The sequence below is a fragment of the Sphaerotilus montanus genome, assembly GCF_013410775.1.
Classification (GTDB): Bacteria; Pseudomonadota; Gammaproteobacteria; order Burkholderiales; family Burkholderiaceae_C; genus Sphaerotilus; species Sphaerotilus montanus.
Genome location: NZ_JACCFH010000001.1, coordinates 3,151,760 through 3,264,998, shown reverse-complemented (window position 1 = coordinate 3,264,998; position 113,239 = coordinate 3,151,760). Strand labels below are relative to the sequence as shown.

Here is a 113,239-nt window from a genome sequence, read left to right as displayed (position 1 = left end):
GCGTCGTCAGCAGCACGGTGTGGCCTTCCTTGTTCAGCCGGGCGATGAACTGCCACAGCGTCTGGCGCAGTTCCACGTCCACGCCCGCCGTCGGCTCATCCAGCACGATGACCGGCGGCCGGTGCACCAGCGCCTGCGCGACCAGCACGCGGCGCTTCATCCCGCCCGACAGTTGCCGCATGTTGGCGCCGGCCTTGTCCGCGAGGCCGAGGCCGGACAGCAGCTCGTCGATCCAGGCGTCGTTGCCCTTCACGCCGAAGTAGCCGCTCTGGATGCGCAGCGTCTCGCGCACCGAGAAGAAGGGGTCGAACACCAGTTCCTGCGGCACGATGCCGAGCGACCGGCGGGCCGCCGCGTAGTCGTCCACCACGTCGTGGCCCATGACCCGCACGCGGCCGGTCGTCGCCCGCGACAGGCCCGCCAGGATGCTGATCAGGGTGGTCTTGCCCGCGCCGTTGGGGCCGAGCAGACCGAAGAATTCACCAGGGGCGATGTCGAGGCTGACAGCGTCGAGGGCCTGCAATGCACCGCGCGGGGTGCTGAAGGTCTTGCTGACCTGCTGGAAGGAGATGGCCGGGATCATTGCGGGGCATTGTAGGGAGGCCGCGTCGATTCCTCACGCGGGCGGCGACAGTCCCCTCGATACAGTCGGCCCAACGTCCATTCAGCGGCGGCGCCACCTCACTCGGCTTCGATGCCGGCGGCCTTGATGGCCTTGCCCCACTTCTGCGTCTCGGCCGTCTGGAACCTGGCCAGCGCATCGGGCGTGGTGGTGAAGGGCTCGGAGCCGCTGGCCTCGAAGAAGGCCTTGGCTGCGGGGCTCCTCGTGCCCGCGCTCAGCAAGGCGTTCAGCTTCTCGATCACCTCGGGCGGCGTCTTCGCCGGTACGTAGGCTGCGAACCAGTAGCCCATGTCGTAGCCCTTGACACCGGCTTCGTCGATGGTCGGCACGTCGGGCAGCAGCGACGAGCGCTTCAGCGTGGATACGCCCAGCGCGCGCAGCTTGCCACCCTTGATCTGCGGCACGCCAGTGGACATGTCGGTGATCATCAGGTCGATCTGCCCGCCCAGCAGGTCGGTGATCGCCATCGGGTTGCTCTTGTACGGCACATGCAGGATCTCGGTGCCGCTCATCTGCTGGAACAGCTCGCCCGCGACGCGGCTGGAACTGCTGCCGCTGCCGAAGCTGAGCTTGCCGGGTTTCTGGCGCGCGGCAGCCAGCAGTTCGGTGACGGTCCTGTAGGGCGCGTCGGCCTTGACCACCAGCACCTGGCTGCCCTTGCCCAGGCCGGTGACGGGCGCGAAGTCCTTCACCGGGTCGTAGGGCAGCTTCTTGTACAGGTGCTCGTTGGCGGCGTGCGTGGTGTTGGTGGTGATGAGCACGGTGTAGCCGTCGGGCGTGGCGCGTGCCGCGGCCTGCGCGGCGAGCATGCCGCTGGCGCCGGCCTTGTTGTCGACGACGACCGTCTGCCGGGTATCGGTGGTGATCGACTGGCCGAGCGCACGCGCCAGCTGGTCGGTGGCACTGCCGGCCGCAAAGGGCACGATCAGCGTGATCGGCTTGTTCGGGTAGGTCTGCGCCTGCACGCCGAAGCTGGAGGCCAGGGCCAGGGCCAGGCAGGTGCGGCGGGTGATCGTCAGGGTGTGCATGGTGCGGTCTCCGGTAGGGTGCAGTTGTTGTCGGACGTTCAGTCGGTGGTGTCGCTGCCCGCGAGATGGCTGGCCAGATCGGCGTCGATCTGGACGGGCATGTCCATCAGCAGGAATGACAGGGCCTTGCCGTGGCTGTCGAGGTTGAGCGCATCGTTGACGCCGCCATCGAGCACCTCGTCCAGCACGAAGTTCATCGCCTGCAGTTGCGGCAGCAGGTAGCGCCTCACGCTGCCGGGCTGGCGGTGTGCGAACTGGCGCGCCACCGCGTCTTCCGTCAGCTGCTCGACCAGCGTGTCCCAGAGCGCGGGATGCCAGGCGATGACGCTGATGTTCGAGCGGTTGCCCTTGTCGCCGGTGCGGCCGTGGGCGGCGCGGTACAGCGGCACCGTCAGCGAGCGGGTCTTCCGTGCGCTGGTCATGCGCAGGCTCCTTCGCAGGCCGGGTCGATGAAGCGGTAGCCGCCCGCGATGTGCTCGCGCGGCACCAGGCAGGACACCGTGCCCAGGCGCGGGCGCAACGCAGTGCGCACACCGCCACCGCCAGCCGGACCGCAGGTGTAGAGCGCGTTGACCTCACGCCCCACGCGTTCGGCGGCCTGGCGTTCCGGGTGGTTCAGCGCCACGCGCAGGCGCACGTCACGTGCGCCGCCGGCCGCTTGTGCCCCCAGCCAGCGGCCCGCGTCATCGCCCAGCACGCTGCCCACGCCGATCAGGTCGACGCGCAGCGGCCCCAGGCCGTGCAGCCGTTCGCGCAGCACCTCGGCGGCCAGCCGCGCACGCGCCTCGGCACGCGGCCCGGCGTAGGAGATCTCGCCTTCGGCGAGCCAGCCGTTCTCGTGGCAGACATTGACCTTCAGCGACGCCGGTCGTGCATGCCCGCGCACACCACGCAGCTGCACGCGGTCGGGGCCCAGCTGCTGCACCGTGGCGCGGGAGATGTCGGCCACCACGTCGGGCGTCAGGTAGGCCGCCGGATCGTGCACCTCGTACAGCAGCTGCTCCTTGACGGTGTGTTCGTCGATGCGGCCGCCGGTGCCGGACGGCTTGGTGATGACGCAGTGGCCATCGGCATCGATCTCGGCGATCGGGTAGCCCAGGTGCGCCAGACCGGGGATGTCCTTGTAGCCGGGGTCGGCGTAGTAGCCGCCGCTGACCTGCGCGCCACATTCGAGCAGGTGCCCGGCCATCGTGGCACGCGCCAGCCGGTCCCAGTCGTCGCGGGCCCAGCCGAAATGGGCCAGGGCCGGGCCCACCGTCAACGAGGGGTCGGCGACACGGCCGCAGACCACGATCTCGGCGCCGGCCAGGAGGGCGTCGGCAATGGCCTCCGCACCCAGGTAGGCGTTGGCACTGACGATCTTCAGCGCATGCACGCCAGGGCCGATCGCGCCAACCAGCACCGGGCGCTGCGACGGGTGGCTGAGGTCATCGCCATGCACCACCGCGATGCGCGGTGTGCGCAGGCCCAGTTCGCTGGCCAGGGCGCCGATGCGCCGCGCGGCGCCGGCCGGATTGGCGGCGCCGAAGTTGCTGACGATGCGCACGCCGTGCTGCAGGCACAGGCCCAGCACCGGGCGCAGCAGATCGTCGAGCAGCGGCTCGTAGCCGCCCTCGGGGTCGCTGCGGCGTGCCAGCTGGGCCAGCGCCAGGGTGCGCTCGGCCAGCGTCTCGAAAATCAGCACCGCCGGGCCGCCGCTGGCGATCAGCGCATTCACCACCGGCAGCGCCGCATCGGTGCGGTCACCGGAGAAGCCGGCCGCGCAGCCGACGCGCAAGGTCGTGTCCGTGTTCATCTGTGTCCGTTCGAAGGCCTGCGCCTGCAGGTCTGGCGCCGACTGTAGGCAGGCGCTGCTATGCTGTGAATTCGAAAATTCGGATTGATTGATCTGTAATCCAGATGAATATCTCGACCCGCCAGCTGCGCGCCTTCCTGGCGCTGGCCGAAGAACGCAGCTTCACGCGTGCGGCTGCGCAGACGCACCTGTCACAACCGGCCTTCAGTGCGCTGATCCGCGCGCTGGAAGACACGCTGGGACTGCGGCTGTTCCACCGCAGCACACGCCATGTCGAACCCACCGCCGAAGGCCTGGCGTTCGAGGTCTCGGCGCGGCGCGTGCTGGCGGAATTCGATGACGCCGTTCTCGGCGTGCACGACCAGGTGGCGCGCCGACGCGGGCGGGTGTCGGTCGCGCTGCTGCCGTCCCTGGCAGCGGGCTGGCTGCCGCAGGTGCTGGCCAGTTTCCGGGCCGAGTTTCCCGGCATCGAGCTGGAAGTCCGCGATGTGCTGTCCGAGCCCTGCATCGAGGCCGTGCGCGCCGGCCACGCCGACCTGGCGCTGGCCGCGACACGGGCCGACACGCCCGAGCTGCGCGCGGCGCTGTTCTGCAGCGATGGCTTTCACCTGGTCTGCCCGGCCGGGCACCCGCTGGCGTCGGTGGCCACCGTTCGGCCGCGCGACGTGGCGGTCTGGCCGTTCGTGCACCTGTCGCGCACGAGCAGCGTGCGCCAGTACCTCGACGCCGCGCTGCACCCGTTGCAGATGCGCACGCTGATGGAGGTGGACCAGCTGGCGACGGTGATGGGCATGGTGCGCGCCGGGCTGGGCATCAGCATCGTGCCCTCGCTGACCTTGTTCCATTTCCAGCAGCCCGAGGTGGTCACGCGGCCGCTGTCATGGACCGGGCTGACGCGCCACATCTACCTGGTGCAGCGGCGTGACCGTGACCTGTCACTGGCCGCGCAAAGCCTGCACGACTGGATGCTTCAGCGCCGGCCCGAGGTCGAGACGACTGCAGGCCGGGTCGAGCACGCGCCGCCGGGGCACTTGCCGGTCGGTGCAAGGGCGGAAAAGCCAGCGTCTTGAACGCCTCCGTGGACGGCACCAGCCCGCACGGTGGAGGTGGCCATCAGCCCGCCCGCGCCGCCGACACCGCCGCCCGCAGCCCCAGCAGGTAGCTGTCCACCCCAAACCCCGCGATCTGCCCCCGCGCGATCTCGGCGATCACCGAGTGGTGCCGGAACGCCTCGCGGGCGTGGATGTTGGACATGTGCACCTCGATGATCGGGCACTTCAGGATCGCCAGCGCGTCGCGGATGCCGTAGCTGTAGTGCGTCCACGCGCCGGCGTTGATCAGCACGCCGTCCACGCCCTCGCCATGCGCACGGTGGATGCGCTCGGCCATCTCGCCTTCGAAATTGGTCTGGAAGCACTCGACCTCGACGCCCAGCTCGGCGCCCAGCGCCAGCAACTGCTCGTCGATCTGCGCCAGCGTGGTCGTGCCGTACTGCTTCGGGTCGCGCTTGCCGAACATGTTGAGGTTGATGCCGTTGAGGACGAGGAACTTCATGGGGGGACTCCCGGAGGGGTTCAGGTAAGGGTGACCGGTGGGGCCAATGGAAAACCGGTGCGAAGGATAGCGGCAGCCCCCCCATCTCCCTACACTCCACCGGAACTGGCCACCGGCGCACTGCATGAACCTGAACCCGATTCCTGTCCTGAAACGCCTGCTGGCGAAGGTCAAGCAGCAGCTGCATCGTCTCGGCAACGCCGACACCAGCGCCACCGGCCCGTCCGCTCCGGCGAGTGAACAGGGCATCGGCATCGCCGCCATCGACGAACGCTTCATCGACGGTCGGTTCGAGCACCGGTTCGGCACGCGGGACTACAAGCTCTACCTCCCGCCGTCCGGAGCCGGCCAGCGCCCCGCTCCGCGCCCGCTGCTGCTGATGCTGCACGGCTGCACCCAGACACCCGACGACTTCGCCACCGGCACCCGGATGAACGACGCCGCGCGCGCGGGCGGTTTCCTGGTGCTCTACCCGGCACAGAGCGCGTTCGCCAACCTGCACCGCTGCTGGAACTGGTTCAAGCACAACCACCAGCAGCGCGACCGCGGCGAGGCGGCGCTGCTGGCCGATCTGACCCGCGCGGTGCTGGCCACCCACGGCGCCGATCCGGCGCGGATCTACGTGGCCGGGCTGTCGGCCGGCGGCGCGATGGCGGCGGTGCTGGGCGAGGTCTATCCAGAGCTGTTCGCGGCCGTGGGCCTGCACTCGGGCGTGCCGACCGGGCTGGCCAGCGACATGCTCTCGGCGATGGCCGTCATGAAATCCGGGCCGATCACCCCCGCCCTGCGCGCGTCAGCGCCGCCACCCACCATCGTCTTCCACGGCGACCAGGACACCGTGGTCCACCCCGCCAACGCGGACGAGGCGATGCGGCCCTTCACGTCGCTGGGGACCCGTGAAACCAGCCAGGGCCTGACCGGCCAGGGTGCGGCGTACACCGTGCACCGGATCAGGGAGCGCACAGGGCGCGTGCTCGCCGAACAGTGGATGGTGCGCGGCACCGGCCACGCATGGTCGGGCGGCCACGCAACCGGAACCTTCACCGAACCGGACGGGCCGGACGCCACGGTGGCGATGGTGGCGTTCTTCGCGGAACAGCGGCTGGCCACGGTCGGGTGACTGCCGCACGGGCTCAGCCCCGACCGGGCGTGGCAAGTGCGGGTTCGGCAGCCTCCACCCGGTTCCGGCCCTTGTGCTTGGCCTGGTAGAGCGCCAGATCCGCACGGCCCAGCACGTCAGCCAGCGCTTCCCCAGGCGCCCATTGCGCCACACCAATCGAGACCGTGATGGGCAGGTCCCCCGCCTCCGTCTCCATGCGCGTCGCGGCCACACTTTCCCGCAGCAGATCGGCCAGGCGTCGACCGGCGTGCAGGTCACACCCGCGCAGCAGGGCAACGAACTCTTCGCCGCCAAGCCGTGCCACGCAGTCCCCGTCCCGGAGGCGTTCGGTCATGCCCCTGGCCAGCTGGCGCAGGACGGCATCGCCAACCGCGTGCCCGTAGCCGTCGTTGACGGACTTGAAATGGTCGATGTCGATCATGCAGACCACGACCTGCGCGTGCCGAGTCGCCACGAGTTCGGCCATGGCAGGCGCCTGCGCCAGCAGGTGCCGGCGATTGAACAGCCCTGTCAGCGCATCCCGGCTGGCCGCCTGGCTGGCATCTCGCAGCGACAGGCCCAGCAACCGGTTCTCCGTCTCCAGCTGTTGCCGGAGTCTTTCCAGTTCCTTGACGAGCAAGGCGTTCTGCCGGTCTGCGGCCAGGGCCTTCAGCAGGGTGCGGTGGTTGTCGCTCATGCGCGACTGGAGGGCAAAGGTCAGCGTGACCGTGGACAGCGCCATCATGGCCGACATGAGCGTGCCCTGGTGCAGATGGAAGGTCACCAGCGCCACCATGCTGAAGAGACTCGCCAGCAGGCTGGCCGGCTGGGCCGCCACATGGCTGACGGCCAGGACGGTCAGGGACAACTGCGCGGCGTAGACCACCACGGCCAGATTGGACGCCGGAATCCGGCCTTCCAGCGCAAACGGTGCCGAGTTCCAGAGCCCCATGGCCAGGATGACCAGCAGATCGTGGCGCCGGTCGAATCGTGGCGCCTGGGCTTGCGCACTCGACCGCCAGCGCCGGACCAGGGCATGGCGGGCAATGGCAATGGCGAACATCACGGCAAAGGCCAGGACCCGCGGCCACCACGGCGCCGCGTCTGCCGCGACAAACAGCACCAGTCCGAACGACAGGAGCGACAGTCCTGCGTTGCGCTGGGAGACATCGACATACCGCTGCAGCAACTGGCAGCGCACGTCCTCGGGCACATCCAGCACGACCGGTGACCCCTGGCGCAACGCCGCGAGCACGGCACGCAATTCGGACAGGGTCGTGGGATCGAAGAGGCTCATCGGGAGAAGGAGAAGCGGCACCTGCCGGTACAACACACAGGACTTGCAACTGACCTCGGATATCGGCCCGCCCGCCCGTGGCTTGAACCGATGCTGCCCAGCAGCCTTCTGGCATTTCCCGTAGAGTCATCCGCACCTCTGGCCGCCCGCGCCACCTGCAGCCACACCACCCTCTGGAGTCCCCATGGCCGAACCGACCCCCTACACGCCCCCCAAGATCTGGACCTGGCACCAGGCCAACGGCGGCCAGTTCGCCAACATCAACCGCCCCATCGCCGGCCCGACCCACGAGAAGGCGCTGCCGGTCGGCCGCCACCCGCTGCAGCTCTACTCGCTGGCGACGCCCAACGGGGTGAAGGTCACGGTGATGCTGGAAGAGCTGCTCGCCCTCGGCCACACGGGCGCCGAGTACGACGCCTGGCTCATCAAGATCGGCGACGGCGACCAGTTCGGCAGCGGTTTCGTCGACGTCAACCCGAATTCCAAGATCCCCGCGCTGGTGGACCGCAGCGGCCCCACACCGATCCGCGTGTTCGAGTCCGGCGCGATCCTGGTGTACCTCGCGGAAAAATTCGGTGCCTTCCTGCCAACCGAGCCGGCCAGGCGCGCCGAGTGCCTGTCGTGGCTGTTCTGGCAGATGGGCAGCGCGCCCTTCCTCGGCGGCGGCTTCGGGCATTTCTACGCCTACGCGCCGATCAAGATCGAATACGCCATCGACCGCTACGCGATGGAGGTCAAGCGCCAGCTTGACGTGCTGGACCGCCGCTTGGCCGAAGTGCCCTACATCGCGGGCGAGGACTACACGGTCGCGGACATGGCGATCTGGCCGTGGTACGGCGCGCTGGTGAAGGGCCTGGTCTACGGCGCGGGCGAGTTCCTGCAGGTGCAGGACTACACGCACGTCCAGCGCTGGGCCGACCAGGTGGCAGCACGGCCGGCGGTACAGCGCGGCCGCAAGGTCAACCGCACCTTCGGCGAGCCGTCGAGCCAGCTGCACGAGCGGCACGAGGCCAGCGACTTCGAGACGAAGACGCAGGACCAGATCAGCGGCGCCTGACATCCCGGCACAGGGAAACCCGTGGCATCGGCGCACCGCGCTGGTGCCAGAATCGCCGCATGACCACTCCCGATCGGGCCAAGAAAACGCCGCGCCGCACCGCCGAGCGCATCCTCGACCACTCGCTGGCCCTGTTCAACCGCTACGGCGAGCCCAATGTCTCGACCAACGCGATCTCGGCCGACCTGAACATCAGCCCGGGCAATCTGTACTACCACTACCCCGCCAAGGAAGTGCTGGTCAACGCGCTGGTCAGCCGCTACGAACAGGCCCTGACCGAAGCCCTCGTCGCTGCCGGCCCGGCCGATGACGCCGAAGGGGCCTGGAACCTCGTGCCCGGCCTGCTGCGGCTGGCCTGGGACTACCGCTTCCTCTTCCGCGACCTGAACGATCTGCTGACCCGCAACCGCCAGCTCGAAACCCGCTGCCAGGCGGCACTGGCGCTGCAGCAGGCGGCAGTGCGCGAACGGGTGGTGCGGCTGTGCGTGATCGACGGCCTGCCGCTCACCAGCGAGGAGGCCAGCGCGCTGTCGGTGTCCGTCGTCGTGCTGCTGACCTACTGGCTGAGCTACGAGTACGTGCGCGATCCGCGCCGCGCACTGGAGCCGGACAACGCCGACGCCGCCGTGCGCCACGGCACGCGGCAGGTGATGGCGCTGCTGTGGCCTTACCTGAGCGCCGAATTGCGGCGGCAGCTGCGGCCGGGTGGCCCCGCCATCAGGCCTTCAGAAACTCCATCTTCCCTCCCAGCCACCGGCTGATGTGCGCCCGCGCCGCGTCCGGATGCGCGTCCAGCAGCCCCGGCGCCGCGGCCTTGGCGCGCTCCAGCAAGACCTCGTCCTGCGCCAGATCCGCGAACTTCAGCAGCGCATCGCCCGACTGCTTGGCCCCCATGAACTCGCCCGGCCCGCGGATCTCCAGATCCCGCCGTGCGATCTCGAACCCGTCCGTCGTCTCGGCCATCGCCTTCAGCCGCTCGCGGCCGGTCTGCGACAAGGGCGAGGTGTAGATCAGCACGCACACACTCGCCACCGCGCCCCGCCCCACCCGCCCGCGCAACTGGTGCAACTGCGCCAGACCAAACCGCTCGGCGTGTTCGATCACCATCACGCTGGCGTTCGGCACGTCCACGCCGACCTCGATCACCGTCGTCGCCACCAGCACGCTCATCCGCCCCGCCGTGAACTCGGCCATCACCGCCGCCTTGTCCGCCGACGACATCCTCCCGTGCAGCAGGCCGACCGCCACGCCGTCGAAGATGGCCGAGAGCTGCGCGTGCGTCTCGGTGGCGTTCTGCAGGTCGAGCGCCTCGGACTCCTCGATCAGCGGCACGACCCAGTACACCTGCCGCCCCTTGTTCACCTCGTCGCGCACGCGGGCGATCACGTCATCGCGGCGGTTGTCGGCGAAGACGCGGGTGACGATGGGCGTGCGGCCCGGGGGCAGCTCGTCGATGGTGCTGACGTCGAGGTCGGCGAAGTAGGTCATCGCCAGCGTGCGCGGGATGGGCGTGGCGCTCATCATCAGCAGGTGCGGCTCCAGCTTCTGCTCGGCCAGCTTGTGGCGCAGCTCCAGCCGCTGCGCGACGCCGAAGCGGTGCTGCTCGTCGATCACCGCCAGCCCGAGCTTCGCAAAATGCACATCGCCCTGGATCACCGCGTGCGTGCCGACGATCAGCTTGGCCTCGCCGGACGCGATGCGCTCGACCATCGCGGTGCGCGCCTTGCCCTTGCGGCTGCCGGTGAGCCAGGCGACGCCGATGCCCAGCGGCTCCAGCCACTGCAGCAGCTTGCGGAAATGCTGCTCGGCCAGGATCTCGGTCGGGGCCATCAGTGCGCACTGCCAGCCCGCGTCGATCGCCACCGCCGCCGCGAGCGCGGCCACCACGGTCTTGCCGGAGCCGACATCGCCTTGCAGCAGGCGGTGCATCGGCTGCGGGCGGCGCAGGTCGGCGGCGATCTCGTTGGAGACGCGGTGCTGCGCCGCCGTGAGCGTGAACGGCAGCGCGGCGAGCAGTTGTTCGTGCAGGCCGCCAGGCCTGGCCTTCAGCGACGGGGCGCGCAAGCGGGCGCGTTCGCGCTGCGCGGTGAGCTGCGAGAGCTGCTGGGCGAGCAGTTCCTCGAACTTGATACGCTGCCAGGCGGGGTGCGTGCGCTCTTCCAGCGCGGCCAGGCTGGCGGCCGAGGACGGGTGGTGCAGAAAGTTCAGCGCCTCGCGCAGACCCGGCAAGCCACGCGGCACGACACCCCTGGGCAGCACCTCGTCCAGCGGCGCACGCCTCAGCCCGGCCGCGACCGCCTTGCGCAGATAGGCCTGCGGCAGTTGTGCGCTCGTCGGGTAGACCGGCGTGAGCGCGTCGGACAACGGCGCGCCGGGCTGCACGACCTTGAACGCCGGATGCACCATCTCGCGCCCGAGGAAGCCGCCGCGCACCTCGCCCCGCGCCCGCACCAGCGCGCCGGGCACCAGCGACTTCTGGTGCGACGGAAAGAAGTGCACGAAGCGCAGGAGCAGCTCGTGGCGCCCCTCGACCAGCCACACGACCAGCTGCCGCCGCCCACCCTGGATCAACGCCTCGCGCACGACCGCCTCGACCTGCACCGTGTCGCCGTCGCGCAGCGCGGACATCGGTGTCAGGCGCGTCTCGTCCTCGTAGCGCAGCGGCAGGTGCAGCGCGAGGTCGATGTCGCGGACGAGGCCGAGTTTTTCCATCGCCCGCTGGGGGGCGGATTTCTGGGCAGGAGCCGGTGCGGCGACGGCGGGAGCGTCCTTAACCGCCACGGGGCACCATGTGCTTGCGCAGCCAGGCGGCGAATTCGTCTTCGCCGATCTCGTCGCCGGCCAGGGACACCACCGCCACGGTGGCCTCGGCAGGCGATGCGCTCAGGCGCCAGCCGTTCAGCCCCAGACAGAGGCCGACACCGAGAAACGCCGCGCGCTTGTTGCCGTCCGCGAACGGATGGTTGCGCACCAGTCCGAAGGCGTAGGCAGCGGCCAGTGCGGCCAGGTCCGGATCGCCGTAGGCGGCCTGGTTCACCGGCCGGGCGAGCGCGGAATCCAGCAAGCCCTCGTCCCGCATCCCGGACAGTCCGCCGTGCTGGGCCAGACTCTCGTCGTGCAGCAGCAGCAGCATGCGCTTGTCCACCCAGCGCCAGGGTCGGTTGGCGGGCGGACTCACTTGGCCAGTGCCCGGAAGGTGTCGCGGTATTCGCGCATGAACTCGCGCCCGAGTTCGAGCTGGTCTTCGAAGGTCGGATCGAAGGCGGTCAGGGCCACGCCATCCGGCGTCTCGGTCACATAGACCATGTCGCCCTTTTCGAGCTTGAGCCGCGCCAGCATCTCCTTCGGCAGGATCACACCAACCGAGTTCCCGATCTGGGTAAGCTTCAATGCATGCATGGCAGGCTCCGAGTTATAACCGCTGTTATATTCTGCGCCGCTCCGATTCCGACCGCAAGCCACCGCACACCGCCCCACCGTGACCCACACCGTCGCCGACTTCGATTTCGATCTCCCGCCCGAGTTGATCGCCCAGCACCCCGCCGCCGAGCGCAGCGCCTCGCGCCTGCTGGACGGCCGCACGCTGCCCGCGGTGGAGCGGGTGTTCCGCGAACTGCCAGCGCTGCTGTCGCCGGGCGACCTGCTCGTCTTCAACGACACCAAGGTGATCCGCGCCCGGCTCTATGGCGCCAAGGACACCGGCGGCGGCGTCGAGGCGCTGGTCGAGCGGGTGCTGCCGGGCGCAGCGGACGGGCGGCACGAGGTCTGGGCCCACCTGCGCGCCAGCAAGTCGCCCAAGGCGGGGCAGACGGTGCATTTCCGCGATGCCGCCGGGGCCACCTTCGCCGCGGAAGTGCTCGGGCGCTGCGGGCCGGAAAACGGGCTGTTCCACCTGCGCCTGCCCGGCGACGCGCTCGCGCTGCTGGAGCAGTTCGGCCATGTGCCGCTGCCGCCCTACATCACCCACGCGGACGACGCCGACGACGAGCGGCGCTACCAGACCGTGTTCGCGCGCCACCCCGGCGCCGTGGCGGCCCCGACCGCGGCGCTGCATTTCGACGAAGGCGTGCTCGCAGCGCTGGACGCCCGCGGCATCGGGCGCGCCAGCGTCACGCTGCACGTCGGTGCCGGCACCTTCCAGCCGGTGCGCGTGGACACGATCGCCGAGCACCGGATGCACAGCGAGTGGTTCGAGGTGCCGCAGACCACCGTGGACGCCATCGCCGCGACCCGCGCCCGTGGCGGTCAGGTCGTCGCGGTCGGCACCACCACGCTGCGCTCGCTCGAATCCGCAGCCCTTGGCGGCACGCTGCAGGCTGGTGCGCGCGAGACCGACATCTTCATCACGCCGGGCTTCCAGTTCCGCGTCGTCGATCGGCTGGTGACCAACTTCCACCTGCCGCGCAGCACGCTGATGATGCTGGTCAGCGCCTTCGCCGGCCACGACACCATCCGCACGCTGTATGCCGACGCCATCGCGCGCCAGATGCGCTTCTTCAGCTACGGCGACGCGATGTTGCTCCAGCGTGCAGCAATGTCGGCCAACCACACAGATCCAGCCGGAAACAGCGCTGTTCCAGGCTGACAAAAGCACGTCCCGATTTGATCTCGCGCAAGCTGGTGCCGGCATCGTGCTCTAACTTGGAGGCATCCGATTGCAACGCGGCCTCTGCCGCCTCAGGAGCTTCCATGAACAACACCCTCCAGACTTCGCTCGCCCTGCTGGTGCTGGCGCTCGCCACGACCGCGGCACAAGCCGACCAGGCCAAGGACGACGCCATGCTCGCCCTGGCCACCAAGAGCGGCTGCATGACCTGCCACCACGTCGATCCGGGTGCCAAGGGACCCGACGGCCTGGCACCGATCGGGCCGGCCTGGAAGGACGTGTCGGCCAAGTACAAGGGCGACAAGAAGGCCCTCGACGCCCTGACGCAGACGGTGCTCAAGGGCTCCAACCCCTACGAGAGCCACTGGAAGGGCAAGGCCTCCGGGCTGGCGATGCCGCCGAACGCCGTGGCGATCAAGGAAGCCGACGCGCGCAACCTCGTCAAGTGGATCCTGGGCCTGCAGTCGAGCTGACCCGGTCTGTCTGGCGGGCGGGCGGGTCTGCGATGATCCTGTCCGCCGATGAACCACACCGCCGCCCGCCTGTTCGCCACCCTCCTGCACCTGCTGGCCCTGTGCGGTCTGCTGGGGTCGCTGGCCCCCGGAACTGTCCGCGCAAAGGATGCAGACACGCCGGGTGACGGCCATGGAGCAGCGGTGATCGAGGTGAAGGAAGCCGTGTTCGCGCAGGATCTGCGCGTGGCACCGATGCCAGTGCCCCTGCCCGACACCTGGAGCGCCCGCGCTCTGGACAACACGGGCATCGGCCACTACCGGGCCCGCATCGCACTGCGGACAGCGCCCACCGAGATGTGGGCCCTGTGCATGCTGCGGCTCAGCGACGTGCACGAGATCCGCCTGAACGGCTGGCTGGTGAGCGGTTCCGCGCTGGACCGCCTGGACCCGGTCACCGCGGGTGGCTATCCGACGCTGCAATGGATCAGCCTGCCACCGCACCTGCTGCGGGTCGGTGTCAACCACCTGGAGCTGTCGGTGGCGCACAGCAGCCGCGGCGGTCTGTCCACCATCGTGGTCGGCCCGGCCGCCGCGATGGCCGACCACCATCTGACGGGCCTGCGCCTGTCGGTGATGCTGCCGACCTGGCTCAACGTCGCGGGGGCGGCGCTGGCGGTGGTCATGCTGCTCATCTGGTGGCGACGGCGCAGCGAACGCCTGCTCGGCAGCTTCGGCGCCCTGTGGGTGCTGATCGCGGCGAGCAACATCGCCCACTACAACATCGCGACTGCCGCATCGCCGCTGCTCGTCGCCGCCTTCTTCGCGCTGCAGCTGCTCGCGTCGGCAACGCTGTGCCGGACGGCCATGGTGCTCTCCGGCCGCCCGCATCCCGTGGCCCTGGGCATCCTGCAGATCAGCACCGCCGTGCTGCTGGCGATGGCGGCCTACGGGTGGTTCACCGACTCGCTCGAAGCCGTGCGTGCAGGCAGCTACCCGATGATGTTCACCGGCATGGTGCTGGCCATGGTGCCGCTGTGGCAGGAAACCCGGCGACTGCCGCTGCCCCTGCCCCTGCGCTGTGCACTGGTGGCGGCCGTGGCGGTGTCGATGCTGGCCGCGCTGCACGACTACGTGTACTGGCGCGGCCTGACCTCGGTGATGGACACCTTCTGGCTGCCGTATGCGCTGCCGGTGTCGCTGTCCATCGTCGGCGGCGTGCTGATCAAGCGGCTCGTCGGGGCGCTGCACCAGGTGGAGCAGCTCAACGCCGACCTGGAGCGCCGCGTCGTCGAGCGCACCCAGGCGCTGCAGCAGGCCAACCAGGCCAAGACGCGCTTCCTCACCGCCGCCAGCCACGACCTGCGCCAGCCGGTGGTGACGATCGGGCTGCTGATCGACCTGCTGCGCGAGCAGGTACCGATCGCGCTGCGGCCGATGACCGACCGGGTCAACGAGGCCGTGTCGTCGATGGAGGACCTGCTCAAGGGCCTGCTCGACCTGTCACGGCTGGAGGCGGGCACGGTGCGTCCGCGCCCGCAGACGGTGGCGCTGCAGGCACTGTTCGACGCGATCGCCACGCACGAGGGCGAGACGGCCCGCCGCAAGGGCATCACGCTGCGCTTTCGGCCGACCCGCGGTGCCGTGGTCTCCGATCCGGTGATGCTGGAGCAGATCCTGCGCAACCTGGTCAGCAACGCGGTGCGCTACACCGAAACCGGCGGCGTGCTGGTGGCCGCGCGGCGCCGGAGCGAGACGCTGCACATCGAGGTCTGGGACACCGGGCTCGGGATTCCGGAGGCGCTGCAGCAGACCATCTTCGAGGAATTCGTGCAGATCGCCGGCCAGCGCGGCGCCCGCCCGGTCGCCCGGCACTCCGACGGCAGCGGGGATGGCAGCCGCGGACTCGGCCTCGGCCTGTCGATCGTGCAGCGCAGCGCTGCGCTGCTGGGTCACCGCCTGCACCTGCGCTCGCGGCTGGACCGTGGCAGCTGCTTTTCGGTCGTGGTGCCGCGCACGCCCACACCACCGAAAGTGCCCCTCGGCCCGGAAAGCGATCCCTCTCCACTGCGCGGCCTGCGCCTGACCGTCGTCGAGGACGAACCGGCCGTCCAGGCCGCGATGCGGGCACGGCTGGAAGCCTGGGGCGCCACCGTCCGGACCCACGACGGTCTGACACCGCTGCGGCATCATCTGGCGCACCTGCCACGCGGCCATGTCGGCATCGATCTGCTGATCACCGACCACCGGTTGCGCGGGGCCACTGGCGTGGACGTGATCAGGACCGTGCGGCACTATGGCGGCCCGGTGCCGGTGCTGGTGGTCACGGGCGACACGGCCCCGGACGATCTGGCCTTGCTGGCCGCGAGCGGGCTGCAGGTGCTGCACAAGCCCTTCCGGGCCGACGCGCTGCTGGCCGCGATCATGCAGGCGCTGCACTGACGCCCGGGCGCGGGCGGGCCCGGCTGTTCAGAACTGCGCCAGCAAGCCCACCGACACCGTGCCGACACGGCGGCTGGCCGTGCTGGTCGAGCGGGCATTGAACAGCATCGGCACCTCGCCCAGCAACTGCCGGTGCTGGTACTGCCCGCGCAGCAGCACCGATACCGACGGCGTGAGCGCGCGCTGCACCTCGGCGACGAGGATCGCGTTGCGCGTCTGGAGTTCGTCTGCCGTGCTGCGCTGCCACTGCTGCAGTTCGCCGCCCAGCGCCAGGTGCCAGCCAGCGCGGCGCCAGTGCACGGCGCCACCGGCATGCCCGTAGAGCGAGCGGTAGCGGGTTTCCTGCAGCACATCGAACTGCAGCAGCTGGTTGGGCACGCTGACGATGAGTGCCTTGGGGCAGTCCGCCAGCGGCAGCGCATTGAGACGGGCTTCTCCGAACTGGAGCCGGTAGGTGCAACCCGAGATCGTGGCCTTGCCGCTGACGACCGACCGCGTGACCTCGCTGGTGCCGACCCCGGCGAATCCGCTGAAGGCCCAGTCGCTGACCGGCGCGGTGTAGCGGCCGACCAGATCGAACTGCAACTGCAGGTCCCGGGGCCGGACCAGTTCCATCTCGACCAGGCGCGCCTTCAGGCCGCTGACTTTCAGCACCGAGTTGCTGCTCTGCACCAGCTGGTCGGCCCGGTTGCCCCAGGCACTCAGGCGCAGCGCCCAGCGCATGGGGCTGCCAGTGGCCGGGGCACCGGACACGAGCCCGGGCTCGAACTGCGCAGCGGCGTGCCAGCTCTGCACCTGGTGGTCATCGGACTTGTTGTGGATGGCCCGCTGGTGGCCGCCCAGCGTGAACGACCAGGGGCCGGACACCAGCCCCAGCCGGACCGACTCGGTGTGACCAGCCTGCCGGTCGACCCCTGCGGCGTCGAAGACAGGCTGGGTTCCATCGCCCATGGCCTGGACACTCCAGCGGGCACGCGCCCCTGGTGCGTCGCTGACGTCCAGCAACGCATCCAGAGGCGCGGCGCCCGCCAGACCGGCCGCACCTCCCAGCAAGACAGCCATGGCCATGGCCAGGCGGGTGCGGCGCGGCATCACCGGCTCAGAACGTGACGAGACCGGACACGGCGATGCCGCTCACCTTCTTGGCCACGGCATCACTGCCCGGCACCTTGACCGCCACCTTGCCCACACCGAGGCGTGAGCCGTCGGCGTGGCGGAAGTCCATCTCGTTCACGATGACCTTCATCGCGAAGGTGCCCTGCTCGGTCAGCACCTTCTTGATCAGCGAGGTGTTGTCCGGGAACTGCTTGTACATGCCATCGGCGAGCTTCTGCAGGTCGATGCCCAGACCGCTGGCGCCATTGGTCAGCAGCGGCGTGCCGACACCTTCCAGCGGTGTCGTGCCGGTGCCGATCTGGATGCCGGATGCGGTCTGCAGGTACAGGTGCACCTTCGAATCGCTGCGGATGGTCGCGCTGACGGTGCCGTCCGTGTTGCGCTTGAGCACGACCTTGTCGATGGCGCCCTGCATCAGGCCGCCAGTGGTCTGGTTCTCGATTTCCAGCGCCAGCGACACGACAGCACCGCCACGGGGCAGTGCCAGCGCCGAGGCCTTGAGCGGCAGGGTCACATGGCTCAGCGTCGACAGGGTCTGGCCGGTCAGGCTCATGCCAGTGGCGAACTGCGACAGCGTGTAGTCCATGGCAGCGCCCGCCATCGGCGCCACCGTGACGACATCCCCGCTGACGGAGACATACTGCGGCTTGCCCAGCGCGACCGTGTCGGTGGCCCTGCCACGGCTTTCGGCGACCTGCGCGTCGTCTTCCAGGTCGTCCGTGTCGCCCACGATGTTCACGGCGGCACCGCTGCTCAGGTCATCAAGGGCGTCGGCCAGCGAGGCCCGACTCTTGATGATGCCAGCCAGGGTGGCGATGCCGGTCGTGGCCAGCGACTTGGCATTGGCCAGCGCCTTGTCGCTCCAGACCGGATCCCCGTTGCTCTTCTTGTTGCCCGCCGTCAGACCCGCTCCGGCGGCAGCGCCGACGAGGTCGCTCAGCGCAGCGGCATCGCCGAAGACGGTGCCGCTGCTGGCCTTCGCATGTGTGACCATGGCGCTGGCGGCAGCCTTGAAGGCGAGCGCCGGGTCGCCGCCAGCGGCCGAAACGATTTCCGAGATGTCGTTGAGGATCTTGGCAAGAGCGGCAGCTGTCGTGGCGTAGGCAGTATTCTTGGGATTGGTCGGATCGAAGTTCGCGACGTCCACGCCCTCCAGGCCCAGCTTGGTCAGCACGGCCTTGAATTCGTCGTCGGTCAGGCCGCTGACGGCGCGCATGGTCGTGAACGGCGACACCACGGCGCTGCCGGCCAGCGCCTTGTACTGGCCCTTCGGCGCCTTCAGCGTGGACTTGTCATAGCCCGTTCCGGCGGTGGACACGATGGGCGCGAAACAGAGCTTGTCGAAGACGTACTTGCCACCGGCGTCGGTGGTCGCGCTGGACTCGCCATCGTCGAGGGCACCGTTGTCATTGGCGTCACAGAAGATGGTGGCTCCGACGATCAGGTCGTCGACCAGCACGCCTTCCTGTGCGCTGGCGGAAACGGGGGGCGTGGTGGTTTCCGGCGTTGCTGTCGGGGAGTCCCCGCCACCGCCGCACGCTGACAGGCCCAGCGCAAGAAGGATGGAAGCGGAAAGCAGACGAAGTTGCGGCATGGCGAGATCCAGGGTGAAGGGATGGTCTCCACTATCACCGCCACGCGGCCGACCCTTTCGGCGCAGAAGCAGCAGACTTCGCCCACAGTTCCGGACTTCAACATGGCGGGCGCCTACTGTCCGTCCAGACTGGCCGACTGCACCGCCGCCTCCGCCTCCGCCAGAACCGGGCCATGTTCCAGCGTCCGTGAACGGCTGGTGACCAGCCCGACCAGATCCGCCAGCGTGGCCCCCGCACCCCGCATGGACTCGGCCAGCGCGTCCAGCACCTTGTCGTGGGCATTGCCACGCTGCACGGCAGAGGCCGCCACCAGCGGCTGCGCCAGCACATCGGTGATCGGCGCCGGATCCACGCCCATCAGCTTCAGCGTGCTGCCGACCGTCCCCTGGGCGCTGGCGATGTTGGTCGGCGTGATCGTGGCACCCAGCATGCGGGCGCTCGCCCTGGCCATGAAGCTGGACGGCGGCGTGCCGGCCAGCTGCGCCACCAGCAGCTCGGTCAGCGTGGTGATGTGCGCGGTCACGGCCGATGTGCCGGCGCGGCCGAGGGCCACCGAGTGCAGCGTCCAGACGCCGTCCGCCGACACCGCTTCCAGCACGCAGGGCAAGGCACTGGCATCCACCTCCAGCGTGTAGGCGCCGCTGGAGCCGCTGATCGCCGACCCGACCGGCCCGGAGGCGCAGCGGGCGCTCACCCTGGCCTCCACCAGCGCCGCGCCGCGCGCCACCACGCCGCTGATCCGCACCGGCGCGGCACGCTCTGCCACGCTGCTGTCCGCTTCCGCTGTATCCGAGGACCCGCCACCACACGCCACCAGCACCATCAGGCCACCTGCCGCCGCTACCCACCCGATCGTCTTCATCACTGCTCCTGGTTCTGCTCGCGAACCGCCCGCCGGGGCAACCGTGCACCCAATCACGGTCATAGTTCACGAATCAGAACGCAGGATGCAGAGCCTGCTCAGGGACAACAATCGTTCATTCGGTAGGTGGCAGGACGCGGCTTTGCCGATTGCGCCGGTGATTTCCGGATCGGGGGCGCAGAGCGTGGGTGGTGCCCCGGGACTGGGGGCCGCAGGCGCGGCGTTTTCGCTAGCGTGTCACCCAACCGCCGCACACCGGGAACACCTGCCCGACAAAACACGCCGCGGGGGCGCTGCACAGGTAGACAGCGAACTCGGCATCCTCTTCCGCGCCGACCAGCCGCCCCAGCGGCACCTCGCGTTTCAGGCGCTCCTGGAAGCGCGGATTGGCCTGCACCTCCGCCGGGAAGTAGGTCGGGTTGTCGACGAAGTTCTGCGCGATGGCGTTGACCTGGACGTTGTGGGGCGCCAGCTCCACGCCCACCGCCTGCACATAGGCGAGCTGTGCGCCCCGGGCGGCGCTGTAGGTCGAGGCGCGCTTCATGCCGCGCAAGGCCGAGGCGCTGCCCATGACGAGGATCCGGCCGCTGCGCCGCGCGGTCATCGCGGGCAGCACCGCGCGGAACAGCCGCGGCAGCGGGTCCACGAGCGCGGCGAAGGTGTCGCGCCACTCCGCGTCGGTCACGTCCGCGGCGGGCGTCGTCGGCGCCGGCACTCCGAGGTTGGCCAGCAGGATGTCGATCGGCCCGGCCGCGGCCACGGCGGCAGCGGGCGCGTCTGGGTGGACCAGCGGGTCGGTGCTGGCGATCACGGTGGCGCCGTGCCGGGCGAAGACGTCGCACAGGACGGGACCCATGAAGACATCGGCCTGGGTGATCAGGACGCGCTGGCCTGCGAGGCGTTGGTCTGCTGACATGGCGGGAGGCTCCTGAAATGCTGCATGAGCGACCACCTTAGCGGCGGGGCTTCAGGCTGCGCAGAGATGGAACCCGAAGCCCGCAACGCCCCCCGCCACAAACCCGACCACGACTTCCGCCAGCGTGTGCCGACGCAGCACCAGCCGGGACCAGCACACCCCCACCGCCAGCGCCAGCAACCCGAAGGCCACCGGACCCGGCCACGACAAGCCCGCGGCGAACACGGCGAAGCCGGCGTGCAGCGACACCTTGAGCCACCGGCGCAGCAGGTGTCCGGCCACCACGAGTCCGCCACCCAGCACCAGCCCCAGGAACACGGGCCGGGGCTGGCCGCTCCACCACAGCGCGCCCGCGGTGCCGAAGAGCAGCAACGCCAGGAACAGGTTGAGCTGGCCGCGCTCGCGGGGAACGGACGCATCCACATGGGCCCAGCGCCCGGCGCGGACCTGCACCGCGCTGTAGACACCCACACAGAGCGCCACGAACACCGACGCGCTCGCCGCGGTGAACAGCACGGACGGTGGCGCGTTCCGGGCGATCGACGCCCAGACCACCGCGCCGGGCATCAGCAGCGCGGGGTGGCCGAGGATGGACAGCGCCCGGGCCACCCGCACGTCCGAACCCGAACCCGAGCCCGAACTCAAGCGGCGGGCGGAAGAAAGAAGCGGTCCGCCGCCGCGATCGCCACGTCGTCGGACTGCACCGCCCCCGGCGGCCCGCCCTTGCCCCACAGCGCACCCGCGAAGGTCATCGACAGGAACTCCGCGCACAGCTTGGTCGAGTCGATCATCGGCTGCGCCTTCGCGCGGTTGCCGCTGGTGGTGATCAGGTGCAGGCGCTTGCGGGCCATCGCCTCCTTGAACGGCAGGCCCTCGATGCGCATCCAGGCGCTCCAGTGGTCGAGGTAGGTCTTGAGCGCGCTGGGGAAGCTGTACCAGTACACCGGCGACACAAGGACCAGATCGGTGCAGGCCATCGTGGCGTCAAGCAGCGGGCGCACGCGATCGTCGGGCCAGGGATAGGTGCCGGTCGTGTGGCGCTGGTCGACGAAGGCCGGCAGCGGGATGTCGGACAGGTGCAGCCACGTCTGCTGCGCGTCGGGCGCTAGCTGGGCGGCGGCGCGGCGGGCGAGCCATTCGGTGTTGCCGACGTGGCCGGGTTCGCGGGCGGAGGCGATGAGGAAGAGGTAATGGGCAGCGTGGTCCATGGCGTCGAGGGGTGAGAACGGCGGAGCGGATTCCATCACAGCAGCGCCAGCAGCGCATCGAAGCCGGGCCACCCCACTCGCTCGATCGCAAACTTCCGCGTCCCGCCCTTGAGCGCCTCGCCATGCATCAGCGCCGACAGGCACGCCGCCGGGTCCGTCACCCAGGTGCCACCCACCATCGTCACGCCGCGGGCGAACAGCGCGTCCGGCAAGCAGCCCGCGCTCGGCCCGACCATCGCGAACCAGCGGGCGTCGCGGCAGTGGGCCAGCGTCGCGTCCAGCGTGTCGTTGATCAGGACCGTGCTCGTGCAGAGCACCTTGGTGCAGCCTTCAAGCTCCGCCGGGTCGTTCGTCAGGCGCAGGCCGGGCCGGGCGTCCTGCAGGTCCGTGCGCAGCTCGACCACCGTCAGCCGCGCGCCCGCCGCCAGCACGCGGTCGATCAGCGGCGTGAAGAAGCCGACCATCCCGATGCGCTCGCCGGGCACGATCGGCAACTGGCCGAAGGAGTCGCGGCTCTCAGGCGGCACGTAGCCAGCACGGTCGTACAGCCAGCGTGTCATCGCGTTGACCGCTGCCCAGCCGAGCACGCGGTTCACGCCCTGCGGCTCGAGCAGCCCGCGTGCGATGTCCAGCGCCGAAGCGCCGACCAGCCCGTCCAGCCCCTGCCCTTCGCGCAGCGCGTCGCTGTGGTCGTCGAGCAGCACATAGGCCAGGCCAAGCGTGCCGTCGGTCAACTCCAGCGCGCAGAACTCGCCACGCCCTGCGATGCGCGACGCGGCCACGGCGTGCGGCGGCGGCAGGTGCAGCGCCTTCACGCGCGGCACGTTGGCGCAGGCGTCCAGGCGGGCGAGCTGCGCAAGGATGTCGGGGATGACGGTCATGGGGGCCTCGTCGGAATCGGGACAGCGGTGGACTGGGAGTGCAAGTTTCCACGAATACCCGCCCGCCGGGCCGCTGCTACAGTCGCCCGCGACACCGAGACCCCCATGCACGACACCCATTGGCCCCACGGCGCAGCACTCATCGTCGACGACGAACCCGGCATGCGCAACTTCCTCGAAAAGGCGCTCGCCCCGCGCTTCGGCCAGGTCCACGCCGCCGGCAGCGCCGAGGACGGCCAGGTCCTCGTCAGCGCCCACCGCTACGACCTCGTCATCCTCGACATCACGCTGCCCGGCAAGAGCGGGCTGGTCTGGCTGCGCGAACTGCGGGAACAGGGGTATGCCGGCGAGGTGGTGCTGATCACCGCCTTCGCCGACCTGGACGTGGCGATCGAGGCGTTGCGGGCCGGCGCGTCCGACTTCATCCTCAAGCCGTTCCGGCTGGCGCAGATCCTCAACGCCGTGCAGCAAGGCATGGAGCGCTCGCGCCTGACCCGCGAGAACTACCTGCTGCGCCGCTCGCTGCAGTCGCTCCAGTCGCAGCAACCAGCCGAGCTGCCACTGGTCGGCCACTCGCTGGCGATGCGCCGGCTCGGCGACGCGCTCGGGCGGGTGGCACAGGTGAACAGCCCCGTGCTGCTGCTGGGCGAATCCGGCACCGGCAAGGAACTGGCCGCCCAGACCATCCACGACCGCAGCGCCCGCGCCGCCGGACCGTTTGTCCACATGCACTGCAGCGGTCTGCCCCCGGAGCTGCTGGAAAGCGAGCTGTTCGGCCATGCCCCCGGCGCCTTCCCGGGGGCGGCGCAGGCCCGCGACGGCCTGTTCCATTACGCGCAGGGCGGCACGCTCTTCCTCGACGAAGTGGCGGAGCTGCCGCTGTCGGTGCAGGCCAGCCTGCTGCGGGTGCTGGAGGAACGCCAGGTGCGGCCGATGGGCAGCCAGCAGAAGAGCCCGGTGGACGTGCGCATCGTCGCCGCCAGCGCACGCGACCTGTCGCAGGAGGTCGCGGCAGGCCGCTTCCGCAAGGATCTGTACTACCGGCTGCAGGTGGTGGAAATCGCCCTGCCCCCGCTGCGCGAGCACAAGCACGACCTCGGGCTGCTGTTCGCGCATTTCGTGCAGCTGCTCGCACCGCAGCTCGGTGCCCCACCGCTGGCCCTGAGCGACGAGGACCTCGCCTACCTGCGCCAGTACGACTGGCCGGGCAATGTGCGCGAGCTGCGCAACTTCGTCGAGCGCTCGCTGATCCTCGGCAAGCTCAATGTCACGGCGCTGTACCAGGCGCCCGAACCCGTCGAGCGCACGGAACCGGCCCGGGGCATCACCACGCAGCCCCCGGCCACCACCGACCTGCAGACGCTGGAGAAGCAGCACATCCTGAGCGTGCTCGCCTCGGTGGACGGCGACAAGGGCCGCGCAGCGGCGCTGCTGGGCATCTCGCGGCGCACGCTGGAGCGGCGGGTCGCCGAGTGGGCGGCGGCCTGACGGACGGGGGAGTGTCCGCGTGACCCGCTCGATCCGCCACCGGCTGCTTGCGCTCACGCTGGTGCCGCTGCTGGGCGTGCTGCCGCTGCTGGGGCTGATCCTGCTGCTGTGGGGGAACACGGCGATCGACGGACTGCTGATCGGCAAGATCCGCAGCGACCTGGCCGTAGCGCAGGGCTATTTCGACCGCGTGCTGGCCGAGGTCGGCAGCGGCACGCAGGCGGTGGCCGAGTCCGCCCGGCTGCAGCGCGCCCTGGCCATCGCGCCGCCCGAACGGGCCGCCGCGCTCGACGGCCTGCTGACCCGGGTGCGCCGCGAGCGCGGGCTGGATTTCCTCCAGTGGCGACCTGCCACGGCCAGTGCTGCGGCCGACACCGACGCCGCGGGCCTGGCCGGTCTGCCGGACCACAGCACCTCGGTGGCCGTGCTGACCGCGGCACAACTGGACGCGCTGGCACAAGGGCTGTCCGAGCAGTCGCGCATCGCACTGGTTGCCACCGACGGCGCCGCCCCCACCGACCGCACCACCGAGGACCGCGGCCTCGTCCTCGTCGCCCACGCCCGCGTCACCGGCGCGGCGGGCGAGACGCTCGGCTGGCTGCGCGGTGGCGTGCTGCTGAACCGCAACCTCGGCTTCATCGACCACATCAACGAGATCGTCTACCCCGAAGGCTCGCTCGCCTTCGGCAGCCAGGGCACGGCCACGCTCTTCCTCGACGACGTGCGCGTCAGCACCAACGTGCGGCTGTTCGGCGATCCGGCGGCGGAGCGGGCCATCGGCACCCGCGTGTCGGCGATCGTGCGCGAGGCGGTGCTCGGGCGCGGCGACACCTGGCTGGGCCGGGCGTTTGTCGTCAAGGACTGGTACGTCTCGGGCTACCTGCCACTGGCGGACGCGGGCGGGCGGCGGGTCGGGATGCTCTACGTCGGGTTTCTGGAGCGGCCGTTCGTCGCGGTGAAATACGCCGTGCTGGCGGGCATCGGGGTGGTGTTCTTCGCGGTGATGCTGCTCGCGGCGTGGTGGTCGCTGCGGGCGGCGGGGCGCATCTTCCGCCCGCTGGAAGCGATGACCGCCACGATGCGCCGTGTCGAATCGGGCGAAGCCACCGCCCGTGTCGGCCCGGTCACCCCGCCCGACGAGATCGGCCGCCTGGCGGCAACGCTGGACCACCTGCTCGACACCGTGGACGACAAGACCCGCGCCCTGCAGCACTGGGGCGACGCACTGGACCACAAGGTCGCCGAGCGCACCGCCGCGCTGGAGGCCGCGCAGCAGCAGCTCGTGCGCAGCGAGAAACTCGCCGCCATCGGCCAGCTCACCGCCAGCATCGCCCACGAGATCAACAACCCGATCGCGGTGATCCAGGGCAACCTGGACCTGATGCGCCTGACGCTGGGCGCGCACGCCACGCCGGTGCAGGACGAGATCCGCCTGATCGACGCGCAGGTCGAGCGGATGCGGCTGATCGTCACGCAGCTGCTGCAGTATGCGCGGCCGAACGAGTACGCCGGCTATGTCGAGCGGCTGGACGTGGCCGAGGTGGTGCAGGACAGCCTGGTGCTGGTGCGGCATCTGCTGGAGCGGGAGCGGGTGCGGCTGGACAACCAGTGCGTGGCGGGGAGCGCGCCGGCGGTGGCGATCAACCGGCAGGAGCTGCAGCAGGTGCTGATCAACCTGATGGTGAACGCGGTGCAGGCGATGGCCGGCGATACCGGGCCGCAGGGGCGGGAGCGGGTGCTGACGCTGTCGGTGCGCGAGGCCGCGGACGGCGCGGTCTGCATCGACGTGGCCGACACCGGGCCGGGGCTGGACGAGGCGACGCGGGCGGCGCTGTTCCAGCCGTTCTTCACGACCAAGCGGGACGGGAACGGGCTCGGGCTGTGGATCAGCCGGGGGTTGCTGGAGCGGTACGGTGGCGAGCTGCTGGCCACAAACCGACCGCAGCACGACACCCAGGGACGGCCGCCGGCAGGTGCGGTGTTCACGCTGGTGCTGGGGACCGGTGAAGTCAGTCCGGGCCCTCCCCGCTGAGGGAGGCCGCCACACGGTTGATGCGCATGACCCAGGTCAGGTCGCAATCGCTGGTCAGGGCACTACGCTGTGCTGCCGTGCTGGACTGGAACACTGAAAGGAAGCGCCCATGCACCATTCTTGCCTCGCTCCAGCCCTTGCGCTTGCCCTGCTGCCCGCCGCGCTGACGCTGGTCGGCCCGGCCGACGCCGCCGCTGCCACACCGACACGCCGCCAGGCGGCGCCACCCGCCGCCGATCCATTGGCCGTGCGCTGGAATGCCGCATTGCTCGATGCCATCAAGGAGGCCAAGCCCTCGCCGCCGGTGGTGTCGCGGATGCTGGCGGTGGCCCACACCTGCATGTATGACGCCTGGAGTGCATTCGACCGGCGCGCCACAGGGGTGCATTTCAACCTGCGGGGCGAACAGCGCCGGCCGCCGGACCAGCGCAGCGAGCCCGCCAAGACGCTGGCGGTGAGCCACGCTGCGCACCGCTGCGCGCTCGACCTGCTGCCCAAGGGGCGCAGTGGCTTCGATTCGCTGCTCGCCGAGTTCGACCCCGCGCCGCAGGCCACAGAGTCCTGGCAGTCAGACGCCCGACAACTCGGCCAGGCGGCCGCCGAGGCCGTGCTCGCCGCACGCGCCGACGATGGCGCCAACGACAAGGGGCAGATCCCTTGCCAGCCCGCCAGCACCGTCAAGGCCTATTGCGACTACACCGGCTACGCGCCAGTCAACGCCGGGAACACGCCCATCGACCGCGTGGACCCGAACCGTTGGCAGCCCTTGCCCAATGGCGCTGCGGCGCAGGTGCCGCTGGCGCCGCACTGGGGGCGCGTGCGGCCGTTCTCCTTCGACAGCGCCGACGCCTTCCTGCGCGAGTTCCCGATCCCGGCCGCCCGCCTGCCCAAGCTGCACGGATCCGCGGACTACCGGGCGCAGGTCGAGACCGCGCTGCGGGAAAGCCGCCGGATCGGGACCGAACGGCATGGCAACCGCAAGGCCATCGTCGAGTTCTGGGCCGATGGGCCGTTCTCCTACCTGCCACCCGGGCATTTCGGTGAACTGGCGCACTTCGTGGTCCGGCGCGACCGCCTGTCGCTGGACGCATCGGTCAAGTTGTTCTTCGTGCTGCACAACGCCTCCTTCGATGCCGGCATCGTGATCTGGCACCTGAAGTACGTGCACGACTATGTGCGGCCGATCACCGCCGTGCGCCACGTGATGCGTGGGCGCACCGTGCTGGCCTGGGGTGGGCCGGACACTCCCTGGGATGACCGTCCGCACCCGGTCACCGGCCAGCCCTGGGGCTACAACCGCGAACTTCCAGGAGAGGAATGGCTGCCCTACAACCCGACGAACAACCCAAACCACCCGCTCACGCCGGCCTTTCCCGAATATGTGTCGGGGCACAGCGGGTTCAGTGCAGCCAGCGCACAAGCGCTCAAGATGGTGACCGGCTCGTCCCGCTTCGGATATGAAGCGACCTACGACCCCTTTGCCGCAGCCTGGAAACCCACCCTCGTCGAAGCACCGGAACTCATCGGCGTGCACCGCTGGCGCTACCCCAGCTTCGTGTCTGCAGCGAACCAGGCCGGCTGGTCACGCCGCTATGGCGGCATCCATTTCGAGGACGGGGATGTGGTCGCCCGGTCGCTGGGCAAGCGCATCGGGCACCGGACCTGGGAGAAGGCGCGCTACTACTTCGAGGGAGGCGATGCCAACCCGCGTTGCCGCGCCCTGCAGCGCTGCCAGACACGTGACCGCATTCCCGACGGCACCGCCGCCTGGACCGATCTCCGCTGAACCGTCACCCCGTGACCGCGGCTGCGCTGGCCGCCGCCTTCGCCTGCCGCTTCGCGCTCGACCCCACCTTGATCAGCGCCTCCCCGTCGATCACGACTATCCCGCGCACCGTGCAGGTCGTCTCCAGCAGCACCCGCCCGCGCTCGGGCATGACCTCCTTCACGCGCACGGTCGCATGCACCGTGTCGCCCGGCCGCACCGGCGCCTTGAAGCTCAGGCGCTGGTCGAGGTAGATCGCCCCCGGGCCGGGCAGCTTGTTGGCAACCGCGGCCGAGATGACGCTGGCCGTGAGGAAGCCGTGGGCGATGCGGCCCTTGAACGGGGTCTGCGACGCGAACTCCTCGTTGGTGTGGATCGCGTTGCCATCGCCGGACACGCCGGCGAAGAGCACGATGTCGGCTTCGGTGATGGTCTTGGAGAAGGTCGCGGTCATGCCGACCGAGAGGTCTTCGACGTCATGGCCATTGAGATCGTTCATGGGGATGCTCCGGATCGGATCAGTTGATGCGCTCGCGCAGCGCCTTGAGTTCGCCCACGATGCCGCGCCGGAAGGCCAGCACGCAGATCACGAAGATCGAGCCCATGATCACCGTGACCCAGGAGCCGACCTTGTCCGCCAGCTCGTTCTCCAGCGCGACGATGACCGCTGCGCCGACACCCGGGCCGAGGATGGTGCCCAGGCCGCCCAGCAGCGTCATCAGGACCACCTCGCCGGACATGTGCCAGTGCACGTCGGTGAGCGAGGCCAGCTGGAACACCAGCGCCTTCATCGAGCCCGCCAGCCCGGCCATCGCGGCCGAGATCACGAAGGCGACCAGCTTGTAGCGCTCGACCTGGTAGCCCAGCGAGATGGCGCGGGGCTCGTTCTCGCGGATCGCCTTGAGCACCTGCCCGAAGGGCGAATGCACCGTGCGGTAGATCAGCGCGAAGCCGGCGAAGAACACCGCGAAGACGAAGTAGTACATCGCCGTGTTGTCGCTCAGGTCGACGAGACCGAAGAGCTTGCCGCGCGGCACGCCCTGCAGGCCGTCTTCGCCGCCGGTGAACGGCAGCTGCAGCGCCAGGAAGAACACCAGCTGCGCCAGCGCCAGCGTGATCATCGCGAAGTAGATGCCGGCGCGGCGGATCGCCACCCAGCCGAAGATGGCGCCCAGGCCACCGCCGACCAGCGTGCCGGCGACCAGCCCCAGCTCCGGCGACCAGCCCGCTTCCTTCACCAGCCAGGCGCAGACGTAGGCCGCGCCGCCGAAGAAGGCCGCGTGGCCGAACGACAGCAGGCCGGCAAAGCCCAGCAGCAGGTTGAACGCGCTGGCGAACAGCGCGAAGCAGAGCAGCTTCATCAGGAAGGTCGGGTAGGCCACGAAGGGCGCGACCAGACCAGCCACCAGCAGCAGGCCGAACATCAGACCAGCCTGGGATTTCGAGGATGCAACAACGGGTTTCATGGGGTTGGTACCTTTGTGCCTTTGCGGCGTCACGCCTGCTTGCCGAACAGACCCGCCGGGCGCAGCAGCAGCACCACGACCATGATCACGAAGATCACCACCGCCGACGCCTCGGGGTAGACCACCTTGGTCAGCCCCTCGACGATGCCCAGGCCCAGCCCGGTGACGATGGAGCCGAGGATCGAGCCCATGCCGCCGATCACCACCACCGCGAACACGACGATGATCAGGTTGGAGCCCATCAGCGGATTGACCTGCACCACCGGCGCGGCCAGCACGCCGGCAAACGCCGCCAGCGCGACCCCGGCGCCGTAGGTCACGGTGACCAGCACCGGCACGTTGATGCCGAGCGCCTGCACCAGCTCGGGCCGCTCGGTCGCGGCGCGCAGCGTGGCGCCGAGCCGGGTGCGCTCGATCAGGTACCAGGTGATGGCGCAGACGCTCAAGGCGGCGACCACGACCCAGCCGCGGTACAGCGGCATGAACATGAAGCCCAGGTCCACGCCGCCCTGCAGGATTTCCGGCACCGGGTAGCTCTGGCCCGAACTGCCGTAGAGGTTGCGGAACACGCCCTCGCCGATCAGCGCCAGACCGAAGGTCAGCAGCAGGCCGTAGAGGTGGTCGAGCTTGTAGAGGTGCTTGAGCAGCAGCCGCTCGATGACGATGCCGAGCACGCCAACGACCAGCGGCGACAGGATCAGCGCCGCCCAGTAGTTGATGCCGAAGTACTCCAGACCCAGCCACGCGACGAACGCGCCGATCATGTAGAGCGCACCGTGCGAGAAATTGATGATGTTGAGCAGGCCGAAGATGACCGCGAGCCCGAGGCTCAGCACGGCGTAGAACGAGCCGTTGATGAGCCCGAGCAAGAGCTGGCCGAACAGCGCCTGGGACGAAATACCGAAGATTTCCATGACGACTTTCCGTGGTGATGGAAGAAAGGAATGCCGTCCCCGGCCCCACCCGTCATGCCCGCGCGAACGGGCACCCACGCAGACAGCAGACAGCGGCCGGCAGTGGCGGGCGTGGGTTCCCGCTTGCGCGGGAATGACGGGGCGGGGAGGGCCGCTTGCGCGTGGGCTCTGTTACTTCTTGGCCACCAGCGGGCACTTCGACGCCGACAGCGGCTGGAAGGCCTCGGCCGCCGGGATGGTGGCGCGCACGTGGTAGTAGTCCCAGGGCGTGCTCGACTCGGCCGGCTTCTTGACCTGCAGCAGGTACATGTCGTGGACCATGCGGCCGTCGTCGCGGATGGTGCCGTTCTTGGCGAAGAAGTCGTTGACCGGCGTCTTCTTCATCTGGGTCATCACCTTGGCGGTGTCATCCGTGCCCGCGGCCTTGACCGCCTTCAGGTAGTGCATGACGGACGAGTACTGTCCCGCCTGGACCATCGTCGGCATGCGCTTGTGCAGGTCGAAGAAGCGCTTGGACCAGGCGCGCGTGTCGTCGTTGAGGTTCCAGTAGAACCCTTCCGTCAGGTACATCGACTGCGTGGTCTTCAGGCCGAGCGAGTGCACGTCGGTGATGAACATCAGCAGGCCGGCGAGCTGCTGCTTCGGGGTGACGCCGAACTCGGCGGCCTGCTTGATCGAGTTGATCGTGTCGCCGCCGGCGTTGGCGAGACCAATGATCTGCGCGCCGGAGGACTGCGCCTTCAGAAGGAAGGACGAGAAGTCCGAGCCCGGGAACGGGTGACGCACGGCGCCGACGACTTCACCGCCGTTGGCCTTGACCACGTCGCCCGCGTCCTTTTCCAGCGAGTGACCGAAGGCGTAGTCAGCGGTCAGGAAGAACCACTTCTTGCCACCGGCCTTGGTGACGGCCTTGGCGGTGCCGTTGGCGACCGCGTAGGTGTCATAGGTCCAGTGGACGGTGACGTCGTTGCAGTCCTCGTTGGTCACGCGGGTCGAGGCGGCGCCCGAGATCAGCGCGATGCGGTTCTTTTCCTTGGCGATCTTCTGCACGGCCAGCGCGACCGAGGTCGTCACCAGTTCGGAGACGGTGTCGACCTTGCCTTGCTCGAACCACTCGCGGGCCTTGTTGGCGGCGATGTCGCCCTTGTTCTGGTGGTCGGCGGAGACGACCTCGATCTTGAAGGACGGCTTTTCCTTGGCGTTGAAGTCGTCGATGGCCATCTGGGTGGCGACGACGGTGCCCTTGCCGGCCACGTCCGAGTAGACGCCCGAGAGGTCGGTCAGCACGCCGATCTTGACGACGCCGTCCGACACCTGGGCCGAAGCGGCGCCGATGGTGGCGAGGGCGAGGCCGACGGCCTGGAACAGGGTCTTGAGTGCGGGTTTCGAGGTCATGGTTGTCTCCTGAGAAAAAACAGATCGTCTTCAACAGATCGTCATTCCCGCTTGCGCAGGAATGACGGTGTGTGGGTGCGGGTGGACGGACTCAGACGCCGAGCATCTGGTGCAGCATCTCGGTCTGCGAGGGCAGCGCTTCCTTGGTCACGGTCGCGACGATGGAGCCGTGCTCCAGCACGATGTGGCGGTCGGCCAGCGGCGCGGCGAAGCGGAAGTTCTGCTCGATCAGCAGGATCGTGTAGCCGCGGGTCTTGAGCAGGCGCAGCACCTCGCCGAGCTTCTTGACGATCACGGGCGCCAGGCCTTCGGTGATCTCGTCGAGCAGCAGCAGCTTGGCGCCCGTGCGGAGGATCCGCGCCATCGCCAGCATCTGCTGCTCGCCACCCGACAGGCGCGTGCCGGGGCTGTGGCGGCGCTCGTGCAGGTTGGGGAACAGCGTGTAGATCTCGTCCAGCGTCATGCCGCCCGAGGCGACCTGCGGCGGCAGCATCAGGTTCTCTTCGGTGGTGAGGCCCGAGAAGATGCCCCGCTCTTCCGGGCAGAAGCCGATGCCGAGCCGCGCGATGCGGTGCGGCGCCATCGCGGTGATGTCGGTGCCGTTGAACATGATCTTGCCGGTGCGGCGGCCGACCAGTCCGAGGATCGACTTCATCGTCGTGCTGCGGCCCGCGCCGTTGCGGCCGAGCAGCGTGACGAGTTCGCCCTTGTTCACGGTCAGGTCGATGCCGTGCAGGATGTGCGACTCGCCGTAGAAGGCGTGCAGATCGGTGATGCGCAGCAGCTCGCCGCCGGGCTTGAAGGCGCTGGCGCCCGAGGGAATGGCGGTCGCGCTCATGCTTCGACTCCGACGTAGGCTTCGAGGACGCGGGGATCCTTGGACACGACCGCGTACGGCCCTTCCGCCAGGATCTGCCCGCGCTGCAGCACGGTGATGCGGTCGCACAGCGTCTCGACCACCGACAGGTTGTGCTCCACCATCAGGATGGTGCGGCTCTTGGACACCTTGCGGATCAGCTCGGCGACACGGTCCACGTCCTCGTGGCCCATGCCCTGCGTCGGCTCGTCCAGCAGCATCAGCTCCGGGTCCAGCGCCAGCGTGGTGGCGATCTCCAGCGCGCGCTTGCGGCCGTAGGGCATCTCGGCGGTGACGGTGTTGACGTACTCGCCCAGGTCCACCGACTCCAGCAGCTCGACCGCCCGGTCGTTGAGCGAGTTCAGCGTCTTCTCGGACTTCCAGAAATGGAAGGAGTTGCCCACCTTGCGCTGCAGCGCCACGCGCACGTTCTCCAGCACGGTCAGGTGCGGGAACGTCGCCGAGATCTGGAACGAGCGGATCACGCCGCGGCGGGCGATCTGCGCCGGCTCCTCGCGGGAGATGTCGATGCCGTTGAAGGTGATGGTGCCGCGGGTCGGCTGCAGGAACTTGGTCAGCAGGTTGAAGACCGTCGTCTTGCCGGCGCCGTTCGGGCCGATCAGCGCGTGGATGTGGCCGCGCTGCACGTTCAGGTTCACGTCCTGCACGGCGGCGAAGCCCTTGAATTCCTTGGTCAGACCGACGGTCTGCAGGATGAAATCCGACTTGGCGGACTGGGAGGCAGTGTTCGACATGCGCGCGTCCTCAACCGATGGCCGAAGCCGATTGCATCTGCTGGCGCAGCAGGAACTTCTGGATCTTGCCGGTCGAGGTCTTGGGCAGCACACCGAAGACCACGCGCTTGGGCACCTTGAAGCGCGCCATGCCGAGGCGGCAGTGCTCGATGATGTCGGCCTCGGTCACCTCCGACCCCTCGCGCACTTCCAGGAAGGCGCACGGCACCTCGCCCCACTTCGGATCCGGCGCTGCGACGACGGCGGCCACCAGCACGGCCGGGTGGCGGTACAGCACCTCTTCCACCTCGACGCTGGAGATGTTCTCGCCGCCGGAGATGATGATGTCCTTGCTGCGGTCCTTGATCTTCACGTAGCCGTCCGGGTCCATCACGGCCAGGTCGCCGGTGTGGAACCAGCCGCCGCGGAAGGCCTCGGCCGTGGCGTCGGGGTTCTTCAGGTAGCCCTTCATCACGACGTTGCCGCGGAAGAAGATCTCGCCCATCGTCTCGCCGTCGGCCGGCACGGGCTGCAGCGTCTCGGGGTCGAGCACGGCAATGGCTTCCTGCATCGAGTGCGTGACACCCTGGCGTGCGTTCAGCCGGGCGCGCTCGCCGATCGGCAGGCTGGCCCATTCTTCCTGCTTGGCGCAGACCGCCGCCGGGCCGTAGACCTCGGTCAGGCCGTAGACGTGGGTGATGTCGAAGCCGATGCGCTCGCAGCCTTCGATGATCGCGGCCGGCGGCGCGGCCCCGGCGATCAGGCCGTTCACGGTGTGCTCGATGCCGGCGCGCAGCGACTCGGACGCATTGATCAGCAGCCCGTAGACGATGGGCGCGCCGCACAGGTGGGTGACGTGGTGCTCGCGGATCAGCGGGAAGATCAGCGTCGGATCGACCCGGCGCAGGCAGACGCTGGTGCCGGCCTGCAGCGCCATCGTCCAGGGGAAGCACCAGCCGTTGCAGTGGAACATCGGCAGCGTCCACAGGTAGACCGAGTGGCGCGGCATGGCCCAGGTGACGACGTTGGAGGTCGCGTTCAGGTAGGCGCCGCGGTGGTGCGTGACGACGCCCTTGGGGTTGCCGGTCGTGCCGCTGGTGTAGTTCAGCGCGATGGCGTTCCACTCGTCGCTCGGCAGCGACCAGGCGAAGGCGGGATCACCCTCTTTCAGGAAGTCGTCGTATTCCTTCTCGCCGAGGAAGACGCCGGCCTCGTACTCGGCGTCCGCCACGTCGATCACCAGCGGCTGCGGGCCGGTCATCAGCGCCAGCGCGCGCTTGATGGTGGAGGAGAACTCGCGGTCGGTGAACAGGACCTTGGCTTCGCCGTGGTCGAGCTGGAAGGCGATCGCTTCCGCGTCGAGCCGGGTGTTGAGCGTGTTCAGCACGGCGCCCGACATCGGCACGCCGAAGTGGCACTCGTACATCGCCGGCGTGTTCGGCAGCATCGCGGCCACCGTGTCGCCGACCTGGATGCCGCGCCGCTGCAGGGCGCTGGCCAGCTGGCGGCAGCGGGTGTAGGTCTCGGCCCAGGTCTGCTTCAGTGCGCCGTGGACGACAGCGACCCGGTTCGGGTAGATGTGCGCCGTGCGTTCCAGAAAACTCAGCGGGCTCAGGGCGACATGGTTGGCGCTGTTGCGCTCCAGTCCCTGGTCATAGGCAGTCACTCGCATGTCGGCGTCTCCATCGAACTCGGGTCGGCTGGTGGTCCAGCCGTTGGAGCGCGATGATCGGACGTGACTTTTGCATCACCTCGGAGCGAATGTATCGAATGTTTGCGTCCTGACGCCGGGCTTGCGCCCCCTCCTAGAATGGCCCGGATGCACCCCGCCCACACCCCCGCCGATCCCTTGCGCGAACAGCAGCGCCACGAGTTGCTGCAGGCCGGGCTGGACCTGCTCGACCAGGGCATCACCGTGTTCGACGCCGACCTGCGGCTGGTGGCGTGGAACCAGGCGCTGCTGCAGCTGCTGGAGTTCCCGGACAACCTGACCTTCGTGGGCGCGCCGTTCGAGAGCTTCATGCGCTACAACGCCGAGCGCGGCGAGTACGGGCCGGGGGACGTGGAGACGCTGGTGGCCGAGCGGGTGCGCATGGCCCGCACCTTCCAGCCGCACCGCACCGAACGCGAGCGCCCGAACGGCCAGATCATCTCGGTGCGCGGCGAGCCGCTGCCGCACCACGGCTTCATCACGCTGTTCACCGACATCACCGCCCAGCGCCGCTACGAGCGCATGATCCGCGAGCAGAACGCCGAGCTGGAACGCCGCGTCGCCCAGCGCACCGCCGAGCTGCAGTCCAGCAACCGCCAGCTGCGCAATGCCCACGAGGCCAACCAGCAGATCACCGCCGCGCTGCGCCGCAGCGAGGAGCGGCTGCGGCTGATCACCGACACGGTGCCGGCCATGATCGGCTACTTCGACCGCGACGAGGTCTACCGCTACGTCAACAAGGGCTACGCCGACTGGTTCGGCCACAGCAAGGACCGGGTGCTCGGCCGCTCGATCGCGGAGGTGGTCAGCCCCGAGGTCTACGCCGCCGTCTCGCCGCACGTGCGCGTGGCGCTGCAGGGCCAGCGCGTCAGCTACGAATACGCCACGCCCGGGCTGCAGGGCCGCACCATGCACGCCCGCAGCGAACTCGTGCCCGAGATCGGCCCGGACGGCGAGGTGCTCGGCTGCTTCGTGCTCTCGGTGGACATCACGCAGCTCAAGGACGCGCAGGCCGCCGTCGTGCAGGCGCAGAAGATGGAAGCCGTGGTGCAGCTCACCGGCGGGCTGGCGCACGACTTCAACAACATGCTGGCCGTGATGATCGGCAACCTCGCCGCGCTGCGCGACCGCCACCCGGGCGACCCGGACATGGCCGAGTTCCTGGCCCCTGCGCTCAAGGCCGCGCACAGCGGCGCCGAGCTGATCCGCCGCCTGCTGACCTTCGCCCGACAGCAGCCGCTGGCACCGCAGCCGGTCGATGTGGCCGAGCTGATCGACGACGCGGTGCACCTGCTGCGGCGCTCGCTGCCGGATGCCGTGCGGGTGGTGGTCGTGCCGCCCGAGCCGGGCACGCCGGTGCATGCACTCACGGACGCGCACCAGCTGGAAAGCGCGCTGGTCAACCTGGCCATCAACGCCCGCGACGCCATGCCCGAAGGCGGCGAGCTGCGCATCGAGGCCCACCCGGTCCACCTGGGCCGTCTCGCGGCGGCGGCGGTCGATGTGCCGCCCGGCGACTACGTGCGCATCACCGTCTCCGACACCGGCATCGGCATGGACGCCGCGACCCAGGCCCGCGTCTTCGAGCCCTTCTTCACCACCAAGCGCTTCGGCAGTGGCAGCGGGCTGGGGCTGTCGATGGTCTACGGCTTCGCCAAGCAGAGCGGCGGCAGCGTGATCCTGCACAGCCGCCCCAGTGAAGGCACGCAGGTCAGCCTGCTGCTGCCGCAGTCCGGCCGCCCAGATCTGGGCGACGACCACCTGGACGGCGCCCCTGCCCTGCTCCAGCCCGCGGCCCTGCCCGGCTCTGCCGCGGCGCAGGCCGAACGGCCGCTGGTGCTGCTGGTGGAAGACAACGACGAGCTGCGCCGCGTCATCCGCCGCCAGCTGGTCGGCATGGGCTACCCGGTGATCGAGGCCGCCCACGCCGAGGAAGCCCTCGACCTGCTGCAGACCGTGCCCGACATCGGCCTGCTGATCAGCGACATCGTCATGCCCGGCCGGCTCGATGGCCGCGCGCTCAGCCGGCAGGCCCGCCTGCGCCACCCGGACATGCGCATCCTGCTGATCAGCGGCTATGCGGACGCGATGAACCTGCCCCCCGAGGACGGCGGCCCGCCCCTGCTGCGCAAGCCGTTTTCCAGCAGCGAGCTGGGCGACGCGCTCGAACAGCTCGACACGCCGTGACCTGACATGAGCGCCCGCATCTTCATCGTCGAGGACAACCCGGAAGTCGCCCGGCTGCTGAACACCGTGCTGCGCGACTTCGGCTTCGACACCGACGTCTGCCGCAACGCCGCCGAGCTGCGCCAGCAGCTGCGCGTGGGCAAGCCGGACCTGTGCATCATCGACCTCGGCCTGCCCGACGCCGACGGCATGGACCTGGTGCAGGAACTCCAGCGCCGCCACGACTGCGGCCTGCTCATCCTCACCGGCCGCGCCTACCTGGGCGACCGGGTGATGGGGCTGGAGCTGGGCGCGGACGACTATGTGACCAAACCGTTCGAGCCGCGCGAACTGGTGGCGCGCGTGCGCAGCATCCTGCGGCGGCGCAGCGGGGGCTCCGGCCACATGCCGCTGGACGAACGCCGCCCGGCCGAGGCGCATTTCAGCGGCTGGATCTTCCACCCCGACACCAACACCCTGCGCGGCAGCGACCAGCAGGAATGGACCCTCAGCTCGGGCGAGGCCAAGCTGCTCTGCACCTTCCTGCAGCGCCCGAACCGCATCCTGGCCCGCGAGCAGATCTGCGGCGACCCGGACCTCTCGCCGCTGGACCGCAGCATCGACGTGCGCATCTCGCGCCTGCGCCGCAAGCTCGAAGTCGATGCGCAGAACCCGAAGCTGATCCGCACGGTCTATGGCGCGGGGTATCTGTTCGCCAGCGAGGTCACCTGGGCCTGAGCTGGCTCCTCCCCCCAGCGGGGGGAGGCTGGGAGGGGGGCTTCGGGGTCAGCGGGCATCTCGGTGTCGGTGGCCCCCCTCCCCGGCCCTCCCCCCGCTGGGGGGAGGGAGTCATGCAAGGGGATCGGTCACCGCACCCGCTCCGGGTGGGTATAGACCGTCGCCCGATCGCCCCGCACGAACCCCGCCAGCACCAGCCCGGCCGACTCCGCCGTGCGCACCGCCAGCCCGGTCGGCGCGGATACCGCCGCCAGCAGGCCCACGCCCGCGCTCGCCGTCTTGTAGACCATCTCGTAGCTCGCCCGGCTCGTCACGGCGATGAAGCCGTCGGCCGGATCGACCTCGGCCAGCGCCATCGCGCCGATGAGCTTGTCGAGCGCGTTGTGGCGGCCGACGTCCTCGCGGACCAGCCGCACGGCGCCGTCCAGCCCGCACCAGGCCGCGGCGTGGGTGGCGCCCGTCGCCTGCGACAGCGTCTGGTGCGCCGGCATCTCGGCCATCGCGCGGGCCAGTGCCGCCGTGGCCACGACCACCGGCGCCACTTCGCGCCGCACGGGGCGGATCGCCTCGGCCAGGCTCTCGGTGCCGCACAGGCCGCAGCCGGTGCGGCCGGCCAGCGTGCGGCGGCGCTCCTTGAGGCGCATGAAGCAGCGCAGCGTGACCTTCAGCTCCAGCGAGATCCCCTGCTCCGGCACACCCGCCAGCGACTCGGACACGCTCAGGTCGCTGGGCGTGGTCTCGCAGTCGAGCAGATCGTCCGCGCGGTCGATGATGCCCTCGGACAGCGAGAAGCCGAGCGCGAAGTCCTCCAGGTCCTGCGGCGAGGCCAGCATCACGGCGTGGGAGATGCCGTTGTAGACCAGCGCGACCGGGACTTCCTCGGCCAGGCCGGCGGACTCGTCCCGCGCCGCCTCGGTGCCCAGGCGACGCACCACGCGGTGGATCAGAGGCGCCATACGCGCAGCCCCGCAGCCACCAGCGCCGGCGCGTCGAACGCCGATTTCACGTCGATCACGCAGCCGCCCTTGACCAGCTTGCGCACCAGGTCCTCCGCGCCCAGCGTGCGGAAGCGCCGGTGTGCGACAGCCGCGACCACGGCATCCGCGCGCGGCAGGTCGTCCCAGCCCAGCAGGCGCACGCCGTATTCGTGCATCGCCTCGTCCGGGTCCGCCTCCGGGTCGTGCACGAAGACCTCGACGCCGTAGCTGCGCAGCTCCTGGATGATGTCGACCACCTTGCTGTTGCGCAGGTCGGCGCAGTTCTCCTTGAAGGTCAGCCCCAGCACGTTGACGCGCGCGCCCTTGATGTAGCTGCCCGCGGCGATCATCTGCTTGACCGTCTGCTCGGCGATGTACTTGCCCATGCCGTCGTTGATGCGCCGCCCGGCCAGGATCACCTGCGGGTGGTAGCCGAGCATCTCGGCCTTGTGCGTCAGGTAATAGGGATCGACGCCGATGCAGTGCCCGCCCACCAGCCCCGGGCGGAAGGGCAGGAAGTTCCACTTCGTCCCCGCCGCCTCCAGCACCTCGGTGGTGTCGATGCCGATCTTGTCGAAGATGATCGACAGCTCGTTCATCAGCGCGATGTTCAGGTCGCGCTGGGTGTTCTCGATCACCTTGCAGGCCTCCGCCGCCTTGATGCTGCTGCAGCGGTGCACGCCCGGCTCCACCACGGTCAGGTAGAGCGCGGCCACCTTCTCCAGCGTGGCCGGCGAGTCGCCCGCCACCACCTTGATGACGTTGGTCAGGCGGTGTTCGCGGTCACCCGGGTTGATGCGCTCGGGGCTGTAGCCGACGAAGAAGTCGCGCTGCCAGACCAGCCCCGACACCCGCTCCAGCTCCGGGATGCAGATCTCCTCGGTCGCGCCCGGGTAGACCGTCGACTCGAACACCACCACCGCGCCCGGTTTCAGGTTCGGCCCGATGGTGCGGCAGGCGCCGAGCAGCGGGCCGAAATCGGGGATGCGGGCCTCGTCCACCGGGGTCGGCACGGCCACGACGATGAAATCCGCCTCGCGCAGCGCGGCCGGGTCGCAGGTGTAGCGGGCGTGGGTGGCCTGCGCCATGTCCGCGTCGGAGATCTCGCGCGACGGGTCGGTGCCCGCCTGGCAGCGGGCGATCTTGTCGGCGGAGATGTCGAAGCCGATGGTCGGCAGGTGCTGGCCGAACTCGACGACCAGCGGCAGGCCGACATAGCCGACGCCAAGGACCGCGACAGTGGGAGAAGACAAGGTGGGGTGCATGCGGGGACGGAAGAGGATTCGGTTCAGCCGGGATTGTGTCCGACCGGCGTGAAAACCGATCGGTACCGGTGATTTGCCGCGGCCCCCCGCATTCGCGGCTGGCGCGCAGGCGCGCCCCTTGCTTACGATGCCACCGTGTTCGGGATGTGGTCTGCGGGCTCACAGGTGGAGCCTGACCACCACCGATTACGCGAAAAAATGCAACAAACACCCCCGGTGTGGGGAAGTGGGTACCGCCGAGCGCCCAACGTCAAGCACACTTCCGGGCGCGTGAGTCAGTGAAATAACAGGGGAAACAACCGATGCCAGCCGACGTACAGATCCATAACATCCTTCGCCCGGTGCAGTACGGTCCGGAAGGGTTGCATCTGAACAGCCCGGCCAACGCGCTGCCCTTCTCGGCGCCGCCCCCCTCCATCCCCGTCTTTGCAGCCGCGCTGCTGGAGCCGCTGCTGGCCGTCGCCGCGCTGCTGACGGTGCATTTTGCGCACGGGCATGTGCTCGACCGGGCGTCGATGCTGCTCTCCATCATGGTGATGCTGCTGGTGTTCCCCGGCACCAACCGCTTCTACGAGAACCGCCTGAACGCGCTGGTCGACATCGTCGTGGCCTGGGCGACCGTGCTCGCCATCCTGCTGCTGTGCGGGTTCGCGACCCGGAGCTTCCGCTTCTTCGATACCTCGGTGCTGATCTGGTGGTCCGTCGCCACGCCACTGGCGCAATACGCCAGCGTGCTCATCGGCGGTGCGCTGATGCGCCAGCACGCCCGCCGTGCGGACGCCCGCCGACCGGCCCTGGTGATCGGCGCCGGCACCCTGGGCGCCAAGGTGGCCAAGATCCTGCAAGACCGCCGCGCCTACGGCCACGACTTCGTCGGCCACCTGGAAGACCGCGACGCCGCCCGCTGCGCGCCGGAGACGAGCGAGCACATCGTCGGCAAGATCGGCGACGCGCTCGACTGCATCCAGCGCCACCACGTCAAGGACGTCTACATCACGCTGCCGCTCAGCGCGCAGCCGCGCATGGACCAGCTGATCGCCAACCTGCACGACAGCGCCGTCTCGATCTACTTCGTGCCCGACGTGGCCGGCGTCAGCATCATCCAGGGCCGCATGCGCAACATGGACGGCGTGCCCGTGGTCAGCCTGCTGGAAAGCCCGTTCGTCGGCATCAACGGCCTGTTCAAGCGCGCCTCCGACATCGTGCTGGCCAGCCTCATCCTGGTGCTGATCTCGCCCATCCTGCTGGCGGTGGCCATCGGCGTGAAGCGCAGCTCGCCCGGCCCCATCGTCTTCAAGCAGCGCCGCAATGGCGTGGACGGCAAGGAGATCATGGTCTACAAGTTCCGCTCGATGCGCGTGATGGAAAACGGCGCCAAGGTCACCCAGGCCACCAAGGGCGATCCGCGGGTCACCCCGTTCGGCGCCTTCATCCGCCGCACGTCGCTGGACGAGCTGCCCCAATTCATCAACGTGCTGCAAGGCCGCATGAGCATCGTCGGCCCACGCCCGCACGCCGTCGCGCACAACGAGCAATACCGCGAGCTGGTGCAGTCCTACATGCTGCGGCACAAGGTCAAGCCCGGCATCACCGGCTGGGCGCAGGTGAATGGTTACCGCGGCGAGACCGACACGCTGGACAAGATGATCGGGCGGGTGCAGTACGACATCGACTACCTGCGCAACTGGTCGCTGACGATGGATCTGCGGATCATCGCGAAGACGGTCAAGCTGACGTTCTGGGACAAGAACGCGTACTAATCACAGCTGGCAGATAAATAAAAATTTACGCAATAGATACCGTAGTCACATCAACTATTAGCAAAAGCGCAAATAAGAATTTTTAAAGCAGCCCTGCTGTAGCTCAATTACCGCATATTCAGCAGGAATAATTTTAAATACAAACATTACAAACAATGGCACTAGATCTAACAGCAATCATTTTAACAAAGAATGAATCCATTCATATTGAGCGCGCCTTAAAAAATATTCAAGGCTTAGCCAAACATGTGGTAGTAGTCGATTCATTCTCCTCAGACAACACTGCAGAAATCGCCAAGGCCCACGGCGCAACAGTCCTGCAAAACAAGTTCATTAACTATGCAAAACAATTTCAATGGGCACTCGACAATGCAAATATCCAGACTGCGTGGATACTTAGGCTAGATGCAGATGAACTAATAGAATCTGACCTGCGAGCAGAACTTGAAAAAAAACTCCCGGTTCTACCCGCCGATGTAGTGGGAATCAATCTCAAGCGCAAACATATTTTTATGGGCAGATGGGTTCGCCACGGCGGCCGGTACCCATTAGTTCTACTCCGAATCTGGCGCCATGGTCATGGCCGCATCGAAGACAGGTGGATGGACGAACACATGGTGATCTGGGGTGGCAAAGCCATCACACTGGAAGGTGGTTTTGCAGACCATAACCTGAATGATCTTACCTTCTTCACCACCAAGCATAACGGATACGCGACTAGAGAAGCAATCGACGTACTTATCCAGCGGAGAAATATATATAAACGTGACGACGCGCTTAATACTAAAAGCGCCTCGATTCAAGCCGCCGTCAAAAGAATGATGAAGGAATCAATTTACAATAAACTACCTTTTACCATCAGTGCTCTTTTATATTTTATCTGGCGATATTTTTTTCAAATGGGATTTCTAGATGGCAGAACTGGTTTAGTCTATCATTTCTTGCAAGGGTACTGGTACAGATTCTTGGTAGGTGCCAAGCTAATGGAGTTAGAAAACGCACTAGATGGAATAACAGACACAGAAGAAATAAAAACTCGACTACTAGAAATCACGGGACACAATTTAAATGCGTAAACAAAATTATGTATGAAATTTATCGGTGAAAATTTTGCTGTAGAATAAAAATACGTCGCCAGACAGAACCTGACGCAAAAATTATTCTAACGCGAGGATGGCAAAAATTATTAGCATATCCACATCAATATTTATGGAAATCATCCTCGCCGCACAACAATTTCCGCAGTCTACAACATTTTAAAACACTACAAACTACTTCAATGACTTTCGCTCTCCGTCAGTTTTAAATAATTAAATTCTTTTATATGCGATATTTTTATAGAGATATTTGAGTAAGTTGCCTGTAATGTGGCGGCTTCAGGACTGTAGACGACAGATTTAGGTGCATTTACCAAATCGTGACCGACCCATACAATGATATTTTGCTCATCACCTACATTCCAAAATTTTTGCTCGCCAAAGCCTTGCTGAATTGAATTCCATTTCGGCCAAACAGACGGTTGAATCCTCTGTTCTGGTTCAATTGCACTCCCCCCAAAAGAGCTGAAAAATTTTACAATTAGTTCACCTGATTTATACGTATCGGTACTTGGATCATAAATTATTTGATCCGGACCTAGCGTTGTACTAATTAAACTCAATTCTGTTTCCATTGCTCTAGCCGCACTGATACTTACTACGCCAGTAATGCCGTCACTTTTTGCGTACCATATTTGTTGAGCCATGAATGGCGTATCAATGGATTTTGGCTTTGGTGTACTATTTATTACAGCCGGATGAATTTTATATTTTATTGCGTATGCTACTCCGTGAAGGCCTTCTTTAAAGGCACCATCATCCTCAGGGGCCGACAAAAAAAGTGTTTTTGAGGTTTTTTCAGTGGTTTTTATTTTTGGCGTTACAGCTCTCATTGTGGAACAGAATGTCGCGCTCTTCAGATTGCAGTAACGAATACCAACAAAGGTGTTGCGAAGGCCACGACCTTCGACGAGGTCCGTGTAAATACTATTCTCTTCGGAAAAATATCTTTTAGCATCGGCATCAAAGAAAAATCCGTGCGGAGATTTTAAGAAATTTACTTCTTCAAAGCTTGGATTTATCCACTCTGATATGTATGCGCTAGATACTCCAGATTCTTTTGAAAAATATTTATTATCTATTTTCAATATTGCAGATAATTTTTTACTTTTACTGATACGCTCTGCCAACTGAACTGCCGATTTAGGTATTGGTTGCCAGAACTGCTTCCACCAAGGATCTGCAGTATAACTTGGTTGGCCATTATCAGACAAAATCTGATCCCAGTACTTAACTGATGACTTCAGTATAGCGAGCGCCCGCGCACTTTTTGTTATTTCGTAGTATCTTGACAATATAATTTCTGTTATATAATGATAAACTGGAGACTCCGTCTCTTCACCAACATAATGCCATCCGCCACTTGGCATTAGTTGGTTTTCAAGTCCTTCCAAGGCTTCTTGCTCATCGTGCTGAAATTTTTCACTCTGGCTGATGTTTTTTGCTAGCGCGCATATCAACAAATAGTAAACATCTTGATTTGGATATTTCTTAAAAATTGCTGCGCCCAAATCCCATGGCACTCTTCCGTGATATGCCTCATATTGAAATTCAGCCGCTATCAAAGCTTGCGATTTCCAGTATAAAATTTCTCTTGGATAATCTTCAATGCGTTCCGCAATGGTGATAGCATCAAGCAGTGGTGCGAGTACGAATCGATTTACATTTGGGTCCCCATCTATTTTTCGAGATGGGTTCCACCAAGTTCCATCTGGCTCCATGCTGTCTATTAGATATCTAATCTGTTCGGCAGATTTTTTAATTAATTCCCGCTTATTTTCACCTTGCGCTTTACTTGCTGCACTTGTTAAAAACACTGTATTTTCTGCAATTACTCTATACATCCACGACGATTTTACTATTTTTTTATCAAAGCCAGCAGCAATTGGCTCCACCTGTTGAGCGCAGACCGTCGCCGATAGTGCAAATAAGAAATTTACAGCAGCAGCCAAAATTAAATTTTTATATGCCACACTCATAATTTGGATAAATTTCAGCGCTGAAAATTTAAAAAATAAAAGCGGATAATAATCCGCTTTTATTTTATCGAATGGGTGATTATCGCCCGATGGAGAGATAGGTCAGCCCGAACGAGCGGATGAGCTCCGGCTCGTAGAGGTTGCGCCCGTCGAAGACGATCTTGTCCTGGAGGCTGTCGCGGATGGCCTCGAAGTCGGGCGTGCGGAACTCCTTCCACTCGGTGACGATGAGCAGCGCATCGGCGCCTTCCAGGGCCTGCTTCTGCCCGTCGGCATAGCTCAGGCCGTCCCAGCCGGTCATGACACGTTGCGCTTCGGCGGCCGACACGGGGTCATAGGCCTGCACCTTCGCGCCACGCTTGAGCAGCTCGCCGATGATGACCCGGCTCGGTGCCTCGCGCATGTCGTCGGTGTTGGGCTTGAACGCCAGGCCCCACATCGCGAAGGTCTTGCCCGACAGGTCTTCGCCGTACCTGGCGACCACCTTGTCGACGAGGACCATCTTCTGCTCCTCGTTGACCTCCTCGACCGCCTTGAGCATCTTCGAGGGGATGCCCATCTCGGCCGAGGTCATGGCCAGCGCCTTCACGTCCTTGGGGAAGCACGAGCCGCCGTAGCCCGCGCCCGCGTACAGGAAGTGCGTGCCGATGCGCGGATCGCTGCCGATGCCCACGCGCACCAGTTCGATGTCCGCGCCCACCTTCTCGGCCAGCCGTGACAGCTCGTTCATGAAGCTGATGCGGGTGGCCAGCATCGCGTTGGCGGCGTACTTGGTGAACTCGGCGCTCTTGACGTCCATGATGAACAGGCGGTCGCGGTTGCGCACGAAGGGCTGGTAGAGCGCGCGCATCAGCAGGATGGCGCGCTCGTCCTCGGCGCCGACCACGACGCGGTCCGGGCGCATGAAGTCGGCGACGGCCGCGCCTTCCTTCAGGAATTCCGGGTTCGAGCAGACGGCGAACTCCATCTCCGGCAGGCCGCGCTTGGCCAGCTCGTCGGCGACGGCGGCGCGCACCTTGTCGCCCGTGCCCACCGGCACGGTGCTCTTGTCGACGATGACCTTGAAGTCGGTCATCGAGCGGCCGATGTTGCGCGCGGCGGCGGTGACGTACTGCAGGTCGGCCGAGCCGTCCTCGTCGGGCGGGGTGCCGACCGCGATGAACTGGATGGTGCCGTGGGCGACCGAGCGTTCGATGTCGGTGGTGAACTCCAGGCGGCCGGCGGCGACGTTGCGGCGCACGACTTCGAGCAGGCCGGGTTCATGGATCGGGATGCCGCCGTCGTTGAGGATCTTGATCTTGGCCGGATCCACGTCCAGGCACACCACGTGGTTGCCCATCTCCGACAGGCACGCGCCTGTCACCAATCCGACGTAGCCGGTGCCAATGACGGTAACTTTCATGTAGTTGGTTCCTATGTTTTTAAGAGTGCCGGCAAAAAGCCAGTTCAAAGAATGCAGGGGTTAGCCCTGATTGGCGAGTGTCGGACGCACGAACAATGCCAGAAGGGCGCTGTTGGTAGCAGGGTCGGCAGTCCGCATCGGGAAGGTGAAGAGCCGAAATCGATGGTGTACGGGCGGGAGAAGTCAGACTCGGCCACAGGAGTGAGGACGCCTGCGAACAGGATCGGGGTACAGACTGCGGAGCACGGCATCTACTGATACACCCAGCATATTTACTTTCACAAAACACCCTCAATGCAATCCACATGCTTGTGCAGCGACATAGTATTGTCGAAACATTTCACAGAATTATCCCTAAACTCCTGATACAAATCAGGGTTTGTAATCCAGCAGTGCATCGCCGCATAAAATTCATCAAATGTCCGACCAGAGACGATTCCCGCAGAGTAGGCACTAACCCGTTTGTGCACATTTACATGTTCGGACAGGAGAACAGGCGTCCCAACTGAAAGTGATTCAGCCACCGCCAATCCAAAATTCTCTTGAAAAGATGGCAAAACAAATAATCCAATAGATGTGAGCATATGGTGTTTTGTCACACCATGAACATTACCCAACCACTCTACTTTTTTTGATATATTTAAAATTTGGCACTTATTTTTCAAAAAATCCACATAATCTTTTGCACCGGTACCAGCAATACGAAGTCTAGCCTCTGGAAATTCATTGACAACTTTAGCAAAAACATCCAACAACAACTCTATACCTTTTTTTTCATGTATCCGCCCCATATAACCAAATGTATAACGGTCAGATAAAAGAATATTTTTCCTGGGAGCACCTACGCTGACAGCACCATACGGAACAACACGCCCAGAAACACCAGAGAATGTAAATTGTGATTGAGCCGCAATTAATTCATCTTCAGCGGTAAAAAAAGCATTCTGAGCAGTCCTATAAAGGGGCAACTCGACAAATCGCCAATACAATTTCTTTGCGATAAATTTAGCCTTTTTTACATCGCGGTCCCAAACGTCTAAAGATCCATGAGGCATGACGATAAACTTATCCGCGGATTTTCGCGCCAAGCGATAGGCCAAGCTGGGCCATTGCCATATTCCATGAATGATGGTCAAGTCAAAGCGGGAGCGATTAGAAACGAGCCAAAAAAAATATTTAATATTAAACGAGAATCCACCAATACCCTTTCCTATCGGGATATATAGGAAATTCAACGAGCGGGGATCAATGGGTGGATGAGCGGCATCGTCCAGAGTCAGCACAGTAACGTCGTGACCACGGGCCGCCAAAATAGAAGAGCTTTCTCGTACGCTGTAGGCTGGCCCACCTTTGGATGGATCCAAGCTTTCGATGATGCGTAATATTTTTGCCATTATAAAACTTTCAATGCTGCTTTTAATCTACGAACAAATGCCGGGTGATTAAACTTATCAGAAATTTTACGCCGGCCATTCTCCACCATCTTGCGTGCAAGTACTGGATCATCGATTAACTTAGCCAAGGCTCGACACAGCACAGCAGGCTCAACAGGATAAATCACTAATCCATCCACACCGTCATCGACAACTTCAGGTATCGCTGTCGCCTTTGCTGCTATCACAGGAAGACCATTCTTCCACGCCTCCAGATAAACGATACCAAAGCCTTCTTTCTCCGAAGGCAGAACAAATATCGAAGCAGATCGATAAAGTAAATTCAATTGATCGTCAGAAACTTTTCCATGGAAAACAACCTGCGTATCTACTGCCAAATCAGCAGCCAACGCCTTCAGTTCTCCCAACAATTCTCCATCTCCAACCACGTGCAGGGTCGCCACAATACCAATTTTCTTCAACTCGGCTATTGCTGAAATTACAATATTCACATTCTTTTTTCGCTCACTCCCACTCAACCGAGTCACAGTCAGAATAGTTGCGGAAGACCGCACCGCGGCATCGACGGGAACGTCACTAACATCGACATCAATAACATTAGGGAAATTTATTATTTTTTCAGCTTTATAACCCGTGTGGTCAACTATTTTCTTGGCAGTAAATTCACTGACCGACAATATGTGATCAACACACTTTCGAAGAGCCAAAGGCTCCCACCAGCGATACGCCCTGAACTCAGCCCCCCCCCACACCTCTATGCCATGCGCGATCATGTACACAGACGCACGTGGATTCAATAATCTAAACAGAACAGCCAATGGAAGAAAATTAATATGCCCAAGAATTATTCGTTGCGCACGGACCGCCGATAACAATGATCGCCAAGCAAATCCAGCTGCGGCACCAGAGAATGACTCCATCACAACACCAGGCATGTTATTCGGAAGATCCCGCGTCGAATCCGAACGAATCATAACCTCAACTTCACACTCAACATCATCACATGATATCTGACTCAAAGATTGGATCAAGCGGGTATTAAATCTTTGTATACCCCCGATTGAGGAAAATGCACCCTGCGCAAGAAACACGACTTTCATAGCCAAATCCTCTCGAATGATACAGCGGTCAGATTTATAACAAAATAAGCCACAATAAATACAAAACCAGCTGCACCTACACTTCGCACGACACGATAACGCACAGGATAGAATTTTATAGATAAATAGTATGAGACCGAAAACGCCATGAGATTAGCTAACAAAAATGCCCCAGCAACCCCGATACCCATCCACCGCAGAAGTCCGACACATCCAATAGAAACCGTCACCAAACTCAGCGACTGAACCACTATCTGATACTTTGTCACGCCTTGCCGCATCAAGCCTGCGTTCGTCAAATGCACCAACATTTGTGTAAACGGTACGGCAAGCAGCAATGAAGCCAAGAGCATGCTGCTTTGCATTCCTGGGCTAAAAATATTGATAGTCCAAGGCAAAACCACAAGAAAAATTGCACTCAAAAAAGCGTACAGAGCGCAACTTTTAATCATGACACTATTAGCCCGTTCATTAAAATGGGCATCCCCCTTTGCCATTGCACGGTAGCGCTCGGCACCCCACCAAATTGCCAATGGTGAAACCACAAAATTCCCAACCAAGGCGACAGCCTTCAAGTGAACGTAATATTCGAGCAAAATATCTTGTCGGACAAAATTTGCAAGTAGATATCTGACAAGAAAATCTTGGAACGCAACAAGAGCGCTCGCAATTGTCAAAGGAATTCCGAACTTGATGGCATCAAATACAAGATTTTTTTCAAAAACAGCACGAGCATCTTGTTTTTTTGAATCAAAAACTGCTGTACCCCAAATAATTACAGCGAAGATAAAAGCAGCGATGCAAAATCTAATCAACAAAAAATTTTCAATTGACTCATTATTATTTTGTTGCCAACCACTCGCGGAAATATATGAAACCGTCATCCAGGCAATGACAATCAACAACGGCCTAGCAACCGATGCAGAGTAATAAATTTTTAAATCATTGGAAGCGCGCGCATAGTAAATCACATAACCCAACATAACCTCTGTAATTACATTGAGTAGAAACAATAAAACAGTATTTTTATCAAAAATAAATAATGCCGCCGCACCGAAAATCAAACACCCAAGCGAGACTAAAGACAGTGCGCTGATATGCGAGTAAAAAACATTTTTCCGATCAAGCTTTGCCTCGCAAAGCTGCTGAAGTACAGCATGTCCAAGGCCAAGCATCAGCAACTGGCCAAGCAAAACCAGCGCAGGCTCCATGACGATCCATGAAGCCATCCCGTCGTCACTCAGAGTGCGAGTCAATAGCGGAACCAAAACAAAGCCGCTAGCAGCAGAAAACAGATTAGCAATAGCATAACCAAAAGGCCCTAAAAATATTTTCAAGATATCCTCATATTAATATGAAATTAATCAACAAAACAACAAGACGCAATAATTAAATGCGCTGTAAAATATTATTTTACAGATTGCCACAATATCAGTAAAAATTATCGAATTTTTGTTTTATTAAGAAAAGGTATCGCGACTCAAGGGTCGCCCAAAAATATGCCGAAATCAATATCAATGAAACAACAAAGAAAGACAGCAGCAACATAAAAAAATCACTCCCGTACCCCATTGAGTTCAAATACAAGAGCCCTCCTGCATAAACACTTACAATTATAGGAAAATGCAGCACATACATCGCAAAAGAAATTTTTCCAAGAAACACAGAAAAATTACCGCAGAAAAATATTCGAATAGGATCAATGACGTATATACAATACACAAAAAATGAAGCAAGTACTGCATGCCCGAAATTACCTTCGATTATTTTTCTCAAATAACCAAAGAATCCATCAAATTCACGCGCTTGTAATACCGAAACAAATAAACATGAACATAACAATCCAACAGACAACCAAGAGCGAAAGCGCTTATTTTTCAAATACCCAGCAGACCTAAGAAAACCCAACAGCACTCCATATACAAACAACGCATAAGTTGCCGACAAGAAAAACATTAAAATAGTAAGCCCAACAAGAAAAGTTACTCTGTGTTTTTTATTTATTTCAGATATTACCAATAAAACAGAAAACACCAACAAAGACCCTAACATCTCGACTGACATAGTCCACAAAAACGGATTATAAGATATATTTTTATCATACTCAAAATACACATCCCGCAAAGAAAATTTAATACACGCGTATAGAGATGGTTCAAAATTTAAAAACCTACCATACCAATCTTGCCTACCCAGTAATTCCGCAACATCAGATGTAAAAGTCAAGCCCAAACTCATAAGACAAAAAACCATCAAACATGAGACTAGTATTGGAATTGTTAGCCTAACGTATCTTTGCAAAATTATTTTTGACGTAGGTCGCAATGAATTTGAGCCAAAAAAAGAAACAGATAAAGCATCACCTGAAAGAATAAAAAAAATAAATACCATTAGGTGCCCATCAAGAACAATGGAAAGCCACGGTGAACTCACCAACGGCCAAACATTTACCATACTCTCTCGAAACACATGAAACAATACAACAAACAAAGCAGCCCAACCACGCACACCATCAATATAACTTAGGCGAATTACGGGATTTGTTTCAGTCATTTAAAATAAGTTTAAACTGTGCAAAATTGAGTCAAATAATTAAAATTTAATCCACACCCAGCAATTATTTACCTAACCCTAGCAAAACTAGATGACACATTAATCACAAAAACATATAAATAGAGTACAGCCAAAAAAGATACAGTGTTTCTTATCGCATAGATAATTGTAGTATCGAGAGTCTGTTCCGGAAATGGCAAAAAATATACGATCGCCACCACAGGAACAACACCACCATTCAATCCACCAAAAACCATATCACCAATCATTATAAATACGCCAACAAATATCGCGCAATAAAAAACAGCCCCCAAAATACCTCCGATAACATACCCATTAACAACTTGACCCATAACCGGTCTCGCTATATTACTGGAATTCCTCAAACCATAAGCCCACGCAATCAAATCCCCATTGGTATATGGATCTTTCGACACAAGCGGCAAAGAAGCATTAACACCCTTTTGAAATGTGTCACTTATTGAGTATAATCCCTGCAAATTATCCACTCTAGCAACTTGGTCAACCACCGAAATCAAAGAATACCTATCTGCATTTATTGTATTTGGATAGAAATATGCATAATCAGGTCTAAATGATATTTCAAACCCTTCGGCAATTGAATTTTGCAATTTAGAAAGCTTCTCAATTGAAAAATTATTCTCTACCACTAACTGAACAGCCCCCGCCACGCGATCGATCACACTCAAATTAGCGGCGTCTTGTCTCATTATGTGCACCACTGGACCCATATAAGCTAACAATAAAACCATACCAAGCGATCCAGGCAATATATATTTATATTTTATTTTAATATTAAAAACATACGCGCTAAACAATATTGTAAGCATCACGTCAAATAGTATTTTTTTTACGTTGCCGACAACACTTAAAATCACTGCAGAAACCATCGCAACAACAAGCCATTGCACAGCCCATAATCTGCGAGGGCCATTAATTGACCTAACCAATACTGAGACCGACAACAAATAAACCGGATGAAATACACTAAACCCCCCGAACCCCTCCCCCTTCTCCATTCCAGACTGCGCAGCTGATGTGTAATACAAATGCAGAAATTGCGTAAAAATTCCAATCAGCAGAAGATATGGAATAACAGGATGAGAATGATAGTTAACCAACGCCAGATTAATCTTATTTGTAAAAATCGCCTTATTTGTCAGAATATTTGATGCAGTAGCCACAAGAAAGACCGCCCCAGTACATAAAAACACTATCAGGGCACTATACTCAGGAACAATCAAATTATCTTGCAATGGCTGAAATAAAAATGCTTTTAAAATCATCGACCCCCAACCATAGTAAATAGTCCACAACACTACTACGCAGCCACCGAACGACATTCCATTAATTGACAAGGAGAATATCCCCATCGCACAAACCGCCAGCAATAAAAATATTACCAAAATGCTAGATCCAATTATCAAATGAATCACAGCAAGAAGTGTCAAAATTACCCAAGCAGCAGAATATTTCATAGTTTATTTTTAGGTATTTGCTCGGCAAGTATTTTCATAGGTGCAAACTTGATTTTTGACGACTTGAATATGAACTGTGTAGAAAATTTTGCCAGTATTAATGCCAATATGGCTCATTAAATTAATCTCAATCGCATCTATTTAACAAAAAATTTAAATGCACTTATTTTTAATATTTATCGCAAGCACTGCATTATAAATAATTAACACACAACACAAAAATAAAATGCGGAAAATTACAGGGGACTTACCTCGGCCAATAAAACGAATGACAAAGATTGATTTTTGCCCATATAAACAGCAATTTTGAATTGTGTTTTTCCAATACAAAATATCGCATTGCATAAAATTTGCAGCTCTTTAGTCGCAAAGACCACTGCTTTTTAATTATGTGCAACGCGATACTCTTAAGCTGTGGCAAAAAACCACATCACCTACTCATCGAGATTATTCGTGATGATCAAATGCTTGGAAACCAGCCATCTTGACTAAGCTATCCTTGCGCGCTGCCGTGTAATCCGCCTCGATCATTTCCTTGACCAGTTCCTCGAACGTCGTCGTCGGCGTCCAGCCCAGCTTGGCCTTGGCCTTGCTCGGATCCCCCAGCAGCGTTTCCACTTCCGTCGGCCGGTAATAACGCGGATCCACCTTCACGATCACGTCGCCCACCTTGACCTTGGCCTTGTCGCCGGTCACGGCCGCCACGACGCCAATTTCCTTCTCGCCTTCGCCTTCGAACTTGATCGTGACGCCCAGTTCAGCCGCCGCGCGCTCGACAAACTGCCGCACGCTGTATTGCACGCCGGTGGCGATGACAAAGTCTTCGGCCGTGTCCTGCTGCAGCATCATCCACTGCATCTCGACATAGTCACGGGCGTGGCCCCAGTCGCGCAGCGCGCTCATGTTGCCGAGGTACAGGCAGTCCTGCAGGCCCAGCGAAATACGGGCGATGGCGCGGGTGATCTTGCGAGTCACGAAGGTTTCGCCGCGCAGCGGGCTTTCGTGGTTGAACAGGATGCCGTTGCAGGCGTACATGCCATAGGCCTCGCGGTAGTTCACCGTGATCCAGTAGGCGTACATCTTGGCCACGGCATACGGGCTGCGCGGGTAGAAGGGCGTGGTTTCCTTCTGCGGGATTTCCTGCACCAGGCCATACAGCTCGGAGGTGCTGGCCTGGTAGAAGCGGGTCTTCTTTTCCAGGCCCAGGATGCGGATGGCTTCCAGGATGCGCAGGGTGCCGATGCCGTCGGCGTTGGCGGTGTATTCCGGCGTCTCGAAGGAGACGGCCACGTGGCTCATGGCGGCCAGGTTGTAGATCTCGTCGGGCTGCACCTGCTGGATGATGCGCACCAGGCTGGTGGAATCGGTCAGGTCGCCGTAGTGGAGCGTGAACTGGCGGTTGTCGACGTGCGGATCCTGGTACAGGTGGTCGATGCGGTCGGTGTTGAACAGGCTGCTGCGGCGCTTGATGCCGTGGACCTCGTAGCCCTTCTTCAGGAGCAGTTCCGCCAGATACGCGCCGTCCTGGCCCGTCACGCCCGAGATCAGGGCAACCTTCTTGTTCGTCGACATAGCTTCGTTACTTCCGTTGAAAAATTTGAGTGGAATGGAGAGATGGATCAGGCGTTGTGAAACGGCGCTGACTCGTAAGCAAGGCGGATACCGTCGCGCAGACCGGTCCTGGCCGTCCAGCCCAGGCCCGCCAGGCGGCTGACGTCGAGCAGCTTGCGGGGGGTGCCATCCGGCTTGGTGGCGTCGAAGGTGATGCGCCCGCGGAAGCCGACCACGTCCATGACGGTCTCGGCCAGCTCGCGGATGGTGACGTCGGTGCCCGTACCGATGTTGACCAGCGGGCCGTCGTAGCCACGCTCCATCAGGTGGACGCAGGCGTCGGCCAGATCGTCCACGTACAGGAACTCGCGCATGGGGGTGCCGCTGCCCCAGACGACGTATTCATCGTCACCGCGCAGCTTGGCCTCGTGCGCCTTGCGCATCAGTGCGGGCAGCACGTGGCTGTTGGCGAGGTCGTAGTTGTCGTTCGGGCCGTAGAGGTTGGTGGGCATGGCGCTCACGTACTGGCGGCCGTACTGGTGGTTGTAGGCCTCGGCGAGCTTGATGCCAGCGATCTTGGCGATGGCATATGGCTCGTTGGTCGGCTCCAGCGGGCCGGTGAGCAGGTAGTCTTCCCGGATCGGCTGCGGGCAGTCGCGCGGGTAGATGCAGCTGGAGCCCAGGAACATCAGGCGCTGCACACCGGCGAGGTGGGCGCCGTGGATCAGGTTGGCCTCGATCAGCAGGTTCTGATAGAGGAAGTCGGCGCGGTAGAGGTTGTTGGCGTTGATGCCCCCGACCTTGGCTGCGGCGATGAAGAGGTAGTCGGGCCGTTCCTGCTCCAGGAACGACAACACCGCGCGCTGGTCCAGCAGATCCAGCTCCGCGCGGCTGCGGGTGATGACCTGGGTGTAGCCGCCGGCCTGCAGGCGGCGCACCAGCGCGCTGCCGACCATGCCACGGTGTCCGGTCACGAAGATCTTGGAGTGCAAGTCGATAGTGTTCATTGGAGATGCGGGTGGATGCGTCCGTGCCTCTGGACACCGGCACGCACTCAAAAGTGATTCAAGAAGTAACTTTTGCGATCGACCGCGCAAGCCACCTGACGACAAGATCTGTCGGATCTTCGCCCGGAGGGCGGTGCTGCAGGGATGGCGCACAGCGGGAGCAGATTGCGTGCCGGATCTTAGTAGATCGGATCCGGATCACCGGTGTCCAGCGCGCGCTTCGGGATAAGAACTGGAAACGAGTCGTTTTTCTCACGGTCAATGAGTAATCACCCGTGTTCACGGTGCGGCGTGTGTTCTGACCCATGAAGGGACAAAGTGGTGTACTAAACTGCGGCGTCGTTTGGGTGCGACATCGGGCGCAGATCTTGCTCGGTCCACCCCGGCACACAACAACACCGCGGGAGAACAGCAGCGATGCGGATTCTGATCCATGGGATCAACTTTCACCCAGAGCCGACTGGCATCGGCAAGTACTCTGGGGACATGGCCGCCGGCTTGGTGGCGATGGGACATCAGGTCCGCGTGGTCGCCGCCCCGCCGTACTACCCCGACTGGCGCATCAGCGACGGCTGGGCCAACCGCTATGCACGCCATGCCTGGAGCGGTGTCGATGTGTGGCGCGTTCCGCTGTGGGTGCCGGCCGCGCCGTCCGGCCTCAAGCGCATCGTTCACTTACTGAGTTTTTCAATTGCGGCGCTGCCTGTGTTGGCGATGCAACTGTTCTGGCGCCCTCAGGTGGTGATGGTGGTGGCACCGGCACTGACCTCCGCGCCCGGCGGCTGGCTGACGGCGCGCCTGTCTGGCGCACGCGCCTGGCTGCACGTGCAGGACTTCGAGGTGGACGCCGCCTTCGAGCTGGGCCTGATCAACGACACCGGCCTGGTGCGCAAGGTGGTGACGGGCATCGAGCGCTGGCTGCTGAAGCGCTTCGACCGCGTCTCGACCATCTCGTGGCGCATGCTGGACCGCACGAAGGCCAAGGGCGTGGGCCAGGAGCGGCTGGTCTTCCTGCCGAACTGGGTCGGTGACCAGGCGGTCGATGACTTTGTCGGCCAGAGCCGCTACCGGGAAGAGCTGGGCATTCCGGCGGACGCCGTGGTCGCCCTGTTTTCGGGCACGCTGGGGGGCAAGCAGGGTCTGGACCTGCTGCCGGAGGCCGCACGGCTGATCACGGACCACCCGCAGCTGGTGGTGGTGATCTGCGGTGACGGCGTGATGAAGCCGCAACTGGAAGCCGCCTGCGAAGGTCTGGCGAACGTGCGCATGCTGCCGCTGCAGCCGGCGGAGCGGCTGGCCGAGCTGCTGCACATGGCCGACATCCACCTGCTGCCCCAGAACCCGGGGGCGGCGGATCTGGTGATGCCCTCGAAGCTGTCCGGCATGCTGGGCAGCGGGCGCCCGGTCGTGACCACGGCAGAGGCCGGTACCGAACTTGCACACGTCGTCATGGAGTGCGGCCGCGTCGTGCCGCCCGGTGACGCAAAGAGTCTGGCGCAAGCGCTGGTCGATCTGGCAGAACAGCCACGCCTGCGGGCAGAACTGGGCGCCAAGGCCAACGAGTACGCGAGAAAGCACCTGGTTCGTTCCGTGGTGCTGGGCCGGCTCAACATGTGCCTGCAAGCGTGTACGGACCACACGATTGCGGGGGTTGAGCTTCCCTTGGAAACCACTCAAACTTCTGGTAGGAGTGGATAATTTCACTTCAGTTGTTTATTTCAATTTAAGGAGCGGAAGCATGTCTTCTCAGTTCAAGATTCAGGGATCGCTGAAAGCACTCATGGCAGCAGCGACGATGGCGGTTCTGTCGCTGCCCGCGATGGACGCCAGCGCACAGCGCGCACCGACCATCAGCGGTGGCCGTGGCACGCCGACCGTCGTGCGCCCGGCTCGCCCGATGGTGCCGCCCCGGCCGGTGGTGGTAGTCCCGCCGTGCAAGCGCGGCGGCCCCGGCATCACCCCGTGCTGATGCAGATTGGCTGACACACAGGAGCTTCCTTGAAGAAGTTCTCATGGGCCCAGCAGGCCGAACGCGGTCTGCTGGGCTTTTTCATGGTCGCGCTGGTGTGGCTGCCGTTGCCGCTGGCCAGCAACCGCCAGTGGGCGGTGGCGCTGTTCGCCGCCATCGTGTGGCTGCTGCTGGCCGCGGGCGGGCTGTTGCGGCTGAACGCAAGCACCGCACGGGCCGACGCACCCCGCACCAGCTGGGGCGGGCACCTCGTGCTGGCCCTGCTGGTGCTGCTCACCGCGTGGACCAGCCTGCAGCTGACCCGCTTCGGCTACACCGAAGATGCGCACGAGACACGGATCTACGCCCTGCGCTGCATCGGCTATGTCGGCGCCTTCTGGCTGGTGCAGTTGCTGGTGACGTCCGATCGGCGGCGCATGGCGCTGCTCGCCGGCCTGCTGGGCGCGGGGGTGGTCCAGGCGCTCATCGCCATGGTGCTGTTCTCGGGGTCGGCCCAGTACGAATACCTCGGCTCCAGTTTCGCGCAGGGCACCCGCGCCACCGGCACGTTCCCACAGGCGGATGCGCTGGCGAACTACATGCTGCTGACCTTCTCCGCCGGCCTGGCCGTCATGCTGATGCAGATGGGCGCGGCACGGACCGGCCCGCCGGGCAGAGCGCGGCAGCACCGGTTGCATGCGGCGATCGAGTTCATGATGTCCGGCAAGATGGTGGTGCGCCTGATGCTGATCACGCTGGTGATCGCGCTGGTGCTGACCCGCTCGCGCATGGGCAACGGCGCCTTCTTCCTCGGCCTGCTGCTGGTCGCGGCCTGGGTGATGGCCCGATCGCCGGACCTGCGCAAGTCGGCCGCCATCCTGGTGGTGAGCCTGCTGGTGGTCGATCTCGTCGTGATCGGCCAGTGGGTCGGGCTGTCCAAGGTGCTGAACCGCATGGAAGCCACCGAGATCGCCGCGGAGGCTGCCTCGGCCGTGCCACTGGAGCCCGCCACGGCGACCACGGCGCCACCCGTGCGACGGGAAGAAACGCTGGAAGAACGCACCCGCCCGGTGCGCGACACCCTGGCAATGATCCGGGAACGGCCCTGGACCGGCTTTGGCGGGGGGGCGTTCTACAACGCGTTCACCCGCTACAAGGTCGAATCACTGCCCCTGCCCTACAACCACGCGCACAACGACTACGTGGAGATCGCCGCGGATGTCGGACTCCCGGGGCTGCTGCTGCTGGGGGGGGTCGCCCTGCTGACCGCCCTGCGCGCCATTCAGCTGATGCAGGACCGCAGTTCACCCCACGCACGGGGTGTCGCAGCGGGTGTCGGCATGGGATTGATCTGCGCCCTCTTGCACGCCTTGGTGGATTTAAATCTCCAGATAAACGCCAATGCAATGGTGCTCACCGTACTATTGGCCGTGGTCTGGAGCGTACCGACAAAGCGCACAACCACGTCACTTCGGTCTAGGTAGTCCACTTCATGAATCAAATCCAAGTTGCTGCGCCGGCTTCACCGGTGCAGATGGCTCCTCCTTTTGCGCCGGTACAGTTGGGCTTGTCCGAGGAAAGCAAGCTCGCACTGCTGGACCACTGGCGCAGCATCAAGAAGCGCAAGTGGCCGGTGCTGGGCCTGGCGACCGCGCTGGCTGCACTGGGCGCGGCGGTGGCGTTCTCGATGACACCGGTCTACCGGTCAACCGCCACCGTGCTGATCGAGCCGGGCAAGCCGAAGTTCCTCTCGATGGAGGACATGCTCGGCGGGGCGATGCAGACCAAGGAGCACTACCAGACGCAGGTGGAGATCCTGAAGTCCCGCGAGGTGGCGCTGCGCACCGTGAACTCGATGAAGCTGTGGACGAATCCGGAGTTCGACCCGCGCAAGGCGGACGCCAGCGTCACGGCCAAGATCAAGTCGATGGTCGGCCTGTCTGCGGCACAGACGGACTGGACGGAGGAAACACTGGCGGACTCCACCGTGAAGCCGCTCATGTCGAATCTGAGCATCGAGCCTGTGCGGTTGAGCCAGCTGGTCAAGGTCAGCTTCGACTCGCCGGACGCCAAGCTCGCAGCCCGCGTGGCCAACGACATCTCGGCCAACTACATCGAATCCGACCGTGACGCCAAGTTCAAGCTGGCCCAGGGCCTCAACGGCTGGCTGGAAAAGCGCGCCACGACGCTGCGCGAAAACCTGCTGGAATCGGAAAAGGCACTGCAGGCTTACCGCGAAGAAAAGGGCCTGATCAATTTGAGCGGCTCGGCGCAAGGCCTGGCAGGCATGCAGATCGGCGAAGTCAGCCAGCGGCTGGCGGAAGCGCGCGCCCGGCGGATGCAGCTGGAAGGCACCTACAACATGGTCGCCAACACCAGCAACAGCGACTACAGCAACGTGCCGTCCGTCGCCAACAACCCGACGGTGCAAGAGGCGCTGCGCCAGGAAGCGGCCGCACAGAAGCTGGTCGCCGAGCTGTCGGAGAACCTGGGGCCCAACCACATCAAGATGCAGGAAGCGCAGTCGTCGCTGGCGTCGGCCCAGCGCTATCTGGCGCAGCAGCGCCGCTCGGTGGCGCGCAGCATGGTGCAGGAATACAACCTGGCCCGGCAAGCCGAGAAGTCGCTGGAAACAGCCCTCACCTCGGCCACGGGCGGCGTGCAGGACGTGAACCGCAAGGAGTTCCAGCTGCAGGTGCTGGAGCGTGAAGTCAGCTCCAACAAGCAGCTGTATGACCTGTTCATGAGCCGCGCCAAGGAGATGGACGCCGGCAGCGACCTGCAGGCCGCCGTGGCCCGGATCGTCGATCCGGCCGTGGTGACGACCATTCCGGTGCGCCCCAACAAGGGGCAGATCATCCTGGTGGCCTTCGTGCTGGGCCTGATGATCGGCGCCATGGGTGCAGTCCTGCTGGAGCGCATGGACAACACCATCAAGGGCAGCGAATCGGCCGAACTCAAGCTGCAGCAGCCGGTGCTGGCGGTGCTGCCGGCCCTGAGCGGCGAGGCGCTGGAGAACGTGGCCACGATGTTCATCCGCGAGCCGAATTCGCACCACGCGGAGGCGATCCGGACCGCGCGCACGGGCATCCAGCTCTCGGACGTGGACCAGCGGCACCGCCTGATCATGGTGACGTCGAGCGTGCCGTCCGAGGGCAAGACCTCGACCTCGATCAACCTGGCCCTGGCCCTGGCACAGACCAAGCGCACGCTGCTGATCGACGCCGACATGCGCCGCCCGCAGGTGGGCGTGCGGCTCGGCATGGCCGCCAACGCCAAGGGGCTGTCCAACCTGGTGACCGGCTCGTCCACGCTGAAGGATTGTGTGCACCAGATCGAGGGCAGCTCGCTGCTCGTGATGCCCTCGGGCGATGTGCCGCCGAACCCGCTGGATCTGCTGGTGTCCCAGCGCTTCAAGGACGTGCTGCGCCACCTGCAGCCGCAGCTGGATTTCATCATCATCGACACCCCGCCGGTGGAGCTGGTGAGTGACGCCATGGCCGTGGCGCCGATGGCCACCAGCACGATCTATGTGGTGCGCGCCACCGAAACGCCGGTGCCGGTGATCCGCAAGGGCCTGAACCGGCTGCAGCGCTCGGGGGCCAACATCATGGGCGTGATCGTCAACGGCCTGGACTTCGACGAGGCACAGCGCTACTACGGCGAGTCTGTCAACGGTGGTTACGGCAATACCTACTACCACGGCTATTCTCAGCAATCCAAAGCCTGAGACCGACCGAACCCATGTTAGATCTGCACGTACACGTCCTGCCGGGCATCGATGACGGCCCGCGCACGATGGAAGACGCTCTGGCGCTGGCACGGGCGCTGGCCGAAGACGGCATCGAGCACATCGTCGCCACGCCCCACATCTACCTCGGGGTGTTCGACAACACCGCGGCGCGGATCAGCGCGGTGTTTGACGAGTTCCAGGCCGCGGTGTCGGACGCCGGCATCGATCTGACGATGACCTGGGCGGCCGAAGTGCGGATCTGCCCGGAGATCCTCGACTGGATCGAGTCGCGCCGGCTGCCGATGCTGAATGGCAGTCTGGTCGGGCCGTCCACATCGTTGATCGAGTTGCCGGATGGCCAGATTCCCGTCGGCACCGACAAGCTGATGGGGATGATGATGGACCGCGGCATCACGCCGCTGATGGCCCACCCGGAGCGCAACAAGGCGGTGATGGAGCAGCCGACGCGGCTGGAAGCCTTGCGCCGCCTCGGCTGCAAGTTCCAGGTCACGGCGGGATCGCTGCTCGGCGATTTCGGCACCCGGGCGCAGGCGACGGCACGGACCCTGCTCGACGCCGGGTGGGTCGACGTGATCGCCACCGATGCCCACAACCGGTCGAGCCGGCGGCCCCGCATGGGCGCTGCACGCGACTGGCTGGTGGAGCACTTCGACGAGGCACTGGCGCTGCGACTCACCAGGACGCAGCCGACGGAGATCGCAGGCGTGTCCTCGTTCGCCGTCCAGTCGGGCGGACAGCGGCTCGTGTTCAGGGACCTGCCCACCCTGTCGCCACTGGAGGCGGACGCGCAGTGGTCGGTGGACCTGATGCTGGGCGGGGCCACCGAGCCCGCGCCGACCGCTGCGCCAGGCCAGAGCAGCACGGAGCAGCAGGCGTGGTCACTGATCGATTTCCGCATCGACGCGGTGCTCGATGATCTGAACAGCGTCTCGCTGCTGCACGAGGCCAGCAGCCCGGGCCGCGACACCGCGTCACCGCAGCAACCCCGGCCCCGGGAAGAGCCTTCGGAAGACTGGCTGCTGCCGGTGTTCGGGCAGGCGCCCGCTGCCCCGCCGGCGCCCCGTCAGAAGGCCCAGCCCCCTGCGGAGTTCGCCATGCCCGCGGTCAGGACAGTCGCAGTGGCAGCAGCATTCGCACCAGTGGTCGTACCAGTGGTGGTGGAAGCAGCACCTCCCGCGCCCGCGCCCGCACCGGCACCCGCACCCGCACCAGCCCCCGCGGTACTGCTGCGTGCAGAACCTGTGCTGATCGCGGCGGCGGTGACAGCACCAGCTCCCGCACCTGTGGCCGAACCGGCGTGGCCCCCGGCCGCACGGGGGCTGCGTCTGAACGAGGTGGCGCCGCGTCCGATCGTGCCCAGCCCCGTCGAGATTGCACGCATCCACCAGGCCCCTCCCCGGCCCGTGCCGCTGGCCCAGGCCGGACACCAGCGCGACCGCCAGGACAGCAGCATCGCGGCAGTGTCGAGATCGCTGGGCCAGGCGGTGCGGGACCAGGTCGAACCAGCACCGAACCTGCTGCCCGTGACCACACCGGATGGCAAGCGACAGGGCTTTCGCCTGAGCGACCTGAATCCCCTGCCGACACGTCGGCGCTGACCGGAGATCCGTGCAGGCATGGCCGTTTCAACGCGACACCGCTGGCTGAATCGATTGCTGGCAGGCACGCTGTGCGTGGTCACGGCATGTGTCGTGCAGCAGGCTGCCGTGCTGATGGCGGCGGACTGGACCTCGTCCGTCACCCGCCATGACGTGAGCAAATGGGCCGCCGGCAAGATGACCCATACCCCGGAGCAGTGGGAGCAGGCGCGCCAGTCGCTGCAGGACGCCATCGCCCTCACGCCCCGAGATGCGACGCTGCACGATGCCCTCGCCCAGCTCCATGGCATCCGGGGCCGGGAACTCTGGACCACCGGGGCGGCGGATTCTCCGGAAGTCGCGGCCTACCGGGAAGCGCTGGTTCACCAGGAGGCCTCGATCCGGCTGCGCCCCACCCACGCCATGGCCTGGGCCAACCTCGCGCTGATGCAGTACGCGGTCAACGAGACGACGGAAGTGCTGTTCAAGTCGTGGCGCGAGGCCGCGCGGCTGGGTCCGCGCGAGGGCGAGGTGACCGAGACGCTGGTGTACATCGCTTCCCAGGTCTGGCCATTCGCGCCAGACGACATCCGCGAGTGGGTCGAGGCCCGCAAGCCAGGTCTGTCCGCCAAGCTGGACGAATCCACCGCCAGACCATGAAAAAACCGCCTGCACATGCAGGCGGTTTTGCTTGAGCAGCCAGAAGGCTGCTCGGTGCTTACTTCGCCGTGCGGTTGCGGCGGCGAGCCACCAGACCGAGCACGCCCAGGCCGGCCAGCATCATGGCGGTCACGTCCGCTTCCGGCACCGGTGCAGCAAACTGGTAGTCCAGTGCGGCAACCGGGCGGTTGTAGACATCACCGACATTGACCAGCGAGATCTGCAGGCTCTGGGTACCGACCGGCACGCCGAAACCCTGCCAGCCAGAATCCACCGGCGACATCGTCGAAGCAGAAATCGTGTCGGTCGCCAGGGCGGTCGTGGAGCCCGCTCCGAAGTAGGACACGCTGACGTAGTCGTCGTGATTGGCTTCCCAGTCCTGCGTCAGCAGGCGCATCCACATGATGTCGCCGTAGGTCGACACCGGACCAGCGAGGTTGAACGAGTAGACCGCCGAAAAATTGCAGGCAGTGGCTGCCGTGGTCACCGGGCAGGTCTCCAGCAGACCGAAGTGGTTGCCCGCCATGGCCGCGATGCCACCAGCACCGTCATCGGCGGTGTAGTCCGGGTAGTACAGATACCCATCGTCAATGACCGTCGCGGGCGTGTTGCTGACGACAGCCGTCAGGCTGCCCGTCGTCGCAGGGGCGCCCATCGGAACAGTGATCCAACCCGTCGGGTTGGCACCCAGAGAATCCTCGAAACCCGGGTTGGTCAACGCCAGAGCGGGGGTGGCAGCGCAAGCCGCCAGCGAGGCCGAAACAACAAACTTCCTGATCATTTATGACTCCTTGGACTGAAAAGTGGCGCGGTTGGCAGCAACTGCAGCCAAGCTTCCCACGCCAAGTCATCGTATCGACCAGATTGGTACAAGCAAGGACCAACCTTGGACCAAGGGGTACCGCAAATGAAAAAGGCACCTACCGAAGTAGGTGCCTTTTTGCTGAATAACGACTCTGGACTTTATTTCATGCCAGAAGTCACACAGCCATCCGGCTGGATTCAGGCAGCGCGCTTGGTGCGGCGGCGCGAGACCATGCCCAGCACGCCAAGACCGGCCAGCATCATGGCCGTGACGTCGGCTTCCGGCACGGGCGACACGGCCACCGCAGCAGCGTAGTCGATGGCGACGACGGGACGGTTGTAGAGGTTGTAGCCTGCCGGCTGACCCAGCGCCGCAACGTTTTCCACCTGAACCTGGATCGCATTGGTGCCGACCGGAACGCCAAAGGCTGCCCAGTTGGAGTCAGGGTAGCCTTGGGTTTCAATCCAGTACGGATCGGCCGGATTTTCGGAGAACACCGACACATGGTCCGTGCCCAGGACGCCAGCCGTACCGTAGTAGGTGACCGTGACCTTGTCGTTGAAGTCACGCTCGTAGTCGGCCGTCATGAGGCGCACGAGAAAGAAGTCGCCGTAAGTGGAAACCGGGCCACCGAGGTTGAAGCTGAACGCCATGCCGGCGGCACTGCAATTACCTATCTGGATGTTGGCCGCACAGGTTTCGATCAGGCCAAAGCTGGAACCCACGCCTACGGAGCCCGGAAGCGATGCAGTCGGAACGGCATCCACAGTGATGTCGCCGATGGCCGTTCCGTCAGGAGCCGTCACGACGCCACCGAAACCATCGGCTTGCATGTCGTATGCGTCATCGCGCACGAGGACGCGGGCTTGCGGCGAACCATAGTCCACGCGGGTCAGGCCGCCGATCGGGGTCACCCAGTTGTTGGCGTTTTCGAAGCCGGCATCGGTCAGCGCGAACGCCTGGCCGCTGGCCAGACCGGTCAGAGCGAGTGCATAAACGAGTTTCTTGAGCATGAGAATTCTCCTGAATTTCGACGTGCCAGCGTCGGTAGTGGCTGTGGCAAATTTCATTTTTACTATAACGATCATTTTGGAAATTTCACAGCACACCCCCCTGACCCGGGGGAAGTCTCGATCAGAAAACCCGCCTATCTCACACGATTGCAATGCAATTCCTTGTGTTAGACGCCTCGACACGCCCTGGACCCAGATATCTCCTGATATGGCCGATCCGGATTGAGTCGTGACTTTTGCATCTGCATAAATAGGCATAACCCCCACGTTCAAGGGGTTGCACAATAAAATCAAATCAAAATAAAAGGCGCATCGCAAACCATCGGCAGATGGTTGCAATACGCCTTGTCACATCTTGAGGCCGCCCCGCGGCCCAGGTCCGTACCAGCCACCCAACAGCGCAGCGCTTACCAGCTCACCTCGCGGTCCGGCGTGGAACCAATCTTGTGGATCGACAGGTCGGCGCCCTCGAATTCCTCTTCCTGGCTCAGCCGGATCCCGATCAGCGCCTTGATGCCGCCGTAGACCACGAAGCCACCGGCCAGGGCCCAGACCACCGCCATCACCGTGCCGATGGTCTGGCTGGCCAGGCTGACCCCGCCGAGGCCGCCCAGCGCCGTCTGGCCGAAGAGGCCGCAGGCAATGCCGCCCCAGGCGCCACACAGCCCGTGCAGCGGCCAGACGCCGAGCACGTCGTCGATCTTCCAGCGGTTCTGCGTCAGGGTGAACATCTGCACGAAGATCGCCCCGGCGATGCCGCCCACCACCAGCGCGCCCGCCGGGTGCATCAGGTCGGATCCGGCGCACACGGCGACCAGCCCGGCGAGCGGGCCGTTGTAGGCAAAGCCCGGGTCGTTGCGGCCCATCAGCACGGCCACCAGCGTGCCGCCGACCATCGCCATCAGCGAGTTGACGGCCACCAGCCCGGAGATCTTGTCCAGCGTCTGCGCGCTCATCACGTTGAAGCCGAACCAGCCCACCGCCAGGATCCACGCCCCCAGTGCGAGGAAAGGGATGCTCGACGGCGGGTGGGCGCTCATCGCGCCATCCTTGCGGTAGCGGTTGCTGCGCGCGCCCAGCAGCAGGACCGCCGCCAGCCCGATCCAGCCACCCACCGCGTGGACCACCACGCTGCCCGCGAAGTCATGGAACTCCGCGCCGAACGTGCCCTTCAGCCAGGCCTGCACGCCGAACCGCTGGTTCCATGCCACCCCTTCCGACAGCGGGTAGATCAGCCCGACGATGATGGCCGTGGCCAGCAGTTGCGGGTTGAAGCGCGCCCGCTCGGCAATGCCGCCCGAGACGATCGCCGGAATGGCCGCGGCAAAGGTCAGCAGGAAGAAGAACTTGACCAGCTCGTAGCCGTTCTTCGCCGCGAGCGCCTCGGCGCCGGTGAAGAAGTCGACGCCGTACGCGACGGTGTAGCCCACGAAGAAATAGGCAATGGTCGACACGGCGAAATCGACCAGGATCTTGACCAGCGCATTGACCTGGTTCTTCTTGCGCACCGTGCCCAGTTCCAGAAAGGCAAATCCGGCATGCATGGCCAGCACCATGATGGCGCCCAGCAGGATGAAGAGCGCATCGGCGCCCTGTTTCAAGGTATCCATGGAGTCTCGAAGGGGGAGGGGTTGATATGCACCGCAGGGAGGCGCCCGCAGCCTGCAAAAGCACCAAACAAGCACGTTTTGTGCCGAGTTGGTGCGTTTATTCCCTCGCCCGAATGCACCACAACTGCACCGATCCCACCACCGCCGAGACAGAACGGCCCCGCAGCCGCCCACACATTGGGCATGCGCGCACCATGTCAGTGCATCCAATCGACAGCGCCATGACAAGCCCTCAGGAACAGGGCCAGATCTTCTGCGGCCGCTCACCGGCCCCACCGCTACAATCGCACTGCAGCATTCGCACCAGTCAGAACGCTGCAGTCGCCTCCGACGCCCTCTCCAATCCCGCGCCACCCTCGACTGGCCGCCTCGCCCGAGGCGCTGCAGGCGGCGCGACAAGCACCCCGACACGGGTGCCACTCCATGACGTTTGATGATCTGGGCCTGGCCCAGCCGATCCTTCGCGCCATCCGCGAACAAGGCTACGAAATCCCCACCCCCATTCAAGCGCAAGCCATCCCGGCGGTTCTCGCCGGTGGTGACCTGCTCGCCGGCGCGCAGACCGGCACCGGCAAGACGGCCGGCTTCACGCTGCCGCTGCTGCACCGCCTGGCCGCCGGCCAGCCCGCCAAGGACAGCCGTGGCCGCTACGCCATCCGCGCGCTGATCCTGACCCCCACCCGCGAACTCGCCGCCCAGGTCGAGGAAAGCGTGCGCACCTACGGCAAGCACCTGAGCCTGAAGAGCATGGTGATGTTCGGCGGCGTCGGCATGGGCCCGCAGATCGCGCAGCTCAAGCGCGGCGTGGACATCCTGGTCGCCACCCCCGGCCGCCTGCTCGACCACCACCAGCAAGGCATGCTCGACCTGACCCAGGTGGAGTTCTTCGTGCTGGACGAGGCCGACCGCATGCTGGACATGGGCTTCGTCCATGACATCAAGAAGGTGCTGGCGATGCTGCCGCCGAAGAAGCAGAGCCTGCTGTTCTCGGCCACCTTCAGCCCGGAAATCAAGGCCCTGGCCGACCGCCTGCTGAACGCGCCGCAGGTGATCGAGGTCGCCCGCAGCAACGCCACCGCCGAGAACATCGCCCAGCGCGTGATCAAGGTCGGTCGCGAGAAGAAGAAGGATCTGCTGATCCACCTGATCAAGACGCACGACTGGCACCAGGTGCTGGTGTTCACGCGCATGAAGCACGGCGCGAACCGCCTGTGCGAGCACCTGAACAAGGCCGGCATCACCGCGATGGCGATCCACGGCAACAAGAGCCAGGGCGCGCGCACCAAGGCGCTGGCCGAGTTCAAGACGGGCGAGCTGTGCGTGCTGGTGGCGACCGACATCGCGGCCCGCGGCATCGACATCGACCAGCTGCCGCACGTCATCAACTTCGAGCTGCCGAACGTGTCGGAAGACTACGTGCACCGCATCGGCCGCACCGGCCGCGCCGGCGCGCAGGGCGAAGCCCTGTCGCTGGTGTGTCTGGACGAGGAAGCCTTCCTCGCCGACATCGAGAAGCTGATCAAGCGCAGCATCCCGCGCGAGTCGGTGGCCGGTTTCGAAGCCGATCCGGGCGAGCGCGCCGAGCCGATCCAGATCGGTCGCCGCACGCTGGGTGGTGCCGGCGGCGGCGGTGGCAATGGCCGCGGTGCGGGTGGCGGCGGTGGACGCGGTGGCGAACAGCGCCGCCCGGCCGCCCCCGGTGGCCAGCCGCGTGGCAATGCACCGGCACGCCCGGGCAGCGCCCCGCAGCGTCCGGCCGCCCCGCGCGGTGGACGTCCGCAAGGCGCCGGCAGCGGCTCGGGCACGGGCGCAGGCCCCAAGCGCCCGGCCCTGACCTCCGGTCGCCGCGGCGGCTGACCGGCCGCCGGTCAACCTGCTTGATCTGGATCAAGTCCGGATCGGGCGCCCTGGGCGTCTCCTGATGCCTTGCAGGGCGGGTCGTGCCAAGCTGGTGCGACCCCTGCTGCAAGGAGCCTGTCATGGAGATCCAGTTCCTGGGCGCCGCCGACTGCGTCACCGGCTCACGCCATCTGGTGACCAGCGGCCCACACCGTGTCCTGCTCGACTGCGGCCTGTTCCAGGGCTGGAAGATGCTGCGCGAGCGCAACTGGGCCCCCCTGGCGGTGCCGCCGCACGAGATTGATGCGGTCATCCTCAGCCACGCCCACCTTGACCACAGCGGCTGGCTGCCCGCGCTCGTGCAGCAAGGCTTCCGCGGCCGCATCTGGTGCAGTGCCGCCACCCGCGATCTGGCCGAAGTGCTGTTGCTGGACGCCGCCAAGCTCCAGGAAGAGGACGCCCGCCGCGCCAACAAGGGGGGCTGGTCGCGCCACGACCCGGCCAGGCCGCTCTACACGACCAAGGATGCCCGCCGCGCCATCGAACGGCTGCGGCCCGTGGCGACGGGCAAACCGTTCGATCCCCTGCCCGGCCTGCGCGCCGAACTCACGCCGGTCGGCCACCTGCTCGGCGCCTGCGCCGTGACGCTGCGCGATGCCGACCATGCGCTGGTGTTCTCGGGTGACGTCGGACGCACCGACGACCTGATGATGCCGCCCCCGCTGCCCATCACCGCACCGCTCAGCCTGGCGCCGGATCTGCTGGTGGTCGAGAGTACTTATGGCAACCGGCAGCACCCTGCAGACCACACGGTCGCACACCTCGGCGAGATCATCCGGCAGACGGCACGGCGCGGCGGCAAGGTGCTGATCCCGACGTTCGCCGTCGGGCGGGCGCAGGCGCTGATGCTGGTGCTGCACCGCCTGCGCGATGAAGGGGCGATCCCGGACGACCTGCCGGTCTTCCTCGACAGCCCGATGGCGCAGGAAGCCACCGCCATCTACACCGCCCACCGCGACCTGCTGCGCCTGTCGAAGGCCGAGGCCCGCGGGTTCAGCGAAGGGGTCAAGCCCGTGCACAAGCCGCAGGACTCGGCGAAGCTGTCGCGCCTGCGCGGGCCGGCGGTGATCCTGTCATCGAGCGGCATGGCCACGGGCGGCCGGGTGCTGGGACACCTCGCGGCGCTGGCACCCGATCCGCGCCATGCGATCGTGTTTCCCGGCTTCCAGGTGCCCGGCAGCCGTGGCGCCAGGCTGGTCAGCGGGGCCACGGAGATCAAGGTGATGGGCCGGTACGTGGCCGTCAAGGCACAGGTGCACCACCTCGAAGGCCTGTCCGGCCACGCCGATGCGGACGGCCTGCTCGCGTGGATGCGCCAGATGCCGACCGCGCCGAAGCAGGTGATGGTGGTGCATGGCGAGCCGGAAGCCTCGGACGCGCTGCGCATCCGCATCGAGGACACGCTGGGCTGGCCGGCCCGCGTGCCTCAGGCGGGTGAATGCCTGAGGCTGCAGGACCTCGGCACGCTCAGGGTCGCGAACCGTCGTTGAGAATCCTGGCCGCGGCCTTGGTCGAGGCGGCTTCCTTGCGGGCCTTGCGCTCGGCGAGACGGGCAGCGGCAGCGGCCTTCTTTTCAGCCAGCAGTGCGGCCTTGTCGGCCTTGGGCTTCTTCGCCGCGGCGAGCTTGTCCGCCTTGTCTGCCTTGGCCGACTTCGCCTTGCGGGCCTCCGCCGCCGCCTCGCGTGCCGCCTTGCGGGCAGCCAGACGCTCGGCCTTGCGCGCCGCGCGTCGTTCGGCAGCCGTGCGCGCCGACGCGTCGACCGCCTTCACTGCAGCCTTGTCGGTCCTGGGCGCCTTCTCGGCCTTGGCCGCCTTGGCGGCTTCGGCCGACTTGTGGGCCTCGGCCTGGCGAGCCCGGCGGGCTTCCAGCGCCTTGTCGAGCTGCTCGACCTTGCGCTCGGCGGCGGACATGGCCGGATCGCGCAGGGTGGCCGGATCAGGCACGGCCGGCACGGCAGCCGGTGCCGCAGGCATCGTGATGGGCTTGGGGGTCTGGCCGGTGCTGGTCTGGGCCTGCGCAGCAGCGCCGGCGGTGAGCATCACGGCCGCGAGGGCGGCAATCAGCAGTTGCATGGGAGGAGGTCTCCAGGTTGAGTGCAAGGAATGTAGCGGCAGCGGCGTCGATCGTCGATTTTTTCAGCCTTGGAACACTCAGTCGAAGCGCCGCTCGCGCAGCCACTTGGTGGCCACCCACTTCTCGCCGGCGATCACCGGAGCCCCCCCGTGCAGCGAGCGGGTGTCCGGATGGGCCCGCTCGTAGCTGAAGAACACCGCGTGGCCCTTGATGGGCACCACTTCGAGGTGCACATCGGGGAAGGTCGTTCCACCCCCGGCCTCGGGCGTGTTCAGGTACATCACCACCGTGCCGACCCGCTGGCCACCACGCTTGAGGATGGTGGCCGAGCCGGGCTGCGCCGGATCGAAGTAGTCGTAGTGCGGCTTGTACTCGGCACCGGGCCGGTAGTGCAGCACCTGCAGGCCTTCGCCGTTCTCGACCGGCCAGCGCAGCAGCGCGGCGATGCGCTGCTCGATGCGCTCGATCAGCGCCGTCTCGCCGCGGCCGAAGAACATGCCGGCACTGGTGCGGGCTTCGTTGACCTCGCTGCCGCCGGTGGAGTTGTCGACGGTCTCGGAGCGGGCCAGACGCGGCGCGGCGAGCTGGCGCAGCGCATCACACTCCTCGTCGGACAGGAACCCCGCCAGCACCACGACGCGCGGCTCGCGCATCGACACCACGACCCGTGCCACCTGCCCGTCCGGCAGGCACAGCGCGCATGGCGACTGCGTCAGATCGGGCTCGGGCACCGGCACCGCGGGCGGGCGCTCCTGCAGGCGGGCCTGCTCGGCGAGAAAGCCCTCCAGCGTCTGCTCCAGCGCGACCAGCGCGACCTCCTCGTCCCAGCCGGACTGTTTCATGGCCTGCAGGACGGCATCGGGCGAGTGCCCGGCCTGGGCCTGCTCCAGGATCCAAAGCCGCAGTTCCGGGGTGGCTGTCTGGGTGCTCATGGTCGTGCTCATGCAGTGTTGCCTTGATGTGAAACCGGGAGTCGGACTCAGCCCGCACGGCGGCGGAACACCCAGCGGTCGCGCGACGAGGCGGCCGCATCGAGGCCGTAGCCGCCCAGGTCGAAGCCCTGCAGCGCTTCAGGGTGGTCCGCCCGGTGGGTGATGGCGTAGCGGGCCATCAGTCCGCGCGCCTGCTTGGCGTAGAAGCTGATGATCTTGTAGCCGCTGTCCTTCCAGTCCTCGAACACGCACTCGATCACGCGGGCGCGCTGCAGGAGCGCCGGACGCAGCGCGGCCCTGGCGTACTCCTGCGAGGCGAGGTTGACGATCACCGGCATGGTGGACGTGGTGGACGCGGTCTTGCGCGCCGACAGGCGGTGCAGCAGTTCCTCGGCGATGCGGTCGCCCCACCAGGCGTAGAGGTCCTTGCCGCGCGGGTTGGCCCAGCGCGTGCCCATTTCGAGCCGGTAGGGCTGCAGCGCGTCGAGCGGCCGCAGGACGCCGTACAGCCCGGAGAGAATGGCGACATGGTCCTGCGCCCAGGCCAGGTCGTCCGCGTCCAGCGTCGTGGCGGAGAGGCCGTCATAGACATCACCGTCGAACGCCAGCACGGCCGGCTTGCTGTTGGCCGCCGTGTTGCGCGGGCGCCAGGCACCGTAGCGGGCGACATTCAGCGCCGCGAGCTTGTCCGACAGCGCCATCAGCGACGCGATCTGCGCCGGAGACTGGGTGCGCAGCTGCTCGACCAGTGCCGCGGCATCGGCCATGAACACCGGGCGGGTCGGCTCGACCGTGGTCGGTGTCTCGAAATCCAGGGACTTGGCAGGCGATAGCAGCAGGAGCATGTCGACGGGGGAAATCGGAGGCAGCAATCCTGCAAGCGTACCAGCGCCGCGCCGTGCCTGAAAATGGGCGGATGACAACGCCCCCCGACTTCGCCTGCCCGTGCGGCAGCGGACACCGCCTGTCGGCCTGCTGCGGCCGCTACCACGCTGGCGCACCCGCGGTGCCCGCACCCACGGCCGAAGCGCTGATGCGCGCGCGCTACAGCGCCTTCGTGCTCGACCGGCTGGACTACCTGCTCGCCACCTGGCACCCGACGACACGCCCGGCGGCGCTGGAGCCGAACGAGCCGGGCCTGCGCTGGCTTGGCCTGACCGTGCGCCACCACCGGGTGCTGGCCGCGGACCGTGCGGAGGTGTCGTTCGTGGCCCGCAGCAAGCTGGGCGGGCGGGCACACCGGCTGGAAGAGGTCAGCCGCTTCGTGCGCGAGGACGGACGCTGGTTCTACGTGGACGGCGATCTCAGTGGTCGTCCTTGACATCCCTGTCCGGCAGGGGCGGCAGGCTGGCACGGACCGCGTCCAGGTCCGACAGCGCGAAGGCGCGCCGCACGGGTGGCGACATCAGCCACAGCAGCAGCACCGAGGCCACCAGAGCCCCACCGACCGTGGGATGCAGACCCGTGTGGCGCTCCAGGCCGGCGGCTGTCCATGGATCCAGCAGCAGCGCGCGCACGGGCGGGAAGTCGGCTCCACCGGGCCAGGCCATGGCCGCCAGCAGCCCGGTCAGCACGCCCATGGCCAACATGCGGGCCCAGCCCTGCGCACGCCAGAGCCCGACGGCGATGCCCAGCAGCAGCCAGGGCAGCGGCTGCTGCCACAGGATCCCGTCTGGACTGTCGAACGATGCCATCGACAACCCCAGGAACAGCAATGCGCTGAGGGGGGGTTCGATCCGGCACGGTTGCACTTCTTCGCTCATGCCCGGGATTCTGCGCAGTCCGGGCATGTTTTTCGAGTGTGTTCTTGGCCGGATCCCCGAGTCCCGGGATGCCTGGTCTGATTGCAATGACACCTGAATCCACCAAACGTTTCTTTGTCACACTTCGTGACGCCAATCCCTACCCTGCGTCCGAGCTGGAATACAGCTCGGTGTTCGAGTTGCTGGCCGCCGTGCTGCTGTCAGCACAGGCGACCGACGTCAGCGTGAACAAGGTCACACGGCGACTGTTCCCGGTCGCCAACACGCCGAGCAGGATCGTCGCGCTGGGCGTGGCCGGATTGGAGCACCATATCCGCACCATCGGGCTGTATCGCAACAAGGCGAAACATCTGTACGAGACGAGCCAGATCCTGCTGGCGCAGCACGGCGGGCAGGTGCCGCACAGCCGCGAGGCGCTGGAGGCGCTGCCGGGGGTCGGACGCAAGACGGCCAACGTGGTGCTGAACGTGGCCTGGGGCGAGCCGACCTGCGCGGTGGACACGCACCTGTTCCGGGTCGGCAACCGCACGGGGCTGGCGCCGGGCAAGACGCCGTACGCGGTGGAGATGCAGCTGCTCAGGCGCATCCCGCCCGAGTTCCGGGTCGATGCGCACCACTGGCTGATCCTGCACGGGCGCTACGTCTGCCAGGCGCGCAAGCCGCGCTGCTGGGAATGCGCAGTGGCGGACTGCTGCGACTTCCAGCCGAAGACACCGGCGCCCTGAGGTAGCGGCGGGTCAGGCGTGCAGCGCGGCCCAGCCGAGCAGGCGCTTCTGGATCTGGCGCACGCCGTCGGTCAGGCACGCCGGGCCGGGCTGCAGGATCTCGCTCGACTTGATCTCGAACACCTGCCCGTTCACGACCGCCGGCACCGCCTCCCAGCCGGGGCGCGCCATCACCTGCTCCGGCCGGAACTTGCGCCCGCACCACGAACCGAGGACCACGTCCGGCGCGCGCCGCACCACCTCCAGCGGGTCGGCGACGATGCGGTTCTTGCCGAGCGACTGGCCCGCCAGCTCCGGGAAACACTCCTCACCGCCGGCCAGCACGCTCAGCTCGCTGACCCAGCCGATGCCGGTGATGATCGGGTCCATCCATTCCTCGAAGTAGACCCGCGGACGCCGCGGCAGCGTCCGGCCGATGGCGGCCACCTCGTCCAGCCCGGCCTGCAGTTCAGCCAGGAGCGCCGCCGTCTTGTCCTGTGCGCCAACCATGGCCCCGACCATCGCGACCATCTGCAGGATCTCGGCGACGCTGCGCTGGTTGAACACATGCACCGACACGCCAGCGCGGATGAGCTGGCTGGCGATGTCGGCCTGCAGGTCCGAGAAGCCGAGCACCAGGTCCGGCTCCAGGTCGAGGATCTTGTCGATTTTCGCGGTCAGGTAGGCCGACACCCGCGGCTTCTCCTGCCGGGCCCGCGGCGGGCGCACCGTGTAGCCGGAGATGCCAACGATGCGCTGCTCCTCGCCCAGCAGGTACAGCGTCTCGGTCGTCTCCTCGGTGAGACAGACGATGCGTTTCGGAAACAGGTCGGTGGCCATGGACGGGTATCGCCGGATCAGGCCGTCGTGCGCATGCCGAGCTTGCCCAGCAGCGCGCGGTCGCGCTCGGACTGCGGATTGCCGGTGGTCAGCAGCTTGTCGCCGTAGAAGATCGAGTTCGCGCCGGCCAGGAAACACAGCGCCTGGATCGCCTCGCCCATCTGCTCGCGGCCGGCGGACAGGCGCACACGCGCCGTCGGCATCGTGATGCGCGCCACCGCGATGGTGCGCACGAACTCGAACGGATCGAGCTTGTCGGCGTCGGCCAGCGGCGTGCCTTCGACCTTGACCAGCTCGTTGATCGGCACCGACTCCGGGTACGGCGTCAGGTTGGCGAGCTGCGCGACCAGCCCGGCGCGCTCGGCGCGGCTCTCGCCCATGCCGACGATGCCACCGCAGCAGACCGACATGCCGGCCTTGCGGACATGCTCCAGCGTGTCGAGGCGGTCCTGGTAGTCGCGGGTGGTGATGATGCGGCCGTAGGCTTCCGGGGCGGTGTCGAGGTTGTGGTTGTAGTAGTCGAGGCCGGCTTCTTTCAGCGACTGCGCCTGCGTCTCGGACAGCATCCCGAGCGTGCAGCAGGTCTCCATGCCGAGGTCTTTCACGCCAGCGACCAGTTCGGCCACCTTCTCGATGTCGCGGTCCTTCGGCGCGCGCCAGGCCGCGCCCATGCAGAAACGGGTCGCACCCTGCCCTTTGGCATCACGGGCAGCGGACAACACGGCGTCGATGTCGAGCATCTTGCTGGCCTCGACGCCGGTGTCGTAGTGGACGGACTGAGGGCAATAACCGCAGTCCTCCGGGCAGCCGCCGGTCTTGATCGACAGCAGCGTGGAGAGCTGCACCTCGTTGGCGTCGAAGTGCTGGCGGTGGACCTGCTGGGCCTGCCAGAGCAGGTCGTTGAAGGGCAGGTCGAACAGCGCCTCGATCTGCGCGACGCTCCAGCGGGCGTCGGCGGCCGGGGTGGCGGGCTTGGCGGGGCGGATCAGGGTGATCGGCTGGGCAGTGGCGAGGCTCATGCGGTGGGCTCCTGGGGGTTCTGGGAAGGTCGGGGAGACAGTGCGAGGATCGTGTCGGCGAGGCGCTCGACATCGGCCACGCTGTGCGCAGCGGACAGCGCGATGCGCAGCCGCGCGGTGCCGGCCGGCACGGTGGGCGGGCGGATGGCGGGCACCCACAGGCCGTGCTGGCGCAGGCCGTCCATCAGCGCCAGCGCCGTGGCGTTGTCGCCGACGATCAGGGGCTGGATCGGCGTGGGCGAATCGAGCAGGCGCCAGCCGGTGCCGGCCAGCCCGGCGTGCAGGCGCTGGCGCAGCACGCCGACCAGCTCGGCCAGCCGCGCACGGCGCCAGTCGTCGCGCTCGACGCAACGCAGGCTGGCCCGCAGCGCCTCGGCCAGCAGCGCGGGCGCGGCGGTGGCGAAGGTGTAGCTGCGCGTCTTCTGCAGCAGCCACTCGACCAGCGTGGCGTCACCGGCGACGAAGGCGCCCGCGACACCCAGCGCCTTGCCAAGCGTGGCCATGTAGAGCACGCGCCGCGACGCCGTCGCCCCGACCAGCCCGAACTGCGCCAGCGTGCCCCGCCCCTGCGGACCGAGCACGCCGAAGCCGTGGGCGTCGTCGATCAGCAGCAGCGCGTCGTGCTGCTCGCACAGATGGAGCAGGCGCGGCACGTCGGCCACGTCGCCGTCCATGCTGAAGACAGCGTCGCTCAGCACCAGCTTGCGCCGGGCGGTGCAGGCGGCGAGCTGCCGGCCGAGCTGGTCCAGGTCGGCGTGGGCGAAACGGTGGATCGTCGCCTTCGACAGCCGGGCGCCGTCGATCAGGCAGGCGTGGTTCAGCGCGTCGGAGAACAGCGCGTCGCCCTCGCCGACCAGCGCCGGGATGACCGAGGCGTTGGTGGCAAAGCCGGCGTAGAAGTACAGCGCCCGCGGCAGGCCGACGAAGCGCGCCAGTTCCTCTTCGAGCGCCGCGTTCGCCACGCTGTGGCCGCTGACCATTGGCGAAGCGCCGGAGCCGACGCCGTAGTGCCGAGCGCCCTCACAGGCGGCGGCGACCAGCGCCGGATCGCCCGCGAGGCCTAGGTAGTCGTTGCTGCAGAAGGCCAGCAGGCGCTCGCCATCGACGCTCAGGTAGCCGTCGCCGAGCGGGCGCACGACGCGGCGGCGGCGCAGCAGGTGGGCCGCGTCCAGCGCCTGCAGGTGGGCGGGCAGCTCGTCGAGCCAGGAGGGTGCGGGTTCAGTCATGCGGGGTCGGGGAGTACGGCAGGTCCGCCCACAGCGGGGCGGGCAGGTGTCGGCGCAGAAAGGCCACGTTGTCGTCGGCGCAGGCCATGTCCGGATCGACGCGGTTGGCGATCCAGCCGGCCAGCGTCAGGCCGCGGGCGCGCACAGCCTCGGCCGTCAGCAGCGCGTGGTTCAGGCAGCCGAGCCGGATGCCGACCACCAGCACCACCGGCAGACCCAGCGCCTCGGCCAGACCGGCCCCAGTCAGCAGCCCGCCGCCCGCCGGTTCGTCCAGCGGGACGAGAAAGCCGCCCGCACCCTCCACCACGACCACCTCGGCGCGCTGCTGCAGGGCGCGAAACGCCGCGACGATCGGCGCCAGCGTGATGGCCACGCCCGCCCGCTGCGCCGAGAGGTGCGGCGACAGTGGCTCGGGCAGGCGCACGGGGTTGTCGAGCGCGGCCGGTACCGCGACGTTCGACGCCGCCCGCAGCCGCAACGCATCGTCGTCGTCCGGCGCCGTACCGGCCGCGACCGGCTTCATGCCGACCGCCCGGTGCCCGCTGGCCGCCCAGCCACGCAGCAGATGGGCCGCCGCGTGGGTCTTGCCGACGCCGGTGTCGGTGCCGATGACGAACACCGAGGTCGGGGACGGCAGCGAGGGGATGTTCGGCTCAGACGGCATCGATCGCTCCCGCCGCCGGAGACACGAACCCGGCAGCCCCTTCCTCGGCCAGCGTGTCGTTCAGCGCCGCCAGCGCACCCTGCGCCAGCCAGGCGCCCGCGCCATCGTCGGTCGCGGCGTCGATCGCATACGGCGGCATCGCGTACAGCGTGTGGCCGATCGGGCGCAGCAGCAGCCCGCGGGCCAGCGCATGGCGGCTATAGCGGCGGGCGAAGTCGGGCAGCGTCGTCTCGATGTCCCAGGCCCAGACCATGCCGAGCTGGCGCGCGTGGCGCACACGCGGATGCGCGGTCAGCGGCGCGAGGCGCGCGCTCAGCTGGGCGGCGGTCACCCGGTTGCGCGCCAGCACGTCGTCCTGCGCGAACAGGTCGAGCGTGGCCAGCGCCGCGCGGCAGGCCAGCGGATTGCCGGTGTACGAGTGCGAGTGCAGGAAGCCGCGCGCGACCGTGTCGTCGTAGAAGGCGTCGTAGACCGTGTCCGTCGTCAGCACCGCCGACAGCGGCAGCATCCCGCCCGTCAAGCCCTTGGACAGGCAGAGGAAGTCGGGACGGATGCCGGCCTGGGTGTGCGCGAACAGCGTCCCGGTGCGGCCGAAGCCGACCGCGATCTCGTCCACGACGAGGTGGACCTGGTACTGGTCGCACAGCTGCCGCACGCGCCGCAGGTAGTGCGCGTCGTGCATCGCCATGCCGGCAGCGCACTGGATCAGCGGCTCGACGACCACGGCCGCGGTCTCGGCGTGGTGCCCGGCCAGCCAGTGTTCCAGCGACTGCGCGGCGCGCTCGGCCACGTCCACCGCCGATTCGCCGTCGCAGGCGCCGCGGGCATCGGGACTGTCCACCGTGGCCGCCAGACGCACCAGCGGCGCATACGCCTCGCGGAAGATGGCGATGTCGGTGACGGCCAGCGCGCCCACCGTCTCGCCGTGGTAGCCACCGGCCAGCCCGACGAAGCGCGACTTCTCCGGCGCGCCGTGGTTGCGCCAGTAGTGGGCGCTCATCTTCAGCGCGATCTCGGTCGCCGAGGCGCCGTCGCTGCCGTAGAACGCATGGCCCAGCCCGGTCAGCGCTGCCAGCCGCTCGGAGAGTTCGACCACCGGCGCGTGGGTGAAGCCCGCCAGCATGACGTGGTCGAGCCGGCCGAGCTGGTCGACCAGCGCCGCCACCAGCGCCGGGTGGTTGTGGCCGAAGAGGTTGACCCACCAGGAGCTGATGCCGTCGAGGTAGCGCCGACCGTCGTGGTCGTGCAGCCACACGCCGTCGGCGCGGGCGACGGGGATCAGCGGCACGCCGGGGTGGCCGGGCGTGCCGTCGTGCAGCTTCATCTGGGTGCAGGGGTGCCACACCGCGCGCAGGCTGCGTGCGCGCCAGTCGTCGTTCAGGCTCACGGGTGGGGTGCGGCGGCTCAACGCAGCGGCGAGGTCTGCGGCGGATTTTCGGGGTGGGCGCGCAGTTCCTTGATGCGGTTCTGCTCGTCCATGAACACCAGCTTCGGCGCGTGCGTCTGCACCTGGTCCTCGTGGACCTGCGCGAAGGCGGCCAGGATGACCAGGTCGCCCGTGCTGGCGCGGCGCGCGGCCGAGCCGTTGAGCGAGATGATCCCGCTGCCCCGCGGCGCCTTGATCACGTAGGTGACGAAGCGCTCGCCGTTGTTGATGTTCCAGACGTGGATCTGCTCGTTCTCGCAGAGGTTGGCGGCGTCGAGCAGGTCCTCGTCGATGCCGCAGGAGCCTTCGTAGTGCAGCTCGCAGTGGGTCACGGCGGCGCGGTGGATCTTGGACTTGAGCAGGGTGCGGAACATGGCGTCGGTGGTCCTTGGACGTCGTAATTCAAAATTCAAAAAGCAGCGGATGGTACCGGCAGTCGGCCCGGCGGGCGAATCTAACCTGTCCGCCCTTCAATCAGCGTGGCGAATGCGTTGACCGTACCGCGGCGGAGCAGGCCAAGCGGACGCGCTCAGCCGGTCCTGCGCCACCCCGTCCAGACAGCCGAGCAGCGTGATCCAGCCAGCGTGTCCGACGACCAGCCGAGGCAGCTGCCCGGCCCGGACGGCGCCCAGCGCGTCCACCAGCCGCGTGTGGAGTTGCCGCAACGATTCGCCGCCGCCGGGGGCGTGGTGCAGGAACGCCGCCTCCCAGGCCAGCACCTCGGCATGGGCGATCGCGGACCAGCGCCGGCCGTCCCAGGCGCCGAAATCCAGCTCGATCAGGCGCGCGTCGATCTGGTGCCGCCAGCCCCAGCGCCGCAGCCAGCGGCCGACATCGGACCCACGGCGCAGCGGCGAGGTGGCGACCACGTGCGGCAGGCCCTCGCGGCGCGCGGTCTGGCGGATGCGGTGCGCCAGGCGCTTGGCGCGGCGCGGGTCGACCGGCAGGTCGGTCTGGCCGATGCAGCGCCCGGCCGCGCCGATCGGCTTCGGGTGGCGCCAGACGGAGAGTTCCAGCCGCCCTTCAGCCATGCAGCACCGCCAGCCAGCCCAGCAGCGCCGCCAGTTCGCTCAGCTGCTGCGAGGCGCCCAGCGTGTCGCCCGTGTAGCCGCCCAGCCGGCCATGGAACCAGCGCCCGCACCACAGCACCATGCCCGCCAGCCCGAGCAACCCCGCCAGCACCGGCCGCGGATCACCCAGCACAGCGACTGCGGCGACGCTCACCACGACCGCCCAGCCGATCACGACGAGCAGCCCGCGGCCGGAAATCTGCTGCGCCATCGGCTTGGCCTTGGCGTGCTCCAGATCACCGGCATAGGGCAGCACCCACAGCAGCACGACCGGCGCGACCCGCGACAGCGCGTGTGCCCAGACGGTGGCGACGGCGGCGGGCAGCAGGTCCACGGTGACGAGGCCGTGCAGCGTCACCGCCTTCAGCCCGAGCACGCCGACCAGCCCGAGCGCGCCGTAGCTGCCCAGGCGTGAGTCCTTCATGATCGTCAGCGCCCGTTCGCGGCTGACCGTGCCGCCGAGGCCGTCACAGGTGTCGGCCAGGCCGTCCTCGTGGAAGCCGCCGGTCATCCAGACGGTGGCCGCCATCGACAGCCCGACCGCGACCGAGAAGGGCCAGACCTGCGCCGCCAGCGCCAGCACCGCCGCGCCAGCTGCGCCGATGCACAGCCCGACCGCCGGGTAGTGGCGGGCGCTGGCGTGCATCCACTCGGGGGTCCAGCCGACCCAGGCCGGCACGGGGATGCGGGTGAAGAACTGGAGCGCGATGCAGAACAGGCGGAGTTCGTGGACCAGCCAGCGCATCACCCGATCAGCCCGCGCGGTCGCTCACGCCGGCCGAGGCGAAGCTCGCCATCTCCGCCAGGATGCGGCAGGCCGAGTCCAGCAGCGGCCAGGCCAGCGCCGCGCCGGAGCCTTCGCCCAGCCGCAGGCCGAGGCTCAGCAGCGGCTCGGCTTCCAGACGCGCCAGCATCAGCCGGTGGCCGGATTCGTCCGACTGGTGCGCGAACACGCAGCGCTGCAGCACGTGCGGCGCGAGGCGCGACGCCACCAGCACCGCGCTGCTCACGATGAAGCCATCGACGACGATGACCCGCCGCTGCGCCGCCGCCTCCAGCACCGCACCGACCAGCATCGCGATCTCGAAACCGCCGAAAGCCGCCAGCGCATCCAGCGGCGCGGTCGCCGCGGCGTGGCGGGCCAGCACCTTGCGCAGGATCTCGGTCTTGCGCACCAGCGCCGGGCCGTCCACGCCGGTGCCGCGGCCGGTGCAGCGGTCAATGGCCTCGCCGGTCAGCCGCGCCATCAGCAGCGAGGCCGACGAGGTGTTGCCGATGCCCATCTCGCCGAACAGCAGTACGTTGCCCGGCAGGCTGCGCACGACCCCCGCGCCGGTCTCGATCGCCGCGGCGCACTCGGCCGCGCTCATCGCCGGACCGTCCAGCGCATCCGCCGTGCCCCAGCCGATCTTGCGCTGCAACAGGCCCGGACGCGGCGCGAACTCGTGCTTCACGCCGGCATCGACCACCGTCAGCGCCAGCCCGTGCTGGCGCGCCAGCACGCTGACCGCAGCGCCGCCGGCCAGGAAGTTCTCGACCATCTGCCAGGTCACGTCGCTCGGGAAGGCCGAGACACCGCGCGCCGCCAGCCCGTGGTCGCCAGCGAACACGACCATCTGCGGATGCTCCAGCGCCGGCAGGTCGCGGCCCTGGATCTGCGCCAGCTTGAGCGCCAGCGCTTCGAGGCGGCCGAGCGAGCCCTGCGGCTTGGTCTTCTGGTCGAGCGCGGTCTGGACGCGCGCGGTCAGCGCCTCGTCCTGCAGATCGTCGATCGGGGGAACGGTGAAGGTGGGTGCAGTCATCGGGAGTCCTTGTCGTTGTGGAGCAGGGACAGCAGCACGCCTTCGGGCACGTGCCGGTCCAGAAAGTCGGCGAGGCCGTCGAACACGGCATCCAGCGTGCGCACCTCGGCGCCGAACAGCGCGCGCAGCACGGCCGGCGACTCGAACAGGCCATGCGCATACAGCCCGAGCACGGCGCCCTGCTGCCAGCCCAGCACCTCGCCCGCGGCGTTGTGCACCGCCACGGTGGCCGCGGGCAGGTCTGGATGCTGCGCGGTGCGGCCGTGGTGGATCTCGTAGCCGTCGAAGGCGACGCCGGACAGCGCCGACCACGGCCCGCACGGTGCGGCCAGCGTGGCGAAGCGGGCCTGCGTCGGCTGCAGCAGCTTGTCCGGATCGAAGGCGGTCACCAGCGGCAGCAGGCCCAGGCCGGGCGCGTTGCCGCCGAGCGGGTCGTCGACCGCGTGCAGGTCGATCAGCGCCTCGCCCAGCATCTGCAGCCCGCCGCAGATGCCCAGCACCGCCCCGCCCTGCCCCGCGTGGCGCGCGACCGCCAGGTCCAGCCCCTGCGCGCGCAGCCAGGCCAGATCCGCGGTGGTGTGTTTCGAGCCGGGCAGGATGACCCAGTCAGCGCCGTCCAGATCGGCCGGGCCCCGCGCCCAGACCAGCCGCACGCCGGGCAGGTTGCGCAGCGGCTGGAACTCGTCGAGGTTGCTGATGCGCGGGTAGGCGATCACCGCCACGCGCAGCGGGCGCACCGCCGAGGCGCCCCCGCTGGAGCGGTCGTCGAACACGCCGTCCTCTTCCGGCAGGCCGTGCTCGCGCCACATCGGCAGCACGGCGACCGTGGGCACGCCGGTGAGCGCTTCGAGCTGCTCGGGGCCGGGCGCCAGCAGCGCCGCGTCGCCGCGGAAGCGGTTGAGCACGAAGCCGCGGATCAGCGCGCGCTCCTCGGCCGGCAGCAGCTGGTGCGTGCCGTAGAGGTGGGCGAAGGCGCCGCCGCGGTCGATGTCGGTGACCAGCAGGCAGGCGGCGTCCACGGCCAGCGCGGTGCGCATGTTGACGTAGTCGCTGGCGTGCAGGTTGATCTCGGCGGGCGAGCCGGCGCCCTCGATGACGACCACGTCGTTCTCGGCCATCAGCGCGTGCAGCGCGTCGCGGGCAAACGGCCACAGCGCCTCGCTGCGTTCGCGCCACGGCACGGCGCCCAGATCGCGCCGCACGGCACCCAGCACGACGACCTGGCTGCGCGTGTCCGCCTCGGGCTTGAGCAGCACCGGGTTCTGGCGCACCTCGGGCACGGCGCAGGCGGCCAGCGCCTGGAAGTACTGCGCGCTGCCGATCTCGCCCATGCACCCGTCCGGGCCGGGCACGACACGGGCGTTGTTGCTCATGTTCTGCGCCTTGAAGGGCGCGACCTTGAAGCCGCGGCGTGCATACCAGCGGCACAGCGCCGTGGCCAGCCAGCTCTTGCCGGCGCCACTCGTGGTGCCCAGGACCATCACTGCGCGTGCCATGTGTTTCCTTGCTCTTCGGTTCTGTTGACGGTTCGGTTTCAGTACGTGGACAGGCTCTGGAACCCCGACTGGAAGCCGGACTGGCGCACCGTCGGCACGAAGCCGCCGTCGCCCACCGTCTGGCGCCACAGCAGCGCCAGCGCCTGCTGGGTCGGCGGCGCCTGCACGCTCACGCGCACCCAGCCCGGGAGGCCCATCGAGGTGCAGTCGCGCAGCTTGATGCCCACCGCGCGCAGCTCGGGCAGCACCTGCGCCGGGTGCAGCGGATCGGATTCGGCGCCCTCGCCCGCCGTCCACTGGCCCCAGCGGGCGATGTAGAACGGCGTGACGCTGGTCAGGCAGGTCCAGCCCAGGCGCTTCTGGCACAGATCGATCTGCTGGCGGCGCCAGCTGCGCAGGATGTGCAGGCTGGAGCGCACCCAGCTCTGCGCCTCGTCGCTGGCCCAGCACTGCAGCATCGCCACCCCGTGCGCACCGAGCGGCCACGAGGGCGCCAGGGCCGCCAGCCGCCCGGTCAGCCAGTCGGTGAGCACGGCCGATTCGGGCGTGCGGACCGGGGCGATCGCGTAGGCGCCGCGCACGCCGGTCAGCCCGAGTGCCTTGTTCGGCGACCAGAGCTGCCAGGCGCCGTCCGGCACCGGCGGAGCCTCGCCGTCCAGCCGCAGCGGCGTGTAGGCGCGGTCGACCACCAGCACCGACTCGCCCGGGTTGAACGGCGGCGCCGCGCGGGCATCGCCGATCGGGCTGCCCGGCTCGGTGTGCCAGATCAGCCAGGCCGGGTCCTTGGCGTCCAGGTCGTCGATCTCGCGCACGACACGCAGGCCGAGCGCATCGGCCGCCGCGGCGTATTCCCCGTAGGCGTAGTCCGGCACGCGCACCCGCGCCCCCGGATGCAGCAGCGCGATCGCCAGCGTCATGCGCCGGATGAACTCGCTGGCACTGCCGGCCACGATGATGCGCGCCGGCTCGACGCCGTGCAGCCGCGCGAGCTGCTGCCGCAGGGCCGTGTGGCTCGGGTCCGGGTAGCGCCGGACATCGACTTGCCGGACCTGCTCCAGCGCCATCGGCGCCGGCCCGCAGGCATTGGCATTGGTGGAGAAATCCCAGCGCGGCACGCCCAGGGCGTCCGGCCCGCCGTGCGTGCGCACGAGGTCATTGCGGTCGTGGATCGACGTCATGTTCTGTTCAGGCGAGCCCCCCGGCCGCCCCCATCAACGCCCACCCCAGCCAGCCACCCGCGAGCATGGTCATCCACCACCGGACGGCCGACTGGGCGTGCCGCAGCGCGGTGTCCACGTCTGCAGCCTCGGGTGCTCGACCACGGGGATGCAGAGCATAGACCCCCGGCTTGCCCAGACAGATGTCCAGACGTAACGCCATGGCGCCCATCGGCCAGCCGCCATTGGGGGAAGGCGTGCGTGCGGCCTCGCCGCGCAGCTGCACCCAGTCCGCCCTGCGCCACGCCGGGCGCAGCAGCAGCGCCGTCACGCGCGCGGTCGGCCAGGACAGCGCATCGTCCGCCCGCGCCGCCCACTTGCCGGCCCATTCCCAGGCGCCGCGGTAGCCCCACATCGCGTCCGCCGTGTTGGCAAACCGGTACAGCACAGCGCCCGGCAACCCGGCCACGGCAAACCACGCCAGCGGCGCGATCACCGAGTCGTTGAGGTTCTCGGCCAGCGTCTCGATCGCCGACTCGCGCACCTGCGCGGCGGTGAGCTGGCGCACGTCGCGGCTGACCAGCCAGGCCAGGCGCGCGCGGCCGGCGTCCAGCCCCTGCTGCAAGGCTGCTTCGACCGCCCGCACCTCGTCGCAGAGCATCCGCGCCGCGAACAGCGGCTTGAGCAGCAGCGCCAGCAGCGGCACGGCCAGCCACGCTGGCAGCGTGCGCAGCCAGTCCTGCAGCGCCCAGGCGCCCGCCACCAGCCCGGCGGCCAGCGCGCACCAGACCAGCGCCCCGCCCACGAACGCCGCCCGCGGCGGCCAGGCGCGCACCCGCCGTCCGACCGGCCCCAGCACCGATCCCAGCCACGCCACCGGATGCCAAGCGTTCGGCGGCTCGCCGAAGCAGCGGTCCAGCGCCCAGGCGAGCAGCAGCGCCCCCGCCTGCAGCACAGGCCATGGCGCCGGGTCGGTGGCGAGCGCGGTCAGCGTCACGGTGCGTCGGCCAGCCGCAGTTCATCGAACACCAGCGTGGTCGGGCGCATCGGCGGGCGGGCGAAGACGGTGCGGGTGCCGCCGCTGACCAGTGCCAGCGGCGCGGCCATGCCCGGCGCATCGACGACGACGGTGTGGAACTCGCCGTCCTCGCCGCAGACGCACACGCCCTGCGGCAGCTCGGCCAGCAGCGCAGCGTCGTAGTCGCGGCCGCAGAAGCGCGCGTCCAGCCGGCCCGTGTCGACGCAGACCAGCCGCGCCCGGATGCCACGGTCGAGGATCTCGCGGGCCAGCGCCGCGCGCGACAGCCCCCACAGCGGAAACACCGCCTGCAGACCGGCCCGTTCGCAGGCCGGCTCCAGCCAGTCGCGGTGCGCCTGCAGGTCGATGTCGCCGAAGACGACGTGGGTGTGGCCGCTGTCGTGCAGCGACTGCAGCGCGGCGTCGAAGCACATGGCGTACGCCCCCGGCACGCCCTCAGGCACGGCCACCGCCCGCCACACGCCGCCGAAGGCTGCGACCTGCGCGGCGACCACCTCGGGCGCCAGCGCGTGCGACTTGCTGAAGCCATCGGCCTCGCACATCGTCAGGAAGGTCTGCACGTCGTGCCCGGCCTCGCGGGCGCGCAGCAGCGCCAGGCACGAGTCCTTGCCGGCGCTCCAGCTGATGGCGGTTTTCATCATCGCGTCAGTCCTCGATGCCGCGCTGCGCCGGCACACCCGCCTTGAAGTGGTGCTTCACCAGCGTCATCTCGGTTACGGTGTCGGCGAGTGCGACGAGTTCCTCCGGCGCGTTGCGGCCCGTGAGCACGACATGGACATGCGCCGGCCGCTCGCGCAGCGCCTGCAGCACCGGCTCCAGCGGCACCCAGCCGTAGCGCAGCGGGTACATGATCTCGTCGAGCACCACAAGGAAGTGCTCCCCGGCGCGGATGGTCGCCTCGGCCTTGGCCCAGCCGTCGCGGGCGAGCTGGGCGGAGTGCTCCAGATCCTTGCTCTTCCACGAGAAGCCGTCGCCCAGCCCTTCGATGGGAATGCCGATCTGCTCGAACAGCCGGTGTTCGCCGAAGCGCGCGCTGGGCACCTTCATGAACTGGTAGACCTTGACCGCCTTGCCGCGGCCGTGGGCGCGGATCGCCAGCCCGAAGGCCGCCGTGCTCTTGCCCTTGCCGTCGCCGGTGTGGACGAGAACGAGGCCGCGGCGCTCGCCGTCGGGGACGATGCGCTGGCGGTCGACGGGCGGTTGTTCGATGTTCATGGTGGGGTTCCTTGGAAACCGTGAAAGCCTTGAAAGAGCTGGGGCAGCGCGACCCACTGGGCGCCGACACGCTCGATGCGGATCGCGCCGCCAAACACCTCGACCAGCGCGGCGTGCACGGCCGGATCGTCGCAGCCGCCGACCGCCCGCACGGCACCCGCCGCCAGCACGACCAGCCGGTCCGCGGCCAGCGCGAGGCTCAGGTCGTGCAGCACGCTGATGACCACCTGCGTGCGGCCGAGGCGGGCCATCTGGCGGACCAGCGCGACCTGGTGCGGCGGGTCGAGGTGGGTGGTCGGCTCGTCGAGCAGCAGCACCGGCGCCTGCACGGCCAGCGCCCGCGCGAGGAACACCCGCTGGCGCTCGCCGCCCGAGAGTTCGGACAGGCGGCGGTGCTGCCAGGCCTGGCATTCGGTGTCGCGCATGGCCTGCTGGACGATGGCCTCGTCCTGCGGGCCGGGCGTGGCGAACAGGCCGAGCTGCGGCAGGCGGCCGAGGTGGACGACGTCGCGCACGGTGAGTTCGCCGCTGGATTCGGCCTGCTGCGCGAGCCAGGCGAGCTGGCGGGCGCGGTCGCGGGCAGACCAGGCGGCGAGCGGGCGGCCGGCCAGCGTGACCTCGCCCGCGTGGAGCGGCTGCAGGCCAGCGAGTACGCGCAGCAGCGTGGACTTGCCGGCGCCATTCGGGCCGACGATGGCGGTCCAGCCGCGGTCGAACGCGAGGGTGATGCCGTGGAGGATGGGGCGGGCGCCGAGGCAGACCTGCACGTCGCGGGCCGCGATCATCCGGCGATCTCCCGGCGGCGCAGCAGCCACAGCAGGTAGAAGCCGCCGAGCACGGCGGTCAGCACGCCGACCGGCAGCTCCTGCGGCGCGATCAGCGTGCGCGCCAGCACGTCGGCCAGCAGCAGCAGCGCACCGCCCATCGCCGCACTGGCAACGAGCCGGTAGCCGTGCGTCGCGTGGACAAAGCGCCGGACCAGGTGCGGCGCGACCAGCCCGACGAAGGCGACCATGCCGGCCTGCGACACCGCCGTGCCGGTGGCCAGCGCCATCAGCACGACCAGCACCAGCCGCAATGTCGGCAGCGGCAGGCCGAGGCTGGCGGCGCTGTCCTCGCCGAGCGTCAGCGCGTCCAGCACCCGCGACAGCCGCCAGCCCGGTGGCAGCACCAGCAGCAGCACGGCGCCCAGCACCGCGCAGCTCGACCAGCCGAGAAAGCCCGTCGTGCCGAGCAGGAAGGCCTGCTTGCCGCGCAGCGCGTCGGGCGCGAGCGTGGTCAGCAGATCGTTGAGCGCGCCCAGCACCACGCCGACCACGACGCCGGCCAGCAGCAGCCGCGTCGTGTGCTGCGCGCCGCGGGCCAGCGACAAGGTCAGGCCGACCCCGACCAGCGCACCCACGAACGCCGCCGCGACCAGCCCGAAGCGCGACAGCCACTCGGCCGTCGCCAGACTCAGCCCCACCCCGGCGAGCGACCCCGCCGCCAGCACCAGCACCACGCCCAGCGAGGCACCCGCCGCCGAGCCGAGCAGATAGGGATCGGCCAGCGGGTTGCGGAACAGGCCCTGCGCGATCGCCCCGGCGAGGCCGAACAGCGCGCCGGTCAGCCACGCGCCCAGCGTGCGCGGGGCGCGGATCTGCCACAGGATCAGGTCGGCCGAGCCATCGGCCAGCAGGGTGCGGAACGCTGCGAGGCTCCAGCCTTCGCTGCCCGCCACCAGCCCGGCCGCGCCGCCCAGCAGCGCGACCAGCGCCAGCGCCCAGGCCAGGCGGGTGCGGCGGCGCTGCTCGTGCTCGCTCATGCGGGCCGACTTTCGGCCGTGCTCACGGCAGCGCCTGCAGGCAGTCGGCGACCAGCTCGGCCGCTTCTCCCAGCCGCGGGCCGGGGCGCACCAGCATCTCGTAGCGCGTGGCGTCGAAGGCGCAGGTGCGGCCGGTCTGCAATGCCTTCAGCGTGGACCAGCCGGGGCGGCGTGGCATGTCGCGCAGGTTGCGGTCAACCGCCATGACCAGATCGGGCTGCGCCTTGACGATGAATTCGGGATTGAGTTTCGGGAAGGGGCCGAGCGCGGGCGGGACGATGTTGCCCAGCCCGAGCTGGGTCAGCAGTTCGCCCAGGAAGGACGTGCTGCCGGCCGCGTAGGGCGCCGAGTCCACCTCGAAATACACCTTCCGACCCCGCAGCGCCGCCGGCACGCGGGCCGCGGCGCGCTGCACCTGCTGGTCGATGCGCGCCCACAGCACGGCGCCCTGCTCCGGCCGGCCCATCAGCGTGGCGATGGTGGCGACCGTGCGTCTGGCTTCGGCCTGGCTGCGCGGCTCCAGCACGACGACCGTCAGCCCGAGCGACTCCAGCCGCTCCACCGCCCGCGTCGAGCGCGCCGCCAGCACGACATCCGGCCGCAGCGCGACGACGCGCTCGACCTGCGTGTCGTCCATGCCGCCGAGCTTGGGCAGCGCGGGCACGCTGGCAGGCCAGTTGGAATAGCGGTCGGTGCCGACCAGCCGCTCGCAGAAGCCGAGCGCGCAGACGGTTTCGGTCAGCGAGGGCAGCAGCGTGACGATGCGCTGCGGCGGCGCAGCGAGCTTGACCGTCGCGCCACGGTCGTCCCGCACGCTCACCTCGGCGCGGGCGAACCCGACCGCCAATGCCAGCCACAGCACCAGCCACCAGCGCCCGCGCCCGCGGTTCATCGCTTCACCGCCATTTCGATCCCCGCCACCAGCAGCGTCACGCGCGGGCAGCGTGCGGCGACCTGCTGGTGCAAGCGACCGAGTTCGTCGACAAAGCGCCGTGCTTCACGCGACATCGGCGACAGACCCAGCCCGATCTCGTTCGAGACGAGCACGACCGGGCCGGGCGCGGCCAGCAGCGCCGCATCCAGATCGGCCAGCACGGCGAGCCAGCGGGTGTCATCGACCGGCGCACCGTCCAGCGGCATCAGCCACTGCGTCAGCCACAGCGTCAGGCAGTCCACCAGCACGAGGCAGTCCGGCGCACTGTGACGGCGGACGGCATCGGCGAGGTCGCGCGGCACCTCGTCGAGCGCCATCGCCGGCACCCGCTCGGCGCGGTCGGCCTGGTGGCGCCGGATGCGCGCGCGCATCTCGTCGTCACCGCCGAGCGCGGTGGCCAGCAGCACGGCGCGGTGGCCGGGCTGCGCCAGCCAGTCGGCCGCGCGCCGCTCGCCGCAGCGCGACTTGCCGCTGCGCTGGCCGCCTAGGAGGAACTCGCTGTGCGGGTGCATGGCGAACGTCGCCCCGCTCAGCGCGGCGTGTAGCGCAGCGTCACGTACAGCTCGCGACCCGGCTGGTTGTAGCCCAGCGCGGTCTCGTACGGCCGGTTGGCGACGTTGTTCAGCCGTGCGCCCACTGCCCAGTCGGGCGCGTATTGCCACTGCGCGTGCAGGTCGACCGTGGCGTAGCCGGCCAGGCGCTGCTTGTTGGCGGTGTCGTTGAAGCGGTGGCTGTAGGCCTGCAGGCCGGCGCCCACCGTCCAGGCGCCCAGGTCGACATCGGCGCTCAGCTTGGCGGCGTTGCGTGCACGGCGCGGCAGCAGATTGCCCTGGTTGGCGCTGCCGTCGGTGTCGTTCTTCGGCGTCAGGTGGTCCACCGCCGCGCCGACCTTGACCGGGCCGAGCTGGCCGTCGTAGCCCAGGCTCACGCCGTTGCTCTGCGCGTACGGCAGGTTCACCGGGTTGGCGCCCTGCGTGATGTAGCCGCGGATGCGGTTGCCGAACACGGTGGCGCTGAACTGCTGCTCGCCGGTCGTGTAGCGCAGGCCGACTTCGGCGTGCTTGCCCTTCTCCGGCTCCAGCTTCGGGTTGCCGTAGGACGGCCAGTAGAGCTGGTTGAAGCTGGGTGCGACGAAGCTGGTGCCGATCTGTGCCGTGGCGCGCAGGCCTTCCATCAGTGCGAGGCCGTAGCCAATGGTGCCGGTGGTCGGGTTGCCGTACTGCGAGTTGCGGTCGTGGCGCAGGCTGGCCTGCACGGTGTGGATGCCGATCGTGGCGTTGTAGCCCAGGGCCAGGCTGTTGATCGTGCGGTTCGTGGTGTCGTAGTTGCCGGCGGGCTTGGTGACCTTCTGCTTGAGGTGTTCGGCGACCACCAGCAGCGTGCCGACGGGCAGGCTGACGGTGTTGTCCCAGCTCAGCTGCTGCTGCACGGTGGCGATGGTGCCCAGATCCGCATACGGCGATGCGGAGGCGATCGTCTCGTAGTCGTTGGCGCTGCGGGCCAGACGCAGCTGGGTGCGCCAGCCGGACGTGACTTCACCCGAGGTGTCGACCGACAGGACGCGGGTGCGCAGGCCGGACTTGGCGTCGGCGCCCGGGCCGTCGTCGTAGGCGGAGAGGGCGTCGGCGCTCAGCAGGTGCGCGCCGACCTGCCAGCCTTGCGAGAGCTTCAGGCCGACATGGGCGCTGGCGGCGTTCTGGCGGAAACCATCGGGATCGGCGTTGTAGTTGCCGAACTCGGCGCGCGGGCTGGTGGCCGAGAAGCCGCCGTTTTCGGTGTGCAGCAGTTGCAGGGCGCCGCTCCACTGGCCGTCGTTGAAGCTCGTGCCGGCGCTGGCCTGGCCGTAGCGGCGGGTGCCGGCGGTGACGGATCCGTTGTAGCGCGTGCCTTCGCTCGCACTGGCGCGGCGGGTGAAGACCTGCACCACGCCGCCGACCGCGTCACTGCCGTAGAGGCTGGACAGCGGGCCGCGCACGATCTCGATGCGGTCGATGTCGCCAAGCGGCAGGTTGTCGAGTTCGGGCATGCCGGTCGTGGCCGAGCCGTAGCGCACGCCATCGACCAGCAGCAGCACGTGGCGCGCTTCCAGCCCGCGGATGAAGACGGAGCTGGTCTTGCCCAGGCCGCCGTTGGACGAGAGCTGGATGCCGCCCTGCTGGCTCAGCACTTCGCTCAGGGTGCGGCCGCTGGCGCGCTCCAGGTCGTCGCGGGTCAGGACGGTGACATCGGCCACGGTCTGGTCGGCGCGCACCGGCGTGCGGGTGGCCGTGATGACGACGGAGGGCAGAGACGCCGCAGCCGCCGTGGTGCTGGCGGCGCTGGATTGCGCGGAAGCGGCGGTCGGGAGAAGGGAGAACGCGCACAGCGCGGCGGCCAGTGCAACGGGGCGCACGGACAGGCTGGGCAGCGAGGCGGCCCGGAATTCGGAGGTCATAGGAGAACACAACGCGGAAAGATCGTGGCGCCAGCTTCCCCGCAGGCGCACACCTCAATGGCGAACGACCAGTGTCGTCCACCCCCCGTTGGCCGGTATCCGGGCTGACGGACGAACCCCGAGCGACCTTCCCGGTATCCCAATGACACCAGTGGCATGTGCGCCGAGGCAGAGAGCGCGAGGCTCCCGTCCGCTTACCGTTGCGGGGGCAGCGCAGGTTGAGTGGGGCCCGAAAGGGCGTGAACTTTCCTGCTTCCCGTTTAACCGTGCTGGCGTGAAGGCCGGCACGAGCACCAACAGCGTGAATTGTAAACGCTGCATGCCCGCACCACTACAATCATCCCGAACAGGGAGCGCGGACTGTCGCGCCCATCACTACGCAACCGCCACCGCGCAATGTCCACACTCGAAGACCTCGCCGAACGGGTAGAACGGCTGCTTCTGCGCCACGAAGAGCTCCAGCACGTGAATGCCCAGCTCGAACAGCAACTCACCGCCACCGCGGCCGAACGCGACAACCTGCGCTCCCGGCTGGCGGCGGCGCGGGCCCGCATCGACGCCCTGATCGAGCGTCTGCCGGCGGGAGATGTCGATACCCACGACCGCGGCGCATCGGGAGGCGGCGTATGAAACAGCTCGAAGTCAGCATCATGGGCCAGAGCTACATCCTGGCCTGCCCGGATGGGGGCGAAGCCGTCCTGACCGCCGCCGTGCGCCAGGTCGACCGCGAGATGTGCACCATCCGCGACGCCGGCCGGGTCAAGGCCCGCGAGCGCATCGCCGTGCTGGCGGCGCTGAACCTGGCGTATTCGCTCATCGAGCACCGCACGATGGACGGCCACGCCGCACCGGCGCAGATCACCGAATCCGCACCGGTTCTCGCTCCGAGCACGCCGCTGATCACCATCGACGTCGACAGCCTGGTGCGCAGGATCGACGCTGCACTCGGTGACCAGGATCACACTTCGACCTGAGCCACCGGGCCTGGATCGTCATAGAATTGACCCGTCCGCTGCGTTCGCGGGGGTTTTATTTCCTTGAACCGATGCTCTCGCGAGCCTGGGCTTGGAACATCGACCAGCTGGTGTGATCGTCTCGCGTCAGATGAACCCGAAGCCGGTCTGACCTCGCCCACCTGAATCCCCTGGGTTCAGGAATGCGGCCTTCGGTTCGCAGCGGACACCTTGCATGCACCTCGATCTCACCCTGGTCGCCGAGCTTCTCGCGCTCGGCACCTGCACCGGTTTCCTGGCCGGCCTGCTCGGCATCGGCGGCGGCATGCTGATGGTGCCGTTCATGACGCTGATCCTCTCCGCGCGCGGCGTGGACGCGGCCCTGGCGGTCAAGATGGCCATCGCCACCTCCATGGCCACCATCCTGTTCACTTCGGTTTCCAGCGTGCGCGCGCACCACAAGCGCGGCGCCGTCCGCTGGGACATCGTGCGCACGCTCGCACCCGGCATCGTGCTGGGCGGGCTGGTGGCAGGCGCCGGGGTGTTCTCGCTGCTCAAGGGCACGACGCTCGCGCTGGTGTTCGCGGTCTTCGTCGCCTTTTCCGCCACCCAGATGCTGCTGGACCGCAAGCCGGCCCCGATGCGCCAGATGCCCGGCACGGCAGGCAGCCTCGGTGCCGGCGGCGTGATCGGATTCATCTCGGGTCTGGTGGGTGCCGGCGGCGGCTTCATCTCCGTGCCGTTCATGAGCTGGTGCAATGTCGCCATGCACAACGCGGTGGCAACCTCGGCGGCACTCGGTTTCCCGATCGCGCTGGCGAACACGGTCGGCTATGTGGTGGGCGGCTGGTCGATGCCCAGTCCGCTGCCCGGCGCGCTCGGTTACCTGTGGCTGCCGGGACTCGCCATCATCGCGACGGCCAGCGTCACGACCGCTCCGCTGGGCGCCCGCACCGCGCACGCGATGAACATCAAGCAGCTGAAGAAGGCCTTCGCCTGCACCCTGTACGGGCTGGCGGCCTACATGTTCTACAAGTCGCTGGGCTGACCCGGCGTCAGTGCACCGGCAGCAGCTCGCCCAGCCGGATCGAGGCCAGTGCCACCCGGTTGCCGCCCCGCTGACGGGCATCGGCCAGCGCGCGCACGGCGGCCTGGCTCAGATCGGCCAGCGTCGCCGCCGTGTGCGGGAAGCTGGCCACGCCGATCGAGACCTCGAAGTTGAAGCCCTGCCCGTTCACCACCACCACCTCCGTGGCACAGGCGCGGCGCAGGTGCTCCATGCGCGAATGGGCCGTCGCCAGCCCGACCCCGGACAGCAGGATCGCGAACCGCCCGTCGCCAAGCTGCGACAGCACGTCCATCGCACGGGTGTTGGTGCGCATCAGGAGGCCCATCGACTGCGTGACCGCCTGCACCGCCGGATCGCCCAGCGTCTGGCGCATCGACTCGACCCGGTCCAGCGCCAGCAGCACCAGCGCGAACTCGCGGTGTTCGCGCTGCGACAGCGCGGCCTCGCGGCGCAGGTGCTCCTCGAAGTGCTCGCGGCGGAACAGCTCGCTCGGCCGGTCCAGCCCCTGCGCATGCTGGCGGCGCAGCACTTCGACCGCATGCTGCTGGCGCTCGATCTGGTCGAGCGCCGATTGCAGCCGGCCCGCGTCGCGCCGGCTCTGGGTCACGTCGCGCCAGAGACTCAGGATCTGGCGCGTGCCATCCGCCGGGGCAAGGACGTGGCGCACCACGTGGAATTCGGTGCGCACCCCGGCGCGCTCGAACCGGTGGTCCTCGGTGACCACCGCTTGTCCGGCGGCCAGCGCACGGGCGTCTGCCGCCTGCAGCGCATTGGCCTCGGTCTGCGGCAGCAACTCCAGGTCCGTGGCGCCCACCACGCGCTGCGCGTCAGCGCCCAGCCAGGCCAGGCATGGCGCATTGGCCCACAGGTAGCACCCGCTGTCAGCGTCCTTGAGTGCCAGCAGCGCACCCTCGACCTGCAGCAGATCGAGCAGGCCGCCAGCCAGCTGAGCAGGCGGCGCCACGGAGACAGGCAGTTCGAGGTGGTTCATCCGGCCATGATAGGCAGGCCGCCCGCTCACCGGCTGCGACCGAACTCACACAAGGTAACCGGTCGTCTACCGGGCGTGAACTCTTTCACCACCCGCCCCCCCCGGACCGGGCGGTCGCGCGGTCCGGCCTCAGCCCATGAGCAGCTGCATGCTCTGTTCGTACTCGCGCGTCAGGCGGTCGAAGAGTTCGAGCAGTGCTTCGCTGGCCGCAGCCAGCGTCACCCGCGCAGCCGGTGTGCCCCCGCCGCGCACGGCGGAGAGCAGGTCCTGCCAGCGCAGATCGGCGGCCGCGGTGGCCTCGCGGATGGCGGCCGTCGACAGCGGGATGTCCTTCAGGTAAGTCAGACCTCGCTCGAAGGCCTCGGCCGTCGGCGCCAGCTCCACCGGCAGCGGCTCCGTCGCCGAGAGTGCCCCCCCTTGGCGCAGCAGCGCCAGCTTGGCCAGCCGCTGCGCCAGCATGCGCTGGCGGCCAGAGACATTGATGACGTGCAACGTCGGCGCCAGGCCGGCATTCTCGAGTGCCTGCGTCAGACGGTCAGACAGTTCCAGCAGGTGCTCGGCCTCCTGGTCGACCGCCGCGAGCCGGCTGGCCACCGGCGCGCTGCCCAGGTGGGCCTGCACCTGCGTCCAGGTGTGCTGCACCGCGTCGATCAGATCGCCGAAGGTCGGGCGCGACAGCGTGCGGTCCAGCAGCTGCAGGCTCTGGTCGATCTGCGCGCCCGAATCGGCCAGCAGCGCGCGCGAGCCGGCCGTCTCCACCCCCATCGCCGCCAGCGCATAGAGCTTGACGATGCGCTGCGACAGCATGCGCAGACGCCCTGCGCGGTTGATGGCGTCGGCGTAGTGCGCGGCGTCGATCACCTGCTGCGAGACCTGGCCGATGCGCTGCTTGGCGTGCATCGAGGCCGAGCGCAGCAGCCGAAAGGCCTCGTCCTCGCTGACCTGGCGGGCGGTCATCAGGATGCCCTTGGCGCGGTCGACCAGCTTGCGCTCCTCGAAGCGCCGCTTCAGGTCACCGAGTTCCTCGCGCATCTGGCGCATCTGGCGGTGGCGCGCCACCGTGAACTGGATCAGCGGACGCAGCCGGCCGGCCGCATAGCCATTGACGACCCAGCCGTCGATGCCCGCCGCCAGCGCCGTCTCCATCGTCTCGGCGCGCACATCGCTGGTGAACACCAGCACAGGCACCGGCATCGACGCCTCCAGCAGGCGCACGGCCTCGAACAGGTCCTCTCCGGGATGCGGCTCCCAGACAATGACCAGATCCGGTGCATGGCGCACCGCCTCTCGCACCAGATTGGCGCATTGGGTACGGCAGCAGACGAGCAGCCCGTTCGATTCGAGATCGGCGACCAGGGTGGGGGCGTCGGGGGGCGCAGGAGCGATGGCGAGGATGTTGATCACGTCGGGGCGGGCCAGGTGGGGGCCATGTTTCTTGTCATTGCACCAGCTGAAGCACACCGCAGGCCAGCCCGTGTGGCGCACCAGCGCCGATCAGGGTGGCATGATCAATGCTTCATCGATGGCTGGTTGCGCAGCAGCGACCACGCCGATCCACCGCACCATCGGCTCCGGACACACCGCCGCGTCCGGTCCGCGCCCTCCCCGGCGCGCGCGCCACCCCTGCACAGGCTGACGCCCCCCCATGTCCAACTTCAAGACGTTCCTTCAATCGGGACACTGGCCCACGCTGGCCGCCTCCTTCCTCTATTTCGATTTCTGTTTCGCGATCTGGGTGCTCAACGGCGCGATGGGTCCGTTCATCAGCGAATCGTTCGGACTGAATGCGGCCCAGAAGGGTTTCATGGTCTCCGTGCCGATCCTGGCGGGCGCGCTGATGCGCTTTCCGCTGGGCGTGCTGGCGCAGTACATCGGCCGCAAGAACGCGGCGATGGTCGAGATGGGCCTGATCATCTGCGCGCTGGTGTTCGGCTACACCATGGTCGACACCTACGACGAGGTGCTGGCGATGGGCGTGCTGCTGGGCATCGCCGGCGCGAGCTTTGGCGTGGCGCTGTCGCTGGGCTCGGGCTGGTTCCCGCCGAAGTACAAGGGCCTGGCGATGGGCATTGCCGGTGCCGGCAACTCGGGCACGGTGCTGGCCGTGCTGTTCGCGCCGCCGCTGGCCACGCAGTTCGGCTGGCAGACGGTCTACGGGCTGGCAGCCTGCACGATGCTGCTGCCCATGCTGGTGATGTGGTTCGCCGCGAAGGAGCCGCCGGATGTCGAGCACCAGACCTTCCGCGAGCACATCTCCTGCCTGTTCGAGAAGGACGGCTGGTCCTTCAGCCTGATCTACATCGTCACCTTCGGCGGCTTCATCGGCCTCGCCAGCTTCCTGCCGACCTACTTCCACGACCAGTTCAAGGTCACCAAGGTCGAGGCCGGCCAGCTCACCATGCTGGCCACGCTGATGGGCTCCGGGGTGCGCGTGCTGGGCGGCTACATCTCCGACCGCATCGGCGGCATCCACACGCTGTCGGGCGTGCTGGTGCTGGTGGCGATCACGCTGCTGATGTGCGGTTTCGCCGGCTCGTCGCTGGTGGTGACGACGCTGCTGTTCATGCTGTGCTTCGCGGCCCTCGGCGCGGGCAACGGCGCCCTGTTCCAGCTGGTCCCGCTGCGCTGGCCGCTCGCGACGGCCGTGGCCGGCTCGATGATCGGCGAGGTCGGCGCGCTCGGCGGCGGCTTCCTGCCGAACGCCATGGGCCTGTCCAAGCAGTATTCGGGCTCCTACCTGTGGGGCTTTGTTGCCTTCACCGTGCTGGCGCTGGGCATGCTGGCCATGCTGCGCATCGTGCAGATCCGCTGGACGCGCACCTGGGCCGAGAAGGGTGGCCGCGCCCGCAGCACGCCGACCACCGTCGGCTCCTCCGGCACCGGCTCCCGCGCCTTCGGCCGCTGAACGGGTTCACCCCTTCGGCAGGAAGAGCAGCCAGACCACCAGCAGGGCATTGAAGCCCAGCGAGATCAGGCAGGCCACCTTCCACAGCAGCGCCGGGTCGCGCACCGCCAGCGGCGTGCTGCCCGGCGCATTCAGCGGCCGGGACGCCCCCCGCTCCAGCGCCAGCGCGAACTCCTCGGCCGTCTCGAAGCGCTGCCGCGGATCGCGCGACACCGCCTTGAGCACGACATGGTCGAGCCAGATCGGCACCGCCGGATGCACCCGGGACGGCGGCACCGGATCGCGCCGGAAACGCCCGGTCTGCCAGGGTTCGACCTCGCCATAGGGCAGCTTGCCGGTGAGCCACTGGTAGAGCGTCACCCCCAGCGCGAAGAGGTCGCTGCCGGCATCGGCGGGGTGGCCGTGGTCGCCTTCCCACTGCTCGGGGTTCATGTAGCTCGGGGTGCCGGCGTGCAGGCTCCGGGTCGACGCCGGTTCGCGCCCCGACACCGCCACCCCCAGGTCCAGCACCCGCCACTGGCCGTCGTCGCCCCGGTGCAGGTTGCCGGGCTTGATGTCGCGGTGCACCACACCAAGTCGGTGCATGCGACCCAGCGCACGCGCCACCGACAGGCCGGCATGCACCACTTCCGCCACGTCCAGCGGACGCTCGGCCGCGAGCAGTTGCTCCAGCGTGTGGCCGCTGTGCCAGTCGAACACCGTGTAGAAGGCGCTCGGATCACGCACTTCGCGCACACGCACGAAGCCCTGCCCTTCGCGCTCGGTGACACGCAGGCCGAGCCACGCCTCGTGCGCGAGCATGGCGCGCTCCTCGCGGTCGCTCGCCCGGGACTCGTGCAGCGTCTTCAGGGCCACCAGCGCGCGGCTGGCGGTGTCGCGCGCCTGGTAGAGGCGGTGCACGCCGGTGTCGGCCACCAGCGCGGTGATGGTGTAGCCGTCCAGCACATCGCCCACCTTCATGCGCGGCGGCACGGGCAGCTGGCGGGCGCGGACCTGACTGTCCTCCAGCCGCATCGGGGCCAGGCCCGCAACTTGCATGACTACCGCTGTGACGTTGTCCTGACTGCCCGCAGCCAGTGCCGCTTCCACCAGCGCCTCACTGGCGATCTGGGCGGGTGCGGCGGCCAGCAGGGTCCGCAGGCGATCGGCCTGGAGCACACCATGCACACCATCGGAGGTGAGCACGAAGGTGTCGCCGAGGTGCAGTTCGCCCTGCAGGTAGTCCACGCGCACGGTGTGATCGAGGCCGATCGCCCGGGTGAGCTGGCTGCGGAAGTCGGGATGGTCGAGTGCATGGTCCTGGGTGAGCTGCTGCAGCTCCCCGCGGCGCAGCAGCCAGGCCCGGGTATCGCCAACGTGGGCGAGTGTCCAGGTCTGACCCTGCAGCGCCAGCGCCGTGAGGGTGGTGAGCGCCGCGCGGCGTTCGTTGCCCGCACCGCGGCGACGTTGGTTGTGGTCGGCGAGCCAGGCGTTCTGGGCGCCGATCAGACGGTCAAGGACGACCGTCGTTTCCCAGGTGGCCGGTGCGGCATGGAAGTCCTGCACCAGGCTCATCACCGTGGTCTGCGCGGCTTCGCGTCCCAGGCCGCCTGTCGACACACCGTCGGCGACGGCGGCGATCAGACCCCGGCCCGGCTCGTGCGCATCGGCGCGCATGACTGCCGCGAAATCCTCGTTGTGTTCCCGCAATCCGCAGGCGCTGGTGTGGCCAATGTCGACATCGAAGCTCATCGCTCGGCATTGTGGTCCCGGACAGCACACGACGCCCTTCCATCCGAATACCTGGTTTAACCGGTTCAACTGATTCCTGAGGAGCCCGCGATGCAGAAGATGAAACTCGTGATGGTCGGCAACGGCATGGCCGGCGTGCGCACGCTGGAAGAGCTGCTGAAGATCGCCCCCGATCTCTACGACATCACCGTGTTCGGCGCCGAGCCGCACCCCAACTACAACCGCATCCTGCTCAGCCCCGTGCTGGCCGGCGAGCAGACGATCGACGAGATCATCCTCAACCCGCTGAGCTGGTACGCGGACCACGGCATCACGCTGCACCTGGCCACCAAGGTCACCGACGTACACCGCGCCCGCCGTGTCGTCACCGGCGTCAACGCCCAGGGCGAGACGGTCGAGGCCGAGTACGACCGCCTGCTGATCGCCACCGGCTCGAACCCCTTCATCCTGCCCGTGCCCGGCAAGGACCTCGAAGGGGTGATCGCCTACCGCGACATCGCCGACACGAACACCATGATCGAGACGGCCAGGACGCACCAGCACGCGGTCGTGATCGGCGGCGGCCTGCTCGGGCTGGAAGCGGCCAACGGGCTGATGCTGCGCGGAATGCAGGTCACCGTCGTCCACATCAGCGACTGGCTGATGGAGCGCCAGCTCGACAGCGTCGCCGGCAAGCTGCTGCAGAAGTCGCTGCAGGACCGGGGCCTGAAGTTCGAGATGGGCGCGCAGACCGCCGCGCTGATCGGCGACAAGGACAACGGCACCGGCGGACGCGTGCTGGCGGTGCAGTTCAAGGACGGCCGCGAGATCCCCGCCGACCTGGTGGTGATGGCCGCCGGCATCCGCCCCAACACCGATCTGGCCAAGCAGATGGGCCTGCTGTGCGACCACGGCGGGCGCGGCGGCATCGTCGTCACCGACACGCTGCAGACCGTCACCGACGCGCGCATCTACTCGATCGGCGAATGCGCCAGCCACCGCGGCATCGCCTACGGGCTGGTCGCGCCGCTGTTCGAGCAGGGCAAGGTCTGCGCCACGCACCTGGCCGAGTTCGGCATCGGCCGCTACACCGGCAGCCAGACCAGCACCAAGCTCAAGGTCACCGGCATCGACCTGTTCTCGGCCGGCAACTTCACCGGCGGCGAAGGCTGCGAGGAGATCCTGCTGTCGGACCCGGTCGGCGGCGTCTACAAGAAGCTGGTCATCAAGGACGACAAACTCGTCGGCGCCTGCCTGTACGGCGACACGGTCGACGGCAGCTGGTACTTCAAGCTGCTGCGCGAAGGCCGCAAGGTCCACGACATCCGCGACCGGCTGATGTTCGGCGAGTCGAACATCGGCGACGTGGGCCACGAAGGCCACAACAAGGCTGCCGCGATGGCCGACACGGACGAGGTCTGCGGCTGCAACGGCGTGACCAAGGGCGCCATCTGCAAGGCGATCAAGGACAAGGGCCTGTTCACGCTGGACGAGGTGCGCAAGCACACCAAGGCCAGCGCGTCCTGCGGATCGTGCACGGGGCTGGTCGAGCAGCTGCTGATGTTCACGGCGGGCGGCGACTACAGCGCCACGCCGAAGAAGAAGGCACTGTGCGGCTGCACCGAGCTGAGCCACCAGGACGTGCGCGACGCGGTCCGCAAGGAGCACCTCGTCAGCCTCGCCGGCGAGGACGGTGTCTACCGGCGCCTGGGCTGGAAAACGCCGAACGGCTGCACCTCCTGCCGCCCTGCGCTGAACTACTACCTGCTCAGCACCTGGCCCAAGGAAGCACAGGACGATCCGCAGAGCCGCTTCATCAACGAGCGCAGCCACGCCAACATCCAGAAGAACGGCACCTACTCGGTGATCCCGCGCATGTGGGGCGGCGAGACGACGGCGGCCGACCTGCGGCGCATCGCCGACGTGGCGGACAAGTACCAGATCCCGACCGTCAAGGTCACCGGCGGTCAGCGCATCGACCTGCTCGGCGTGAAGAAGGAAGACCTGCAGGGCGTGTGGGCCGACCTGGGCATGCCGTCCGGCTTCGCCTATGCCAAGTCGCTGCGCACGGTGAAGACCTGCGTCGGCAGCGAGTGGTGCCGCTTCGGCACGCAGGACTCCACCCAGATGGGCAAGGACCTGGAGCGTGCGCTGTGGGCGATGTACTCGCCGCACAAGGTGAAGCTGGCCGTCTCGGGCTGCCCGCGCAACTGCGCGGAAGCCGGCACCAAGGACGTCGGCATCATCGGCGTGGACTCCGGCTGGGAGCTGTACGTCGGCGGCAACGGCGGCATCAAGACCGAAGTCGCACAGTTCTTCGTCAAGGTGAAGACACCGGCCGAGGTGCTGGAGTACGCCGGCGCCTTCCTGCAGCTCTACCGCGAGGAAGGCTGGTACCTGGAGCGCACCGTGCACTACATCGACCGCGTGGGTCTCGACTACGTCAAGGCCAAGGTGATCGACAACGCGGAGCTGCGCAAGGAGCTGTGGGAGCGGCTGCAGTTCGCGCTGGATGGGGCGGCGGATCCGTGGCTGGAATCGGCCAAGGCCAGCGTGGACACGCGGCAGTTCACGCCGCTGGCCGTGTCCTGAAGACATTTTGCATTCGAGGTTTTGACATGACTGACTGGACATCCATCTGCACCGTTGACGACATCCCCGTGCTCGGCGCCCGCCGTGTAGCGCGCCCGGGTTCCTGTGATGTCGCCGTGTTCCGCAACAGCGAGGACAAGGTCTTCGCGCTGCTCGACCGCTGCCCGCACAAGGGCGGCCCGCTGAGCCAGGGCATCGTCTTCGGCGAGAGCGTGGCCTGCCCGCTGCACAACTGGACCATCGGCCTGGACAGCGGCTGCGCCAAGGCGCCGGACGAGGGCTGCACGCCGCGCTTCGCGGTGCAGGTGGTCGACGGGCAGGTCTTCCTCGACGCGGCGGAGCTGAACAGCATCGCCATCGGCGCCATCGCCTGAGACGGCCGCACCGCAACGCATGAAGGCCTGTCGATGACCCTGCCCCTGCCCACGACCGACACCCGGTCCACCTGCCCCTACTGCGGCGTCGGCTGCGGCGTGATCATCGAGTCCGACGGGACGCAGATCACCGGCGTGCGCGGCGACCCGGACCACCCGGCCAACTTCGGCCGGCTCTGCACCAAGGGCAGCACGCTGCACCTGACCGCCAGCGCGCCGGTGACGATGGCGACCCGGCTGCTGCAACCCCGCCTGCGCCGCGGCCGCGGCGCGAACGGTCAGCGCGGCGGGCCGACCGAGGTAATCGACTGGACCTCCGCGCTCGACCTCGCCGCTGACCGGCTGGCCGAGATCGTGCGCCGCGACGGGCCGGACGCGCTGGGGATCTACCTCTCCGGCCAGCTGCTGACCGAGGACTACTACGTCTTCAACAAGCTCGCCAAGGGCCTGCTCGGCACCAACAACGTCGACACCAACTCGCGGCTGTGCATGTCCAGCGCAGTGGCCGGCTACAAGCGCACGCTCGGTGCCGACGCCCCGCCCTGCAGCTACGAGGACTTTGCCCACGCCGACACCGTCTTCATCAGCGGCAGCAACACGGCCTGGGCGCACCCGGTGCTGTTCCGCCGGCTGGAAGACGCCCGCAAGGCCCGGCCGGACCAGCGCTGGATCGTCGTCGACGTGCGCCGCACCGAGACGGCGGAGACGGCGGACCTGTTCCTGCAGATCCAGCCCGGCACCGACGTGGCGCTCTACCACGGCATGCTGCACGTCATGCTGTGGGAGGGGCTGACCGACCCGGCGTACATCGCCGCCCACACCACCGGCTTCGACGCCCTGCGCGACACCGTGCGGGCGTGGACGCCGAAGGAAGCCGCCCGCGTCTGCGGCATCCAGGAGGTCGACCTGGTGCAGGCGGCCCGCTGGTTCGCGCAGGGCGCCGGCCGCACACCCGGCGAACGTGGCCGGACGCTGTCGCTGTACTGCCAGGGCCTCAACCAGAGCGCCGCCGGCACCGACAAGAACGCCGCGCTGATCAACCTGCACCTCGCCACCGGCCAGATCGGCAAGGCGGGCGCCGGGCCCTTCTCGCTCACCGGCCAGCCCAACGCGATGGGCGGGCGCGAGGTGGGCGGCCTGTCCAACCTGCTCAGCGGCCACCGCGACCTGGGCAACGCCACGCACCGCGCCGAAGTCGCCAGCCTCTGGGGCGTGGCCGATGTGCCGGCCAATCCGGGCAAGAGCGCCATCGAGATGTTCCAAGCCGCGGCCGACGGGCAGATCAAGGCGCTGTGGATCGTCTGCACCAACCCCGCGCAGTCCATTCCGGATCAGGCGATGGTGCGCCGCGCGCTGGAGCGGGCCGAGTTCGTCATCGTGCAGGAGGCCTTCTCCACCACCGCGACCGCCGCGTACGCCGACCTGCTGCTGCCCGCCACCACCTGGGGCGAGAAGGTCGGCTCGGTCACCAACTCCGAGCGCCGCATCAGCCTCGTGCGCCCCGCGGTGAAGGCGCCGGGCAGCACGCGCCACGACTGGCAGATCGCCGTCGACATCGCCCGCCGGCTGGAGACGCGCCTGCCCGAACGGCTGAACGGTCAAACCGGCCAGACCACCCTCTTCCCCTACGACAGCGCCGAATCGGTGTGGAACGAACACCGCGAATCCACCCGCGGCCGCGACCTCGACATCACCGGCCTGAGCTTCGACCTGATCGAACGCCAGGGTCCGCAGCAGTGGCCGATGCCCGAAGGTGCGGCGACCGGCAAGGCGCGCCTGTACGAAGACGGCGTCTTCCCGACCGAGGATGGCCGCGCCCGCTTCAGCGCCGCCGAGTTCCGCCCGGTGGCCGAGCCGCGCGATGCCCGCTACCCGTTCTCGCTGACCACCGGCCGCCTGCGCGACCAGTGGCACGGCATGAGCCGCACCGGCACGCTCGGCCGCCTGTTCGGCCACATCGCGGAACCCGTGGTCGAGATGCACCCGACCGACGTGGCGCGGCGTGGCCTGCAGGACGGCGCGCTGGTCGAGGTCCGCTCGCGGCGCGGCAGTCTGGTGCTGCCGATCCAGAGCACCGACAAGGTCGCGCCGACGCAGGTCGCGATCCCGATGCACTGGGGCGAGGAAGTGCTCGGCGGCACCGACGACAAGGGGGTCGCGCGCCTGGGCATCAACGGCGTGACGCTGCCGACGTACTGCCCGACGTCGAAGCAGCCCGAGCTGAAACACGCCGCCGTGCGCATCGAGGCGGTGAAGCTGCCATGGCGGATGCTGGGGCTGGCGTGGCTGCCGCAAGCAGAAGCCTTGAAGGCCCGCGAGGCGCTCAAGGCGCTGATGCCGCAGTTCGGCTACGCGATGGTGCTGCCCTTCGGTCGCGAGCCGCACGCCGACGGGCTGGCCGGGCTGGTCTGGCGCGCGGCCGCCGCGGCGCCGATGCAGGAAGCGCTGGTCAAGCAGATCGAGGCGCTGCTCGGCCTGTCCGGCCGCGACACACTGGTCTACCACGACCGCCAGCGCGGCCAGTACCGCGCCGTGCTCATGCAGAACGTGAGCGTCGACCGGCTGCTGCGCGGCGTGCTGCTGGCGGGCGACACGCGGGCGGAGTCGTGGATCAAGACGCTGCTGCAGGACGAGTTGCCGGCGCAGTCCTATGGCCGCGCGCTGCTCGCCGGCAGCCCGACCGCGCCCGTGCCGGTGCAGGACAAGGGCCCGCAGGTCTGCACCTGCTTCAACGTCACCGAGCCGCAGATCGTGCAGGTGCTCGGGCGTTGCAGCGGTAGCGTAGAGGAGCGCATGGCGCAGTTGCAGGGTGAGCTGAAATGCGGCACCAACTGCGGCTCCTGCCTGCCGGTGCTGCGGGGTCTGGCCAAGGCGTCGGCGGGCACGGCCACCGCCTTGTGAAGCGGGGGCCATGGCGAGGGCGTCGGTTACAGTGACCGCCTCCCACCATGGCCTTCCAGTTCCTCCAGCGCCTGACCGGCCGCGACCGCACCCGCACTGCCAACCGGCAGCTGGGCGGCGTGCTGGCCTTCGTCGCCGGAGCGGTCAATGCGGGCGGCTTTCTGGCCGTGGCCCGCTACACCTCGCACATGAGCGGGATCATCTCCGGCATCGCCGACGACCTCGCGCTGGGCAGCATCGGGCTAGCGCTGGCGGGGCTGGTGGCCCTGGGCGCCTTCGTCTCGGGCGCCGCCTGCACCTCCCTGCTGATCAACTGGGGCCGCCACCGCCAGCTCCAGGGCAAGTACGCGCTGGCGCTGCTGCTGGAGGCCGGCCTGCTGCTGCTGTTCGGCCTGCTCGGCGCCAACCTGCACGACTTCAAGGCCCTGCTGGTGCCGACCACGGTGCTGCTGCTGTGTTTCATCATGGGCCTGCAGAACGCCATCATCACCAAGATCTCGAACGCCGAGATCCGCACCACGCACATGACCGGCGTGGTCACCGACCTGGGCATCGAGCTGGGCCGCCTGCTCTACTGGAACGGCCAGCGCGACGCGGACGATCCGATGTACGTGCGCGCCAACCGCGACAAGCTGTGGATCCATGCGACCGTGCTGGCGCTGTTCTTCAGCGGCGGCATCGTCGGTGCGCTGGCCTTCCGGTCGCTGGGCTTCTCGGCGACGATTCCGCTGGCAGCACTGCTGGCGGTGATGGCCCTGCCAGCGCTGGCCAGGGACCTGCACCGCATCGCCCCGGCCCGTTTCCCTCCTTGAACCCCATGCCCGACACCCCCGAACCCACCGGTGAAACCGCGGACGACCACGTCCGTCCCTACGTCTACCAGGACCAGGCGCGCACCGTCCGCGCCCTGCACTTCTCGCTCAGCGAGATCCAGAGCCGCATGCGCATGGACGACCCCGACGGGCTGGACCTGGCCTACACGCAGCGCATGATGGGCTTCCTGCTGTGGCAGCCGCGGCCCGCCAGCATCGCGCTGATCGGCCTGGGTGGCGGCTCGCTGGTGAAGTTCTGCCACCGGCACCTGCCGGACAGCACGCTGCAGGTCGCCGAGATCAACCCGCACGTGATCGCGCTGCGCGGCGACTTCGGCATTCCGCCGGACAGCGCGCGCCTGCGGGTGGTCTGCCAGGACGGCGCGGTGCTGGTGCGCGATCCGCCGCAGCGTTTCGACGTGCTGCTGGTGGACGGCTTCGACTGGGAAGGCCTGCCCGACGCGCTGTGTTCGCAGGCGTTCTACGACGACTGTGCGCAGGCCCTGACCGACACCGGCTGGCTGGTGGCGAACCTGCCCAGCGGCGCCAGCCAGCCGCTGTTCGCCGTGCATGTGGCGCGCATCCGGCAGACCTTCGGCGCGGACGCGGTGCTGGTGGTCGGCGACGGGGAGCGGGGCACGAACAGCGTGGTGCTGGCCTGCCGCGACGCGCAGGCACTGCGGCGGCGCGACATCACCACGCGCGGCCCCGCGGGCTTCGATGCCGCCGCCTGGCGCGCGCTGCAGCCCGCCATGGCCGCGGTGCGGCGCGCACTGCTGCAGCAACAGGCCGACACGGGCACCGCTTGAAGCCGACGACGACAATCCCCCCATGACCATCGCCCCCTATCTCAAGACCATCGGCCGCGGCAAGGACGGTGCCCGCTCGCTGGACCACGCCCAGGCGCTCGACCTGATGACCCGCATCCTCGATGGCCGTGTCAGCGACCTCGAACTCGGCGGCTTCGCGCTGGCGATGCGCATCAAGGGCGAATCGGCGGACGAACTCGCGGCCTTTGTCGAGGCCGCCATGGTGCACACGCTGCCGCTGGTGGCGCCCTCGCCCGCCGTGCTGCTGCCGTCCTACAACGGCGCGCGCAAGCTGCCGAACTTCACGCCGCTGCTGGCGCTGCTGCTGGCGCGCGAAGGGGTGCCGGTGCTGGTCCACGGCCCGATCGACGACCCCGGTCGCGTCACCAGCGCGGCGATCTTCACCGCGCTCGGCCTGCCGCCCGCCGCCGACGCTGCCCAGGCCGCGGCGCAATGGGCGCGCGGCGAGCCGGTGTTCATGTCGCTCGAAACGCTGAACCGGCCGCTGGCGCAGTTGCTGGCGCTGCGCCGCGTGCTCGGCCTGCGCAACAGCGGGCACACCATCGCCAAGCTGCTGCCGGCCCTTCCCGGCGCGCTGCGGGTGGTCAACCACACCCACCCGGAGTACGCGGTGAGCCTGTCGCAGTACCTGCGCGACAGCGGCGCCGACGCGGTGCTGATGCGCGGCACCGAAGGCGAGCCGGTGGCCGATGCCCGCCGGCAGCCGCGGCTGGATGTCTACCGGGCGGGCGTGCTGGACACCACGCTGTCGGTGGCGCCACAGGAAGGCGTGCTGGTGGAACTGCCGGCATTGCCCGCCACCATCGATGCCGACACCACCGCAGCGCACATCCACGCGGTGCTGGACGGTCAGATCCCGCTGCCGACCTCGATCGCCCGCCAGGTGCAGTGCCTGCGCGACGCGCTGCCGCGTTGAAGCGTCAGCGCACTGGCCGGGGGAGCGGATGCACGTTGCTCGTCGGCCGCTCGGCGCGCAGGTCGTAGCTCTCGGCCCCGGACTCGCGCAGGATGCGGCCGTCCTTGACGATGATCACGTCGGTGCCGGTGAGGAAGGCCATCTGCCGCGAGATCTCGGCGGACCGCTTCAGCGCCGCGTAGGCGCCCAGCACCTCGGGTGCAATGTAGGTCTGCTGGGTCAGGGAACCGTTCTTCATGCGCCGCTCCAGTCCACCAGTTTCGGGACAGGTCCCGCGTTGTCGAAATGCACCCAGAGGTCCACGAGGTCCTTGTAGACGGCGTGGAAGTTGTGCAGGCCGGTGTCATAACGGCGCTGCACCACATCGCTCGCCATGCGCAGGCCACCCTGGCGCGCACGCTCGTTGACCCGGTGCTGCGCCACCTCCCACGACGGCAGCGACAGGAACACCATCTGCACCACATACCCCTTGGCGCGCCAGTCGGGGATCAGGCTGGCGTAGTCCCGGCTGCGCAGCGAGGTCTCGAAGCCGAAGGTCTCGCGCAGCCGCAGCATGTCCTGGATCGTCATCTGCATCAGCTTGCTGGCCCGCTGGGCCATGCGCTCCGGCGCGAAGGGCGACAGGCCCTGGGCGATCAGATCGGCGTCGATGAAGTTCCGGCAGGCCGCCTCCTGCGGCAGATATTCCTTGGCAAACGTGGTCTTTCCTGCGCCCGGCGGGCCGGCAATGATGTGGATGCGGGGCATGTCCAGTTCGCTCCAGGAGGCGGTGCAATCGAAAGAATTTCAAATCATTATGTAACTCGCCGTGACATTTTTCTCTTGATATTCTGAAGAGGAACTGATGGGTGGACGAAAAAAAGCCCCGCTCGCATGAGCGGGGCGGCGGTCCGGAATCACCATCCGGAGGCAGCAGATTCCGAAGATCCGGCAGGTCAGCCCGTGACCAGGTCCTTGATCTGCATCAGCGCGGCCGGGTCTTCCATCGTCGTCAGGTCACCCGCATCGCGGCCTTCGCAGACGGCCTGGATCGCGCGGCGCAGCACCTTGCCCGAGCGGGTCTTGGGCAGCGTGGTCACGAAGCGCACCGAGGCCGGACGCGCCACGGCGCCGAGCTGGTTGTCCACGACCTTCATGTCTCGGCTTCCAGCGCCTTGGCATCGGCCACATTCGTGATCTTGCTCGGGTCCTTCAGCACGGCAAACGCCACCGCGACCTGGCCCTTGAGCTGGTCGGCCACGCCCACCACGGCCACTTCGGCGACGTTGGCGTGGCTGGAGATGCTTTCCTCGATCTCGCGGGTGCCCAGGCGGTGGCCGGCGACGTTGATCACGTCATCGGTACGGCCCAGGATGAAGAAGTAGCCGTCGGCGTCCTTCACGCCCCAGTCGAAGGTGGAGTACATCACCTTGTTGTGGATGCTGGTCCAGTAGGTGCTGACGTAGCGCTTGTCGTCGCCCCAGACGGTCTGCAGGCAGCCGGGGGGCAGCGGGCCGTTGACGGCGATCACGCCCTTCTTGTTCGGCTCGGTGATCTCCTCGCCGGTGGTCTCGTCGATCAGCTGGACGTCGTAGCCGTAGACCGCCTTGCCCGGCGAGCCGAACTTGGTCGGTGCCGGCTCGACGCCGTTGCAGATCGCCATGATCGGCCAGCCGGTCTCGGTCTGCCAGTAGTTGTCGATGATGGGCTTGTTCAGCGCGCCGCCGATCCAGGTCGCCGTCGGCTCGTCGAGCGGCTCGCCAGCCAGGAACAGCGCCTTCAGACTGCTCAGGTCGTACTTGGTCAGGTAGGCCGGATCCTGCTTCTTCAGCACGCGCGCGGCGGTCGGGGCCGAGAACATCACGGTGACCTTGTACTTCTCGACCAGGCTCCACCAGATGCCGGCGTCCGGGCGGGTCGGCAGGCCCTCGTACATGATCGTGGCCATGCCGTTGATCAGCGGGCCGTAGATGATGTAGCTGTGGCCGACGACCCAGCCGATGTCAGACGTGCTGAAGTACGTCTCGCCGGGGTTGCCCATGTAGATGTGCTTCATCGACGCGGCCAGCGCCACCGTGTAGCCAGCGGTGTCACGCTGCACGCCCTTGGGCTTGCCGGTCGTGCCCGAGGTGTAGAGGATGTAGGACGGATGGGTGGACTCGACCCAGACGCACGGCACGACGGTGTCCATCTGCAGGGCGCGCTGTTCGGCGTAGTCGACGTCACGGCCATCGACCTTGGCGTAGTCGGCCAGACCGCGGTTGACCATCAGCACCTTGGCCGGCTTGTGGGCCGAGAGGTTGATCGCCTCGTCGAGCAGGTGCTTGTAGGGCACCGACTTGCCACCACGCATCCCGGCGTCGGCGCTGACGATGACGGTGGGCTGGGCGTCGTCGATGCGGCTGGCCAGCGAGTGGCTGGCGAAGCCGCCGAACACCACCGAGTGGATCGCGCCGATGCGCACGCAGGCCAGCATCGCGAACGCGGCCTCGGCAATCATCGGCATGTAGATCAGCACGCGGTCGCCCTTCTTGACGCCGAGCGACTGGTAGATCGCGGCCATGCGCTGCACTTCGGCGTGCAGTTCGCGGTAGCTGTAGGCCTTCTCGGTGTTCGTCTCGGTCGAGACGAAGATCAGCGCGTTCTGGTCGGCGCGGGCCGCGAGGTGGCGGTCGACGGCGTTGTGGCAGAGGTTGGTCTCGCCGCCGGCGAACCACTTGGCGAACGGGGGGTTGGTGTAGTCGCAGACCTGGTCGAAGGGCTTGTGCCAGTCGATCAGTTGCGCCTGCTCGCCCCAGAAGCCCTCGCGGTCTTCAATGGAGCGGCGGTGGAATTCGGCGTAGTTGGTGCTCATGGAACGGTCTCCTCTGACCCCGCCGACCGAGCGCGGCGAGTATAGCTTTTCATTTCACCCGGAGCGGCTGACGCTGTCCTGTCTCGGACAGTCGCCAGCCGGGTGTTGCCGCACATCGCAGGGTGCGGCAGACGCTCAGGACAGGGCCGCGACGACCTCGGCCGGCGCCTGCACCAGCTCGATCAGCACCCCTTCACCCCCGATCGGGAACTCGTCGTTCGCCTTCGGGTGGATGAAGCAGATGTCGAACCCGGCCGCGCCCTTGCGGATGCCGCCCGGCGCGAAACGCACGCCGTTGGCCGTCATCCACTCGACCGCCTTGGCCAGGTCATCCACCCACAGGCCGACATGGTTCAGCGGCGTGGCGTGCACGGCCGGCTTCTTGTCGATGTCCAGCGGCTGCATCAGGTCAACTTCGACCGCGGTCGGGCCGCTGCCGAGGGCGCAGATGTCCTCGTCCACGTTCTCGCGTTCGCTGACGAAGGTGCTCTTGACTTGCAGGCCGAAGATGTCGACCCACAGCGACTTGAGCCGCTGCTTGTCGGTGCCGCCGATGGCGATCTGCTGGATGCCGAGGATCTTGAATGGCTTGGGTGTGCTCATGGTGTTCCCCGTGCTGTCACTCGAACCGCAGGATCGGCTGGTCCACGCTCAGGCTCTCGCCCTTCTTCGCGAGGATCTCGGCGACGACGCAATCCTGCACGGCGACGAGGATGTTCTCCATCTTCATCGCCTCGATGACCGCGAGCTTCTCACCGGCCTGCACCTTCTGCCCGACCGCCACCGACACGTCGGCCAGCAGGCCCGGCATCGGCGACAGCAGCGACTTGCTGGTGTCGGGCGGTGCCTTGTAGGGCATCAGCTTCATCAGCTCGGCGGCACGCGGGTTCAGCACCAGCGCGTCGATCTGCGTGCCGTTGTGGGCGACGCGGATGGCGAGCGGGTTCTTGTTGGCGCTGCGCTCGACCTGCGCGGTGAACGGCAGGCCGTTGCACACGCCGGTCATCAGCAGGTCACCGAGCTTGGTGTGGCTGCGGATCGCGTAGATCTTGTCGCCCAGCAGCACGTTGGCGGTGCCGAGCGCGCTGTCGTAGCCACTGACCTTGACCGGGTGGTAGACGTGGTCACCCTGGGCGCCGAGCACCGCGACGACCAGATCCGGCGCGTCCTTGTTGACGCCGTGGCCGGGCAGCTGGCCGCTGATGCCGGCGGCACGCTCGCGGGCCTTGCGGCGCACGAAGGCGGCGAGTGCCACCAGGAACAGCGGGTCGTCGTGCGGCACGTCCTCGGCCTTGAAGCCGTGGCTGTAGTGCTCGGCGATGAAGCCGGTGTTGAACTCGCCGGTGACGAACTTCGGGTGCGCCAGCAGCGCGGCCTGGAAGGGGATGTTCGAGCTGATGCCGCGGATCACGAAGCCGTTGAGGGCCTCGCGCATCTTGGCGATCGCTTCCGTGCGGTCACGGCCGTGCACGATGAGCTTGGCGATCATCGAGTCGTAGAACATCGGGATCTCGCCGCCCTCGTAGACGCCGGTGTCCACGCGCACGCCGCCGAAACGGCCCTTCTCGTAGGCGGGGCCTTGCAGCGTCTCGGTGCCTTGCACAAGATCGGCAGCCGGCGGCGCGTAACGCACCAGGCGGCCGGTCGAGGGCAGGAAGTTGCGGAACGGGTCTTCCGCGTTGATGCGGCACTCGATCGCCCAGCCTTCGCGCTTGACGTCTTCCTGCTGGAAGGTCAGCGCCTCGCCAGCGGCGACGCGGATCATCTGCTCGACCAGGTCCAGCCCGGTGATGCACTCGGTGACCGGGTGCTCCACCTGCAGGCGGGTGTTCATCTCCAGGAAGTAGAAGTCCTGGTCCTTGCCGACCACGAACTCGACCGTGCCGGCGGACTGGTACTTGACCGCCTTGGCCAGCGCCACGGCCTGCTCGCCCATGGCCTTGCGGGTCGCGTCGCTGATGAAGGGCGACGGCGCTTCCTCGATGACCTTCTGGTGGCGGCGCTGGATCGAGCACTCGCGCTCGTTCAGGTACAGCACGTTGCCGTGGCTGTCGCCGAGCACCTGGATCTCGATGTGGCGCGGCTCCAGCACGTATTTCTCGATGAAGA

General features: G+C 66.7%; 101 protein-coding genes, 1 other RNA gene, 1 pseudogene and 1 riboswitch (2 of these 104 cut by a window edge). Of the genes and pseudogenes, 35 read left to right on the top strand and 68 right to left on the bottom strand.

Annotated elements, in window-relative coordinates; translation table 11 throughout:
• The 4 genes from BDD16_RS14935 to BDD16_RS14920 form a co-directional block, all read right to left on the bottom strand.
• Window positions 1-580 carry the 5' portion of an ABC transporter ATP-binding protein gene (locus BDD16_RS14935; RefSeq protein WP_179636171.1) on the bottom strand. The gene continues 329 nt to the left of window position 1, outside the view, so 580 of the gene's 909 nt are visible here — the first part of the coding sequence; the start codon lies at window positions 578-580; its stop codon lies off the left edge, out of view.
• A gap of 101 nt (window positions 581-681) precedes the next feature.
• Window positions 682-1,650: a Bug family tripartite tricarboxylate transporter substrate binding protein gene (locus tag BDD16_RS14930; RefSeq protein WP_179634675.1), complete on the bottom strand. Its 969-nt coding sequence runs from the start codon at window positions 1,648-1,650 to the stop codon at window positions 682-684.
• Between the two features lie 38 nt (window positions 1,651-1,688).
• Window positions 1,689-2,072, bottom strand: coding sequence for an AtuA-related protein (locus tag BDD16_RS14925; protein ID WP_179634674.1), 384 nt, complete (start codon window positions 2,070-2,072; stop codon window positions 1,689-1,691).
• Window positions 2,069-3,445, bottom strand: a complete 1,377-nt coding sequence (locus BDD16_RS14920) for an acyclic terpene utilization AtuA family protein (RefSeq protein WP_179634673.1) — start codon at window positions 3,443-3,445, stop codon at window positions 2,069-2,071. Before BDD16_RS14920 ends, BDD16_RS14925 begins: the two co-directional genes overlap by 4 nt.
• A gap of 104 nt (window positions 3,446-3,549) precedes the next feature.
• Here BDD16_RS14920 and BDD16_RS14915 point away from each other — a divergent pair, with 104 nt between their 5' ends.
• Entirely contained in the window at window positions 3,550-4,515 is a 966-nt protein-coding gene (locus tag BDD16_RS14915; RefSeq protein ID WP_179634672.1) for a LysR family transcriptional regulator, read from the top strand.
• Window positions 4,516-4,558: 43 nt separating this feature from the next.
• On the opposite strand, the gene aroQ is transcribed toward BDD16_RS14915, so the two are convergent.
• Complete coding sequence (aroQ, locus tag BDD16_RS14910; protein WP_179634671.1) at window positions 4,559-4,999, bottom strand: type II 3-dehydroquinate dehydratase; 441 nt, start codon at window positions 4,997-4,999, stop codon at window positions 4,559-4,561.
• 124 nt (window positions 5,000-5,123) lie between these two features.
• On the opposite strand from aroQ, the gene BDD16_RS14905 reads away from it, so the two are divergent.
• Complete coding sequence (locus tag BDD16_RS14905) at window positions 5,124-6,119, top strand: extracellular catalytic domain type 1 short-chain-length polyhydroxyalkanoate depolymerase (RefSeq protein ID WP_179634670.1); 996 nt, start codon at window positions 5,124-5,126, stop codon at window positions 6,117-6,119.
• Window positions 6,120-6,132: 13 nt separating this feature from the next.
• Here the strand turns inward: BDD16_RS14905 and BDD16_RS14900 are convergent, their stop codons facing one another.
• The gene (locus tag BDD16_RS14900) at window positions 6,133-7,395 is read right to left on the bottom strand and encodes a GGDEF domain-containing protein (protein ID WP_179634669.1); all 1,263 of its coding nucleotides are present in this window, start codon (window positions 7,393-7,395) and stop codon (window positions 6,133-6,135) included.
• 184 nt (window positions 7,396-7,579) lie between these two features.
• Here BDD16_RS14900 and yghU point away from each other — a divergent pair, with 184 nt between their 5' ends.
• Both yghU and BDD16_RS14890 read left to right on the top strand, forming a co-directional pair.
• A complete protein-coding gene (yghU, locus tag BDD16_RS14895) occupies window positions 7,580-8,452 on the top strand; it encodes a glutathione-dependent disulfide-bond oxidoreductase (protein ID WP_179634668.1) in 873 nt (290 codons plus the stop codon).
• Window positions 8,453-8,511: 59 nt separating this feature from the next.
• Complete coding sequence (locus BDD16_RS14890; protein ID WP_179634667.1) at window positions 8,512-9,213, top strand: TetR/AcrR family transcriptional regulator; 702 nt, start codon at window positions 8,512-8,514, stop codon at window positions 9,211-9,213.
• Here BDD16_RS14890 and recG read toward each other — a convergent pair.
• The 3 genes from recG to BDD16_RS14875 are packed head-to-tail and all read right to left on the bottom strand — an operon-like array spanning window position 9,170 to window position 11,851.
• Window positions 9,170-11,233, bottom strand: coding sequence for an ATP-dependent DNA helicase RecG (recG, locus tag BDD16_RS14885; RefSeq protein WP_179634666.1), 2,064 nt, complete (start codon window positions 11,231-11,233; stop codon window positions 9,170-9,172). The genes BDD16_RS14890 and recG overlap by 44 nt on opposite strands.
• Window positions 11,223-11,630, bottom strand: coding sequence for a type II toxin-antitoxin system death-on-curing family toxin (locus BDD16_RS14880; protein WP_375139076.1), 408 nt, complete (start codon window positions 11,628-11,630; stop codon window positions 11,223-11,225). The genes recG and BDD16_RS14880 overlap by 11 nt, the downstream gene beginning before the upstream one ends.
• Window positions 11,627-11,851, bottom strand: a complete 225-nt coding sequence (locus BDD16_RS14875) for an AbrB/MazE/SpoVT family DNA-binding domain-containing protein (protein WP_179634665.1) — start codon at window positions 11,849-11,851, stop codon at window positions 11,627-11,629. The genes BDD16_RS14880 and BDD16_RS14875 overlap by 4 nt, the downstream gene beginning before the upstream one ends.
• 79 nt (window positions 11,852-11,930) lie before the next feature.
• On the opposite strand from BDD16_RS14875, the gene queA reads away from it, so the two are divergent.
• From queA to BDD16_RS14860, 3 genes are all read left to right on the top strand, one after another.
• The gene (gene queA, locus BDD16_RS14870) at window positions 11,931-13,037 is read left to right on the top strand and encodes a tRNA preQ1(34) S-adenosylmethionine ribosyltransferase-isomerase QueA (RefSeq protein ID WP_179634664.1); all 1,107 of its coding nucleotides are present in this window, start codon (window positions 11,931-11,933) and stop codon (window positions 13,035-13,037) included.
• A 104-nt stretch (window positions 13,038-13,141) separates the two neighbouring features.
• Complete coding sequence (locus BDD16_RS14865; protein ID WP_179634663.1) at window positions 13,142-13,531, top strand: c-type cytochrome; 390 nt, start codon at window positions 13,142-13,144, stop codon at window positions 13,529-13,531.
• 48 nt (window positions 13,532-13,579) lie between these two features.
• Window positions 13,580-15,952: an ATP-binding response regulator gene (locus BDD16_RS14860; RefSeq protein WP_179634662.1), complete on the top strand. Its 2,373-nt coding sequence runs from the start codon at window positions 13,580-13,582 to the stop codon at window positions 15,950-15,952.
• A 27-nt stretch (window positions 15,953-15,979) separates the two neighbouring features.
• Here BDD16_RS14860 and BDD16_RS14855 read toward each other — a convergent pair whose 3' ends face one another.
• The 7 genes from BDD16_RS14855 to BDD16_RS14825 all read right to left on the bottom strand — a co-directional run bounded on the left by BDD16_RS14855 (window position 15,980) and on the right by BDD16_RS14825 (window position 22,530).
• On the bottom strand, window positions 15,980-17,044 hold the full coding sequence (locus BDD16_RS14855) for a hypothetical protein (RefSeq protein WP_180552346.1): 1,065 nt from the start codon (window positions 17,042-17,044) through the stop codon (window positions 15,980-15,982).
• Window positions 17,045-17,051: 7 nt separating this feature from the next.
• Window positions 17,052-18,662 carry a hypothetical protein gene (locus BDD16_RS14850; RefSeq protein WP_179634660.1) on the bottom strand — a complete coding sequence of 537 codons (1,611 nt, stop codon included), beginning with the start codon at window positions 18,660-18,662 and terminating at the stop codon, window positions 17,052-17,054.
• Between the two features lie 113 nt (window positions 18,663-18,775).
• The gene (locus BDD16_RS14845) at window positions 18,776-19,525 is read right to left on the bottom strand and encodes a hypothetical protein (protein ID WP_179634659.1); all 750 of its coding nucleotides are present in this window, start codon (window positions 19,523-19,525) and stop codon (window positions 18,776-18,778) included.
• Window positions 19,526-19,754: 229 nt separating this feature from the next.
• Entirely contained in the window at window positions 19,755-20,441 is a 687-nt protein-coding gene (locus BDD16_RS14840; RefSeq protein ID WP_179634658.1) for an SDR family oxidoreductase, read from the bottom strand.
• A 51-nt stretch (window positions 20,442-20,492) separates the two neighbouring features.
• On the bottom strand, window positions 20,493-21,086 hold the full coding sequence (locus BDD16_RS14835; RefSeq protein WP_179634657.1) for a phosphoesterase: 594 nt from the start codon (window positions 21,084-21,086) through the stop codon (window positions 20,493-20,495).
• Window positions 21,083-21,649, bottom strand: coding sequence for a flavodoxin family protein (locus BDD16_RS14830; RefSeq protein WP_179634656.1), 567 nt, complete (start codon window positions 21,647-21,649; stop codon window positions 21,083-21,085). Before BDD16_RS14830 ends, BDD16_RS14835 begins: the two co-directional genes overlap by 4 nt.
• 35 nt (window positions 21,650-21,684) lie before the next feature.
• Window positions 21,685-22,530 (bottom strand): Rossmann-like domain-containing protein, encoded by an 846-nt coding sequence (locus BDD16_RS14825; protein WP_179634655.1) that lies wholly within the window; start codon window positions 22,528-22,530, stop codon window positions 21,685-21,687.
• Window positions 22,531-22,635: 105 nt separating this feature from the next.
• Between BDD16_RS14825 and BDD16_RS14820 the strand changes: the two genes are divergently transcribed.
• From BDD16_RS14820 to BDD16_RS14810, 3 genes are all read left to right on the top strand, one after another.
• On the top strand, window positions 22,636-24,018 hold the full coding sequence (locus BDD16_RS14820) for a sigma-54-dependent transcriptional regulator (protein WP_179634654.1): 1,383 nt from the start codon (window positions 22,636-22,638) through the stop codon (window positions 24,016-24,018).
• A gap of 19 nt (window positions 24,019-24,037) precedes the next feature.
• Window positions 24,038-26,050 carry a sensor histidine kinase gene (locus BDD16_RS14815; protein ID WP_179634653.1) on the top strand — a complete coding sequence of 671 codons (2,013 nt, stop codon included), beginning with the start codon at window positions 24,038-24,040 and terminating at the stop codon, window positions 26,048-26,050.
• 109 nt (window positions 26,051-26,159) lie between these two features.
• Window positions 26,160-27,836, top strand: a complete 1,677-nt coding sequence (locus BDD16_RS14810) for a vanadium-dependent haloperoxidase (protein WP_179634652.1) — start codon at window positions 26,160-26,162, stop codon at window positions 27,834-27,836.
• 4 nt (window positions 27,837-27,840) lie between these two features.
• On the opposite strand, the gene BDD16_RS14805 is transcribed toward BDD16_RS14810, so the two are convergent.
• The 7 genes from BDD16_RS14805 to BDD16_RS14775 form a co-directional block, all read right to left on the bottom strand.
• Complete coding sequence (locus BDD16_RS14805; RefSeq protein WP_179634651.1) at window positions 27,841-28,314, bottom strand: MaoC family dehydratase; 474 nt, start codon at window positions 28,312-28,314, stop codon at window positions 27,841-27,843.
• A gap of 19 nt (window positions 28,315-28,333) precedes the next feature.
• The gene (locus tag BDD16_RS14800) at window positions 28,334-29,281 is read right to left on the bottom strand and encodes a branched-chain amino acid ABC transporter permease (RefSeq protein ID WP_179634650.1); all 948 of its coding nucleotides are present in this window, start codon (window positions 29,279-29,281) and stop codon (window positions 28,334-28,336) included.
• 29 nt (window positions 29,282-29,310) lie between these two features.
• Window positions 29,311-30,195, bottom strand: a complete 885-nt coding sequence (locus tag BDD16_RS14795; protein WP_179634649.1) for a branched-chain amino acid ABC transporter permease — start codon at window positions 30,193-30,195, stop codon at window positions 29,311-29,313.
• Between the two features lie 171 nt (window positions 30,196-30,366).
• Window positions 30,367-31,590, bottom strand: a complete 1,224-nt coding sequence (locus BDD16_RS14790; protein ID WP_179634648.1) for an ABC transporter substrate-binding protein — start codon at window positions 31,588-31,590, stop codon at window positions 30,367-30,369.
• 91 nt (window positions 31,591-31,681) lie between these two features.
• Complete coding sequence (locus BDD16_RS14785) at window positions 31,682-32,428, bottom strand: ABC transporter ATP-binding protein (RefSeq protein WP_179634647.1); 747 nt, start codon at window positions 32,426-32,428, stop codon at window positions 31,682-31,684.
• Window positions 32,425-33,201, bottom strand: a complete 777-nt coding sequence (locus BDD16_RS14780) for an ABC transporter ATP-binding protein (protein WP_179634646.1) — start codon at window positions 33,199-33,201, stop codon at window positions 32,425-32,427. The genes BDD16_RS14785 and BDD16_RS14780 overlap by 4 nt, the downstream gene beginning before the upstream one ends.
• Before the next feature lie 10 nt (window positions 33,202-33,211).
• A complete protein-coding gene (locus BDD16_RS14775; RefSeq protein WP_179634645.1) occupies window positions 33,212-34,852 on the bottom strand; it encodes an acyl-CoA synthetase in 1,641 nt (546 codons plus the stop codon).
• 147 nt (window positions 34,853-34,999) lie between these two features.
• Here BDD16_RS14775 and BDD16_RS14770 point away from each other — a divergent pair, with 147 nt between their 5' ends.
• Window positions 35,000-37,078: a PAS-domain containing protein gene (locus BDD16_RS14770; RefSeq protein WP_218897823.1), complete on the top strand. Its 2,079-nt coding sequence runs from the start codon at window positions 35,000-35,002 to the stop codon at window positions 37,076-37,078.
• Window positions 37,079-37,084: 6 nt separating this feature from the next.
• On the top strand, window positions 37,085-37,795 hold the full coding sequence (locus tag BDD16_RS14765) for a response regulator transcription factor (RefSeq protein ID WP_179634643.1): 711 nt from the start codon (window positions 37,085-37,087) through the stop codon (window positions 37,793-37,795).
• Between the two features lie 128 nt (window positions 37,796-37,923).
• On the opposite strand, the gene fdhD is transcribed toward BDD16_RS14765, so the two are convergent.
• Window positions 37,924-38,751, bottom strand: a complete 828-nt coding sequence (gene fdhD, locus BDD16_RS14760; RefSeq protein ID WP_179634642.1) for a formate dehydrogenase accessory sulfurtransferase FdhD — start codon at window positions 38,749-38,751, stop codon at window positions 37,924-37,926.
• Window positions 38,739-40,025, bottom strand: coding sequence for a nucleotide sugar dehydrogenase (locus BDD16_RS14755; RefSeq protein ID WP_246332561.1), 1,287 nt, complete (start codon window positions 40,023-40,025; stop codon window positions 38,739-38,741). Before BDD16_RS14755 ends, fdhD begins: the two co-directional genes overlap by 13 nt.
• A gap of 314 nt (window positions 40,026-40,339) precedes the next feature.
• Between BDD16_RS14755 and BDD16_RS14750 the strand changes: the two genes are divergently transcribed.
• Together BDD16_RS14750 and BDD16_RS14745 are read left to right on the top strand one after the other, a co-directional pair.
• Window positions 40,340-41,797 carry an undecaprenyl-phosphate glucose phosphotransferase gene (locus BDD16_RS14750; RefSeq protein ID WP_179634640.1) on the top strand — a complete coding sequence of 486 codons (1,458 nt, stop codon included), beginning with the start codon at window positions 40,340-40,342 and terminating at the stop codon, window positions 41,795-41,797.
• A 155-nt stretch (window positions 41,798-41,952) separates the two neighbouring features.
• Window positions 41,953-42,873, top strand: a complete 921-nt coding sequence (locus BDD16_RS14745; protein ID WP_179634639.1) for a glycosyltransferase family 2 protein — start codon at window positions 41,953-41,955, stop codon at window positions 42,871-42,873.
• Window positions 42,874-43,073: 200 nt separating this feature from the next.
• Here the strand turns inward: BDD16_RS14745 and BDD16_RS14740 are convergent, their stop codons facing one another.
• The 9 genes from BDD16_RS14740 to BDD16_RS14700 all read right to left on the bottom strand — a co-directional run bounded on the left by BDD16_RS14740 (window position 43,074) and on the right by BDD16_RS14700 (window position 55,379).
• Window positions 43,074-44,873, bottom strand: coding sequence for a hypothetical protein (locus tag BDD16_RS14740; protein ID WP_179634638.1), 1,800 nt, complete (start codon window positions 44,871-44,873; stop codon window positions 43,074-43,076).
• Window positions 44,874-44,952: 79 nt separating this feature from the next.
• Complete coding sequence (locus tag BDD16_RS14735) at window positions 44,953-46,275, bottom strand: UDP-glucose dehydrogenase family protein (protein WP_179634637.1); 1,323 nt, start codon at window positions 46,273-46,275, stop codon at window positions 44,953-44,955.
• Between the two features lie 278 nt (window positions 46,276-46,553).
• On the bottom strand, window positions 46,554-47,639 hold the full coding sequence (locus BDD16_RS14730; RefSeq protein WP_179634636.1) for a glycosyltransferase: 1,086 nt from the start codon (window positions 47,637-47,639) through the stop codon (window positions 46,554-46,556).
• A 29-nt stretch (window positions 47,640-47,668) separates the two neighbouring features.
• A complete protein-coding gene (locus BDD16_RS14725) occupies window positions 47,669-48,769 on the bottom strand; it encodes a glycosyltransferase family 4 protein (protein WP_179634635.1) in 1,101 nt (366 codons plus the stop codon).
• Window positions 48,766-50,106 carry a polysaccharide biosynthesis protein gene (locus BDD16_RS14720; RefSeq protein WP_179634634.1) on the bottom strand — a complete coding sequence of 447 codons (1,341 nt, stop codon included), beginning with the start codon at window positions 50,104-50,106 and terminating at the stop codon, window positions 48,766-48,768. The genes BDD16_RS14725 and BDD16_RS14720 overlap by 4 nt, the downstream gene beginning before the upstream one ends.
• 94 nt (window positions 50,107-50,200) lie before the next feature.
• A complete protein-coding gene (locus BDD16_RS14715; RefSeq protein WP_179634633.1) occupies window positions 50,201-51,322 on the bottom strand; it encodes an acyltransferase family protein in 1,122 nt (373 codons plus the stop codon).
• 68 nt (window positions 51,323-51,390) lie between these two features.
• On the bottom strand, window positions 51,391-52,821 hold the full coding sequence (locus BDD16_RS14710) for a hypothetical protein (RefSeq protein WP_179634632.1): 1,431 nt from the start codon (window positions 52,819-52,821) through the stop codon (window positions 51,391-51,393).
• Between the two features lie 447 nt (window positions 52,822-53,268).
• A complete protein-coding gene (gene gmd / locus BDD16_RS14705) occupies window positions 53,269-54,393 on the bottom strand; it encodes a GDP-mannose 4,6-dehydratase (protein WP_179634631.1) in 1,125 nt (374 codons plus the stop codon).
• A gap of 47 nt (window positions 54,394-54,440) precedes the next feature.
• Window positions 54,441-55,379, bottom strand: a complete 939-nt coding sequence (locus tag BDD16_RS14700) for a GDP-L-fucose synthase family protein (protein WP_179634630.1) — start codon at window positions 55,377-55,379, stop codon at window positions 54,441-54,443.
• Window positions 55,380-55,796: 417 nt separating this feature from the next.
• Here BDD16_RS14700 and BDD16_RS14695 point away from each other — a divergent pair, with 417 nt between their 5' ends.
• From BDD16_RS14695 to BDD16_RS14670, 6 genes are all read left to right on the top strand, one after another.
• A complete protein-coding gene (locus BDD16_RS14695; RefSeq protein ID WP_179634629.1) occupies window positions 55,797-57,077 on the top strand; it encodes a glycosyltransferase WbuB in 1,281 nt (426 codons plus the stop codon).
• A 40-nt stretch (window positions 57,078-57,117) separates the two neighbouring features.
• Entirely contained in the window at window positions 57,118-57,348 is a 231-nt protein-coding gene (locus BDD16_RS14690) for a hypothetical protein (RefSeq protein ID WP_179634628.1), read from the top strand.
• Window positions 57,349-57,377: 29 nt separating this feature from the next.
• Window positions 57,378-58,811 carry an O-antigen ligase family protein gene (locus BDD16_RS14685; RefSeq protein WP_179634627.1) on the top strand — a complete coding sequence of 478 codons (1,434 nt, stop codon included), beginning with the start codon at window positions 57,378-57,380 and terminating at the stop codon, window positions 58,809-58,811.
• 83 nt (window positions 58,812-58,894) lie between these two features.
• Complete coding sequence (locus tag BDD16_RS14680) at window positions 58,895-61,057, top strand: GumC family protein (protein ID WP_179634626.1); 2,163 nt, start codon at window positions 58,895-58,897, stop codon at window positions 61,055-61,057.
• Window positions 61,058-61,071: 14 nt separating this feature from the next.
• Entirely contained in the window at window positions 61,072-62,679 is a 1,608-nt protein-coding gene (locus tag BDD16_RS14675) for a tyrosine-protein phosphatase (RefSeq protein ID WP_179634625.1), read from the top strand.
• An 18-nt stretch (window positions 62,680-62,697) separates the two neighbouring features.
• Entirely contained in the window at window positions 62,698-63,318 is a 621-nt protein-coding gene (locus BDD16_RS14670) for a hypothetical protein (protein WP_179634624.1), read from the top strand.
• A 58-nt stretch (window positions 63,319-63,376) separates the two neighbouring features.
• Here the strand turns inward: BDD16_RS14670 and BDD16_RS23045 are convergent, their stop codons facing one another.
• From BDD16_RS23045 to BDD16_RS14655, 3 genes are all read right to left on the bottom strand, one after another.
• Entirely contained in the window at window positions 63,377-64,099 is a 723-nt protein-coding gene (locus BDD16_RS23045; protein WP_246332560.1) for a PEP-CTERM sorting domain-containing protein, read from the bottom strand.
• Window positions 64,100-64,320: 221 nt separating this feature from the next.
• Entirely contained in the window at window positions 64,321-65,136 is an 816-nt protein-coding gene (locus BDD16_RS14660; RefSeq protein ID WP_218897821.1) for a PEP-CTERM sorting domain-containing protein, read from the bottom strand.
• Window positions 65,137-65,543: 407 nt separating this feature from the next.
• The gene (locus BDD16_RS14655; protein WP_179634623.1) at window positions 65,544-66,746 is read right to left on the bottom strand and encodes an ammonium transporter; all 1,203 of its coding nucleotides are present in this window, start codon (window positions 66,744-66,746) and stop codon (window positions 65,544-65,546) included.
• A gap of 423 nt (window positions 66,747-67,169) precedes the next feature.
• Between BDD16_RS14655 and BDD16_RS14650 the strand changes: the two genes are divergently transcribed.
• Window positions 67,170-68,603 carry a DEAD/DEAH box helicase gene (locus BDD16_RS14650; protein ID WP_179634622.1) on the top strand — a complete coding sequence of 478 codons (1,434 nt, stop codon included), beginning with the start codon at window positions 67,170-67,172 and terminating at the stop codon, window positions 68,601-68,603.
• 122 nt (window positions 68,604-68,725) lie between these two features.
• Window positions 68,726-70,135, top strand: coding sequence for an MBL fold metallo-hydrolase RNA specificity domain-containing protein (locus BDD16_RS14645; RefSeq protein ID WP_179634621.1), 1,410 nt, complete (start codon window positions 68,726-68,728; stop codon window positions 70,133-70,135).
• Here the strand turns inward: BDD16_RS14645 and BDD16_RS14640 are convergent.
• The 3 genes from BDD16_RS14640 to yaaA form a co-directional block, all read right to left on the bottom strand.
• A complete protein-coding gene (locus BDD16_RS14640) occupies window positions 70,113-70,718 on the bottom strand; it encodes a hypothetical protein (protein ID WP_179634620.1) in 606 nt (201 codons plus the stop codon). The genes BDD16_RS14645 and BDD16_RS14640 overlap by 23 nt on opposite strands.
• Window positions 70,719-70,796: 78 nt before the next feature.
• Window positions 70,797-71,651 carry a 2OG-Fe(II) oxygenase gene (locus tag BDD16_RS14635; protein ID WP_246332559.1) on the bottom strand — a complete coding sequence of 285 codons (855 nt, stop codon included), beginning with the start codon at window positions 71,649-71,651 and terminating at the stop codon, window positions 70,797-70,799.
• A gap of 47 nt (window positions 71,652-71,698) precedes the next feature.
• A complete protein-coding gene (gene yaaA / locus BDD16_RS14630) occupies window positions 71,699-72,496 on the bottom strand; it encodes a peroxide stress protein YaaA (RefSeq protein WP_179634618.1) in 798 nt (265 codons plus the stop codon).
• Window positions 72,497-72,567: 71 nt separating this feature from the next.
• Here yaaA and BDD16_RS14625 point away from each other — a divergent pair, with 71 nt between their 5' ends.
• Window positions 72,568-72,972: a YchJ family protein gene (locus BDD16_RS14625; RefSeq protein ID WP_179634617.1), complete on the top strand. Its 405-nt coding sequence runs from the start codon at window positions 72,568-72,570 to the stop codon at window positions 72,970-72,972.
• Here BDD16_RS14625 and BDD16_RS14620 read toward each other — a convergent pair.
• Entirely contained in the window at window positions 72,956-73,414 is a 459-nt protein-coding gene (locus BDD16_RS14620) for a hypothetical protein (protein WP_179634616.1), read from the bottom strand. The two genes, BDD16_RS14625 and BDD16_RS14620, sit on opposite strands and share 17 nt — an antisense overlap.
• 86 nt (window positions 73,415-73,500) lie before the next feature.
• Here BDD16_RS14620 and nth point away from each other — a divergent pair, with 86 nt between their 5' ends.
• Entirely contained in the window at window positions 73,501-74,139 is a 639-nt protein-coding gene (gene nth / locus BDD16_RS14615; RefSeq protein ID WP_179634615.1) for an endonuclease III, read from the top strand.
• 12 nt (window positions 74,140-74,151) lie between these two features.
• Here nth and BDD16_RS14610 read toward each other — a convergent pair whose 3' ends face one another.
• From BDD16_RS14610 to BDD16_RS14520, 19 genes are all read right to left on the bottom strand, one after another.
• Window positions 74,152-74,958, bottom strand: coding sequence for a cobalamin-binding protein (locus BDD16_RS14610; protein ID WP_179634614.1), 807 nt, complete (start codon window positions 74,956-74,958; stop codon window positions 74,152-74,154).
• Window positions 74,959-74,975: 17 nt separating this feature from the next.
• Window positions 74,976-75,977: a biotin synthase BioB gene (gene bioB / locus BDD16_RS14605; RefSeq protein WP_179634613.1), complete on the bottom strand. Its 1,002-nt coding sequence runs from the start codon at window positions 75,975-75,977 to the stop codon at window positions 74,976-74,978.
• Window positions 75,974-77,203: an 8-amino-7-oxononanoate synthase gene (gene bioF / locus BDD16_RS14600; protein WP_179634612.1), complete on the bottom strand. Its 1,230-nt coding sequence runs from the start codon at window positions 77,201-77,203 to the stop codon at window positions 75,974-75,976. Before bioF ends, bioB begins: the two co-directional genes overlap by 4 nt.
• Window positions 77,196-77,867, bottom strand: a complete 672-nt coding sequence (bioD, locus tag BDD16_RS14595; protein WP_179634611.1) for a dethiobiotin synthase — start codon at window positions 77,865-77,867, stop codon at window positions 77,196-77,198. The genes bioF and bioD overlap by 8 nt, the downstream gene beginning before the upstream one ends.
• Window positions 77,857-79,191, bottom strand: coding sequence for an adenosylmethionine--8-amino-7-oxononanoate transaminase (gene bioA / locus BDD16_RS14590; RefSeq protein ID WP_246332794.1), 1,335 nt, complete (start codon window positions 79,189-79,191; stop codon window positions 77,857-77,859). The genes bioD and bioA overlap by 11 nt, the downstream gene beginning before the upstream one ends.
• Before the next feature lie 80 nt (window positions 79,192-79,271).
• Complete coding sequence (gene panD / locus BDD16_RS14585) at window positions 79,272-79,667, bottom strand: aspartate 1-decarboxylase (RefSeq protein ID WP_179634609.1); 396 nt, start codon at window positions 79,665-79,667, stop codon at window positions 79,272-79,274.
• 96 nt (window positions 79,668-79,763) lie between these two features.
• The gene (locus tag BDD16_RS14580) at window positions 79,764-80,324 is read right to left on the bottom strand and encodes a histidine phosphatase family protein (RefSeq protein ID WP_179634608.1); all 561 of its coding nucleotides are present in this window, start codon (window positions 80,322-80,324) and stop codon (window positions 79,764-79,766) included.
• A complete protein-coding gene (gene cobS / locus BDD16_RS14575; RefSeq protein ID WP_179634607.1) occupies window positions 80,317-81,108 on the bottom strand; it encodes an adenosylcobinamide-GDP ribazoletransferase in 792 nt (263 codons plus the stop codon). The genes BDD16_RS14580 and cobS overlap by 8 nt, the downstream gene beginning before the upstream one ends.
• Before the next feature lie 7 nt (window positions 81,109-81,115).
• Window positions 81,116-82,165, bottom strand: a complete 1,050-nt coding sequence (gene cobT, locus BDD16_RS14570) for a nicotinate-nucleotide--dimethylbenzimidazole phosphoribosyltransferase (RefSeq protein ID WP_179634606.1) — start codon at window positions 82,163-82,165, stop codon at window positions 81,116-81,118.
• Entirely contained in the window at window positions 82,162-83,661 is a 1,500-nt protein-coding gene (locus BDD16_RS14565; protein WP_246332558.1) for a cobyric acid synthase, read from the bottom strand. The genes cobT and BDD16_RS14565 overlap by 4 nt, the downstream gene beginning before the upstream one ends.
• A 38-nt stretch (window positions 83,662-83,699) precedes the next feature.
• Window positions 83,700-84,839, bottom strand: a complete 1,140-nt coding sequence (locus BDD16_RS14560; RefSeq protein ID WP_179634605.1) for an aminotransferase class I/II-fold pyridoxal phosphate-dependent enzyme — start codon at window positions 84,837-84,839, stop codon at window positions 83,700-83,702.
• A 7-nt stretch (window positions 84,840-84,846) separates the two neighbouring features.
• Window positions 84,847-85,815 (bottom strand): adenosylcobinamide-phosphate synthase CbiB, encoded by a 969-nt coding sequence (gene cbiB, locus BDD16_RS14555; protein ID WP_310733996.1) that lies wholly within the window; start codon window positions 85,813-85,815, stop codon window positions 84,847-84,849.
• Window positions 85,812-86,495 carry a Dph6-related ATP pyrophosphatase gene (locus BDD16_RS14550; RefSeq protein ID WP_218897819.1) on the bottom strand — a complete coding sequence of 228 codons (684 nt, stop codon included), beginning with the start codon at window positions 86,493-86,495 and terminating at the stop codon, window positions 85,812-85,814. The genes cbiB and BDD16_RS14550 overlap by 4 nt, the downstream gene beginning before the upstream one ends.
• A gap of 7 nt (window positions 86,496-86,502) precedes the next feature.
• On the bottom strand, window positions 86,503-87,072 hold the full coding sequence (gene cobO / locus BDD16_RS14545; protein WP_179634603.1) for a cob(I)yrinic acid a,c-diamide adenosyltransferase: 570 nt from the start codon (window positions 87,070-87,072) through the stop codon (window positions 86,503-86,505).
• Window positions 87,069-87,857 (bottom strand): ABC transporter ATP-binding protein, encoded by a 789-nt coding sequence (locus tag BDD16_RS14540; RefSeq protein WP_179634602.1) that lies wholly within the window; start codon window positions 87,855-87,857, stop codon window positions 87,069-87,071. The genes cobO and BDD16_RS14540 overlap by 4 nt, the downstream gene beginning before the upstream one ends.
• Window positions 87,854-88,876 (bottom strand): FecCD family ABC transporter permease, encoded by a 1,023-nt coding sequence (locus BDD16_RS14535; protein ID WP_179634601.1) that lies wholly within the window; start codon window positions 88,874-88,876, stop codon window positions 87,854-87,856. Before BDD16_RS14535 ends, BDD16_RS14540 begins: the two co-directional genes overlap by 4 nt.
• 22 nt (window positions 88,877-88,898) lie before the next feature.
• Entirely contained in the window at window positions 88,899-89,768 is an 870-nt protein-coding gene (locus BDD16_RS14530) for an ABC transporter substrate-binding protein (RefSeq protein WP_179634600.1), read from the bottom strand.
• Window positions 89,765-90,322 (bottom strand): bifunctional adenosylcobinamide kinase/adenosylcobinamide-phosphate guanylyltransferase, encoded by a 558-nt coding sequence (locus BDD16_RS14525; RefSeq protein WP_179634599.1) that lies wholly within the window; start codon window positions 90,320-90,322, stop codon window positions 89,765-89,767. The genes BDD16_RS14530 and BDD16_RS14525 overlap by 4 nt, the downstream gene beginning before the upstream one ends.
• 17 nt (window positions 90,323-90,339) lie before the next feature.
• Window positions 90,340-92,244: a TonB-dependent receptor domain-containing protein gene (locus tag BDD16_RS14520; protein WP_179634598.1), complete on the bottom strand. Its 1,905-nt coding sequence runs from the start codon at window positions 92,242-92,244 to the stop codon at window positions 90,340-90,342.
• Between the two features lie 73 nt (window positions 92,245-92,317).
• Window positions 92,318-92,557: riboswitch (cobalamin riboswitch) on the bottom strand.
• Window positions 92,558-92,640: 83 nt separating this feature from the next.
• Here BDD16_RS14520 and BDD16_RS14515 point away from each other — a divergent pair.
• The 4 genes from BDD16_RS14515 to BDD16_RS14500 all read left to right on the top strand — a co-directional run bounded on the left by BDD16_RS14515 (window position 92,641) and on the right by BDD16_RS14500 (window position 94,245).
• Entirely contained in the window at window positions 92,641-92,874 is a 234-nt protein-coding gene (locus BDD16_RS14515; protein WP_179634597.1) for a DUF904 domain-containing protein, read from the top strand.
• Window positions 92,871-93,218 carry a cell division protein ZapA gene (locus tag BDD16_RS14510; RefSeq protein WP_179634596.1) on the top strand — a complete coding sequence of 116 codons (348 nt, stop codon included), beginning with the start codon at window positions 92,871-92,873 and terminating at the stop codon, window positions 93,216-93,218. The genes BDD16_RS14515 and BDD16_RS14510 overlap by 4 nt, the downstream gene beginning before the upstream one ends.
• 32 nt (window positions 93,219-93,250) lie before the next feature.
• A non-coding RNA gene (ssrS, locus tag BDD16_RS14505) (6S RNA) lies at window positions 93,251-93,427 on the top strand.
• 5 nt (window positions 93,428-93,432) lie between these two features.
• Window positions 93,433-94,245, top strand: coding sequence for a sulfite exporter TauE/SafE family protein (locus tag BDD16_RS14500; protein WP_179634595.1), 813 nt, complete (start codon window positions 93,433-93,435; stop codon window positions 94,243-94,245).
• 7 nt (window positions 94,246-94,252) lie between these two features.
• Here BDD16_RS14500 and BDD16_RS14495 read toward each other — a convergent pair whose 3' ends face one another.
• Complete coding sequence (locus tag BDD16_RS14495) at window positions 94,253-95,257, bottom strand: GGDEF domain-containing protein (RefSeq protein ID WP_179634594.1); 1,005 nt, start codon at window positions 95,255-95,257, stop codon at window positions 94,253-94,255.
• A 129-nt stretch (window positions 95,258-95,386) separates the two neighbouring features.
• On the bottom strand, window positions 95,387-96,661 hold the full coding sequence (locus BDD16_RS14490; RefSeq protein ID WP_179634593.1) for a type IV pili methyl-accepting chemotaxis transducer N-terminal domain-containing protein: 1,275 nt from the start codon (window positions 96,659-96,661) through the stop codon (window positions 95,387-95,389).
• Between the two features lie 241 nt (window positions 96,662-96,902).
• On the opposite strand from BDD16_RS14490, the gene BDD16_RS14485 reads away from it, so the two are divergent.
• Window positions 96,903-98,162, top strand: coding sequence for an MFS transporter (locus BDD16_RS14485; protein WP_179634592.1), 1,260 nt, complete (start codon window positions 96,903-96,905; stop codon window positions 98,160-98,162).
• A gap of 6 nt (window positions 98,163-98,168) precedes the next feature.
• Here BDD16_RS14485 and BDD16_RS14480 read toward each other — a convergent pair whose 3' ends face one another.
• Window positions 98,169-99,893, bottom strand: coding sequence for a bifunctional protein-serine/threonine kinase/phosphatase (locus BDD16_RS14480; RefSeq protein ID WP_179634591.1), 1,725 nt, complete (start codon window positions 99,891-99,893; stop codon window positions 98,169-98,171).
• Between the two features lie 90 nt (window positions 99,894-99,983).
• Between BDD16_RS14480 and nirB the strand changes: the two genes are divergently transcribed.
• From nirB to ybiB, 6 genes are read left to right on the top strand one after another with little or no spacing between them, the layout of a single operon-like run.
• Entirely contained in the window at window positions 99,984-102,464 is a 2,481-nt protein-coding gene (gene nirB / locus BDD16_RS14475) for a nitrite reductase large subunit NirB (RefSeq protein WP_179634590.1), read from the top strand.
• Between the two features lie 26 nt (window positions 102,465-102,490).
• A complete protein-coding gene (gene nirD, locus BDD16_RS14470) occupies window positions 102,491-102,838 on the top strand; it encodes a nitrite reductase small subunit NirD (protein ID WP_179634589.1) in 348 nt (115 codons plus the stop codon).
• Between the two features lie 33 nt (window positions 102,839-102,871).
• Window positions 102,872-105,739 carry a nitrate reductase gene (locus BDD16_RS14465; RefSeq protein WP_179634588.1) on the top strand — a complete coding sequence of 956 codons (2,868 nt, stop codon included), beginning with the start codon at window positions 102,872-102,874 and terminating at the stop codon, window positions 105,737-105,739.
• Window positions 105,740-105,786: 47 nt separating this feature from the next.
• Complete coding sequence (locus BDD16_RS14460; RefSeq protein ID WP_179634587.1) at window positions 105,787-106,551, top strand: YoaK family protein; 765 nt, start codon at window positions 105,787-105,789, stop codon at window positions 106,549-106,551.
• 5 nt (window positions 106,552-106,556) lie between these two features.
• Window positions 106,557-107,360 carry a fused MFS/spermidine synthase gene (locus BDD16_RS14455; protein ID WP_179634586.1) on the top strand — a complete coding sequence of 268 codons (804 nt, stop codon included), beginning with the start codon at window positions 106,557-106,559 and terminating at the stop codon, window positions 107,358-107,360.
• Between the two features lie 22 nt (window positions 107,361-107,382).
• Complete coding sequence (gene ybiB, locus BDD16_RS14450; RefSeq protein ID WP_179634585.1) at window positions 107,383-108,297, top strand: DNA-binding protein YbiB; 915 nt, start codon at window positions 107,383-107,385, stop codon at window positions 108,295-108,297.
• A 4-nt stretch (window positions 108,298-108,301) separates the two neighbouring features.
• On the opposite strand, the gene BDD16_RS14445 is transcribed toward ybiB, so the two are convergent.
• The 5 genes and pseudogenes from BDD16_RS14445 to BDD16_RS14425 form a co-directional block, all read right to left on the bottom strand.
• Window positions 108,302-108,535, bottom strand: coding sequence for a hypothetical protein (locus BDD16_RS14445; RefSeq protein WP_179634584.1), 234 nt, complete (start codon window positions 108,533-108,535; stop codon window positions 108,302-108,304).
• A complete protein-coding gene (locus tag BDD16_RS14440) occupies window positions 108,532-109,044 on the bottom strand; it encodes an ATPase (RefSeq protein ID WP_179634583.1) in 513 nt (170 codons plus the stop codon). Before BDD16_RS14440 ends, BDD16_RS14445 begins: the two co-directional genes overlap by 4 nt.
• Before the next feature lie 188 nt (window positions 109,045-109,232).
• A pseudogene (locus BDD16_RS14435) lies at window positions 109,233-111,130 on the bottom strand (propionate--CoA ligase).
• Between the two features lie 135 nt (window positions 111,131-111,265).
• Complete coding sequence (locus BDD16_RS14430; RefSeq protein ID WP_179634582.1) at window positions 111,266-111,733, bottom strand: VOC family protein; 468 nt, start codon at window positions 111,731-111,733, stop codon at window positions 111,266-111,268.
• Window positions 111,734-111,749: 16 nt separating this feature from the next.
• Window positions 111,750-113,239, bottom strand: the 3' portion of a protein-coding gene (locus BDD16_RS14425) for an acetyl-CoA carboxylase biotin carboxylase subunit (RefSeq protein WP_179634581.1). The gene runs 577 nt beyond the window's last position; the window shows 1,490 of its 2,067 coding nt (coding positions 578-2,067); its start codon lies beyond the right edge, outside the window; it ends in the stop codon at window positions 111,750-111,752.

What these genes read in the sequence shown, in the direction of transcription:
- BDD16_RS14930 (WP_179634675.1), bottom strand. Translation starts at nt 1,650, where the DNA reads ATGCACACCCTGACGATCACCCGCCGCACCTGCCTGGCCCTGGCCCTG.
- BDD16_RS14925 (WP_179634674.1), bottom strand. Translation starts at nt 2,072, where the DNA reads ATGACCAGCGCACGGAAGACCCGCTCGCTGACGGTGCCGCTGTACCGC.
- BDD16_RS14920 (WP_179634673.1), bottom strand. Translation starts at nt 3,445, where the DNA reads ATGAACACGGACACGACCTTGCGCGTCGGCTGCGCGGCCGGCTTCTCC.
- BDD16_RS14915 (WP_179634672.1), top strand. Translation starts at nt 3,550, where the DNA reads ATGAATATCTCGACCCGCCAGCTGCGCGCCTTCCTGGCGCTGGCCGAA.
- aroQ (WP_179634671.1), bottom strand. Translation starts at nt 4,999, where the DNA reads ATGAAGTTCCTCGTCCTCAACGGCATCAACCTCAACATGTTCGGCAAG.
- BDD16_RS14905 (WP_179634670.1), top strand. Translation starts at nt 5,124, where the DNA reads ATGAACCTGAACCCGATTCCTGTCCTGAAACGCCTGCTGGCGAAGGTC.
- BDD16_RS14900 (WP_179634669.1), bottom strand. Translation starts at nt 7,395, where the DNA reads ATGAGCCTCTTCGATCCCACGACCCTGTCCGAATTGCGTGCCGTGCTC.
- yghU (WP_179634668.1), top strand. Translation starts at nt 7,580, where the DNA reads ATGGCCGAACCGACCCCCTACACGCCCCCCAAGATCTGGACCTGGCAC.
- BDD16_RS14890 (WP_179634667.1), top strand. Translation starts at nt 8,512, where the DNA reads ATGACCACTCCCGATCGGGCCAAGAAAACGCCGCGCCGCACCGCCGAG.
- BDD16_RS14875 (WP_179634665.1), bottom strand. Translation starts at nt 11,851, where the DNA reads ATGCATGCATTGAAGCTTACCCAGATCGGGAACTCGGTTGGTGTGATC.
- BDD16_RS14865 (WP_179634663.1), top strand. Translation starts at nt 13,142, where the DNA reads ATGAACAACACCCTCCAGACTTCGCTCGCCCTGCTGGTGCTGGCGCTC.
- BDD16_RS14860 (WP_179634662.1), top strand. Translation starts at nt 13,580, where the DNA reads ATGAACCACACCGCCGCCCGCCTGTTCGCCACCCTCCTGCACCTGCTG.
- BDD16_RS14855 (WP_180552346.1), bottom strand. Translation starts at nt 17,044, where the DNA reads ATGCCGCGCCGCACCCGCCTGGCCATGGCCATGGCTGTCTTGCTGGGA.
- BDD16_RS14850 (WP_179634660.1), bottom strand. Translation starts at nt 18,662, where the DNA reads ATGCCGCAACTTCGTCTGCTTTCCGCTTCCATCCTTCTTGCGCTGGGC.
- BDD16_RS14845 (WP_179634659.1), bottom strand. Translation starts at nt 19,525, where the DNA reads ATGAAGACGATCGGGTGGGTAGCGGCGGCAGGTGGCCTGATGGTGCTG.
- BDD16_RS14840 (WP_179634658.1), bottom strand. Translation starts at nt 20,441, where the DNA reads ATGTCAGCAGACCAACGCCTCGCAGGCCAGCGCGTCCTGATCACCCAG.
- BDD16_RS14830 (WP_179634656.1), bottom strand. Translation starts at nt 21,649, where the DNA reads ATGGACCACGCTGCCCATTACCTCTTCCTCATCGCCTCCGCCCGCGAA.
- BDD16_RS14825 (WP_179634655.1), bottom strand. Translation starts at nt 22,530, where the DNA reads ATGACCGTCATCCCCGACATCCTTGCGCAGCTCGCCCGCCTGGACGCC.
- BDD16_RS14820 (WP_179634654.1), top strand. Translation starts at nt 22,636, where the DNA reads ATGCACGACACCCATTGGCCCCACGGCGCAGCACTCATCGTCGACGAC.
- BDD16_RS14810 (WP_179634652.1), top strand. Translation starts at nt 26,160, where the DNA reads ATGCACCATTCTTGCCTCGCTCCAGCCCTTGCGCTTGCCCTGCTGCCC.
- BDD16_RS14805 (WP_179634651.1), bottom strand. Translation starts at nt 28,314, where the DNA reads ATGAACGATCTCAATGGCCATGACGTCGAAGACCTCTCGGTCGGCATG.
- BDD16_RS14800 (WP_179634650.1), bottom strand. Translation starts at nt 29,281, where the DNA reads ATGAAACCCGTTGTTGCATCCTCGAAATCCCAGGCTGGTCTGATGTTC.
- BDD16_RS14795 (WP_179634649.1), bottom strand. Translation starts at nt 30,195, where the DNA reads ATGGAAATCTTCGGTATTTCGTCCCAGGCGCTGTTCGGCCAGCTCTTG.
- BDD16_RS14790 (WP_179634648.1), bottom strand. Translation starts at nt 31,590, where the DNA reads ATGACCTCGAAACCCGCACTCAAGACCCTGTTCCAGGCCGTCGGCCTC.
- BDD16_RS14785 (WP_179634647.1), bottom strand. Translation starts at nt 32,428, where the DNA reads ATGAGCGCGACCGCCATTCCCTCGGGCGCCAGCGCCTTCAAGCCCGGC.
- BDD16_RS14780 (WP_179634646.1), bottom strand. Translation starts at nt 33,201, where the DNA reads ATGTCGAACACTGCCTCCCAGTCCGCCAAGTCGGATTTCATCCTGCAG.
- BDD16_RS14775 (WP_179634645.1), bottom strand. Translation starts at nt 34,852, where the DNA reads ATGCGAGTGACTGCCTATGACCAGGGACTGGAGCGCAACAGCGCCAAC.
- BDD16_RS14770 (WP_218897823.1), top strand. Translation starts at nt 35,000, where the DNA reads ATGCACCCCGCCCACACCCCCGCCGATCCCTTGCGCGAACAGCAGCGC.
- BDD16_RS14765 (WP_179634643.1), top strand. Translation starts at nt 37,085, where the DNA reads ATGAGCGCCCGCATCTTCATCGTCGAGGACAACCCGGAAGTCGCCCGG.
- fdhD (WP_179634642.1), bottom strand. Translation starts at nt 38,751, where the DNA reads ATGGCGCCTCTGATCCACCGCGTGGTGCGTCGCCTGGGCACCGAGGCG.
- BDD16_RS14750 (WP_179634640.1), top strand. Translation starts at nt 40,340, where the DNA reads ATGCCAGCCGACGTACAGATCCATAACATCCTTCGCCCGGTGCAGTAC.
- BDD16_RS14745 (WP_179634639.1), top strand. Translation starts at nt 41,953, where the DNA reads ATGGCACTAGATCTAACAGCAATCATTTTAACAAAGAATGAATCCATT.
- BDD16_RS14740 (WP_179634638.1), bottom strand. Translation starts at nt 44,873, where the DNA reads ATGAGTGTGGCATATAAAAATTTAATTTTGGCTGCTGCTGTAAATTTC.
- BDD16_RS14735 (WP_179634637.1), bottom strand. Translation starts at nt 46,275, where the DNA reads ATGAAAGTTACCGTCATTGGCACCGGCTACGTCGGATTGGTGACAGGC.
- BDD16_RS14725 (WP_179634635.1), bottom strand. Translation starts at nt 48,769, where the DNA reads ATGAAAGTCGTGTTTCTTGCGCAGGGTGCATTTTCCTCAATCGGGGGT.
- BDD16_RS14715 (WP_179634633.1), bottom strand. Translation starts at nt 51,322, where the DNA reads ATGACTGAAACAAATCCCGTAATTCGCCTAAGTTATATTGATGGTGTG.
- BDD16_RS14710 (WP_179634632.1), bottom strand. Translation starts at nt 52,821, where the DNA reads ATGAAATATTCTGCTGCTTGGGTAATTTTGACACTTCTTGCTGTGATT.
- gmd (WP_179634631.1), bottom strand. Translation starts at nt 54,393, where the DNA reads ATGTCGACGAACAAGAAGGTTGCCCTGATCTCGGGCGTGACGGGCCAG.
- BDD16_RS14700 (WP_179634630.1), bottom strand. Translation starts at nt 55,379, where the DNA reads ATGAACACTATCGACTTGCACTCCAAGATCTTCGTGACCGGACACCGT.
- BDD16_RS14695 (WP_179634629.1), top strand. Translation starts at nt 55,797, where the DNA reads ATGCGGATTCTGATCCATGGGATCAACTTTCACCCAGAGCCGACTGGC.
- BDD16_RS14690 (WP_179634628.1), top strand. Translation starts at nt 57,118, where the DNA reads ATGTCTTCTCAGTTCAAGATTCAGGGATCGCTGAAAGCACTCATGGCA.
- BDD16_RS14675 (WP_179634625.1), top strand. Translation starts at nt 61,072, where the DNA reads ATGTTAGATCTGCACGTACACGTCCTGCCGGGCATCGATGACGGCCCG.
- BDD16_RS14670 (WP_179634624.1), top strand. Translation starts at nt 62,698, where the DNA reads ATGGCCGTTTCAACGCGACACCGCTGGCTGAATCGATTGCTGGCAGGC.
- BDD16_RS23045 (WP_246332560.1), bottom strand. Translation starts at nt 64,099, where the DNA reads ATGATCAGGAAGTTTGTTGTTTCGGCCTCGCTGGCGGCTTGCGCTGCC.
- BDD16_RS14660 (WP_218897821.1), bottom strand. Translation starts at nt 65,136, where the DNA reads ATGCTCAAGAAACTCGTTTATGCACTCGCTCTGACCGGTCTGGCCAGC.
- BDD16_RS14655 (WP_179634623.1), bottom strand. Translation starts at nt 66,746, where the DNA reads ATGGATACCTTGAAACAGGGCGCCGATGCGCTCTTCATCCTGCTGGGC.
- BDD16_RS14650 (WP_179634622.1), top strand. Translation starts at nt 67,170, where the DNA reads ATGACGTTTGATGATCTGGGCCTGGCCCAGCCGATCCTTCGCGCCATC.
- BDD16_RS14645 (WP_179634621.1), top strand. Translation starts at nt 68,726, where the DNA reads ATGGAGATCCAGTTCCTGGGCGCCGCCGACTGCGTCACCGGCTCACGC.
- BDD16_RS14640 (WP_179634620.1), bottom strand. Translation starts at nt 70,718, where the DNA reads ATGCAACTGCTGATTGCCGCCCTCGCGGCCGTGATGCTCACCGCCGGC.
- BDD16_RS14635 (WP_246332559.1), bottom strand. Translation starts at nt 71,651, where the DNA reads ATGAGCACCCAGACAGCCACCCCGGAACTGCGGCTTTGGATCCTGGAG.
- yaaA (WP_179634618.1), bottom strand. Translation starts at nt 72,496, where the DNA reads ATGCTCCTGCTGCTATCGCCTGCCAAGTCCCTGGATTTCGAGACACCG.
- BDD16_RS14625 (WP_179634617.1), top strand. Translation starts at nt 72,568, where the DNA reads ATGACAACGCCCCCCGACTTCGCCTGCCCGTGCGGCAGCGGACACCGC.
- BDD16_RS14620 (WP_179634616.1), bottom strand. Translation starts at nt 73,414, where the DNA reads ATGAGCGAAGAAGTGCAACCGTGCCGGATCGAACCCCCCCTCAGCGCA.
- nth (WP_179634615.1), top strand. Translation starts at nt 73,501, where the DNA reads ATGACACCTGAATCCACCAAACGTTTCTTTGTCACACTTCGTGACGCC.
- BDD16_RS14610 (WP_179634614.1), bottom strand. Translation starts at nt 74,958, where the DNA reads ATGGCCACCGACCTGTTTCCGAAACGCATCGTCTGTCTCACCGAGGAG.
- bioB (WP_179634613.1), bottom strand. Translation starts at nt 75,977, where the DNA reads ATGAGCCTCGCCACTGCCCAGCCGATCACCCTGATCCGCCCCGCCAAG.
- bioF (WP_179634612.1), bottom strand. Translation starts at nt 77,203, where the DNA reads ATGACTGAACCCGCACCCTCCTGGCTCGACGAGCTGCCCGCCCACCTG.
- bioD (WP_179634611.1), bottom strand. Translation starts at nt 77,867, where the DNA reads ATGCCGTCTGAGCCGAACATCCCCTCGCTGCCGTCCCCGACCTCGGTG.
- bioA (WP_246332794.1), bottom strand. Translation starts at nt 79,191, where the DNA reads ATGAAGCTGCACGACGGCACGCCCGGCCACCCCGGCGTGCCGCTGATC.
- panD (WP_179634609.1), bottom strand. Translation starts at nt 79,667, where the DNA reads ATGTTCCGCACCCTGCTCAAGTCCAAGATCCACCGCGCCGCCGTGACC.
- BDD16_RS14580 (WP_179634608.1), bottom strand. Translation starts at nt 80,324, where the DNA reads ATGGCTGAAGGGCGGCTGGAACTCTCCGTCTGGCGCCACCCGAAGCCG.
- cobS (WP_179634607.1), bottom strand. Translation starts at nt 81,108, where the DNA reads ATGCGCTGGCTGGTCCACGAACTCCGCCTGTTCTGCATCGCGCTCCAG.
- cobT (WP_179634606.1), bottom strand. Translation starts at nt 82,165, where the DNA reads ATGACTGCACCCACCTTCACCGTTCCCCCGATCGACGATCTGCAGGAC.
- BDD16_RS14565 (WP_246332558.1), bottom strand. Translation starts at nt 83,661, where the DNA reads ATGGCACGCGCAGTGATGGTCCTGGGCACCACGAGTGGCGCCGGCAAG.
- BDD16_RS14560 (WP_179634605.1), bottom strand. Translation starts at nt 84,839, where the DNA reads ATGACGTCGATCCACGACCGCAATGACCTCGTGCGCACGCACGGCGGG.
- BDD16_RS14550 (WP_218897819.1), bottom strand. Translation starts at nt 86,495, where the DNA reads ATGAAAACCGCCATCAGCTGGAGCGCCGGCAAGGACTCGTGCCTGGCG.
- cobO (WP_179634603.1), bottom strand. Translation starts at nt 87,072, where the DNA reads ATGAACATCGAACAACCGCCCGTCGACCGCCAGCGCATCGTCCCCGAC.
- BDD16_RS14540 (WP_179634602.1), bottom strand. Translation starts at nt 87,857, where the DNA reads ATGATCGCGGCCCGCGACGTGCAGGTCTGCCTCGGCGCCCGCCCCATC.
- BDD16_RS14535 (WP_179634601.1), bottom strand. Translation starts at nt 88,876, where the DNA reads ATGAGCGAGCACGAGCAGCGCCGCCGCACCCGCCTGGCCTGGGCGCTG.
- BDD16_RS14530 (WP_179634600.1), bottom strand. Translation starts at nt 89,768, where the DNA reads ATGAACCGCGGGCGCGGGCGCTGGTGGCTGGTGCTGTGGCTGGCATTG.
- BDD16_RS14525 (WP_179634599.1), bottom strand. Translation starts at nt 90,322, where the DNA reads ATGCACCCGCACAGCGAGTTCCTCCTAGGCGGCCAGCGCAGCGGCAAG.
- BDD16_RS14520 (WP_179634598.1), bottom strand. Translation starts at nt 92,244, where the DNA reads ATGACCTCCGAATTCCGGGCCGCCTCGCTGCCCAGCCTGTCCGTGCGC.
- BDD16_RS14515 (WP_179634597.1), top strand. Translation starts at nt 92,641, where the DNA reads ATGTCCACACTCGAAGACCTCGCCGAACGGGTAGAACGGCTGCTTCTG.
- BDD16_RS14510 (WP_179634596.1), top strand. Translation starts at nt 92,871, where the DNA reads ATGAAACAGCTCGAAGTCAGCATCATGGGCCAGAGCTACATCCTGGCC.
- BDD16_RS14500 (WP_179634595.1), top strand. Translation starts at nt 93,433, where the DNA reads ATGCACCTCGATCTCACCCTGGTCGCCGAGCTTCTCGCGCTCGGCACC.
- BDD16_RS14495 (WP_179634594.1), bottom strand. Translation starts at nt 95,257, where the DNA reads ATGAACCACCTCGAACTGCCTGTCTCCGTGGCGCCGCCTGCTCAGCTG.
- BDD16_RS14485 (WP_179634592.1), top strand. Translation starts at nt 96,903, where the DNA reads ATGTCCAACTTCAAGACGTTCCTTCAATCGGGACACTGGCCCACGCTG.
- BDD16_RS14480 (WP_179634591.1), bottom strand. Translation starts at nt 99,893, where the DNA reads ATGAGCTTCGATGTCGACATTGGCCACACCAGCGCCTGCGGATTGCGG.
- nirB (WP_179634590.1), top strand. Translation starts at nt 99,984, where the DNA reads ATGCAGAAGATGAAACTCGTGATGGTCGGCAACGGCATGGCCGGCGTG.
- nirD (WP_179634589.1), top strand. Translation starts at nt 102,491, where the DNA reads ATGACTGACTGGACATCCATCTGCACCGTTGACGACATCCCCGTGCTC.
- BDD16_RS14465 (WP_179634588.1), top strand. Translation starts at nt 102,872, where the DNA reads ATGACCCTGCCCCTGCCCACGACCGACACCCGGTCCACCTGCCCCTAC.
- BDD16_RS14460 (WP_179634587.1), top strand. Translation starts at nt 105,787, where the DNA reads ATGGCCTTCCAGTTCCTCCAGCGCCTGACCGGCCGCGACCGCACCCGC.
- BDD16_RS14455 (WP_179634586.1), top strand. Translation starts at nt 106,557, where the DNA reads ATGCCCGACACCCCCGAACCCACCGGTGAAACCGCGGACGACCACGTC.
- ybiB (WP_179634585.1), top strand. Translation starts at nt 107,383, where the DNA reads ATGACCATCGCCCCCTATCTCAAGACCATCGGCCGCGGCAAGGACGGT.
- BDD16_RS14445 (WP_179634584.1), bottom strand. Translation starts at nt 108,535, where the DNA reads ATGAAGAACGGTTCCCTGACCCAGCAGACCTACATTGCACCCGAGGTG.
- BDD16_RS14440 (WP_179634583.1), bottom strand. Translation starts at nt 109,044, where the DNA reads ATGCCCCGCATCCACATCATTGCCGGCCCGCCGGGCGCAGGAAAGACC.
- BDD16_RS14430 (WP_179634582.1), bottom strand. Translation starts at nt 111,733, where the DNA reads ATGAGCACACCCAAGCCATTCAAGATCCTCGGCATCCAGCAGATCGCC.